Annotated in this window: 110 protein-coding genes, 1 tRNA gene and 1 pseudogene (2 of these 112 only partly in view); 68 read left to right on the top strand and 44 right to left on the bottom strand. The window is 36.7% G+C overall.

The window, feature by feature from the left end:
* Both F0365_RS03165 and F0365_RS03160 read left to right on the top strand, forming a co-directional pair.
* Positions 1-681, top strand: the 3' portion of a protein-coding gene (locus F0365_RS03165; protein ID WP_169932358.1) for an Mrp/NBP35 family ATP-binding protein. Its footprint begins 462 nt before the window's first position; 681 of the gene's 1,143 nt are visible here — the last part of the coding sequence; the start codon falls outside the window, past its left edge; it ends in the stop codon at positions 679-681.
* A gap of 2 nt (positions 682-683) precedes the next feature.
* On the top strand, positions 684-965 hold the full coding sequence (locus F0365_RS03160; protein WP_169932357.1) for a NifU family protein: 282 nt from the start codon (positions 684-686) through the stop codon (positions 963-965).
* A 59-nt stretch (positions 966-1,024) separates the two neighbouring features.
* Here F0365_RS03160 and F0365_RS03155 read toward each other — a convergent pair whose 3' ends face one another.
* From F0365_RS03155 to F0365_RS03130, 6 genes are all read right to left on the bottom strand, one after another.
* Positions 1,025-1,810, bottom strand: coding sequence for a DUF3050 domain-containing protein (locus tag F0365_RS03155; RefSeq protein WP_317169835.1), 786 nt, complete (start codon positions 1,808-1,810; stop codon positions 1,025-1,027).
* 176 nt (positions 1,811-1,986) lie between these two features.
* Positions 1,987-2,475, bottom strand: coding sequence for a hypothetical protein (locus F0365_RS03150; RefSeq protein WP_169932355.1), 489 nt, complete (start codon positions 2,473-2,475; stop codon positions 1,987-1,989).
* 80 nt (positions 2,476-2,555) lie between these two features.
* Entirely contained in the window at positions 2,556-3,740 is a 1,185-nt protein-coding gene (locus tag F0365_RS03145) for an acyl-CoA dehydrogenase family protein (protein WP_169932354.1), read from the bottom strand.
* 192 nt (positions 3,741-3,932) lie between these two features.
* Entirely contained in the window at positions 3,933-4,694 is a 762-nt protein-coding gene (locus F0365_RS03140; protein WP_169932353.1) for a tRNA1(Val) (adenine(37)-N6)-methyltransferase, read from the bottom strand.
* Between the two features lie 22 nt (positions 4,695-4,716).
* Entirely contained in the window at positions 4,717-5,244 is a 528-nt protein-coding gene (rimM, locus tag F0365_RS03135; RefSeq protein WP_169932352.1) for a ribosome maturation factor RimM, read from the bottom strand.
* An 11-nt stretch (positions 5,245-5,255) separates the two neighbouring features.
* On the bottom strand, positions 5,256-5,759 hold the full coding sequence (locus F0365_RS03130) for a 30S ribosomal protein S16 (RefSeq protein WP_169932351.1): 504 nt from the start codon (positions 5,757-5,759) through the stop codon (positions 5,256-5,258).
* A 127-nt stretch (positions 5,760-5,886) separates the two neighbouring features.
* Here F0365_RS03130 and F0365_RS03125 point away from each other — a divergent pair, with 127 nt between their 5' ends.
* A complete protein-coding gene (locus tag F0365_RS03125; RefSeq protein ID WP_169932350.1) occupies positions 5,887-6,720 on the top strand; it encodes a DUF6252 family protein in 834 nt (277 codons plus the stop codon).
* 49 nt (positions 6,721-6,769) lie between these two features.
* Here the strand turns inward: F0365_RS03125 and F0365_RS03120 are convergent, their stop codons facing one another.
* Entirely contained in the window at positions 6,770-7,210 is a 441-nt protein-coding gene (locus F0365_RS03120; protein WP_169932349.1) for a TIGR02281 family clan AA aspartic protease, read from the bottom strand.
* 152 nt (positions 7,211-7,362) lie between these two features.
* Between F0365_RS03120 and F0365_RS03115 the strand changes: the two genes are divergently transcribed.
* From F0365_RS03115 to F0365_RS03085, 7 genes are all read left to right on the top strand, one after another.
* Positions 7,363-8,130: a TatD family hydrolase gene (locus F0365_RS03115; protein WP_169932348.1), complete on the top strand. Its 768-nt coding sequence runs from the start codon at positions 7,363-7,365 to the stop codon at positions 8,128-8,130.
* A 38-nt stretch (positions 8,131-8,168) separates the two neighbouring features.
* Positions 8,169-9,299 (top strand): 1-acyl-sn-glycerol-3-phosphate acyltransferase, encoded by a 1,131-nt coding sequence (locus tag F0365_RS03110; protein WP_169932347.1) that lies wholly within the window; start codon positions 8,169-8,171, stop codon positions 9,297-9,299.
* Entirely contained in the window at positions 9,289-10,365 is a 1,077-nt protein-coding gene (locus F0365_RS03105) for an asparaginase (RefSeq protein WP_169932346.1), read from the top strand. Before F0365_RS03110 ends, F0365_RS03105 begins: the two co-directional genes overlap by 11 nt.
* Before the next feature lie 66 nt (positions 10,366-10,431).
* A tRNA-Ser gene (locus tag F0365_RS03100) sits at positions 10,432-10,516 on the top strand.
* Between the two features lie 436 nt (positions 10,517-10,952).
* Positions 10,953-11,186, top strand: a complete 234-nt coding sequence (locus F0365_RS03095; protein ID WP_169932345.1) for a hypothetical protein — start codon at positions 10,953-10,955, stop codon at positions 11,184-11,186.
* A 509-nt stretch (positions 11,187-11,695) separates the two neighbouring features.
* Positions 11,696-12,565, top strand: coding sequence for a hypothetical protein (locus F0365_RS03090; RefSeq protein ID WP_169932344.1), 870 nt, complete (start codon positions 11,696-11,698; stop codon positions 12,563-12,565).
* Positions 12,566-12,567: 2 nt separating this feature from the next.
* On the top strand, positions 12,568-13,152 hold the full coding sequence (locus F0365_RS03085; protein WP_169932343.1) for a hypothetical protein: 585 nt from the start codon (positions 12,568-12,570) through the stop codon (positions 13,150-13,152).
* Between the two features lie 144 nt (positions 13,153-13,296).
* Here the strand turns inward: F0365_RS03085 and F0365_RS03080 are convergent, their stop codons facing one another.
* Positions 13,297-14,265, bottom strand: a complete 969-nt coding sequence (locus tag F0365_RS03080; protein WP_169932342.1) for an IS110 family transposase — start codon at positions 14,263-14,265, stop codon at positions 13,297-13,299.
* A 427-nt stretch (positions 14,266-14,692) separates the two neighbouring features.
* Here F0365_RS03080 and F0365_RS03075 point away from each other — a divergent pair, with 427 nt between their 5' ends.
* On the top strand, positions 14,693-15,070 hold the full coding sequence (locus F0365_RS03075) for a lipocalin family protein (protein ID WP_169932341.1): 378 nt from the start codon (positions 14,693-14,695) through the stop codon (positions 15,068-15,070).
* A gap of 254 nt (positions 15,071-15,324) precedes the next feature.
* Here F0365_RS03075 and xseB read toward each other — a convergent pair whose 3' ends face one another.
* Entirely contained in the window at positions 15,325-15,534 is a 210-nt protein-coding gene (gene xseB, locus F0365_RS03070; RefSeq protein WP_169932340.1) for an exodeoxyribonuclease VII small subunit, read from the bottom strand.
* Between the two features lie 420 nt (positions 15,535-15,954).
* Here xseB and F0365_RS16500 point away from each other — a divergent pair, with 420 nt between their 5' ends.
* Both F0365_RS16500 and F0365_RS03060 read left to right on the top strand, forming a co-directional pair.
* The gene (locus F0365_RS16500; protein WP_240961855.1) at positions 15,955-16,086 is read left to right on the top strand and encodes a transposase; all 132 of its coding nucleotides are present in this window, start codon (positions 15,955-15,957) and stop codon (positions 16,084-16,086) included.
* A gap of 228 nt (positions 16,087-16,314) precedes the next feature.
* Positions 16,315-17,160 (top strand): DDE-type integrase/transposase/recombinase, encoded by an 846-nt coding sequence (locus F0365_RS03060; RefSeq protein ID WP_169932339.1) that lies wholly within the window; start codon positions 16,315-16,317, stop codon positions 17,158-17,160.
* Positions 17,161-17,663: 503 nt separating this feature from the next.
* Here the strand turns inward: F0365_RS03060 and F0365_RS03055 are convergent.
* Together F0365_RS03055 and F0365_RS03050 are read right to left on the bottom strand one after the other, a co-directional pair.
* Positions 17,664-18,779 (bottom strand): NAD(P)/FAD-dependent oxidoreductase, encoded by a 1,116-nt coding sequence (locus tag F0365_RS03055; protein ID WP_169932337.1) that lies wholly within the window; start codon positions 18,777-18,779, stop codon positions 17,664-17,666.
* 262 nt (positions 18,780-19,041) lie between these two features.
* The gene (locus tag F0365_RS03050; RefSeq protein WP_169932335.1) at positions 19,042-19,455 is read right to left on the bottom strand and encodes a BLUF domain-containing protein; all 414 of its coding nucleotides are present in this window, start codon (positions 19,453-19,455) and stop codon (positions 19,042-19,044) included.
* Positions 19,456-19,654: 199 nt separating this feature from the next.
* Here F0365_RS03050 and F0365_RS03045 point away from each other — a divergent pair, with 199 nt between their 5' ends.
* The gene (locus tag F0365_RS03045; RefSeq protein WP_169932333.1) at positions 19,655-20,119 is read left to right on the top strand and encodes a CBS domain-containing protein; all 465 of its coding nucleotides are present in this window, start codon (positions 19,655-19,657) and stop codon (positions 20,117-20,119) included.
* Positions 20,120-20,127: 8 nt separating this feature from the next.
* On the opposite strand, the gene F0365_RS03040 is transcribed toward F0365_RS03045, so the two are convergent.
* Positions 20,128-22,254 carry a response regulator gene (locus F0365_RS03040; protein ID WP_206071297.1) on the bottom strand — a complete coding sequence of 709 codons (2,127 nt, stop codon included), beginning with the start codon at positions 22,252-22,254 and terminating at the stop codon, positions 20,128-20,130.
* 341 nt (positions 22,255-22,595) lie between these two features.
* Here F0365_RS03040 and F0365_RS03035 point away from each other — a divergent pair, with 341 nt between their 5' ends.
* The 4 genes from F0365_RS03035 (at position 22,596) to F0365_RS03020 (ending at position 25,849) form a co-directional block, all read left to right on the top strand.
* Complete coding sequence (locus tag F0365_RS03035; RefSeq protein WP_169932330.1) at positions 22,596-23,186, top strand: HupE/UreJ family protein; 591 nt, start codon at positions 22,596-22,598, stop codon at positions 23,184-23,186.
* Between the two features lie 175 nt (positions 23,187-23,361).
* Positions 23,362-23,790 carry a deoxycytidylate deaminase gene (locus tag F0365_RS03030; protein WP_169932328.1) on the top strand — a complete coding sequence of 143 codons (429 nt, stop codon included), beginning with the start codon at positions 23,362-23,364 and terminating at the stop codon, positions 23,788-23,790.
* Positions 23,790-25,370: a S41 family peptidase gene (locus tag F0365_RS03025; protein WP_169932326.1), complete on the top strand. Its 1,581-nt coding sequence runs from the start codon at positions 23,790-23,792 to the stop codon at positions 25,368-25,370. Before F0365_RS03030 ends, F0365_RS03025 begins: the two co-directional genes overlap by 1 nt.
* Before the next feature lie 80 nt (positions 25,371-25,450).
* Positions 25,451-25,849: a hypothetical protein gene (locus F0365_RS03020; protein WP_169932325.1), complete on the top strand. Its 399-nt coding sequence runs from the start codon at positions 25,451-25,453 to the stop codon at positions 25,847-25,849.
* Positions 25,850-25,896: 47 nt separating this feature from the next.
* Here the strand turns inward: F0365_RS03020 and F0365_RS03015 are convergent, their stop codons facing one another.
* The 3 genes from F0365_RS03015 to rpe all read right to left on the bottom strand — a co-directional run bounded on the left by F0365_RS03015 (position 25,897) and on the right by rpe (position 27,867).
* A complete protein-coding gene (locus tag F0365_RS03015; protein ID WP_169932324.1) occupies positions 25,897-26,097 on the bottom strand; it encodes a hypothetical protein in 201 nt (66 codons plus the stop codon).
* Between the two features lie 237 nt (positions 26,098-26,334).
* On the bottom strand, positions 26,335-26,937 hold the full coding sequence (locus F0365_RS03010) for a MarC family protein (RefSeq protein WP_169932323.1): 603 nt from the start codon (positions 26,935-26,937) through the stop codon (positions 26,335-26,337).
* 270 nt (positions 26,938-27,207) lie between these two features.
* Complete coding sequence (rpe, locus tag F0365_RS03005) at positions 27,208-27,867, bottom strand: ribulose-phosphate 3-epimerase (protein ID WP_169932322.1); 660 nt, start codon at positions 27,865-27,867, stop codon at positions 27,208-27,210.
* A gap of 1,338 nt (positions 27,868-29,205) precedes the next feature.
* On the opposite strand from rpe, the gene F0365_RS03000 reads away from it, so the two are divergent.
* Positions 29,206-29,610 (top strand): hypothetical protein, encoded by a 405-nt coding sequence (locus F0365_RS03000; protein WP_169932320.1) that lies wholly within the window; start codon positions 29,206-29,208, stop codon positions 29,608-29,610.
* Between the two features lie 5 nt (positions 29,611-29,615).
* Here F0365_RS03000 and F0365_RS02995 read toward each other — a convergent pair whose 3' ends face one another.
* A complete protein-coding gene (locus F0365_RS02995; RefSeq protein ID WP_240961960.1) occupies positions 29,616-30,485 on the bottom strand; it encodes an IS3 family transposase in 870 nt (289 codons plus the stop codon).
* 26 nt (positions 30,486-30,511) lie between these two features.
* Complete coding sequence (locus F0365_RS02990; RefSeq protein WP_169932317.1) at positions 30,512-30,823, bottom strand: transposase; 312 nt, start codon at positions 30,821-30,823, stop codon at positions 30,512-30,514.
* 45 nt (positions 30,824-30,868) lie between these two features.
* Between F0365_RS02990 and F0365_RS02985 the strand changes: the two genes are divergently transcribed.
* The 5 genes and pseudogenes from F0365_RS02985 to F0365_RS02965 all read left to right on the top strand — a co-directional run bounded on the left by F0365_RS02985 (position 30,869) and on the right by F0365_RS02965 (position 33,977).
* Positions 30,869-31,216: a hypothetical protein gene (locus F0365_RS02985; RefSeq protein WP_169932315.1), complete on the top strand. Its 348-nt coding sequence runs from the start codon at positions 30,869-30,871 to the stop codon at positions 31,214-31,216.
* A gap of 14 nt (positions 31,217-31,230) precedes the next feature.
* The gene (locus tag F0365_RS02980) at positions 31,231-31,833 is read left to right on the top strand and encodes a hypothetical protein (RefSeq protein ID WP_169932314.1); all 603 of its coding nucleotides are present in this window, start codon (positions 31,231-31,233) and stop codon (positions 31,831-31,833) included.
* Entirely contained in the window at positions 31,811-32,341 is a 531-nt protein-coding gene (locus F0365_RS02975; protein WP_169932312.1) for a hypothetical protein, read from the top strand. The genes F0365_RS02980 and F0365_RS02975 overlap by 23 nt, the downstream gene beginning before the upstream one ends.
* A 34-nt stretch (positions 32,342-32,375) precedes the next feature.
* Positions 32,376-33,475 (top strand): annotated as a pseudogene (locus F0365_RS02970) (IS3 family transposase).
* A gap of 106 nt (positions 33,476-33,581) precedes the next feature.
* On the top strand, positions 33,582-33,977 hold the full coding sequence (locus F0365_RS02965) for a hypothetical protein (RefSeq protein ID WP_169932311.1): 396 nt from the start codon (positions 33,582-33,584) through the stop codon (positions 33,975-33,977).
* Between the two features lie 320 nt (positions 33,978-34,297).
* Here F0365_RS02965 and F0365_RS02960 read toward each other — a convergent pair whose 3' ends face one another.
* Both F0365_RS02960 and rpsO read right to left on the bottom strand, forming a co-directional pair.
* Positions 34,298-36,532, bottom strand: coding sequence for a polyribonucleotide nucleotidyltransferase (locus tag F0365_RS02960; RefSeq protein WP_169932310.1), 2,235 nt, complete (start codon positions 36,530-36,532; stop codon positions 34,298-34,300).
* A 299-nt stretch (positions 36,533-36,831) separates the two neighbouring features.
* The gene (rpsO, locus tag F0365_RS02955) at positions 36,832-37,101 is read right to left on the bottom strand and encodes a 30S ribosomal protein S15 (protein ID WP_169932308.1); all 270 of its coding nucleotides are present in this window, start codon (positions 37,099-37,101) and stop codon (positions 36,832-36,834) included.
* 386 nt (positions 37,102-37,487) lie between these two features.
* On the opposite strand from rpsO, the gene F0365_RS02950 reads away from it, so the two are divergent.
* The 10 genes from F0365_RS02950 (at position 37,488) to F0365_RS02915 (ending at position 43,011) form a co-directional block, all read left to right on the top strand.
* Positions 37,488-38,192 carry a hypothetical protein gene (locus F0365_RS02950; protein ID WP_169932306.1) on the top strand — a complete coding sequence of 235 codons (705 nt, stop codon included), beginning with the start codon at positions 37,488-37,490 and terminating at the stop codon, positions 38,190-38,192.
* Between the two features lie 739 nt (positions 38,193-38,931).
* Positions 38,932-39,549 (top strand): TIGR04282 family arsenosugar biosynthesis glycosyltransferase, encoded by a 618-nt coding sequence (locus F0365_RS02945; protein WP_169932305.1) that lies wholly within the window; start codon positions 38,932-38,934, stop codon positions 39,547-39,549.
* Complete coding sequence (locus F0365_RS02940; RefSeq protein WP_169932303.1) at positions 39,549-40,367, top strand: purine-nucleoside phosphorylase; 819 nt, start codon at positions 39,549-39,551, stop codon at positions 40,365-40,367. The genes F0365_RS02945 and F0365_RS02940 overlap by 1 nt, the downstream gene beginning before the upstream one ends.
* A 323-nt stretch (positions 40,368-40,690) precedes the next feature.
* Positions 40,691-41,098 carry a DUF547 domain-containing protein gene (locus tag F0365_RS02935; protein WP_206071296.1) on the top strand — a complete coding sequence of 136 codons (408 nt, stop codon included), beginning with the start codon at positions 40,691-40,693 and terminating at the stop codon, positions 41,096-41,098.
* Positions 41,091-41,312 carry a hypothetical protein gene (locus F0365_RS16420; RefSeq protein ID WP_206071295.1) on the top strand — a complete coding sequence of 74 codons (222 nt, stop codon included), beginning with the start codon at positions 41,091-41,093 and terminating at the stop codon, positions 41,310-41,312. Before F0365_RS02935 ends, F0365_RS16420 begins: the two co-directional genes overlap by 8 nt.
* Before the next feature lie 35 nt (positions 41,313-41,347).
* Complete coding sequence (locus F0365_RS02930) at positions 41,348-42,052, top strand: TIGR04283 family arsenosugar biosynthesis glycosyltransferase (RefSeq protein ID WP_169932301.1); 705 nt, start codon at positions 41,348-41,350, stop codon at positions 42,050-42,052.
* A gap of 48 nt (positions 42,053-42,100) precedes the next feature.
* Positions 42,101-42,208 (top strand): DUF6364 family protein, encoded by a 108-nt coding sequence (locus F0365_RS16635; protein WP_262889036.1) that lies wholly within the window; start codon positions 42,101-42,103, stop codon positions 42,206-42,208.
* A 132-nt stretch (positions 42,209-42,340) separates the two neighbouring features.
* Positions 42,341-42,610 (top strand): DUF6364 family protein, encoded by a 270-nt coding sequence (locus F0365_RS02925; RefSeq protein WP_169932300.1) that lies wholly within the window; start codon positions 42,341-42,343, stop codon positions 42,608-42,610.
* Positions 42,607-42,825 (top strand): type II toxin-antitoxin system VapC family toxin, encoded by a 219-nt coding sequence (locus tag F0365_RS02920; protein ID WP_169932298.1) that lies wholly within the window; start codon positions 42,607-42,609, stop codon positions 42,823-42,825. Before F0365_RS02925 ends, F0365_RS02920 begins: the two co-directional genes overlap by 4 nt.
* Positions 42,826-42,846: 21 nt before the next feature.
* Positions 42,847-43,011: a hypothetical protein gene (locus tag F0365_RS02915; protein ID WP_169932297.1), complete on the top strand. Its 165-nt coding sequence runs from the start codon at positions 42,847-42,849 to the stop codon at positions 43,009-43,011.
* Between the two features lie 55 nt (positions 43,012-43,066).
* Here F0365_RS02915 and gldA read toward each other — a convergent pair whose 3' ends face one another.
* On the bottom strand, positions 43,067-43,978 hold the full coding sequence (gene gldA / locus F0365_RS02910) for a gliding motility-associated ABC transporter ATP-binding subunit GldA (RefSeq protein ID WP_169932295.1): 912 nt from the start codon (positions 43,976-43,978) through the stop codon (positions 43,067-43,069).
* A gap of 308 nt (positions 43,979-44,286) precedes the next feature.
* On the opposite strand from gldA, the gene F0365_RS02905 reads away from it, so the two are divergent.
* From F0365_RS02905 to rlmN, 15 genes are all read left to right on the top strand, one after another.
* On the top strand, positions 44,287-44,739 hold the full coding sequence (locus F0365_RS02905; protein ID WP_169932294.1) for a hypothetical protein: 453 nt from the start codon (positions 44,287-44,289) through the stop codon (positions 44,737-44,739).
* A 501-nt stretch (positions 44,740-45,240) separates the two neighbouring features.
* Complete coding sequence (locus tag F0365_RS02900) at positions 45,241-46,053, top strand: prephenate dehydratase (protein WP_169932292.1); 813 nt, start codon at positions 45,241-45,243, stop codon at positions 46,051-46,053.
* A complete protein-coding gene (locus F0365_RS02895; RefSeq protein WP_169932290.1) occupies positions 46,050-47,210 on the top strand; it encodes a pyridoxal phosphate-dependent aminotransferase in 1,161 nt (386 codons plus the stop codon). The genes F0365_RS02900 and F0365_RS02895 overlap by 4 nt, the downstream gene beginning before the upstream one ends.
* On the top strand, positions 47,207-48,067 hold the full coding sequence (locus F0365_RS02890; protein ID WP_169932288.1) for a prephenate dehydrogenase: 861 nt from the start codon (positions 47,207-47,209) through the stop codon (positions 48,065-48,067). The genes F0365_RS02895 and F0365_RS02890 overlap by 4 nt, the downstream gene beginning before the upstream one ends.
* Positions 48,057-49,139, top strand: a complete 1,083-nt coding sequence (locus F0365_RS02885; protein ID WP_169932286.1) for a bifunctional 3-deoxy-7-phosphoheptulonate synthase/chorismate mutase type II — start codon at positions 48,057-48,059, stop codon at positions 49,137-49,139. The genes F0365_RS02890 and F0365_RS02885 overlap by 11 nt, the downstream gene beginning before the upstream one ends.
* Positions 49,140-49,765: 626 nt before the next feature.
* The gene (gene rsgA, locus F0365_RS02880) at positions 49,766-50,773 is read left to right on the top strand and encodes a ribosome small subunit-dependent GTPase A (RefSeq protein WP_169934739.1); all 1,008 of its coding nucleotides are present in this window, start codon (positions 49,766-49,768) and stop codon (positions 50,771-50,773) included.
* The gene (gene dtd, locus F0365_RS02875; protein WP_169932285.1) at positions 50,770-51,264 is read left to right on the top strand and encodes a D-aminoacyl-tRNA deacylase; all 495 of its coding nucleotides are present in this window, start codon (positions 50,770-50,772) and stop codon (positions 51,262-51,264) included. The genes rsgA and dtd overlap by 4 nt, the downstream gene beginning before the upstream one ends.
* Positions 51,265-51,322: 58 nt before the next feature.
* Positions 51,323-53,233 carry a DUF3857 domain-containing protein gene (locus F0365_RS02870; protein WP_169932283.1) on the top strand — a complete coding sequence of 637 codons (1,911 nt, stop codon included), beginning with the start codon at positions 51,323-51,325 and terminating at the stop codon, positions 53,231-53,233.
* Positions 53,233-55,227, top strand: coding sequence for a DUF3857 domain-containing protein (locus tag F0365_RS02865; protein ID WP_169932281.1), 1,995 nt, complete (start codon positions 53,233-53,235; stop codon positions 55,225-55,227). Before F0365_RS02870 ends, F0365_RS02865 begins: the two co-directional genes overlap by 1 nt.
* Before the next feature lie 201 nt (positions 55,228-55,428).
* Positions 55,429-57,441 carry a DUF3857 domain-containing protein gene (locus F0365_RS02860; RefSeq protein WP_169932278.1) on the top strand — a complete coding sequence of 671 codons (2,013 nt, stop codon included), beginning with the start codon at positions 55,429-55,431 and terminating at the stop codon, positions 57,439-57,441.
* 1 nt (position 57,442) lies between these two features.
* Complete coding sequence (locus F0365_RS02855; RefSeq protein WP_169932276.1) at positions 57,443-57,772, top strand: nucleotide pyrophosphohydrolase; 330 nt, start codon at positions 57,443-57,445, stop codon at positions 57,770-57,772.
* Between the two features lie 3 nt (positions 57,773-57,775).
* Positions 57,776-59,068: a 3-phosphoshikimate 1-carboxyvinyltransferase gene (locus F0365_RS02850; protein WP_169932275.1), complete on the top strand. Its 1,293-nt coding sequence runs from the start codon at positions 57,776-57,778 to the stop codon at positions 59,066-59,068.
* Between the two features lie 67 nt (positions 59,069-59,135).
* Positions 59,136-60,188: a tRNA preQ1(34) S-adenosylmethionine ribosyltransferase-isomerase QueA gene (queA, locus tag F0365_RS02845; RefSeq protein ID WP_169932273.1), complete on the top strand. Its 1,053-nt coding sequence runs from the start codon at positions 59,136-59,138 to the stop codon at positions 60,186-60,188.
* 152 nt (positions 60,189-60,340) lie between these two features.
* On the top strand, positions 60,341-62,650 hold the full coding sequence (locus F0365_RS02840) for a T9SS type A sorting domain-containing protein (protein ID WP_169932272.1): 2,310 nt from the start codon (positions 60,341-60,343) through the stop codon (positions 62,648-62,650).
* Between the two features lie 72 nt (positions 62,651-62,722).
* Positions 62,723-63,763, top strand: a complete 1,041-nt coding sequence (rlmN, locus tag F0365_RS02835) for a 23S rRNA (adenine(2503)-C(2))-methyltransferase RlmN (RefSeq protein ID WP_169934738.1) — start codon at positions 62,723-62,725, stop codon at positions 63,761-63,763.
* Between the two features lie 69 nt (positions 63,764-63,832).
* Here the strand turns inward: rlmN and F0365_RS02830 are convergent, their stop codons facing one another.
* Positions 63,833-65,164 (bottom strand): aryl-sulfate sulfotransferase, encoded by a 1,332-nt coding sequence (locus tag F0365_RS02830; RefSeq protein WP_169932270.1) that lies wholly within the window; start codon positions 65,162-65,164, stop codon positions 63,833-63,835.
* 306 nt (positions 65,165-65,470) lie between these two features.
* On the opposite strand from F0365_RS02830, the gene F0365_RS02825 reads away from it, so the two are divergent.
* From F0365_RS02825 to F0365_RS02790, 8 genes are all read left to right on the top strand, one after another.
* The gene (locus F0365_RS02825) at positions 65,471-66,553 is read left to right on the top strand and encodes a T9SS type A sorting domain-containing protein (protein ID WP_169932269.1); all 1,083 of its coding nucleotides are present in this window, start codon (positions 65,471-65,473) and stop codon (positions 66,551-66,553) included.
* A gap of 161 nt (positions 66,554-66,714) precedes the next feature.
* Positions 66,715-67,692 (top strand): polyprenyl synthetase family protein, encoded by a 978-nt coding sequence (locus tag F0365_RS02820; RefSeq protein ID WP_169932267.1) that lies wholly within the window; start codon positions 66,715-66,717, stop codon positions 67,690-67,692.
* Positions 67,693-67,955: 263 nt separating this feature from the next.
* Entirely contained in the window at positions 67,956-69,260 is a 1,305-nt protein-coding gene (gene der, locus F0365_RS02815) for a ribosome biogenesis GTPase Der (protein WP_169934737.1), read from the top strand.
* A 189-nt stretch (positions 69,261-69,449) separates the two neighbouring features.
* Positions 69,450-72,218, top strand: coding sequence for an outer membrane beta-barrel protein (locus tag F0365_RS02810; protein ID WP_169932265.1), 2,769 nt, complete (start codon positions 69,450-69,452; stop codon positions 72,216-72,218).
* 222 nt (positions 72,219-72,440) lie between these two features.
* Positions 72,441-73,115 carry a glycosyltransferase family 2 protein gene (locus tag F0365_RS02805; RefSeq protein ID WP_240961853.1) on the top strand — a complete coding sequence of 225 codons (675 nt, stop codon included), beginning with the start codon at positions 72,441-72,443 and terminating at the stop codon, positions 73,113-73,115.
* On the top strand, positions 73,112-74,599 hold the full coding sequence (locus F0365_RS02800) for a cellulose synthase family protein (protein WP_169932263.1): 1,488 nt from the start codon (positions 73,112-73,114) through the stop codon (positions 74,597-74,599). The genes F0365_RS02805 and F0365_RS02800 overlap by 4 nt, the downstream gene beginning before the upstream one ends.
* The gene (locus tag F0365_RS02795; RefSeq protein WP_169932262.1) at positions 74,599-75,996 is read left to right on the top strand and encodes a glycosyltransferase 87 family protein; all 1,398 of its coding nucleotides are present in this window, start codon (positions 74,599-74,601) and stop codon (positions 75,994-75,996) included. The genes F0365_RS02800 and F0365_RS02795 overlap by 1 nt, the downstream gene beginning before the upstream one ends.
* A 124-nt stretch (positions 75,997-76,120) precedes the next feature.
* The gene (locus tag F0365_RS02790; RefSeq protein WP_169932260.1) at positions 76,121-76,687 is read left to right on the top strand and encodes a helix-turn-helix domain-containing protein; all 567 of its coding nucleotides are present in this window, start codon (positions 76,121-76,123) and stop codon (positions 76,685-76,687) included.
* 59 nt (positions 76,688-76,746) lie between these two features.
* Here F0365_RS02790 and F0365_RS02785 read toward each other — a convergent pair whose 3' ends face one another.
* The 7 genes from F0365_RS02785 to F0365_RS02755 form a co-directional block, all read right to left on the bottom strand.
* Entirely contained in the window at positions 76,747-78,282 is a 1,536-nt protein-coding gene (locus F0365_RS02785; RefSeq protein WP_169932258.1) for a bifunctional GNAT family N-acetyltransferase/carbon-nitrogen hydrolase family protein, read from the bottom strand.
* Positions 78,283-78,469: 187 nt separating this feature from the next.
* Positions 78,470-79,141: a hypothetical protein gene (locus F0365_RS02780; protein ID WP_169932256.1), complete on the bottom strand. Its 672-nt coding sequence runs from the start codon at positions 79,139-79,141 to the stop codon at positions 78,470-78,472.
* 4 nt (positions 79,142-79,145) lie between these two features.
* Complete coding sequence (locus tag F0365_RS02775; protein ID WP_169932254.1) at positions 79,146-80,114, bottom strand: deoxyhypusine synthase family protein; 969 nt, start codon at positions 80,112-80,114, stop codon at positions 79,146-79,148.
* A 14-nt stretch (positions 80,115-80,128) separates the two neighbouring features.
* Positions 80,129-81,064: an agmatinase gene (speB, locus tag F0365_RS02770; RefSeq protein WP_169932252.1), complete on the bottom strand. Its 936-nt coding sequence runs from the start codon at positions 81,062-81,064 to the stop codon at positions 80,129-80,131.
* Between the two features lie 192 nt (positions 81,065-81,256).
* Positions 81,257-82,645 (bottom strand): arginine decarboxylase, encoded by a 1,389-nt coding sequence (locus tag F0365_RS02765; RefSeq protein WP_169932250.1) that lies wholly within the window; start codon positions 82,643-82,645, stop codon positions 81,257-81,259.
* Positions 82,646-82,737: 92 nt separating this feature from the next.
* On the bottom strand, positions 82,738-83,724 hold the full coding sequence (locus tag F0365_RS02760) for a pseudouridine synthase (RefSeq protein ID WP_169932249.1): 987 nt from the start codon (positions 83,722-83,724) through the stop codon (positions 82,738-82,740).
* 293 nt (positions 83,725-84,017) lie between these two features.
* Positions 84,018-85,274, bottom strand: coding sequence for an ABC transporter permease (locus F0365_RS02755; protein WP_169932248.1), 1,257 nt, complete (start codon positions 85,272-85,274; stop codon positions 84,018-84,020).
* A gap of 214 nt (positions 85,275-85,488) precedes the next feature.
* Between F0365_RS02755 and F0365_RS02750 the strand changes: the two genes are divergently transcribed.
* Positions 85,489-86,544, top strand: a complete 1,056-nt coding sequence (locus F0365_RS02750; protein WP_169932247.1) for a diphosphomevalonate/mevalonate 3,5-bisphosphate decarboxylase family protein — start codon at positions 85,489-85,491, stop codon at positions 86,542-86,544.
* A 9-nt stretch (positions 86,545-86,553) separates the two neighbouring features.
* Entirely contained in the window at positions 86,554-87,492 is a 939-nt protein-coding gene (locus F0365_RS02745) for a mevalonate kinase (RefSeq protein ID WP_169932246.1), read from the top strand.
* Positions 87,493-87,630: 138 nt separating this feature from the next.
* Here F0365_RS02745 and F0365_RS02740 read toward each other — a convergent pair whose 3' ends face one another.
* The 5 genes from F0365_RS02740 to pepE form a co-directional block, all read right to left on the bottom strand.
* The gene (locus F0365_RS02740; RefSeq protein ID WP_240961852.1) at positions 87,631-88,320 is read right to left on the bottom strand and encodes a M15 family metallopeptidase; all 690 of its coding nucleotides are present in this window, start codon (positions 88,318-88,320) and stop codon (positions 87,631-87,633) included.
* The gene (locus tag F0365_RS02735; RefSeq protein WP_169932245.1) at positions 88,317-88,772 is read right to left on the bottom strand and encodes a GNAT family N-acetyltransferase; all 456 of its coding nucleotides are present in this window, start codon (positions 88,770-88,772) and stop codon (positions 88,317-88,319) included. The genes F0365_RS02740 and F0365_RS02735 overlap by 4 nt, the downstream gene beginning before the upstream one ends.
* Positions 88,773-88,778: 6 nt before the next feature.
* Positions 88,779-89,315 (bottom strand): GNAT family N-acetyltransferase, encoded by a 537-nt coding sequence (locus F0365_RS02730; protein ID WP_169932244.1) that lies wholly within the window; start codon positions 89,313-89,315, stop codon positions 88,779-88,781.
* Positions 89,312-89,593: a GNAT family N-acetyltransferase gene (locus F0365_RS02725; RefSeq protein ID WP_169932243.1), complete on the bottom strand. Its 282-nt coding sequence runs from the start codon at positions 89,591-89,593 to the stop codon at positions 89,312-89,314. Before F0365_RS02725 ends, F0365_RS02730 begins: the two co-directional genes overlap by 4 nt.
* Before the next feature lie 81 nt (positions 89,594-89,674).
* Entirely contained in the window at positions 89,675-90,397 is a 723-nt protein-coding gene (gene pepE / locus F0365_RS02720; protein WP_169932242.1) for a dipeptidase PepE, read from the bottom strand.
* A 125-nt stretch (positions 90,398-90,522) separates the two neighbouring features.
* On the opposite strand from pepE, the gene F0365_RS02715 reads away from it, so the two are divergent.
* From F0365_RS02715 to F0365_RS02685, 7 genes are all read left to right on the top strand, one after another.
* Positions 90,523-91,398: a carboxypeptidase-like regulatory domain-containing protein gene (locus F0365_RS02715; protein ID WP_169932241.1), complete on the top strand. Its 876-nt coding sequence runs from the start codon at positions 90,523-90,525 to the stop codon at positions 91,396-91,398.
* Entirely contained in the window at positions 91,395-91,943 is a 549-nt protein-coding gene (locus F0365_RS02710; protein WP_169932240.1) for a hypothetical protein, read from the top strand. The genes F0365_RS02715 and F0365_RS02710 overlap by 4 nt, the downstream gene beginning before the upstream one ends.
* A 93-nt stretch (positions 91,944-92,036) precedes the next feature.
* Positions 92,037-92,648, top strand: a complete 612-nt coding sequence (locus tag F0365_RS02705; RefSeq protein WP_169932239.1) for a DUF6702 family protein — start codon at positions 92,037-92,039, stop codon at positions 92,646-92,648.
* 62 nt (positions 92,649-92,710) lie between these two features.
* A complete protein-coding gene (locus F0365_RS02700) occupies positions 92,711-95,008 on the top strand; it encodes a M1 family metallopeptidase (protein ID WP_169932238.1) in 2,298 nt (765 codons plus the stop codon).
* A gap of 125 nt (positions 95,009-95,133) precedes the next feature.
* Positions 95,134-95,955, top strand: coding sequence for a hypothetical protein (locus F0365_RS02695; protein WP_169932237.1), 822 nt, complete (start codon positions 95,134-95,136; stop codon positions 95,953-95,955).
* 43 nt (positions 95,956-95,998) lie between these two features.
* Positions 95,999-96,274 (top strand): twin-arginine translocase TatA/TatE family subunit, encoded by a 276-nt coding sequence (locus F0365_RS02690; protein ID WP_169932236.1) that lies wholly within the window; start codon positions 95,999-96,001, stop codon positions 96,272-96,274.
* Entirely contained in the window at positions 96,275-96,847 is a 573-nt protein-coding gene (locus F0365_RS02685) for a phosphatase PAP2 family protein (protein WP_169932235.1), read from the top strand. It begins immediately after the preceding gene.
* On the opposite strand, the gene F0365_RS02680 is transcribed toward F0365_RS02685, so the two are convergent.
* From F0365_RS02680 to purH, 9 genes are read right to left on the bottom strand one after another with little or no spacing between them, the layout of a single operon-like run.
* Positions 96,830-97,483: an O-methyltransferase gene (locus F0365_RS02680; protein WP_169932234.1), complete on the bottom strand. Its 654-nt coding sequence runs from the start codon at positions 97,481-97,483 to the stop codon at positions 96,830-96,832. The two genes, F0365_RS02685 and F0365_RS02680, sit on opposite strands and share 18 nt — an antisense overlap.
* A gap of 43 nt (positions 97,484-97,526) precedes the next feature.
* Entirely contained in the window at positions 97,527-97,961 is a 435-nt protein-coding gene (locus tag F0365_RS02675; protein ID WP_169932233.1) for a RidA family protein, read from the bottom strand.
* Positions 97,962-98,792 carry a hypothetical protein gene (locus tag F0365_RS02670; RefSeq protein WP_240961850.1) on the bottom strand — a complete coding sequence of 277 codons (831 nt, stop codon included), beginning with the start codon at positions 98,790-98,792 and terminating at the stop codon, positions 97,962-97,964.
* A 20-nt stretch (positions 98,793-98,812) separates the two neighbouring features.
* On the bottom strand, positions 98,813-100,090 hold the full coding sequence (rodA, locus tag F0365_RS02665) for a rod shape-determining protein RodA (RefSeq protein WP_169932232.1): 1,278 nt from the start codon (positions 100,088-100,090) through the stop codon (positions 98,813-98,815).
* Between the two features lies 1 nt (position 100,091).
* Positions 100,092-102,038, bottom strand: a complete 1,947-nt coding sequence (gene mrdA, locus F0365_RS02660) for a penicillin-binding protein 2 (protein WP_169932231.1) — start codon at positions 102,036-102,038, stop codon at positions 100,092-100,094.
* Positions 102,035-102,544, bottom strand: a complete 510-nt coding sequence (locus tag F0365_RS02655; protein ID WP_240961849.1) for a hypothetical protein — start codon at positions 102,542-102,544, stop codon at positions 102,035-102,037. The genes mrdA and F0365_RS02655 overlap by 4 nt, the downstream gene beginning before the upstream one ends.
* A complete protein-coding gene (gene mreC / locus F0365_RS02650) occupies positions 102,537-103,364 on the bottom strand; it encodes a rod shape-determining protein MreC (RefSeq protein ID WP_169932230.1) in 828 nt (275 codons plus the stop codon). The genes F0365_RS02655 and mreC overlap by 8 nt, the downstream gene beginning before the upstream one ends.
* A gap of 33 nt (positions 103,365-103,397) precedes the next feature.
* A complete protein-coding gene (locus F0365_RS02645) occupies positions 103,398-104,432 on the bottom strand; it encodes a rod shape-determining protein (protein ID WP_169932229.1) in 1,035 nt (344 codons plus the stop codon).
* A 54-nt stretch (positions 104,433-104,486) separates the two neighbouring features.
* Complete coding sequence (gene purH, locus F0365_RS02640; RefSeq protein ID WP_169932228.1) at positions 104,487-106,034, bottom strand: bifunctional phosphoribosylaminoimidazolecarboxamide formyltransferase/IMP cyclohydrolase; 1,548 nt, start codon at positions 106,032-106,034, stop codon at positions 104,487-104,489.
* Positions 106,035-106,321: 287 nt separating this feature from the next.
* On the opposite strand from purH, the gene F0365_RS02630 reads away from it, so the two are divergent.
* Positions 106,322-109,267 carry a S8 family serine peptidase gene (locus tag F0365_RS02630; RefSeq protein WP_240961847.1) on the top strand — a complete coding sequence of 982 codons (2,946 nt, stop codon included), beginning with the start codon at positions 106,322-106,324 and terminating at the stop codon, positions 109,265-109,267.
* Positions 109,268-109,394: 127 nt separating this feature from the next.
* Here the strand turns inward: F0365_RS02630 and F0365_RS02625 are convergent, their stop codons facing one another.
* Positions 109,395-110,747: a UDP-N-acetylmuramate--L-alanine ligase gene (locus F0365_RS02625; protein WP_169932225.1), complete on the bottom strand. Its 1,353-nt coding sequence runs from the start codon at positions 110,745-110,747 to the stop codon at positions 109,395-109,397.
* Between the two features lie 38 nt (positions 110,748-110,785).
* Positions 110,786-111,541: a tetratricopeptide repeat protein gene (locus F0365_RS02620; protein WP_169932224.1), complete on the bottom strand. Its 756-nt coding sequence runs from the start codon at positions 111,539-111,541 to the stop codon at positions 110,786-110,788.
* A gap of 120 nt (positions 111,542-111,661) precedes the next feature.
* On the opposite strand from F0365_RS02620, the gene F0365_RS02615 reads away from it, so the two are divergent.
* Positions 111,662-115,343 carry the 5' portion of an MG2 domain-containing protein gene (locus F0365_RS02615; protein WP_169932223.1) on the top strand. Its footprint extends 2,930 nt past the window's final position, so the window shows 3,682 of its 6,612 coding nt (coding positions 1-3,682); its start codon is at positions 111,662-111,664; the stop codon falls past the right edge of the window.

Genomic DNA, 115,343 nt, shown 5'->3' with positions numbered 1-115,343 from the left:
GAAAAACCGCTGTCTGTAAATGTCGATGGTAAATCAAAGATGAAGCCAGTCGAAAGTTATGGAGTAAAAATACTTTCTATAGGTTTCTTTACACAACCAGATCAGGCAGTTGTATGGCGAGGTCCTATGGCATCAAAAGCATTGAATCAAATGATTTTTGATGCGGCTTGGGGAGAGCTTGACTTTTTAGTTGTTGACTTGCCACCAGGAACAGGAGATATTCACTTAAGTATTATGCAGTCCTTGCCTTTAACGGGTGCGGTAGTAGTTTCTACACCTCAAACGGTGGCACTGGCTGATGCGCGTAAAGGAGTAGCGATGTTCCAACAAGAAAGTATCAATGTTCCTGTTTTAGGAATCATTGAGAACATGGCTTATTTCTCACCGCCAGAATTACCAGAAAATAAGTACCATATTTTTGGTAAAGACGGGGCGAGAAATCTCGCTGAAGATTTAGACATTCCATTTTTAGGTGAATTGCCATTGATACAATCAATAAGGGAAGCTGGAGATGCAGGGCGACCAGCAGCGATGCAGGAGGGAACAGACATAGAAAAAGCATTTATTGAAATCACTAAAAAAGTAGTTTCAGAAACGGTGCGTAGAAACGATGCCTTGCCACCTACACAAGCAATTAAAATTACAACTATGGCAGGGTGTAGTGCTGTAAATAAAAAATAATTATGACTGGAGCAGAGCTGACAGCGGCGATAGAAGCAGGATTACAAGAGATCAGACCTTTTTTACAAAGAGATAAAGGAGATATAGAACTGGTTTCTATAGAGCAAGATAAGTTTGTAAAAGTTCGTTTACTAGGTACTTGTGTAGGTTGTCATGTCAATCAAATGACCCTTAAATCTGGTGTGGAACTCACCATCAAAAAACACGCGCCGCAAATTGAAACCGTCATAGATATTTCAGGGGAAACTTTAGAAGAAGATAACAGAGATCCTATAGAGCTGTAATAGTGGACTATATAAAGATACAAAAGCCGATTCATAAGAATCGGCTTTTGTATTTGGAGTTAAACCAATTCTAATGCTGACGAATTGATTTGTTTTAAGATACCGTCAAATAATGTAATTCTAGACTCTAGGGCCTCTTTAGAAACTTGAGCTGCTTCTTGCCATTTTACCTCATCATCTCCACAGAGCAAGGCCACCATTTTATGTGACATAGGTCCGTGCTCATCGCCGTCTAATTCAATATGTCTTTCAAAATAGTAGGTAATCGGTTCCAGATCAGTTTCTATTTTTGTTGTTGCTAATCCGCTAAGAATCTCTGTAAACATTTCAGGAATCAAGTCTTCTCTACCATAAGTAAAAGCGGCTGCAATCTCGTGATCTTTTCCTCTGTTAATGATGGTAAAGGTGGATGTCAAGAACTGTTTGATATGTGAAGCTAATGTGGAGCAGTCAATTTCTTCCAGGATTTGATTGGACTGAGATAATGCTGTAATATTATTTTGGGCTTTGTCCGTAGAAACTCCTGCGGCATTCATGGCATTGAGGTACATTTCATAATGGCTCAACCTGTTGCCATGTTGATCCCTATCTGTTTCTTCAGCGAGTACGATCTCATTGATGAGGTATCTCAGGTCTGGATTTCCTTTGGGCATCCATGGGGTAGAGGTGCAGGTAAGTGAATTTTGTAAGGCTTTTAAGAGCGACATAAAGTCCCAAACAGCATAGACATGAGAAGACATAAAAGTCCTTAGGTCTTGGTCCGTTTTTATTTGAGAGTAGAGTTCATGATGCAATAATCGTTTGCGTACGTCGCTGATATGGATGGATATGCTATTCTCGTTCATGGTCATTTATTATACCGCAAAAATAAAGACTGGCTTTGTAGTTTTCACTTTAAAAAACGGAATTAATAAATGATTAACTCTTTTTTTGAGTGATGTCTATTCCATTTTCAAAAGCGAGTTAAAAAGTATATCCAATTTGAAAAGAAATCCAAGGTAATACGGTAGTATCATTTCTGTCAGCATCTAAAATTTGCCATAAGACCACTTTCAAAATTAAGATGCCAGTGATCCCAGTAAGTGCGTTGAATATCGTAAGCCATGCCTGCAATTCTTACGGATTCTGTACTGCGATGGTCTGTTGCTGTTCCGAAATAATTGGTAAATTTTAAAGCTACAAAATTACCAGTATTCTTAACAATTGTTTTTCCTTTTTCAATTCTGCGATTAAAATTAGTGTAATATCTGACTTGTAAATCTATGAAAGGGATGAAAAAGAATCCTTCCTCACTATTACTAAACAGATTGTTGTTTTTATAATAACCTGGAAATAGGCCTAGATTTCCAACCACAGAAAAATCTTTGTAAACGTCTTTTTCTATTTCCAGTCCGGGTAGTAGGATATTGATCCTATAAATAGTTTCGTCTTGAAAATTAAGGATAGAGTCGTTTTGGGCAAAAGATGAAATGGAAGAAAGTAGGAGTAAGGTATAGCATAGGTTTTTCATAATTGGTGTTTAGAAATTAAAAAAAGGCTTAGAAATATAAAATTTCTAAGCCTTTAAATAGGATGCCTTTTTAATAAATGCTACTTAAAAGCGTTCTCACCAGTAATATCTAGTCCAGTAATCAATAAATGAATATCGTGAGTACCTTCATAAGTAATCACACTTTCAAGATTCATCATGTGGCGCATGATACTGTATTCTCCAGTAATTCCCATACCGCCTAAAATCTGTCTCGCTTCACGAGCGATATTAATGGCCATTTCTACATTGTTACGTTTTGCCATAGAGATCTGTGCCGATGTTGCACGACCTTCATTTTTTAATTGTCCCAAACGGAAAGCAAGTAACTGCGCCTTTGTAATTTCGGTAATCATCTCAGCTAGTTTCTTTTGTTGTAATTGAAAAGCAGCAATTGGTTTACCGAATTGGATGCGTTGCTTTGCATAACGCAATGCCGTATCATAACAATCCATGGCAGCTCCTATGGCTCCCCAAGCAATACCAAAACGAGCAGAATCCAAACAACCTAAGGGTGCTCCTAATCCAGATTTGTTAGGTAAAATATTGCTTTTAGGTACTTTGACATCTTGAAAAATCAACTCACCGGTAGCGCTGGCTCTCAGTGACCATTTGTTGTGAGTTTCTGGAGTTGTAAATCCTTCCATACCACGCTCCACAATAATCCCATGTATGCGTCCTTCTTCATTTTTTGCCCATACAACAGCTACATCACAAAACGGACTGTTAGATATCCACAATTTTGCGCCGTTAAGAATAACGTTTTCTCCATCTCCAGCATCTTTGAAATTAGTGATCATTCCAGACGGATTAGAACCATGATCAGGCTCTGTAAGACCGAAGGATCCCATAAACTCACCGCTAGCAAGTTTAGGTAAGAATTTCATGCGTTGCTCTTCACTACCGTATTTCCATATCGGGTACATGACTAGAGAAGATTGTACAGAAGCCGTAGATCTTACACCGCTATCTCCACGTTCTATTTCTTGCATGATCAATCCGTAAGAAATATGATCCAGTCCAGCACCACCGTATTCCTCAGGAATATACGGGCCAAAAGCTCCGATGGAAGCTAGGCCTGGGATAATGCTCTTAGGGAATTTTGCATCTTGCGCTGCTTGTTCTATAATAGGGGATACGTCACGTTTTACCCATGCACGGGCAGCATCGCGTATCATTTTATGTTCTTCAGTTAAAAGGTCGTCCAGGTTATAATAATCTGGTGCTTCAAATAAATCTGGTTTCATTCTTTAAATGTTAAATACAAAACTAAAAATACAAAATTTAAAGGTTTTGTTATTAGAGTAATTTGGTCGTAAAAATAATTGATTCTTAAGGAATCTGGCCTAATTATTTTTAATCTTTCAATCGATTGCGAGTTGTTTTTCTAAGTATCGTAATAATGCTATTCTACAAATCTTTACGAGATGACGTAAAATCTACATTTTCAAGTAAAAGTCTTTTGTAAGACCTATATAAACTTCTGTATAATCGTGTCTTGATTTTTCAATGACGAGCGTTTCTATTTTAGGAATAGCAGAGTTGTTTTTCACGCTTTTCTGCCTGCCGGCAGGCATGGCTCGAAAGCGAAATTCCATCAAGCACCTTTTTACTTTACTGTCTTCCGTGCCTTTAACGTATGTCGTGCGCACGGGTTCTAACTGAAAATGAGACGTTATTTCTAGAAAACGCTTTTCTCTATCTTTAGGAATAATGCAGGCAAAAGTCCCATCGCTTTCCAGCAATTGATAAACACCATAAACCAGTTCTTCAAAAGCCAAGGCGTCATCAAATCTAGCTTGCTGGCGTTTGTCCTCGATCTGTTCTGTATTCTTGACACTGACGGCATCATAAAATGGTGGGTTACTCACAATGAGATCGTAACGTTCTTCTACCTCTTCATAAAACTCTTGGAAGGCAGCATGAAAACAAAATAAGCGATTGCCCCATGGACTGTTTTCAAAGTTTTCTGTTGCTTGCTCGTAGGCATCTACATCTATTTCCACAGCTTCTATATGGGAGTTGGGAAACCTTTGTGCGAGCATCAAAGAAATAACTCCGGTACCACTTCCTACATCAAGGATGGTTCTGGGTTCTTGAGAAGTTCTTACCCAAGCGCCCAATAAAACAGCATCAGTGCCTATTTTTTGAGCACAGCGGTCTTGAGCTATGGTAAATTCTTTGAATTTGAATAGGCTCATGATAAAAAGTAATTTATACCGCTTAAGAAAGATACAGGTCTATCAACCCGTCTGGTGTGGTAACAGTAATGGTCTTGTTTTCTCGGTCTAATTGATCAATAAAATGATCATTGACCGGAATCAGAATTTCATCTCCGTTGTGATCTACTACAAAAAGTGCTTGAGTAGTCATATCGTTGATACCTGTAATGGTGCCTATATCGCCATGATTGGTATCTATCATCTTATAATTGATGACTTCATGGAAGTAAAATTTATTCCCTTCTAGTGCAGGAAGAAAAGAAAGAGGTAGATAAAGATCTCTCTTCATCATTGCGTCTGCCGCAGCTTCGTCATCTATATCTTCTATTTTTATTCTAAGAAGGAGTGATTTGTGCAGCTGACTAGATTCAATAAAAAATGGAACCAAGTTTTTACCGATCTCGATAAAAACTGATTCCATTTCTGTAAAAAGCTCTGGTTCGTCTGTGTCTAGTTTAACTAGTAACTCCCCTTTAAAGCTAAATTTATTAACTACAGTACCAACGTAAAAACATTTTTCTTTACGCATGGCCTTGTTTTTTACTCTTCTTCTTCTGTTGCATCATCACCTACAGCAGCTGGTTCTTCAACTACTTCTGGAGTATTTGCTGCGATACGAGCTTCATTTACTGCTTTTTCAGCTTCTAGAGCTTTTGCAGCCATTGCGTCAGCATCTGCTTGAAGACCTGATGCCTTACCAGAGATCGTACCTTCTTTTTCAGATAGCCATGCCGTGAATTTCTCCTCAGCTTGCTCTTCTGTAAATGCACCTTTAAGAACACCACCTTTAAGGTGTTTCTTCATCATCACACCTTTGTAGCTCAATAAGTTACGCGCTGTGTCTGTAGGTTGTGCACCATTTTCTAACCAAGTTACAGTACCATCTACATCTAGATTTACTGTTGCTGGGTTGGTGTTAGGGTTGTAAGTGCCTAATTTTTCAAGGTATTTACCATCTCTTTTTGAACGTGCATCAGCTGCAACGATCCAATAAAATGGTTTTCCTTTTTTACCGTGTCTTTGTAATCTAATTTTTACTGGCATAACTATTAAAGTTTATGGGTGCCCGACCCTGATTATTAATTTGAGTTTGCAAAAATATCATTTATTTAATAATATACATCATATCTTTATATTTTATTTACATTTGTTGCAACACATATTTTATTCTATGAAACTGATTAGTAAATACTTGTTGATAGCTCTTGCTGTCATCTCTTTTGGATCTTGTTCTGAAAATTTAGAAGAAGATAATACACCTGCGATCCAAGCGGTACGCAATGGAGAATTTTTTAAGTCCTCCCAAATGAGCGCTACGGTAAATGCAGATGGAACACTTAGGGTAGTTGGACAAAATCCTCTAGAAACATTGGAGTTTAACCTTGACGGTGATGGTGTAGGCACGTATAGATTAGATGCAGGTTCTCAAAGTGAGGCTATTTATACCTTTAACGGTTCTGAGAGTTTCTCTTCTAACCTAGGAAACGGAAACGGAGAAGTACGTCTTACTTCTGTAAACGCTCAAAGTGGGGTTACGGGAACTTTTAGTTTTGTGAGTTACTTAGCAAATAATGCAGACTCTCTCTATATGAGAAGAGGTATTATTTTTCAAGTGCCATTTGGTGGAGCATTAGGTACAGGCGGCGGTGGGTCTACTACAGACAGCTTTAATGCAAATGTGGATGGTGTTGCTCTCAACCCTCAAACGGTAGCTGGTGTGGATTCTTTTGGAACTATTTTAGTAAGTGGTGCTAATAGCTCAGCGGCAATAACATTAAGTTTTCCAGGTGCGATAACTCCTGGTTCCTACCCATTTGCTTCAAGTGGCGATTATACAGCTACTTATACGACTAGCGGTGGTGCTAGTGCCATCTCGGTAACGGGTACTTTAGAAATTTTAACAGCAGACCCTGCAGCAAATACGGTTTCTGGAACTTTTAACTTTGTGACCGGTCCACCCAATAATTTTGATATCACCAACGGAACCTTTAGTGTTTCCTATTGATGACAACCTCATTTAAAAAAAAGCCTTGATATCACTATCAAGGCTTTTTTTATGGCTTTAAATACATCTTTTTGCCTTTGTAATCTATAATTGCTTTTGCAGCGATCAAGAAGTCGGCTCCTAATAATCCTTGTATAGAACGCATTCCTTCTGTTTTAAGGGCGGTATTGATAAAGCTCATATCCATACTTAATAAGGTGACATCTTCATCTGACCAATCACTTAATTCTAAGGTATTGTGATGAGAAATACGTGGTCTTAGAGAACCACTAGCTGTACCTATTTGTCGGTCCATAAATTCTGTTTCTAGTTGAAATTCTTTATACATGGCTTGATTTACGCAAGTAGCACTGGCACCTGTGTCTATAATAAACCTTCCCAGATGACCATTTATGGATGCTTTGGTAACTAGATGACCACTTTTTGATGCCACTCTGAGTTGGTGCGCTATATAGCCTTGGGATAGAAGTAATTTTTTAAGCGATGCCATGAAATAGGTTTAAGAGGTAAATATAATGGAGCTTTCTTAGGTCAACAACTGTGGTATGCACTTCTTTTAAAAAAAAGAAAGCAAAACAACTGCAGCGCAAACTTCTTCTAAAAAAGGCAAAGCATGCCTATAGCAATCCTTATTTTTGCCTTATGATTTTGACAGATACACATACCCATTTATACAGTGAGGCTTTTGATGAGGACCAAGAGGCGATGATGCAACGAGCTCTTGATGCTGGAGTAGAACGTTTTTTTGTACCAGCCATAGATGCGAGTTATACAGATGCGATGCTGAGTCTTAAAAAAAAATATCCAACTCAAGTTCATTTAATGTGTGGTTTACACCCGACACATGTGAAGGAAAACTACAAAGAAGAGCTGGCTCATGTTTCAGAAATGCTAGAAAAGGAGCCTTATATAGCAGTGGGCGAAATAGGGATGGATCTGTATTGGGATAAGAGTTTTCAATCGCAACAACAAGAAGCTTTTCATACGCAAATCCAGTGGTCTATCGATAAGAAACTGCCTATTGCCATTCACTGTCGGGAGGCTTTTGACGAAGTCTTTGAAGTCCTAGACGATTATAAAGGAACGGCACTTCATGGCATTTTTCATTGTTTTACTGGTGATTTAGAACAAGCACAACGCGCTGTAGACTTAAAAATGAAATTAGGAATAGGTGGGGTGGTTACTTTTAAGAACGGTAAAATAGATCAGTTTCTCCATCAAATTCCGCTTTCTGAAATTGTAATAGAAACAGATGCCCCTTATCTCGCGCCAGCCCCTTACCGCGGCAAACGCAATGAAAGTGCCTATTTAATTCAAGTAGCAGAGAAGCTAGCTCTGATTTATAACAAAGAGTTTAAAGAAATTGCAGAAATCACAACTTTAAATTCGCGCCAAGTCTTCGGTATATAAAAAGGAGATCATTACATTTGTTTTTATAGCCCAAAGATTTGAATAGATACGACGACATACGGTTTTTTAATGACGCTGAAGTACAAATTGCGCTTCAGAGCGCAGTGCGTCACCCCATGATAAAATCACTTTTCCAGTACACGTTTAAAGACATGGACTACGAAGAGGCAAAAAAGATCATACTCTCTTGTAAATCTATCAATGATTTTCAGCGTGATGTGATTTGTAGAACGGTTGAGACCGTGCTAACAGAATCTAGTGCAGGACTTACTACTTCGGGTTTTGATCAGTTAGATCCTAAAAAGAGCTACCTCTATATTTCAAATCATAGAGACATTGTTCTGGATACTTCTTTGATCAACCTCACCCTTTTTAATAAAGGTCTGATACGAACAGCAAGCGCTATAGGAGATAACCTGGTACAGCGTCCTTTTGTAAACGCACTAAGCCGTCTTACTCGTAATTTTATAGTAAAAAGAGGAGTTAGCCCTAGGGAAATTTTAATGAGTAGCAAGAAACTCAGCGAGTATATCAACTCCTTAATTCACGAAGACAATAGAAGTGTATGGGTAGCGCAACGTCAAGGCCGTACTAAAGATGGTAACGATATCACCGAACAAGGCGTGCTTAAAATGATCGCTCTCGCGGCTGGCAAAGAAGGTTTAGAGAGTTATTTGAACAATTTGCGTATTGTCCCGGTGTCGATTTCTTACGAGTACGATCCGACTGATATTTTAAAAGTGCCAGAACTACTTGCTAAAGAAGCCGACGAAGAATACATCAAATCTGAAAATGAAGATTTTAATAGTATTTTAAAAGGAGCCTTAGGTCAGAAAAAGCACATCCATATCCACGCGGCAAAGCCCTTTCATATAGAAGCTCTTGAAGAGCAAAGTACCAATCAAGTGTTGCAACGCATTGTACAGCATCTGGATAGAGAAATACAGACCAATTACCAGCTTTGGCCTACTAATTATGTAGCTCATGATTTACTGACAAACAGTTCTAAATACAAAACGCATTATTCAGACCACGACATGCAGCAGTTTGAACGCAGGTTGCGTTTACGTGTTAATGTAGAAGACCGTAAGGCAGTAGAAAGCTTCTTAAACATGTATGCACGACCCGTGTTGAACAAAGAAAAACTGGCAGTCACTAATGAAGCCTAAAATACTATTGATTTATACCGGTGGAACTATCGGTATGATGAAAGACCCGGAGACCAAAGCTTTAAGAGCTTTTGACTTTTCAAAGTTGCTTGTTCATATTCCCGAAATAAAACAGCTGGATTGTGAGATAGATACCTTTTCTTTTGACGATCCTATAGATTCTTCAGACATGAACCTAGAAGAATGGCGCAAACTAGGTGATGTCATCAATAAGAATTATGATGATTACCACGGCTTTGTGGTGCTTCATGGTAGTGACACCATGTCTTATACGGGTAGCACGCTCAGTTTTATGTTTGAGAATCTTACCAAGCCCATTATACTTACCGGTTCCCAATTGCCTATAGGTGATTTACGTACCGATGCCAAGGAGAATTTGATCACTAGCTTGCAACTTGCGGTAGAGCAGGATCAGGACGGGCCGATCATTAAGGAGGTTTGTATTTATTTTGAATACCAATTGTATCGGGCTAATAGAACGGCAAAGATGAATGCTGAGCATTTTGAAGCCTTTAGTTCGCCTAATTACCCACCACTAGCGATTAGTGGGGTGAATTTAAATATTGATAAAAGTTTATTGTGGAAATGGCAGGTTGATGATCCCGCTTTCGCGAAAGCGAAACAAGAAAAAACACCTGTACCGGATTCCAACCGCATGCGATACCGACCTGATCTTGTGGATCGCGTGGTTGTTTTAAAACTATTTCCAGGAATTACCGAGGAAGTAGTGGGAGCGATATGCCAGATCAATGGTTTAGAAGGTATTGTTTTAGAAACCTATGGAAGTGGTAACGCTCCTACTCAAAAATGGTTTGTAAACCTTTTAAAAGAGGCTTTAGAAAAGGGCATCAGAATGGTGAATGTGACACAGTGTATAGGCGGCGCAGTGGCGATGGGGAAATATGAAACCAGTATACAGCTGCAGAAAATAGGACTGGTGTCTGGTAACGATATCACCACCGAGGCGGCACTGGCAAAAATGATGTACTTATTGCAACACACCGATAGTCCAGCAAGTTTTAGAAAATACTTTGAGACCTCCTTAAGAGGAGAAATAACCGAATAGACTTTCAGATAAAAAATTGGCTTAAATAGGTATATTATCTTATTATTGCAAACGCTAACAATAATTAGAGAGGTGGCCGAGTGGTCGAAGGCGCACGCCTGGAAAGCGTGTAAACGGCAACGTTTCGAGGGTTCGAATCCCTTCCTCTCTACAAAAGTGAATCTAAAACCGCCTTTTCGGCGGTTTTAACTCTTCAAAAAAAAAAAGAGCCACAAGCGCAGCTTGATGGCTCTTTTTTTTTGAAGAGATGCCATCCTGCTTTTCAGCAGGATGAAGATTCACATGTTTGTTCAAGATTCCCTTTTGGGATCAATGGAGTTAATCCCTTCCTCTCTACTTTTAACCTCATAACTAATAGGTTATGAGGTTTTTATTTTTTTAGGGGCATTATTGGGGGCATAAATATTTTCCATTGAACTAATAAACAAGCCGTACTAAAGCCACTTGATCACTAAGTTACTTGTCAAGTTAAGCAAATTTATAAAATCGCTTCTAAAGCATTTTTTTATGGATGGTCTTTGTCATAGCAATAAACAACTATAGGAAAAGAATCTATTAAATGACTAAGGATATAAATATAAGTTCATATGCTAACTGCCGAAGCTGTTTATCAAATCGCAAAAGAACTTTCTAAAAAAGAGCTGTGCTTGTTGCAGGATAAAATCAATACCGATTTAGAAGAAAAAAAAGCTCCTAGGAAGAAAGCTAAAAAGTATTCAAATGAGATCTCAGAGGACCAAATAATGGATAGGGTATTGCAGCGATTTTTTAATAGTGACACTAGTAAAGAGAGAAAAGGCTGGTGTATGCTGTTTGATTAATTTGTTGACCTCATACAGCCCTCATTTCTTTCTACTCCCACAGCACCTCCCAGTTTCATCTACAATCACATCTATTTCCTCTTTAGTATAGAAACACAACAACTTAATTTAAAAATAATAGCCCAATTGCGGAAACCCGTACACTTATAACCATAGTTTGATGTTTATTTACACGTAGATAGGGATTAAAGCAAGTAAGAATCATAAAATAGGTGTTCGAGGCAAGCAAAATTGACAAACTAAATAGGGGTATTTATACCTATGTAAAACAAAGCCTTAGCACTTAACTTTACCTAGATGCTAATTTGAGTAAATCCTTATAGAAGAAAAGGCTGCTTTTTTAGATTTTGATAAAATAGATGAGCAGGTTTCCCATCAATAAGATGCTGATGAATCATAATTTAAAAAGAATGCACCTGGATAAAAAACATACAAACATAAGTTTATCCAGAGATCCTTAGTGGATAAATAGTCATATAAGCATGATATAACAAGTTGGCAAACATTTAATGAAAGAGAGAATACCATACTTATTGGAAATTTATCAAGCTTTTAAATCAGATAATATTATGTCTCGTTTAAAGCATTTTGATATTCTCACAAATTCCCTCTTTACCCTAACTCAAAGTCTTTTTGACTACAAAGTTCAAATCGAACACCATCATGCTGAAATTGAAAACAAATATTTTCGATATGGCATGGCAAATCATAGTATAAAAAACCTACTTACAGGAAACCGTTTTTTTATAATAAACAAACAAATTGAAATTACCGACTTATTTTCTGCATTTGCTTTGACTAGAATGCAAATTGAGTCTTTTGCCATCATGTACTATTTATTTTTTGACGAAGTAGGAACTATTGAAAAGGACTTCAGATATGACATCTACAAATTGCATGGACTTCAAAAACAAAACAAATTTCCAGTCGAATTCAAGAAAAACTTAGAGAAAAAGAAAAAAATCGAAAACGATATCAAAACTATAATAGATAAAGTAAAACTTTATTCAAAATTTCAAAATTCAAGCCTGAAAGAACAAAAAAACTATCTGAATCCGAGTCGCGCGAAATTAGAGTCTACTAAAGATATATTAACAAAAAGCGGAATTGATGCCAACCGAATTAATGATATGTGGAACTTGTATTCAAATCACGCGCATGGAGAGCATATAAGTGATAGGCAATATAATTACATCTACAAAAACAAGAAATCAACACTGGAGGAAACCATGACTGTTATATCGATTAATACAATTTTGACTTCGACTCTTTGCAAATTAATCTCTGAGGAATTTGAAGGAGTTAAAAAAAAATATGATGACCTTCACTTGGGAGATAAAGTACAGATTGAAGTATGGACTAATTTAAAGAATAAATAAATATGGCAAAGTTCACAATAAATGTAATGGGAATAGAACAGGAAAAAGGAATCATGAATGTAATTATGCAGTCCGTTAGTCGTGAAGGCAAATATGAATTACCCGTGAGAAATAATGTTCAACCTGAAGATTTAATGGCGAATAAATTAGTTAATTATAAGGTCTTGACAAGAAACCTAGTAAGAAATTATCCTAAAGCAACTGATGTTTATGAATATAATGCTGGGGAAAATTTTACACAAGCAGAAGTCAAAGGTGCACAGAAATTTCTTGAAGAAGAAAAGAAAAGAATAACTAAGAAAAAACCGTTTTTAACTACCTACCAATACATATACCTTCCAATTTTTATAATTTTTGGATGCTTTGGTATTTATAAATCATTTTTTGACAAAGATTTAAAATCTAATTATGAAGATTTAAAAATTAGACACGATTCTTTAGAAGTAAAGTATAAACATGTCGTGACTAAATTTGACTCTCTTGAAATAGATTATAATAAAGCTTTAATTGCATTTGATTCTCTAGCGAAAGAAACAAAAATTTTAGAAACCAAGAAAACAAACGACACGTTGAATGTTAAAAACTGAAAGACAAAACAAGAAAAACGATTTGCCAACAAAGAACTGAGGTAAAAAACAACCTTTTTCTTCATTAATTTTGAGACACTATTATCCTAGACTCAGAGATTCAATTGATTGATTCTTTGAGTTTTTTATTGTAAATTTTTCTAATTATCTAGGCAAGACAGAAACGTAAGTTTCGTCATAAGGTCTTCCAGATTTTGCGATAGCGAAACACTGTTTAATTAGCTTATTTGCAACAGCAATTAGCGCTAGTTTTTTGCTTTTACCTTTGTTCACTATTCGCTCATAAAGTTCTCGACACGCTTTGTTGTACTTACAGGCATTAAAAGAACATAAAAACAATAGATTACGAAGCTTTCTATTACCAACCTTACTTATCCGTGCCCTGCCTCTAACACTGCTGCCAGAGACTCTTGTCGTTGGTGTAATGCCTACATAGCTGCATAACTGCGAGGCTGTTTCAAACTTAGAAAAACCATCTGTAACGATGATTAAAAATAAAGCAGTCTTCTGGCCTATTCCTGGTACAGAAGTTAGCAAGGTGAGCTGTTCTTGCTGCTCCTCTTTTACTAGGGAGAGAATCTTTGCTTCAATTTTTTTAATCTCGGTATCATAATACTTCTTAGTTCTTCTCAAAGATTGATATGTGAACTTTGACGGTATCCCTAAAACCTCTTCTCCGTGCATTTTATTCTTTGTAGCAGTGCGGTGTTTTATATAATTATCTAGGGTTCTAAATAATTGCAAACATTCACTCTGAACATCTGTTAAGGCATTATACAAAGGAACCTCGTTAATTATTCCATACTCACAGATCATCTTTGCATCGCTTTTATCTGTCTTAACTTTTGCTAATTTCATTTGTATAAAACGCTTTACAGACAAAGGATTAACAACAGAGACTACCACTTCATTTTTGTAAAGAAACTGAGCAAGTCGATAATGATAATAGCCCGTAGCTTCCATAACTACTAAGGATTCCTTAGGTAAGTCTTTAAGAAATTTCTTAAAGCCAGTCGCATCGTTTTTATACTGATTGTGCCCCGAACTACTGCCGTGCACATCAAAAACATCTTTACTGATGTCAACTCCATAAGTTTCTTTATATTTATTCATAAGAATTGATTTATGAAAGAACCAGCTACTGGTATTACATCGACTTGAAAACGAGATCTAAAGTCTCACAGAACTGATCGTAATTAAAGTAGTAAAAGAGAGAGGATTATCAATGTTGTCGAAGTCTGAAGCTTCACCGTATATAGTAACCTTAATTCTCTCCTTTGTTCTTTCTGATTAATAACTAAAACTAGGTGTTTTAATATAAATCAAACTTAAGACGTATAAAAATAATAGGGTAATGAGTGCTTAACCCAATGTAAATTGCACTTTTGCAATGTCGCCAAATTTTTAAATTTGGCTTATTGAGAAAAAAAGATAATAAGAAAAATTTAAAAATTCGGCTTTTGTATAACTGAATTGTAGCTGCGTTTTACCGCCCTACTATATTTATACAAAACCGTGGTAAATAATTTAAACAAACACTATGAACAAAACAAACATTTATTTTTTAATACTAATCAGTCTAATAATACCATCTTGCTCATCAGATGATGATAACAATGAAAGTAATACCGATGGATCTATAATAGGATTATGGGAAATTGAAAGTGCAACATTTAACGGACAAACAGAAGTTGATACAGAAACGGTTTTTTTTATGAATGACAATACGGTTAGATTTGATTATGTTGGGAATGATTTTGGAAATGCCACTTGGACCAAAAGCGGAACTCAACTCGTTATGGATTTTGGAGACCCAGAACCTTTTGTAGTTGAAATTCTAGAACTTACGGATAACAGATTGCAATGGCGTGAAGAGGATAACGGAGGTATTCTAATAGAAACGTTTACTAAACAATAGAAAATAAAAATTTTGGTAATGGTTAAGCAAAATATTTTCATTTATTGAAAATGTTCGATTAACAATTTATTAATGATATGAAAATCGAAACGCGAATTAAACTAAACATAACACCGCATAAAAATAATAGAGCAACTATCACTTAACTCAATGGTAAAGGCACTATTGCAAGGTCGCCAAATTTTTGTTTAACCGAATGGTAGTTGCTTTTTTACCACCCTAATTTTCATATACCTAACGTTGAAAAACAGCAGTCATAGTCCTAATTTCTCAATTATCTCCTGTACCTTTTTTTCTGTATTTCTCAGTTTCTCCTGGCAGAGTTTAGATAGCCCAGCGGCTCGAGTCACGACTGATTCTAATTTATCAATACTAACCTCATCATTCTTTAATTTTTCTAGGATGTCATCCAATTCTTCTGCTGCCCGTTCGTAGGTCATTTCTGAAAGCGTACGGTTTTCCATTATGATTGAGTTTTTATGTATTCGGTTAATATGAGTTTATCTTTAAACTCTAGAGTTATTATTGTCCCTTTACGTAGCGTCTCGCCTTGATATAATTCATTGTTGACCCTAGGTATTACAAAAACTTTTAGTAATATTCCTTTAGGACTGTTGGAAGAGGCAAGCAATATGGTATTGTCAATACGCAAGCGCTCCTTGCTTATGTAAAGATTGGTATGTAGCAATATTCTCTCTATCCTATTCTCATTTATTATGTTCTTATCTGTAATTAACACGGTACTTTCATTATTGATATTTGTTGAATAAATAGAAATGTCATTATTACAATCGCTAATGATTTGATGTGTTTTAGATACTATTTAGTTTAGCCCCCAATAAGTTCGGAGCGATATTTTAAATTTCAATTAATACCTTTGAGATATGAAATACAAGAAATGGAGTTTAGAAGAAAAGTTAAAAATTCTATCCACATCTGAAGAATTAGGAATCGTTGAAGCCTGTCGTAAATACGAGGTTAGTACGGGAACTTTTTATAGTTGGAAGAAGAAATGATACCCAAGGTGAAGCAGGCTTAAAAGTGACCTATAACACGCGTAGTAAAGAGTTAAAGCAATCAGAAGAGGAAAATAGAATACTTCGTAAGCTTTTAAGCAACAAAGAGATTGAGCTAGAAGTCCAGCGAGAACTTTTAAAAAAAAAGTTTGGGACGTCCGATCCAAGAAAGATTTAGTAGATACTTTTTTTAACACATATAAAATCAGTAAAACTAGCATAATCAATATGGTAGGAATGGTTCACAGCAGTTATTATCGCAGACCAAGCTTTGGGAGAAAAGGAAATAAGCCAAGTGAGTTTACGTATCATTATAAGAATGGATTAGTTACTCAGGATTCTGTTATGGAGTCTGTAAAGACCATACTAAGTCATCCTTTTATAGATTGTGGCTACAGATTACTGACCTCTTATTTGACTCGAGATGGTTATGTAATTAACCATAAAAAGCTGTACAGAATAATGAAAGAAGCGAACCTATTGAAGTTAGAAAACCGTATTGACAGGAGCGGTTCTGGGCGCAAGTTTGTTAAATTCAGAAAAGTAAAAACCACAAAACCCTTTGATTGTTTAGAAATGGACATAAAGATGGTTTGGATTCCTAGTGCTGGTAAAAATGCTTATTTACTATCTGTAATAGATGTTCATACGCGAAGAATATTAATAGACCTTTTTGCTTTTTCAATTAAACAAGCTCAAGTGATAACATTGTTGTCTGACTTATTTATGAACTATCAATACCCTAATAATGTAGTGATTAGAAGTGATAATGGAAGTCAATTTATTGCCAAGAACGTAAGAGAATATCTAGGAATTATAGGCGTGGCCCAAGAATTTACACATATAGCAACACCAGAAGAAAATGCTCACATAGAGGCTTATCACGGAATTTTAAAGAAAGAAGTTTTTCAGAGATTTGAATATAGAACCTTTGGAGAAATAGAAAAAATCCTTAAAGAATATGTTCTATTTTACGACAGCGAAAGGCTTCACGGACTATTAGGAAGAATAACACCAATGGAAAAATGGAACGCTGACAAACACTTAATTTTAATGAATAAATTAACCGCATAATTTAACTAACGAAATTTAAAAGAATACTCTTGTTTTATAGGGGTCAAAACACCCTGTTTCATTTTAAGATTTCAATTAAATTATTAAATCGTTATTCAGAGGTAATTTATTAATTTCTAGTGGAAGTAATATTGAATATGCTAATGTTGTATTTCCTGTTTTAAACGCTCGTTTTTAACTGGTATCAGTATGGGTAATGGGTCAAAATAGTTGATGGAAATAAAATGATTAACAAAGCATTGTAAGACAATGATTTGAAATACTAATTGACGAGTAAAAGGATGGACATAGAGTTCATCCTTTTCTTTTTGTACCTATTAAAAGGCATTAAAAGTCGTTATTCCCCACGTCGCGCGCGATTGCATCGCGTTCGTATGAACGGAGCATTTGCAATGAGACAGCACTACGAAAACAATTTAAGAAGGGAACGTCAGCAATAGCCTTCTTTTTTTGTTTTAAAACGAGGCCATATTTTTAGTAAAGAAATTATGGAGCTCTTTTTATCAATCCAAAAGATCGGCTAACTCTTTACCTATTAAACTGCCTATAGCAATACCCATACCTCCTAATCGCACGCCGCAAAACACATCCTTACTAAGCTGTTTTACAATAGGCTTTTTAGTAGCTCCTATTCCCATAATACCCGACCAGCGATGGTCTATTTCAAAAGGAGTGTGCGGTAAAATACTGGTTTTTAAAAGTTCTTCTAGCTTGTTTTGGATCAGTGCCGTTTGATCGAATTCAGTAGTTTCTTCTCCTTTAAAATCAAGATTCCTACCGCCGCCTAATAAAATTCGGTGGTCTATATTTCTAAAATAATAGTAGCCTTTATCCAGGTGGAAAGTTCCTTTGATGTATAAGTCTTTTATAGGTTTAGTAATAAGCACTTGTGCTCTAGCCGGTTTAACGGTTTCATTTAAAAGTCGCGAGGCAAAGCCATTAGTCGCTATAAAGACTTTTGAACTTAAAAATTCAAAATGATCGGTTTTGATGTGCACCTGAGCTCCATTTTGTGAGATATCTTCTACTTTGATATTGTTTAAAATCTTGATGTTCTTTTTTAATACCAGTTGTAATAAGGCAGTCATCATTTTACCCGTGTCAATTTGACCTTCAAAAGGATTAAAGCTGTAATGCTCTTTGATCTTGTTAAAGTGAAAGCTGTTCTCTTTTAATGAAAATACAGGAGCGTTAAAAATAGGATGTAACAACTTGTTGACTTCATCTCTTTGATGATCGCAAGTGGCATAGAGTTCTTCATCAGACTCTAAAAAGAGCTCATAGCCGCCTAATTCTTGATAATCTATGGCCTTATCGCCCAAAGTGGTGCGCAGTAATTGTAATCCAGATATGCGTTGTCTTACCAGTTGCAATACCTCTTCTGGGCGGTGATGTTGTAAATCATCTATAAGTTCGCTTAAACTTCCAAAACACGCAAAGCCTGCATTTTTAGTACTGGCGCCTTGAGGTAAAACACCTTTTTCCAAGATTAATATATGGGCTTTTGGGAAGCGTTCTCGTAGTTGCAAGGCACAATTAAGACCAACGATACCGCTGCCTACGACAGTAAAATCTACGTCGGTAAGCCAAGACTTTATTTCCCAATAGGACAAATTCATAGCCTGTGTTGTTGAGTTGCAAGCAAAGCGTCGCTCATTAAGGAGCGAATTTATGAAATATGTAATAAAGTACAGCAGTTACCCAGATCATCTGCCTTTTAAAAATAGGTGTTGGAAAAGGATAGGGACTTAAAACCAGAAGTCAACATCTAAACCAGCCCATAGAGACCCAATGCTGCACAGCTCAAAATATTTAGATAAGGAACATTTAAGAACTTATGTTTGTATTTGTTTGCCATTTTGATGCTAAGGCAATTGCTATCTAAAACTCACCCAACATATCAAAAGGTTGGAGAAGTCTTTTTAATTTATTATTGGTGCTATTAGATTTGTCTACGTTGAGGTAAGCGATAAGCGTTTTTAAGTCTTCAGAATTTTTTACAATATCAAAGGTTGATCTATAATTCTCAAAGACTGGATGAGTAGTACGTTTGTTATATACTTCGTACATCTCTCCATGTCTCGGGTCTACTTTGATCCTTTCAAACAATTGCAGCAGGTGCTTTTCATTTCCTTCTAGAACTTGAAAAAAATTATCTAAGGAATGCAAAAGAATACCGCTTACTCCGTTCTTATTATTAGCCTTGGAGGTGTAGCTGAACAACTCCTCTATATCTTGCTCTTTAAGCTCCGGTGCTGCTTTACTAATGTAACAAATGGTATATAAAGATTTCATAAAAATAGGTTGATGGTAAAGATATATTATTTGTACGAAATTAGAGAGACGTCTTAAACACATATTTTAAAGTATTGATATACAGCTTATTAATTATGAAAGTAACAAATTCTGTGGAAGATATTTAGTAGAAATAAGCCTACTGTGAAACATAGCGAGAATTTTACTATCTTAATAGCGTTTTTAAAATCAATAAGTTATGGGAATCAAGAACTTTATGGGAAGAAGAGAAGTCGCAACTGGTCATGTTCCACAATTATTTCAAGTAAAGGATTACATGACTCGCAAGTTGATCACGTTTTCTCCAGACCAAGGAATTACAGAAGTCATGGAAACCTTGCTCAAGCAAAGAATTACTGGTGGACCTGTAGTGGATGCAAATAATAACTTAGTCGGTATTATAAGCGATACAGATTTGATGCATGTCATAGGAGAAAGTCGTTACCACAACATGCCATTAGGCAATAGGAAGGTGAGCGACTACATGTCTCCACAGCCTGCCACAATAGATCAAGAAGCAGATATATTTGATGCTGCTGCTAGATTCCTTAAAAGCGGTCATAGAAGGTTTCCTGTTACTAAAGACGGGAAGTTAATAGGTCAGATCTCAAGAATGGACGTCATTATTGCGGCTACTGGACTTAAAGGAGATCAGTGGCGTTAACCAGATGATCAAGCAGAGTACTTTGATTTCTGATTCTGTATATTTTTGATGATCACCCGTTTAAAAATGCTAACATCATAAGGTTTTATGATGATATCATCCATACCTGCATCTAGAATATTCTGTCGCATTTCTGCAATTTCTACCGCTGTAAGTGCTATTATGGGTACATGATGATCTCTTTTGATGAGCTTCGTAGCTTCTAGTCCATTCATAACAGGCATGTTCACATCCATAAGAATAAGATCGTATACGCTTGTTTTTACCGCATCCACCGCTTCCTGGCCATTCTCTGCAATAGTGCAAAAGGCACCATCCTTTTCGAGAATCTTTTTAGTTACCATTTGATTGATCTGGTTATCTTCTACGATAAGGATATTTTTTCCTTTTAGCACAGCAGTGTTTAGGGGTACTGGTTGAAAATTAGTCGCATCGAGCGGATTTTCTTTTTGGACAATTTGATAATCCAGGTCAAAACTAAAGATCGAACCTTGACCTATTTCTGTTTCTAAATGAATATCAGATCCAGATATGTTTAACAATCGTTTTACGATAGGCAAGCCCAGTCCTGTACCTTGATAGTTGTAGCTGTGAGAGGCCCCTTGTTTGAACTCTTCAAAGATGTATTCTTTTTTATTTTGAGCGATGCCTTCACCATTATCCTTAATGGCAAATGTAAGGCTGATTTGATCATCTTCAATTTTCTTAGTTATTAAGCTAATATCTATGATGCCGTTCTCTGTAAACTTATTGGCATTACCTATTAAGTTCATCAGTATCTGAGATAGCCTGGTAGCATTGCCGTGGAGTAGAAAAGGGGTGTCGTTTGCCAAATGCACATGGATGACATTTTTGTTTTGTCTACGCATGTATTCAAATGTGTTGACTATGCGCTCTATTAAGTCCCGCAGATTAAAATCAACCTGCTCGTTGTCTATTTGATTAGAATCAATTTTATTGATTTGTAAGACATCATTGATCAAAGCAAGTAAATAATCGGCCGAAAACTGGAGTGATTTTAAGTCTTCTTGGATGGCCGCCTCTTTGTTGTTTTCTAATAAAATGGTACTCAGTCCGATAACCCCATACAAAGGCGTGCGTAATTCATGGCTTACCGTACTAAAGAAATCACTTTTTGCACGAGCCAGCTTTTCTGTTTTGGTCTTTTCATCTAGATACAGCTTGTTTTTTTCTTTCAGTGCTCTATTGAGTTGTTTGCGTTTTTTAGAAAGATTGAAAGTGAAGAAAAGCCCTAAAATAGCAATTAAAGAAAGCGCGATAAGTCCATAGTTAAAAAATGTTTTCTCTTGCATTTTCTCTTCTTGCAACTGACTTTCTGCTTCCGATTTTGCGAGGTCTTTTTTATATTGATCTATTTGAAAAGTAGCGGCTATTCTATTATTTTCAACAGCATTTTTTTCTTTTAAATTAGCCTCATGAACCTTCTCGAATTTCAATCTGTATTGAAAGGCTTCATTGTGTTTTTCTTGAATGGCAAGACTGCGAGAATAGTAATCGTAGGCAATTTCTAACTCTCCTTTGAGCCCGCTTTTTTCACCTAAAGAGATAACATTTAATAGTAAACTATCTGCCTTTATACAGCTCCCGGTATGGTAATAATATTCTGCCATCATATTATCTATGCTAGCCCTATAGATATTATTCATATGATTTTTAAACATGTCCCCATTCAGAAGGTCTAGAATAGGCTTGAGCTCACTCCATTGCTCTTTTTCTTTAAGAGCATCAGCATAATTGTGATAGATGTATTGAAGGCCTATAGTGTCATTTGTAGCCTTATAAGTTTCAATAGCTTTAAGGGTATACGCTGTACTGATCTCCGTTTTACTAGAGTCTAAAGAATAAATACTAGCAAGGTCTCCATAGGTATTTGCTAGAATAGTTGGATCTTTTAAATTTAAGGCAAATTGATGCGCTTTTTTAAAATTTTCAATAGCTGCTATAGTATCTCCTTGATTTAAATAATCATAGCCCAAATAGCCGTAAGCTTTGCTGGTGTATAGCAGATCTTCTTCTTCCAGAGCGATTTTTAACGTCTTTATGTTGAGCTCAAAAGATTCTTTATAGGCTCCTTGAGTAAATAGGTCATAAGACTTATCCAACAAAGAGTCCATAAGAAGCGCTGTCGGACTTCTCTGTTGAGATTTTGGTGTTGTAAACTTTTGTGCGTTCAGGGTGAAACTCACTAAAACAAGGCAAAGGGTGTAAATATTTTTGATAGGGATCTATATAAATAATAGGTGCAAAAATAAAATCTTTTTTAGTCTAAGACTCCTTATAGTACTCTAAAGTGGACTTTAAGCTATAATAATTACAGTTCGTCGATATAATATTGCTTTATGATCGTATTTTAAGGTCTTGTTTTGAGCTCTTTAAACAAACTCCTACACAATAGGCTTTTATCCTTTGGGTCTAAAGCTTATTTTTGATCATGCCCTAAATGCATTCTTTACAAATGGACGATTTTATCTTATACATGACAGAAGGTTTCTACCACGTTATGAACTTTAATGTTGGCGCATATGATCATGTGCTTTTTTTTATTCTTATAGCTGTTCCTTTTCTTTTTAACAGTTGGAAAAAACTAATAGGTTTAAGTCTCGCTTTTACGGTAGGGCATATTTTATCTCTATTGTTAGTGATCTACGGCAAGGTTACTTTTAATAGTTCGTATATAGAATTTTTGATCGTAGTGACCATAGTAGTAGCTGCCTTATACAATATTTTTACAGCTGGAAATCGCCATAGGGATAACCACAATTGGATCACCATGATCATCGCTTTGTTTTTTGGAATTGTTCATGGTTTTGGATTTGCAAATGGTTTTAAAATGCTCGCTGCAGGAGCAGAAAGTAAGTTGCTGATGCTTTTAGAATTTGCATTGGGAATTGAGTTGGGTCAATTACTAGTTATTCTGGTGGTGATCATATTTAACTTTATCTTTACGGGACTCTTTCGCTTTAATAAAAAGGAATGGGTACAAATCATATCTTCCATAGTTTTAGGAATGGTGACACCTTTATTGATTGTCAGGTGGATTTTTTAGGTCTCGCTTTCGCGAAAGCGAAACAATAACATGACTACAAGGCATTCACATCTAAGGAGATGCTAAGAGTAATGTCTTAGGAAAGTAGAATTACTAAGAGCAACTCGCTCACATTAATTTAACAGAAGAAAAGCAACTACTGCAAGAGGTAGGCTTCTTTGATCCAAATATAGAATTGAAAAAGGAAAAACAACACAGATACGATGTCGCTTATTTAAGAATGGCAATGGAGTGGGGCAAACTCTCCCATTGCAAGAGACGTCGAGTAGGAGCGCTTATCGTAAGAGATCGCATGATTATAAGCGATGGGTACAATGGAACACCTAGCGGCTTTGAAAACTTCTGTGAAGATGAAGAAGGCTATACAAAATGGTATGTTCTCCATGCAGAGGCCAATGCTATTTTAAAGGTAGCAGCCTCTACACAAAGCTGTCGAGATGCGACTTTATACATCACCATGTCGCCCTGTAAAGATTGTAGTAAATTGATACATCAAAGTGGTATAAATCGTGTAGTTTACATGAAAGCTTATAAAGATAATAGCGGTCTGCAATTTCTAGAGAAAGCAGGAGTTATTATCGAACAAATAGAACAAGTTAATTAATGAAAAAAAGTTATCTATACTACCCATTATTTTTAGGGATCTTCTTTGCTATAGGGATATGGTTAGGCAGCGTTCTTAATCAAAATAGTATAGGTAATGACTACATTGCCTCTTCTAGTAGTGTAAAAAAACGCAAGCTCAACAGATTAATTGACCTTATAGACCAACGCTACGTAGACAAAATCAATACCGATAGTATCGTAGATGTGACCGTAAATGAGATCATGCAAAACCTTGACCCGCATTCGGTTTATATTCCTAGTGACCAGACAGAAGATGTGGAGAACAGCATGCGAGGTGATTTTGTGGGTATAGGAATTCGTTTTTTTGTGAATCAAGATTCTATTTCTGTGTTGCGAGCCATTGAAAATGGACCTAGCGATAAGGCGGGTATTAAAGGTGGTGATAAAATCCTCTATGCTGATGGAAAGCCGCTTTTTGGATTAAATGCCGTTTCTACCAATGCACTCAAAGGAGAAAAAGGATCTAAAGTTATGTTGGGTGTTTTAAGACCTGGTGATCAAGACATCATCAATATTCCGGTAACAAGGGGTAATGTGGCTATAAAAAGCGTAGATGCCAGTTATATGTTGAGCAGCACACTAGGCTATATAAAAATCAATCGCTTTGCAGAAACCACAGAGGCAGAATTTAAAAAAGCGATTAAAAATTTAAAAAGAGCTGGTGCGACACAAATCGCACTGGACTTAAGAGATAATCCAGGGGGTGTTTTAAGTGCCGCGGTAGAAATAGCAGACGAGTTTCTAGAAGAGGACAAACTTATTCTCTTTCAAAAAGATAGAAATAACGAACGCAAGGACAGCTATGCTACCGATAGCGGTTCCTATGAAAATAGCAAGGTGTTTATATTGATCAATGAAAATAGTGCCAGTGCTAGTGAGGTAGTTGCTGGAGCCTTACAAGATAACGATAGGGGTACCATTATAGGTCGTAGGAGTTTTGGTAAAGGATTGGTACAACAAGAGATCAAGTTAGGAGACGGAAGTGCCGTACGACTTACTATTGCGAGGTATTATACGCCTACCGGTAGAAGTATCCAAAGGCCTTACGACAACGGTAATGAGGATTATTTTAAAGAATATATAGATCGTTATAACAATGGGGAGTTAGAAAATGCGGCCAATATTGAAGTGAACGATTCTCTAAAAAAAGTCACGCCTGGTGGTAAAGTTGTTTATGGAGGTGGAGGTATTATTCCAGACGTTTTTGTGGCCAGCCCAGACGGTTATGTATTGCAAACCTTAGACTACTTTGGTAGAACAGGTTTTGCAGACCAGTTTGTAAACAAATACCTTCAAGAAGACGGGCGTGCCATGAGAGCCATGTCTCAAGATGATTTTATAACCGATTATAAAATCTCAGAACAATTGATGGAAAAATTTATACAGTATGCTCAACTCTACAATACCAGTATGAAATTACCTGGTTATAGGAATGAAATTGCACTGATTATAAAGTCTGCTATGGCAGAACAGTTATTTACCACACAACTCAAAGTGGAGTTGTTAAATAAAGAGGACATTATGATTAAGAAATTGCTCGAATTGAGCAGGAATTGATGAATTCCAAAACAAATTTCATAAACCACTAGGTGTCTCTAATGTAATAGGTGTCATCACTTTGTTTGCAACAATATGAAATGAGAAACACATGGTATTTACTGATATCACTTTTGATGTTAAATCCCTGTGCATTAAATGAAGGGTCATTTAGAACTGAACTGCCTAATGACGCATCTGATATTAAAGAATTCAGTTATTCCGAAATGGATTATACATACTACTTAAAAGTCAATATTTCGAGAGCCCAATTTGAAGTATACATTTCTCATTTTAAAATGAGTCTACATGGAGATACTTCAACCTATTCAGACGATACTATTTGGTTAGATACTAAGTCAACATTCACGGATGAAGTAAACTCTTGGTGGGATTCAGAGCTAAAAAAAGACTCCATGTATGTATCCCAGAAAGGAAGGGAATGGATAATTGCTCGATTTTCAAATGGATCTATGTATTTGAATGTGCACAGCCATTAAAAAAAGAACAGTTGCTAACAACTTGCCATACACCAAAGGTTAGCCTATTAATTATCTTCGTATTTCTGAGCAATTTTATTAGAGATAATCATTATTCCCATTAATGCCGCCACACATAACGCAGCAATAATGCTTATGGCAGCTATCTGACTGTCTCCTTGAAGAATATGATTAAAGTCCAGTTTAAATACATTGAAAACAATGCTAGCAACTGCTAAAATCCCAATCAAGTAAAATACGTATTTCATAATAGTAAGCTTCATTTAAAAATAATTGGTAATAAATACCGGTGCAAGTTATAGAATTTATACCTCTTATCAAGTTAAAGAAATCTTGTTTTTAAAAACTTAAAAATAGAAGAGAAATTTTTAATGTCACTTATTTTTTAAAGAACAATAAGAACGTCTTTTTTCTTTTACTGATGAGTGTCTAGTATTTTGATTAACTCAACACAAACCTGACGCAGTCAGTCCCCTTTCTCCTTTTTAAAATAATTCTTTAATGTTGGAAGTAAACAATTTTACCGCAATCGCGAGCAAGATGACTCCAAATATTTTCCGAATCACATTAATTCCTTGTTTCCCAAACAATTTCTCTAAGCGTCCAGAGTTTTTTAATACGATGTAAACAAAACCTATGTTTACAATAATTGCGATAATGATATTAATAGCTGAGTATTCAGATCTTAAAGAAAGTACGGATGTAAGCGTTCCTGCTCCTGCAATTAATGGAAAAGCAATGGGTATGATAGCAGCTGTTTCTGGAGCATCATCTTTGTAAAGTTGAATTCCTAAAATCATTTCTAAAGCAATAAAGAAAATAATAAACGCACCAGCGACAGCAAAAGAATTGACGTCGATCCCTATAAGACCTAACATACTTTCTCCTACAAACATAAAAACGATCATTAAAATACCAGCAACTATAGAAGCTTTTTCACTTTGAACATGACCTACTTTACGTCTTAAATCAACAATAATAGGAATACTACCTATGATGTCGATGACCGCAAAAAGAATCATTCCTGCTGTAAAAGCTTCTTTAAAATTAAAGGCAGAAAAAAAGTTTATAAGAGCATTATTTTCCATGTAGTCTGTTTTTTTTAGCCTGCAAAAGTACTGCTAATAAACAGTTTAGGGACTAGTAACATAGATTAATTAATCATTAAATCTGTGGGACCTATTTTACATATCAAACGGTTAAAATTCCATAAAATAGTTTGAAAAAGAAACTTTGGGTGGAGAAGAAAATCTCGTGTTCTTATCGAGTTATGCAATTGCTGCAACGTTGAAAAGAACTCATATAAAACACATGAATAGCTTGATCATTTCTCAGAAAAGCTAAATTTTAACCATTAACTAACTATTTGCCAGCGCTCTCAAGCTTTTAATAGTCGCTTCTTGATCTGCAGATTTAAACACATAGCTGCCAGCTACCAAAACATCTGCCCCAGCACCTACAAGTTGTTTGGCATTTTTATCGGTTACGCCACCGTCTATTTCTATAAGCGTATCACCACCTTTGGCTTGAATCATGTCTTTAAGCCTGCCTACTTTATCATAGGTATTCTCTATAAAACTTTGCCCGCCAAAACCAGGATTCACACTCATTAAACACACCATGTCCAGATCCTGAATCACATCTTTTAATAACTCCACTGAAGTATGCGGATTCAAAGCCACACCAGCTTTCATGCCGTGGGATTTAATTAATTGCAGCGTTCTGTGCAAGTGAGTACAAGCTTCATAATGAACGGTAAGAATGTTACAACCTAGTTGTGCAAAAGTTTCTACATAACGGTCTGGATCTACGATCATCAAATGACAATCGATTGTTTTAGTCGCATGCTTTACAATATCGCGCAACACAGGCATCCCAAAAGAGATGTTAGGAACAAAAACACCATCCATAATATCGATATGGAACCAGTCTGCTTCAGAACGGTTGATCATTTCTACATCACGTTGTAGGTTAGCAAAGTCTGCTGCGAGTACTGATGGAGCGATAAGTTTAGACATGGTTTTGTTTTTATAGGTGTTGCAAAGTTAGGTTTTTGATTTCGTTTTTTGTTTTTTTTTCGTGAAGTTTATACTTAAGTAGCTCAGGGCGGAAGGGAAATGCTAATTAATTGCTTTGCAAAAACGAAGGCTACTTCTTTAAGTATTCAATTTGCAAATTAAAAGCACCCTTCCTCAGTCCTTGATCATTTGTTAAGACAAGTTTTTGGGATGGGAAAGGTGGGCAAAGCGAGCGGTAACGAGTTTTGGTGGGAAAGGTTGAAGCGGTGCTGGAAATGAGACCAAAACTAGAGGACTCCACAAAGATACTTACTGTTCAACCACTCCGAGATTTCTGCGAAATCCCACCTCGCCTATTCTTAGGCGAGGAGCTTCTATATCTAGAATTTAAAAGGCTTCTTTCCTTATATCTTTTATTTCTATTACAAAAAAGCGCGTCAGATGCAGGTTTCTTAGGCGAGGAGCTTCTATATCTTGAATTTTGATCATACTCTGCATACTAAAAAGCACCCTTCCGCAGTCCCTGATCATTTATTAAGACAAGTTTTTGGGATGGGAAAGGTAGGCAAAGCGAGCGGTAACGAGTTTTGGTGGGAAAGTTTGAAACGGTGCTGGAAATGAGAACAAAACTAGAGGACTCCACAAAAACACTTACTGTTCAACCACTCCGATATTTCTGCGAAATCCCACCTCGCCTATTCTTAGGCGAGGAGCTTCTATATCTTGAATTTTAAAAGGCTTTTTTCCTTATATCTTTTATTTGTATTGCAAAAAAGCGCGTCAGATGCAGGCTTCTTAGGCGAGGGGCTTCTATATCTTGAATTTTAAAAGGCTTCTTTCCTTATATCTTTTATTTCTATTGCAAAAAAGCGCGTCGGATGCAGGCTTCTTAAGCGAGGAGCTTCTATATCTTGAATTTTGATCATACTCTTCATACTAAAAAGCACCCTTCCGCAGTCCCTGATCATTTATTAAGACAAATTTCTGGGATGGGAAAGGTGGGCAAAAAGAGTGCAACGAATTTTGATCGGAAAGGTTGATGTGCTATCCCATCTTTTCGTTAAAACAAACATTCTTTACGAGATACTCTTGCATTAATGATTTTATATATAGGTAAAAAATTTGCGTAACCTTGAGAATATCGAGAATGTTCCATTCTTAAACAAAATATTCTCAACGAGTTAAATAATTGTTAAAACTCTATTAATTTAATCTTGAGAATTTGCCTACAAATGGTTTTAGTTTTTAATTATAAAGGGTTTGCAAATCAAACTATAATTTTACTAACGAGATAAGCCGTAAATCGTAAAGAGTAAGCGTAAATTTAATTTTATTACAATGAAAATAATTTTTAAATCATTACCGATTTGTTTACTTCTTCTATGTTTTTTATCAACTACAATTCAAAGTTGTACTGCAAATGAAGAACCAACTGAGCAAGTTGCTGATCAAACTTTAGAGGATGTAAATCTTTTTAAAAGTATGAATGCCATTCAAAATGAATTGTCAAATAATAAAGAATTAGTTAATAAAATAAGAAATAGTTTTGTTTTAAAATCTTCAGGGTCTAGTCAACAATTTATTGATCAACAAAGTCTTGACTATTTGTTAGGTGTTGCTGGTATATCTGAATTAGAAATTTCTTTACAAGAAGTTAACACTATAATTGGAGAAAGATTAGCAGCTCAGAATGTTGGTGTTTTGACCCCTATAAAACAAGAGTATTCTTTTAAATTTCGTTAGTTAAATTATGCGGTTAATTTATTCATTAAAATTAAGTGTTTGTCAGTGTTCCATTTTTCCATTGGTGTTATTCTTCCTAATAGTCCGTGAAGTCTTTCGTTGTTGTAAAATAGAACATATTCTTTAAGGATTTTCTCTATTTCTCCAAAGGTTCTATATTCAAATCTCTGAAAAACTTCTTTCTTTAAAATTCCGTGATAAGCCTCTATGTGAGCATTTTCTTCTGGTGTTGCTATATGTGTAAACTCTTGACTTACTCCTATAAGTCCTAGATATTCTCTTACATTCTTGGCAATAAATTGACTTCCATTATCACTTCTAATCACTACATTATTAGGGTATTGATAGTTCATAAATAAGTCAGACAGCAATGTTATCACTTGAGCTTGTTTAATTGAAAAAGCAAAAAGGTCTATTAATATTCTTCGCGTATGAACATCTATTACAGATAGTAAATAAGCATTTTTACCCGCACTAGGAATCCAAACCATCTTTATGTCCATTTCTAAACAATCAAAGGGTTTTGTAGTCTTTACTTTTCTGAATTTAACAAACTTGCGCCCAGAACCGCTCCTGTCAATGCGGTCTTCTAACTTCAATAGGTTCGCTTCTTTCATTATTCTGTACAGCTTTTTATGGTTAATTACATAACCATCTCGTGTCAAATAAGCAGTCATTAATCTGTAGCCACAATCTATAAAAGGATGACTTAGTATGGTCTTTACAGACTCCATAACAGAATCCTGAGTAACTAATCCATTCTTATTATGATACGTAAATTCACTTGGCTTATTTCCTTTTCTCCCAAAGCTTGGTCTGCGATAATAACTGCTGTGAACCATTCCTACCATATTGATTATGCTAGTTTTACTGATTTTATATGTGTTAAAAAAAGTATCTACTAAATCTTTCTTGGATCGGACGTCCCAAACTTTTTTTTTAAAAGTTCTCGCTGGACTTCCAGCTCAATCTCTTTGTTGCTTAAAAGCTTACGAAGTATTCTATTTTCCTCTTCTGATTGCTTTAACTCTTTACTACGCGTGTCATAGGTCACTTTTAAGCCTGCTTCGCCTTGGGTATCATATTTCTTCTTCCAACTATAAAAAGTTCCCGTACTAACCTTGTATTTACGACAGGTTTCAACGATTCCTATTTCTTCAGATGTGGATAGAATTTTTAACTTTTCTTCTAAACTCCATTTCTTGTATTTCATATCTCAAAGGTATTAATTGAAATTTAAAATATCGCTCCGAACTTATTGGGGGCTAAACTAGTTGGTTATGATGTTTATATTCAGAATAATATTGTTGTAAGTAGCAGTGCTAAAACTTATCTAGGAGATATTATGTCGAATGAAACTTTTATAAATGGTTTGGAGCTACAGCAGCAGTATTTACAATTGCCTTTAAATGAGCAGGAAATGTTAAGTAATCTTAATAATAATATGAAGAATTTCCAAAACAGTATTAATGATGACTCATTTTTCAATGATGGTTTTTGGAATGGATCTTCGGTAGGAAATTTAGTTGGGATTGTAGCATGCGGTCCTCTATGTGGCGTAGCAGGATGGATTATTGGAGTTGTCATTGGCTCTTTAACAAAATAAATTACTTTTATCAAATGAACTATTCAATTAAATTATTATCACTATTTTTCTTTTCTGTATGTGTGAATGCTCAAGAAATGAATAACTCAAGTTTGTTTAATGTCTCACTCAGATCTGGAATCTCTACTTACGAAGTTGAAAATCAATTCAAATCTGTAGCTGTAAATTATAGTGCTCATTTATTGAAAGAATTTAAAATAAGTGATCAAGGAGCATTAAATTTAGGATTAGGCGTTAACAATTTTCATTTTGATTTTGTGGATTCAAATGGTTTATTCATCAATGCACAAAATACCTTTCTTGAATTACCCATTGGCTACAAACGTTATACTTATAATGAGAATAGAACAAATGCATTTGTTACGGAATTAGGAATACTTAACAGGTTGAAATTAAATGAAGATTTTACAACTTTTCCAGAAACTGATTTTAAAGAAGATTTAGGATATCATCTTGCCTACATGGTAGGATTAGGTTATCAAACTACTATTAATGATAAGATTGGTTTTGCCGTTGGATTTATTTATTCGTCAGACTTATTGGATAGCCGATATGATAATTCTAATCGAATAGAAAACCAAGTAAGCATTTATTTTGATTTCAAATTCTTTAATTAAGTTTTTAAATTTCTATACGGTAAGCATTTTACTGTCGTTTTCATTAGTTAACTGTATCGGTGAAAATATTGATGATCGTTTAATTTCGGCAAAAAAAGTGTACTTAATTTATTTAGTTACGGACTCTAAATTTGGTATGATTTCTTCTGATTATAATGTTAATAATAGCGATTATACTCATGTAGGGTTTTTAATGAAAGTAAAAGACGTTTTGATGGTATATCACGTTTTGCCTAGCAAGCAAAATAGTGATTTTAAAGTTGAATCTTTAAGTCAATTTTTGAATCCGACCGTTCATAAAGTTAAGGATTATTCAATTTATGAAGTTAAGGGTATAGACCATGATCAAACCTTGTTTTTATTAGACAGAATGCAAAAGGAAAAGATTTTATTCGATAAAAAAATTGAATTACATAATGATAAGTTCTATTGTTCTGAATTAGTTTGTTACATTTTAAATAAAGTAGACGGTTCTTTTGTAAACTTCCCCTTAAACCGAACTGTTTAAAAGTAGAATAATTATCTTAATTTTAAACAGTATTATGAGAAAGAGTAAATTTTCACCACAGCAGATTGCAAAGATTTTAAAGGAGTTCGATAACGGGAAGAGCGTAGACCAAATCAGTCGCGAGCATAGCGTCAGTGTTGCCGCTTTTTACAAGTGGCGTTCCAAGTATGCCGGAATGAACCCCAAGGAACTAAAAAGGCTCAAGGAGCTGGAAGAAGAGAACCGAAGGCTCAAGCAGATGTATGCCACTCTAGCGCTCGACCATCAAATGGCGAAGGAGATCATTGAAAAAAAGCTCTAAAGCCCTGGCGTAAGAGAACTATTGGCAATGAACTTATTCATTACGGTATCAGTAGGGCGTGCCGTGTTCTAAATATGAGTAAGAGTGTTTATTAGTATAGACCATTGCCAAAGGATGATACAGAGATAGAAATGGCGCTGCAGAAAAAGGCTATAGAACATTCTGAAGAAGGTTTTTGGAAGGCCTATGACAGATTGCGCAACGAGGGAAAGCCTTGGAACCATAAACGTATGCACAGGGTTTACGTTGCATTGGGACTTCCCTTGAAACGAAAAGTCAAGAAGCGATTGCCCGCAAGGGTGAAAGAGCCATTAGGGGTTCCCGATGAACTTAACCATACTTGGAGTATGGACTTTGTAACGGATGTTCTAGAGAACAAAAGACGCTTTAGGGCCTTTAATGTTATTGATGATTATAATAGAGAAGCGCTGCATATTGAGATTGATTTTTCTCTTACCAGTAACCGTATCGTATGGGTGCTCAACCACCTTGTCAACAAAAAAGGAAAACCTAAAAAGATCCGGATGGACAACGGGCCTGAGTTTATTGCCCATATTGCCAATGACTGGAGTGAGATGCACGAGATAGAATTTAAATACATCCAGCCTGGAAAACCTACGCAAAATGCTTTTGTTGAGCGGTTCAATGGATCTTATAGAAGAGGGGTTCTCAATAAATACATCTTTGAAGATATAGATCAGGTAAGAGAACAGACACAAATATGGATGGACGATTATAATAACTATAGACCGCACGATTCACTGGGTAGTATATCACCTGTAAGATATGCTCAAGAGCAGCGTGTCGCTGCCGCTAGGCTCACTTTAAAATAGATTGGCTTTAAAGTAATAGTATGAAGAGAAAGCCAACCTATTTTAAAACGGAAAAAAACGATACATTTGGATTAACAAACAGTTCTAAATAGGGGAAGCTTACACAATGTTAGCTTTAAGTGATATAAAATTTGAGGAACTAGATGAAGATACAGCCAAAACTTTGATATTACCGATTATAGTTAAAACTGTTGCACAATTAGAATCTGAGGGTATTTCAAAAGAAGAGATTATCGAGGAGTTTGGTAGCTTAGAAAATCCAGAATTAATTTATATGAGTGTAGCTATGGTTGCTGCAGATAATGTCGATATTCAATCAGATACAGTAGATTGTATACTTCGAGCTACTGGGATACAAGCTATTCATGAAGCATTCTGGGGTAATTTTACAAACCGAAGAGTGCTTCTGAGAGCTGTTGGCAGACTAGCCACGCGAGCAGCTGTTTGGATAGGTGCTGCTCTCATAGTTGCAGATTTTGTTTTATGTATGAACGATAATTAATTTATTATGGAGCTATTATTTAATATATTATTTTCATTTTTCTTTGGTGTTTTAGGTCTCGTTTTTTTGTTTAATACATTTAAAGGAAGAGCGGTAGTAAAGAGAAAAATCTTAATCAGAAATTTTGGAATAAGTTTATTGTTAATCTTAGTTTCGATTTGGCGATTTACAAATTCGGTAATTGATTAATATTTATATTATTTTAAATAGACCCTGATTAGCTTTGTATAAAAAAACAAAAAAATGCCTCTTGAAATTTCAAGAGGCATTTTAAATTTATAACATTATCAAGCATTGTGATTCTCGATATGCTGTTTCAATTACTCAGATTTAGAGTCATTACTGTCGTTACTTGGACGTCTTGGACGATCATCACGACGTGGAGCGCGACGGTCATTATCACGTCTTGGACGGTCTTCACGTGGACGTGCTGGACGCTCTACATAACCTTCTGGCTTAGGCATACATTCTTTGCGAGATACTTTTTGCTTTTTAGTACGTGGATCTATACCCATGTATTTTACATCAAGAACATCTCCTACACTTAATACAGTAGAAGGATCTTCAATACGCTTGTAATCAAACTCACTTACATGAAGTAAGGTTTCTTTACCAGGCTTCAATTCTACAACAGCACCAAAGTCTAACATCTTCACCACTTTCACCTCATATACAGAGCCTACTTCTGGTTCAAAAATGATATTTCTGATACGTTCTAAAGCTGCTTCAATTTTAGCGCGATCTGTACCTGCAATTTCAATGATACCCATATCGCCATCTTCTTTGATGTTGATAACAGTCTCTGTTTCTTTTTGCATTTCCTGAATCACTTTTCCGCCAGGTCCTATAACAGCTCCAATGAATTTTCCTTCAATTTCCATAGATTCCATCTTAGGAGCGTGAGACTTCACATCTGTATTAGGGACAGCGATAGTGTCTGTCAGTTTTCCTAGTATGTGCATACGACCATCTCTAGCCTGCATTAAAGCATTAGTAAGGATTTTATAAGAAAGACCTTTTACTTTAATATCCATTTGACAAGCAGTGATACCATCTGCTGTACCCGTTACTTTAAAGTCCATATCTCCTAAGTGATCTTCATCACCAAGAATATCAGAAAGAACGGCATATTTATCACCATCTGTGATCAATCCCATGGCGATACCAGAAACTGGCTTTTTCATAGGTAGACCTGCATCCATCATTGCCATAGTACCAGCACAAACCGTTGCCATAGAAGAAGAACCGTTGGATTCTAATACTTCAGACACAATTCTTACGGTGTAAGGAAGGTCTTCTGGAAGCATTCTTTTAAGTGCACGTTGAGCCAAATTCCCATGACCTATCTCACGACGAGAAGTACCACGCAATGGGCGCGCTTCTCCTGTACAGAACGGTGGGAAGTTATAGTGCAAGTAGAAACGCTCTTCTCCTTCTTGAGAGGCCATGTCTATTACGTTTGCATCTCTAGAAGTTCCTAGAGTTACTGTTGCAAGTGCTTGAGTTTCTCCACGAGAGAAAATAGCACTACCGTGAGTAGATGGAAGGTAATCTACCTCACACCATATATCACGTATGTCTGTAGTCTTACGACCATCTAGACGTATTCCTTCATTAAGTAGTACATCTCGTACTGCCTTTTTATGAGTCTTGTTGAAATACTTACCGATCATTTTTCCATGACTGGCAATCGTTTCTTCATCAAAAGTGGCAAATAAAGCTTCTTTGATCTCTCCAAAAGCTGCACTGCGTTCTTTCTTACCGCTTCCTTTTTTTGCTACCTCATATACTTTATCATAAGTAAATTCAGCAATTTTAGCTTCGATGTCAGCATCTTCATCCTCACGATCGTATTCACGTACTTCTTTCTTTCCTACTTCTTCAGCAAGAGCAATTTGAGCAGCACACTGATCTTTAATAGCTTCGTGAGCAGCTTTTATAGCCGCGATCATATCTTCTTCAGATACTTCGCTCATCTCACCTTCAACCATCATTACAGAGTCGGCACTAGCACCTATCATCATCTCCAGATCTGCTTCAGCAAGCTGCGCATAACTTGGGTTAACGATAAATTCTCCTTCTACACGTGCAACGCGTACTTCAGAGATCGCACATTCAAAAGGAATGTCAGATAATTGAAGACAGGCACTTGCAGCAAGACCAGCCATAGCGTCTGGCATTACTTCTGGATCATGAGACATCAATTGAATCATTACCTGTACTTCTGCATGGTAATCTTTAGGGAATAAGGGACGCAATACACGGTCTACAAGACGCATAGTAAGTACTTCCCCATCATTAGGACGTGCTTCACGTTTGAAGAATCCGCCTGGGTATTTACCAGCCGCGGCAAATTTCTCACGGTAATCTACCGTAAGTGGAAGAAAATCAAGTCCAGTTGATTTGTAGCCGGACACTACAGTTCCTAGAAGCATTGCTTTTCCACATGTGATCACAACAGATCCATGTGCTTGTTTTGCAAGCGCTCCAGTTTCGATAGTGATATCAGGCCCATTGGCCATTTTGATCACTTGTTTAAAAACTTGTGGTTTCATAAATATAGTTAAACGTTCATCTCAAGTTGTGTGTGGTAGAGAAGGTGTTTAGAACTTGAACTTGAACCTGAAATCGAACTTTGAAAATTCAATTTTTATTTGAGCCCTGAGGCTTTCGATGGGCGATTCAATGAATAAGAACTGTTACTTTATGAGAAACCAGCTTTTGTTATGTCGCGATGATTTGTTTTAATTCTGCTTTCGCGAAAGCGGAATAGAGATAAGCTCTCCTAACTATCATATATGGTGTAAGTCGTTACACCAAAAATAAAAAAAGGGGACACGAAGTCCCCAATTCATTACTTTCTAATACCTAATTCTTTAATCAACTCACGATAAGCAACGACGTCTTTCTTCATCTTGTAATCAAGAAGGGAACGACGCTTTCCTACCAACTTCACAAGGCTACGTTCTGTGTTGTAGTCGTGACGGTTGTTTTTTAAGTGTCCTGTTAAATAGTTGATACGGTAAGTAAACAACGCGATTTGTGAATCAGTGTTACCTGTATCCTTTACGTCTTTACCGTATTTTGCGAAGATTTCCGCTTTTTTTTCTGGTGCTAAATACATGCCAAAATTATTTTATAATGAATATTATGTATGTCAGACTCTCTGACGATGCCTTGAGATTCATTCTCTTAGCGCCTGCAAAGATACGATTTAATTATATTATCAAGTATAATGTTTTTATTAGCTTATTAGTAATATTTTCTCATCAAGATTAAATACCATTTTCAATAATTTGTTTAATTAGAATGATTAATTGTCTTTATATAACTTAAACATTTGTTTTACATGTAGTTAAAAATATTTTAAAGAACTTTTAAATCTGTCTTAAGTCTTTTGTTGTGATGTTTTTTTTTTTTTCATTTGTAGGGATTTGCAAATCAATCTTTAGTATGCAAAAGTCGAAAAGCAATATGAGTAGGCATAAATTATCATTAAAATTATTAACTATGAAAATTATTAATCAGAAGTCAGGTATCCAGTTCATTGCATTTTTCTTTGCTATGACAATGATGTTTTATTCTTGTCAGCAGTATGAAGCATTGAATATTGAAGAGACTAATACTATTATGAAAAATACTAATACTATTGAAAGTAATTTCACAAATTTACAAGTGAATCTTCAGGGAGTTTCGGATTTAAATGAAAGACAGAGTATATATGATGCGTGGATCAGTACCTATAATTATTCTCAAACTGGAGCTGAAAATTTTCAGAATAATAAATTTTCAAATTTTCAAAATGTTATTAGCGAACTAGAGAATGATGGAAGATTTTCATCTCAGCTGATTAATGCTTACGCTAACATTGAAACTAATTTAAATTCATCCCAAGATTTTCAATATGCAGTGAATGCATTTGAAAATGAATCTTCTAGTTTGGAATTATCTGTGTTTGAACAAGAAAAAGTTAATTTATTCCTTCATACGTCAACATTTATTCTTAATACAAATATTAATCAAAACGCCATTGAAGGTGATTGTAATTGGTGGGAATGGACGCAGTGTGGTGTTGCGACTGCAACGCTTGCGGCTGAAGTTGCAGGTTTAACTGCGCTTATTGCAACAGGTGTAGGCGCTGTTATGGCTGTCGTTGGTTATCTTTATACAGCAGTTGTATGGTTACAGACTTGCGATCCATGTTTATCAAGATAAGCAATATGAAAAATAAAAGATTAAAACACATAAAATTATTGATCATATTTTTAGGTTTTTCTTGGGCGTTCTTTTTTTACGTTTACTTTATAGTGAAAAAAAATACCTTTAACGATATGTTTAATGATGTCCCATATGGTTTAATAGGAATATCATTTTTTCTATTAGCGTTATTATATGAATGGTTTAGTATTATTAAGAAAAATAATAGTGTCTAAGGAAAACTAACTACAATTTTATGAATAGACCAAGCCATTTTATTTTAAATAAAATGGCTTTTTTGTAATTATTTCCTCAAAAATCAATGATATTCTGGAATAAAAAATTAATATCATAATGACGATTATTTGCAAAAGTTTAAACAATCACAATTCATTTTTATTAACTCTATATTCAAAATAGGATTTTTTCAATTTTACTTTACATTTCGTACATAACCGATCTTTGTATCAGTTCTCTTATCAAATTATTGGCGTATGCTGGAAGTAATTTTGTATCGTATGGTATTTATACCATAAGAACTTCTCAATTCAACATCAATATCAAGTTAAGATTCACTTTTTCTTTCAACTAGTGACGTGGCAAGATAAAGTCAGGAAATCCTTTTTCTAATAAACAATTATATTTTTGAAATCTTTCTAGTATCTTACTTTTAAACAATAAATGAGCGTTAAATAATGCGTGTTGTCATAAAATCGTGAACTCTTTAACTTAATTTTGCATTCATAAATCTTTCTTTTTGAATACAAAAAACTCAAATTGCCTCATCATATTTACTCGCAATCCTGAATTGGGAAAGGGCAAACGACGTCTCGCCGCAACCGTAGGTGATCCAGCTGCTTTTGAGATTTATAAATTTCTTTTAGCACATACTCGAGAGATCACTAAAGACCTAAATGGCACTAAGCAAGTTTGGTACAGTGAAGAAGTGCAAAAGAATGATGATTGGGACACTGCTATTTATGATAAATACGCTCAGGAAGGGGAAGATTTAGGCCTGCGTATGAAAATTGCTTTTCTAGAAGCATTTAAAACACATGATCATGTCATTATTATAGGATCTGATATGTACGATATGAATCAAGCCGATCTTGAAAATGCTTTCGAGCAACTTAAATCGCACGATGCGGTTATAGGACCGGCAGAAGATGGCGGTTACTATTTACTAGGATTTACTAAAAAACTAGTAGCAGGTGTTTTTGAAAACAAAGAATGGGGTACAGAAAGGGTGCTAGAGAAAACACTCAACGATCTTAAAAACGTAAATTGTGCCGTGCTGGAAGAACGCAATGATGTAGATTATTATGAAGATATCAAGGATATTCCAGTATTTCAACAATTTTTAAAACATATATAATGCTCAGTAAAAAACAACTTTCTCAATCTATAAAATATTTACAATCACAAGGTTTTGACGCGCCAGAGGTAGGTATCGTTCTCGGTACAGGATTAGGTCAATTAGTCGATAGTATAGAAAACCAAAAAGTCGCTCATTACAATCAGATTCCTTTATTTCCACTTGCCACGGTAGAGTTTCATACAGGTAAGTTGATTTATGGAGATTTAGGAGGTAAAAAAGTAGTGGTGATGCAAGGTCGTTTTCATTTATATGAAGGTTATGACTTTATAGATATTACGTATCCGGTAAGAGTGATGCACGGTTTGGGAATCAAAAATTTATTGGTTTCTAATGCTGCAGGTGCGATCAATCCTGATATGAAAAAAGGTGATATGATGCTTATTGATGATCATATCAATTTGCAAGGTGGCAGCCCATTAGCATTTAAAGGTGTGAGCGAGTTTGGGGAGCGGTTTACAGACATGAGCGCCCCTTATGATAAAGAAATGAATGAGAAGCTCAAAAGTGTGGCCTCCAGTAAGGGCATAACTCTTAGAGAAGGAGTTTATGCCAGTGTTGTAGGTCCACAGTTAGAAACTAGGGCAGAGTATCGCATGCTCAAAATTTTAGGAGCTGATGCCGTGGGAATGAGTACGGTGCCAGAAATTATTGTGGCAAATCATTTGAATCTACCTGTAAGTGCTGTCTCTGTACTGACAGATGAGTGTGATCCAGAAAATTTAGCACCGGTTAATATCAGTGAGATTATTGAAATAGCAGGAAAAGCAGAGCCCAAAATGGTAGCTTTATTCAAAGGTCTGATCGAGCTGCTTTGATGGTACTCTTATAGATACCTGTTACAACCTAGTTAATTGTGACAGGTATATGGAGGCTTCTTAGTAATTTAAAGAAAACGCCAATTTTGAAGATTTTTTTATTTCTGTTTTTGTAATAAAAACAGAAGCTGATCTCTCTACTATTGGGGTCAAAACCTTCATACTACCTCATGAGATACACCGCTATATTAGCACTCGTGTTATTAACAGGATCTTATGTAGGTGGTGGAGACCTTTTTTAAAACCTTACCAGAAAATCAAGTCATACCTTCTGATAAAGGGCAACTGGACCACAATAAATGGGACGTATTGCTTAAAAGTATTTGGTTGCTGACGGTTTTATAGATTATCAAGGTTTTAAAAAACAGGAAGAGGAGTTGAAAGAATATTTGGATTACCTCAATGAAAACCCACCTCAGAAGACTTGGAGCATCAACGAGCAATTTGCTTATTATATCAATCTTTACCATTCAGATGCCATATATATTATTTTAATCAACGACCTGCCTGACAGCATCAAGGATATCGATGGGCCTTTGGGATCAGTATGGTTAAAGAAATTTATTAAAGTAGACGACAAAGAATACGCTCTTGCAGCTATAGAAAAAAATGTGCTTCAAAAAATGGGTAATGCAAGGATACATTTTGCTATTAACTGCGCTAGTTATTCCTGTCCTAAGTGTACAAAACACCGCATTTACCGCAGCAAATGTGAATGCGCTTATGAATAAAAGCGCAAAAGAGTTGATCAATTCAGATAAAAATGATTTCAGTGATCCAAACAATCCTAAATTGAGTTCTATCTTCAAATTTTATACGGAAGACTTGACTAGAAACGGAATGACGCTTGCTGAATATATCAATCAATATGCAGATACTAAAATTGCAGAAAAGGAAGAATACTCCTTTATCACCTACGATTGGTCTTTAAACAAGCAAAAATAAAACTCTGTGCTTATCTCTTACGTATATTTGATCGTATGACAAGCATCATCATTCCGGTTCTCAATGAAGAATTATGTATTTTAAAAGTACTCCACCACCTTCAAGAGCATGCACAAGAGGCAAATTCTTTGGAGCTAATTGTAGTGGATGGGGGAAGTACTGATGCGACTGTTCAATTAGTTACCGACTATGCCCCGAAACTTAATTTTAGTTCCATTAAAATGATCACTTCAGAAAAGGGCCGAGGCAAGCAACTGCATCATGGCGCAACACTCGCATCTGGAGAACTGCTATACTTTCTGCATGCAGATTCCTACCCGCCTAGAAATTACGACGCACATATAGTAAAGGCAGTAAAAGACGGAAACCCTGCAGGTTGCTTTAGAATGAAGTTTGACAGCTGGCACCCATGGTTAATAATCATAGGCTGGTTCACTAGGTTTTCATGGAAAGCGTGTCGTGGTGGGGATCAATCCCAATACATTACAAGAAAACTTTACGATAAAATAGGAGGTTACCATACCGAGCTACCTATTTACGAGGATTATGATTTGATCACAAGGCTTTACGAAAGCGATCAATACCATGTCATTCCAAAATGGTTAACAACCAGCGCTAGACGTTATCATGATAAAGGCGTTTTGAAATTACAGTGGTTTTATATGACGATCTATTGGAGAAAATATAAAGGAGCAACCATAGATGAATTATATGAGTATTACTTGAGTAAATGTGACTGATATACAGCGATCTATAATTAAGTACGTATATTTTAAAAATTCACACGTATTGCAAAGACTAGGTTAACTCTTACTGTAGAGAAAGATAATATCGAGCAGGCAAAAGAATATACTAAGGCTACTGGTGTTAGTTTATCAGAAATAATTCAAGATTAGCTATCGAAAATTGTTAGCGCAAACAAATAGGATACAGTAAATGAACCTATTTAGAGGTCTTAGAATTGAAAAATATCTGAATCCAACTGTTTTTTGATATTAATACGTATGTTTAAATTAAACACATGTGTGATGAATAGAAAGTTAACTTTAACTGTAGAAGAGGAAATCATAATAAAAGCAAAAGCTTATGCTAAGGAGACTGGACGTAGTTTGTCAGATTTAGTACAGAATTATCTTGATAAAATTACTAAGGATTATTCAGTCCATACAGACTTAGACAAAATAGCAGAAGAACCAAGTAGATATAGAAAAATGGCTGGAATTATTACGTCTAATCTCGATCCAGTCAAAGATCGCGACGAGCTTAGAGATATAAGCTTAGAAAAGTATAACAGATGATTTATTTTGTAGATACTAATGTTATTATAGATCTTTTATTGAATAGGCAACCTTTTTCTGAGAACGCCAATAGAGTTTTTGAAAGTGTGGATAAAAATAAATGGACTCTTTACACATCAGATAATGCGATAACGACCGCTTACTTTTATTTAAAAAGAGAAATAGGTGTAAAATTTGCAAAAGCCACTATTGCAAATTTTCTCGTGGATATGTAAATAGTTAGTGTTACTAAACAAATGCTGGCAACTGCAGCAGTAAGCAAATTCAATGTTTATGAAGATGCAGTCCAATTTCAATGTGCTATAACAATTAAAGGAATAGACGGCATCATATCAAGAAATAAAAGAGATTTCAAACACTCCACCATCCCATTTTTTGCTCCAGAAGAAGTACTTTATTAGATCAGAATTCAGAATTTTAATGATTGCCCACTGCTACTGAAAACTACTCATTATATTACTCTCCGGTCAGTTCTTGAAACATCGTTTCTAAATTTTTATTCCTTTTATTAAGTGATAATATCTTCAATTCATTATCATGTGCAAAATCAAACACCGCACTGCGCATGTCTTCTTTAGTTTCAAATCGCAAGCTGTAGATAAAACCAGGTATATTGATAAGATCAGTTACTTCTCGCACGCGATCGATTTGTTGCAGCAGTTCAGGCTCTACTTTATAATCAAATTCGACCTCGATCACCTGTACCGCATCGCTTTTTAAATTCTTCAAATAATCGTCAGCAACTATGTTACCTTTATTGATAATGATCACTCGATCGCACATCGCTTCTACTTCTTGCATGATATGCGTGGAAAGAAGAATAGTCGTGTTTTTACCTACTTCTTTAATGAGTTGGCGTATTTCTATAAGTTGATTAGGATCTAATCCAGTCGTAGGCTCGTCTAGAATGAGTACTTTAGGTCGGTGCAGCAGCGCATTTGCCAGTCCTACACGTTGCTTATACCCTTTAGAAAGTTCGTTGATTTTCTTCCCTACGTGAGAAGTCAGCCCGGTTTCTTCGATGACTTCGTCTATTCGCTTTTTAGAATCGGTTAATTTATAAACCTCTGCACTAAAAGAAAGGTATTCTTTTACATACATGTCTGGGTACAAGGGATTATTTTCTGGAAGGTATCCTATTGATTTTTGAACCTCGCGTTGCTCTTCCACTACATCATGACCGTTCACACTAGCTGTTCCTTCATTGGCATTTAGATAGGTAGTGAGAATGCGCATCATGGTGGATTTCCCAGCACCGTTAGGCCCTAAAAAACCAACTATCTCGCCACTTTTAATGGAAAAACTAACTTCATCGAGCGCTTTTTGCTGCCCGTAATATTTGGATACTTTGCTTACTTCTATAGACATAGGGTAAAGATATAAAACAATAAGATATTTGGTTGATTTTATATTTATTTATAATGTTACGGCTATAATCTACTGGTAAATAATTGATTTTGTTTGGGTTACTTTTTTTTCTTAAAAAGGGTTTGTAAATCTATTTCTGTTCAACTAAAAAAAATATAATTATTACTAACACAATTAAAAAATGTTTATTCCATTCAGTAATTATTTGTTTCACTTTTTTAATCCTTTCATCTTGTTCAGAAAAAGATCCAGTTGATTCAAATAAAGGAAATGGTAAAAAGTTAGCAGCGATTGAATATTTCAAAGCGATGAACCAAACAAAATCTGTAATTCAAGGATACGAGGGTTTTGAATATACTACCATCGAACTTGAAGAAAGTACAATAATACCCATAGTTTACGATGATGTAAAGGCTGTCGCTTTTGCGATGGATGAAAATGATGAAATTCTAGGTACAATAAATATGAAAATATCTGATTTAGGGGATGGTAATTCAGATTTAGTTTTATTTGTTAATGACACCGAAATGGAAGGTTTTTCTTATATGGAGGGAGAATTAGTAAATTCATTTGTCGCCTCTGGCTTTAGTACTATGTCAGATTGTGAAGAAATGGAAGGTGAGTCATGCGCAGGTTGTCATTACAGAGAAGCAATGGATAATATGACCGGCGATACACAAGCAATATGTGCTATGACCCGGTCAATATGTCCGTTTGTTGCGTATGTACGAGCAACTATACATTGTAAGTTTAACCATTAAAATAATTAAATTGTGAATACAGTACAAATATTATTTTGGTCAATTAGTCTACTGATGCTTGTAGCTATTATTTCTGTATCTGTAAAGGTTTACAAAAAACAGCTAAGTACACAATCCTTAAGTTTGGATTTTAGCAATTGTATTTTTACCATTACTAGGGAGCTTATTATATTTTGCCTTAGCAGTAAGATTAGACAAGAAACTAGCGTAGATATTGTACATGATAAATTAGGCATAACAATCTACAGATTGTTATGCCTTTATTTTTTTATAAAAAATCCCTACTACAACGATAGAGTTCTAATTTCCATATAAAAGTCATTGGAAAATCACATAATTAAATAAATCTATTTTACATTAGCTGCTTATTATGACAACAACTAATTATTTCTGGACAGGATTCTACTTCTATTTTATAGAAGCGAGGACGGTATGGTAATATTTGAAAAATATAAATAACTATAAAGTCCTGATCTGATCAGGACTTTTTTTTACTCAAAAATGAAAGTAGCTATTCAAGGAATTCAAGGTTCTTACCATCATCAAGTGGTAAGTCATTTATACGGAGACGTTTCTTTGCAGGAGTGTAGTTCCTTCGATCAGCTAGCTATGGCTGTGGCAAATGGGGATGCTGACAAAGGGGTTATGGCTATAGGGAATTCTATCGCTGGAAGTATTCTACCTAATTACAGTTTGATCAAGGAACAAAAATTAACTATAACTGGAGAGTTTCACCTGAATATTAAACACCAATTGATGGCGTTGCACGGTCAGAAAATTAAAAACATTGATGAGGTACAGTCACATCCTATGGCATTATTGCAGTGCAAACCTTTTTTTAGAAAACACCAACATATCAAGCTGGTAGAAACAGACGATACTGCTGCTGCTGCGTATAGAATAGCAAATGACAAAAAACGCGGTGTTGCTGCTGTCGCCTCTGCTCAAGCGGCACAATTGTATGGGCTAAAAATTATAAGTAAGGACATACAACAAGTAAAGAATAATGCTACCAGATTTGTAGTTGTAGAAAAAACAAATCGCCAAATAGAAAATGCCAATAAAGCAACGATCAATTTTACAGCTGGGCATCAACCTGGAAGCTTGGGTAAGATACTGACGGCATTGGGCAACTTAAACATCAACCTTTCTAAAATACAATCGGTACCTGTAATAGAAAAGCCTTTTTTATGCTCTTTTGTTGTAGATCTTGAGTTTCAAGACCTGGCGCAATTTGAGGCAGCACAATTAGAAATAGGGATTCTTGTGGAATCCTTAGAGATTTTAGGTATTTATAAATCACATAAGCTATGATACAAGCGGCCAAGAGACTGGATAGCGTTCAAGAATATTACTTTGCAACAAAGTTGCGCGAGGTGAGAAGTTTGATCCTATTGGGCAAACCTATTATCAACGCTGGAATAGGCAACCCAGATTTATTGCCTCCAGAGCATGTAGTGCCAGCACTTACAGCTGCCTTGCAGGACACTAGCGCTCACGGGTATCAAAGTTATTTAGGATTACCAGAATTGAGAACTGCTATGGCTGGCTTTTATAAAAAGCAATATCAGGTGGTTTTAGATTCAGATTCAGAAATCATACCCTTAATGGGAAGTAAGGAAGGTATTCTTCATGCTTCCATGGCTTTTTTAAACCCTGGAGACGAAGTGTTGATTCCAGATCCTGGTTATCCTACTTACGCCAGTGCGACAAAATTGTGTGAAGCAACAGCGGTATCTTATGATCTTACAGCAGACCATAATTGGATGCCAGATTTTGATGCCTTAGAAAAATTAGATCTAAGCAAGGTAAAAATTATGTGGACTAATTACCCTCATATGCCCTCAGGAGCACCTGGTTCCCTAGAATTTTTTGAACGTCTTATTGCTTTTGCAAAGAAGAATGAGATTCTTATAATAAATGATAATCCGTATAGTTGTTTGTATCCCGATAAAATAAGCATCCATCAAGTGGCTGGATCTATGGAAGTAGCGCTAGAATTAAATTCTATAAGCAAAACTTATAACATGGCTGGCTGGCGTGTAGGAATGCTTTCAGGAAAAGCTGAGGTATTGAAAGAAGTCTTGAAAGTAAAAACCAATATGGATAGCGGTATGTTTTACGGTGTACAGAAAGGGGCTATTGCTGCTCTAGAAACAGATAATAGCTGGCTAGAAAATCAAAATAAGATGTACAAAAAACGTCTGGTGTTGACTGTGGAACTAGCCATGTCTTTAAATCTGCAACCACAAGAGCAATCTGGCGGCTTATTCGTTTGGTGTAAGTTGCCAGAAGGAGAAAAAGACGACAAGGCATTTGTAGATCACTTGCTTTATGAGAATGGTATTTTCATTGCTCCGGGAAGTATTTTCGGAAGTAATGGAATAGGCTATGTTCGTTTTTCACTTTGCGTAAAAGAAGAACAAATAAAAGAAATGATAGAAAGGGTTTCCAAAAAGATAGAAGCATGAAAAACATCTTTCTAATAGGAACTGGATTGATAGGTGGCTCGATGCTTAAGGATTTGCGTAGGCATTACCCAGAGGCTGTTTTGTACGGCATTGATAAAGTGGAACTACACCTCCAAAAAGCAAAAGAAAATAAGATTATCGATCAGGTCGCAACACTGGAAGATCTAAAAATTGCAGACCTGGTCATCGTCTCTATTCCGGTAGATGCGACTTTAAAAGTTTTGCCTCAGGTGCTGGATGTAATTCCTGAACACGCCTTGGTTATTGATGTAGGTTCTACTAAAGAAGCCATTTGTGACGGAGTAGCAACTCATAAAAATAGAAGACAATTTCTAGCAGCACATCCTATTGCGGGAACCGAATTTTCTGGACCTGACGCGGCAATATCTAATTTATTTGTCAAGAAAACCATAATTGTATGTGAGGTAGAGAAAACGTCTTTTAAATTGCAAGAAATTGCAAAGCTGGTCTTTGATCAACTGGGAATGCGAGTGCGGTACATGACTCCAGGGGCTCACGACCGGCATATTGCTTACGTATCTCATTTATCACATATATCTAGTTTTATGCTGGGAAAGACCGTGATACAAGAAGAAAAAAATGAACGAGATATTTTTGATCTCGCCGGTAGCGGTTTTGAAAGTACCGTAAGGCTGGCAAAGAGTTCGCCGGCTATGTGGACGCCTATATTTGCACAGAATAAAGAGCATGTTTTGGCCAGTCTGGATGGATATATTGAGAATTTGTCTCGCTTTCGCGAAAGCGTCAAAAACAACGATCACAAGGCCATATTTAATGATATGGAACAAACAAATAGAATTAAAACGATACTGAAAGGAATAGAAAATGGAAAATAAGAAGGAATTCAGAAACTGGTTAGACGCGCACCAACTGGAGCACCCCATAGTTATAGCTGGACCATGCAGCGCAGAAACAGAAGACCAAGTGCTTAAAATTGCACATGAATTAAAAGATACGGACGTGACTTACTTGCGTGCAGGAATATGGAAACCTAGAACACGCCCAGGAAACTTTGAAGGAGTAGGAGCGATAGGCCTTAAATGGTTGCAAAAAGCCAAAGCAGAAACAGGTCTTTTAACAGCGACTGAAGTAGCTAACCGAGCTCACGTAGAGTTAGCATTAGAACACGACATCGATCTTTTATGGATAGGTGCTCGATCTACCGTTAGTCCATTTATCGTTCAAGAAATTGCCGATGCGTTAAAAGGAACGGATAAGGTGGTGCTGGTAAAAAACCCGGTAAATCCTGATTTGGCTTTGTGGATAGGCGCTGTAGAACGTCTACACACAGCTAACATTAAAAGGTTAGGGGTGATTCATAGAGGTTTTTCTACTTACAGCAAGTCTAAATACCGCAACAATCCAGAATGGCAAATTGCTGTTGATTTCCAGACCCAATATCCAGATATTCCATTGATTTGTGATCCCTCACATATTACCGGAAAAAGAGATATGATTCTTGAAGTGTCTCAAACCGCTCTGGATTTAAACTTTGACGGATTGATGATTGAAACACATTATGATCCAGATAACGCTTGGAGCGATGCCGCTCAACAAGTGACTCCAACGGCCTTGATGCAAATTTTTAAAGATTTGCGTATCAGAAAAGAGCAAGATGACGAAGCTGGATACCAGTCCAAATTAGGCGTTCTAAGAGCTCAAATCGATATTATTGACAATTCCATCATTGAATCATTAGGTAAGAGAATGAAAACTGCAGACGCGATTGGAGTTTTGAAAAAAGAACGTAACGTAGCTGTTTTACAATCTAAAAGATGGAATGAGATTCTAGGCAAGATGATACTTGCTGGTGAAGAGCATGGATTAAGTGAAGAGTTTATTCTCCGAGTTTTTAAAGCCGTGCATCAAGAATCTATTATACACCAAGAAAAGGTGATTAATAATTAACATGGGTCATAAAGGCTGGAATTAATTCCAGCCTTTATGATGGGTTTATAGCACCTATGTTGAGAACAGCTGCTTCAATCAAACATGCGAACTCCAAATTCTTATTTTCTCTCAAGGGAAAACGTTAATCTTGGGAATGGTATCATTTATTCTCTATAGCTAGAATTTATTGGGTTTCCCCTTCTTGCATCAGACGAGCTTAAGCGAGAGGAATGCATAATGCCGTTAGGTAAAGGGTGTTTGCAGTGTCACAATTCGGTTCAAAAAAAACTAGTAAATCTGATATGCCAACTATTTGTGTTGGCATTGTCTAGGTTTATTCTCAGTGTTTTATGGAAAACAGGTATGGACTTTTCAATTTAATCATGTAGCCAGATACCCCTATCTAATTTTCCCACCTTGTAACTGACAAAAGCAGGGATAGGGATGCCTTATTTTATTTCTGCACGAATTAAATAAGGGGTTTGCAATGCTGAAATTTTATTTTTAAAAACTAGTAAAATCTGATATGCCAACTATTTGTGTTGGCATTGTCTAAAATTGATCGCAATGCTATTGTTACTTCTCGCTATAAACTACTTATAAAAGCCTTAATTTTGTTTGATGAAGAACACACAACTCAATTAATGACTGGAACCGTATATAGATCTACAGGAAGTTGGTATGAAGTAAAAGGTACTGACGGTGCATTTTACTCCTGTAGGATAAAGGGTAAATTTCGTTTACAAGGAATTAAGAGCACCAATCCTGTTGCTGTAGGGGATGAGGTAGATTTTGAAATTGAGAAAAAAGGAGATGAAGAGATAGGAATCATTAATGTGATTCATGAACGCGATAATTACATCGTCAGAAAGTCGGTGAATTTATCAAAGCAAACACATATTATTGCTGCAAATGTAGATCAGGTTTTTTTATTGGTGACCTTAAACAATCCGCCTACGTTTACTTCTTTTATAGATCGAGTTCTAGTCACTGCCGAAGCTTATCATATACCTGTGGTACTCGCCTTTAACAAGGTAGATACTTATAACGATGATCAAGGCGGTATCATGATTGACCCAGAAACTGGAGAAGAATTACTTACCATGACAGAGCTGGATGAGGTAAGGTACTTGATGAGTCTTTATAAATCTATAGGCTATGAATGTATTGCTATAAGTGCAGAAACAGGTAAGAACATCGATCTAATTAAAGAGAAAATGAAAGGCAAGACCAGCATGTTTGCCGGTCATAGTGGCGCTGGAAAAAGCACCCTAGCCAATGCGGTGCAGCCTGGATTACAATTAAAAACTAAACAAATCTCAGAACAACATAAACAGGGACAACATACGACTACGTTTGCAGAGATGTTTGATTTGGACTTTGGCGCACGTTTGATCGATACACCTGGTGTCAAAGGCTTTGGGGTAGTGGATATGGAAAAAGAAGAAATAGGTGATTATTTTCCTGAAATTCACGAGTTGAAGCAGCAATGTAAATTTCACAATTGCATGCATGTAGAAGAGCCTAAATGCGCGGTAAAAGAGGCAGTAGAAAATGGAGAAATGGTTCTGAGCCGTTATGAAAGTTATGTGCAAATAATCAAAGGAGATGAAGATAATTACCGACAGGATAAACATCAAATACAGCCGTGAGAATAGTCATTCAACGAGTTAGTGAAGCAAATGTAACTATTGATGGAACTGTTCATGGAGCCATTAAAAAAGGCTTGCTTATTTTATTAGGTATTACCCATCAAGACACGCAAGAAGACACCGACTGGCTTGTGAATAAAATCTTAAGTATGAGAATCTTCTCAGACATAGACGGTAAAATGAATTTAAGTATTCAGGATATCGATGGGGAAATTTTAGTCGTCTCACAATTCACTTTATATGCCAATACTAAAAAAGGCAACAGGCCTAGCTATATTGAGGCTGCAAGACCAGAGGTAGCGGTACCTTTATACGATGCTTTTATAAGAACCCTTTCCAGGAGTTTTGAGACGAAGAAGTCGGTGCTGAGCGACGGTAAAGTACGAAAGCGGAACAAAGAAATAGCTACTGGAATATTTGGAGCTGATATGAAAGTACAATTGATTAATGACGGCCCTGTAACTATCCTAGTGGACAGTCATCGAAAATAACCTTAGAATTTCTTGATTATGGAACTAAAGTGAATTAAATTCCTTTTTTTTACAATCTATGAAATTTACTTTTCCAACAACTTTACTGTTCTTTTTCTTTTTTATTAGCCTTGTAAACGCGCAAGATGCCGATCAACTTTCTTCCTATACCATACCACAAAACTTGCTAGAAAATGCAAATGCGGTGATCAGGCAAAATGATGTGACGATTATTATTGACGATTACGACAAAGTTGAAATTGTCACTGATCGAATAGTAACTGTTCTCAATAAAAAAGGATTGTCAGATCAAAAAGCCGGAGAATCCTATAACGATGATACGGAGATCAAAAAGATAGAAGCTACTGTGTATGATGCTTCAGGAGAGAAAATAGAGCGATTTAAAAGCAAGGAGTTTAAAGATGTTAGTGCCGTGTCAAATGGTACTTTATACAGCGATAGTCGAGTAATGTACTTGGATTACACACCGCGTAGTTATCCTTTTACCGTTCACTTTACCTCTACAGTGGTTTATAAATCAACCGCTTTCTTACCTAGTTGGGTTCCTTTAGAATATTTTTATGCCAGTACGCAGTCGTCCCGCTTTATGGTGGAAAACAACTCTGATGTAGAGGTGAAATTTAAAGAATCCCATTTGGGTGATTATTCTATTCAAAAGAATGGTCCTTTAAACTATACAGCTTCCAACATACCTGCCATAGTACCACAAGCTTACAGCCCTGATTTTTCTACTTATGGACCTATAGTAAAAATAGCCTTGAAAGAATTTAGCATGAAAGGTGTAGCTGGTAAGAATAACAATTGGAAGGACTTTGGCAAGTGGATGAATGATGCTTTGTTATCTGACGTAGGGGCGTTACCTCAAGAAGTTATAGAAGAAATCAACTCCTTAACAAAGGATGCAACCACTCAGAGGGAAAAAGCGATGATTGTGTATCATTTTATGCAGGAGCGTTCTCGATATATCAGTGTTCAAGTAGGTATAGGTGGATGGAAACCTATAGATGCAGAGAAAGTTCATAACCTAGCTTATGGCGATTGTAAAGGACTCTCTAATTATACGAAGGCACTTCTTAATGAGGTGGGTATTGAGTCCCATCACGCCATTATATATGGGGATAGAAATATACGCAGCGTGGATAAGGATTTTTCTTCCACCCAAGGTAATCATATGATACTCTATGTTCCTAAATTAGATGAGGAAGAAGATATATGGTTAGAGTGCACCAGTAAGACAAATCCATTTGGTTATATAGCTGGATGGACGGATGATAGGGATGCTCTAGTAGTAAATGAAGAAGGTGGAAGAATTCTTCACACCACGGTTTATGAAACAGAAGATAATTTACAACAATCTACAGCTCAAATTGAACTTTATAAAGAGGGCAGTGCAACTGCGAGCATTGAGATGAAAACATCTGGATATCAGTATTCGTTTCGAGAAAGTCTTGATAAACAATCTGAAAAAGATTTAAAAAAGATGTACACTTATTTTTGGAGTCATTTAAACGCTGTTAATATTGCTGAAACAGAAATAGTTAATGACAAGGAACGAATAGAAGTAAGAGAAAAGGTAAATCTTTCTGTAGAAAAATACGGTTCTAAAACAGGAGATCTTCTATTGATACAGCCGGTATTTTTTAATAGAAACTCGACCGAGCCAGCCAGATATAGAGACCGGTATAATGATTTTGAGATTGACAGAGGCTATGTAGATATAGATGATTATGAAATTACTTTAGACACGGGTCTAAAAGTAGATGCCCTTCCAGAAACGGTGAAGATGGATAATAAATTTGGTGTCTATGAGCTTAGCGTTACAGAAGCAGTCGATAACAGGCTTATGGTAAGACGCTATTTAAAAATCAATAAAGGCTATTTTAATAAAGAAGATTACAATTTGTATAGAGGTTTTAGAGCTGAAATCATAAAAGCAGACAATTCCAAGGCTGTTTTAAAAATTATTTAATGAAAAGAATAGTAGTACTACTTCTGATTGCGGTCAACTGTATGTATGCACAAGATCTTACTTACGGTAAAGTCACTGTTGAAGATTTTAAAGTGGAATCAGAAGATAAAACTGATGAACATGATGCCGTGTATATACTCAATAAAGTCACGGTGAATTTTGTCGATTACAAACAGTATATCTCTATCCATCAACGCATCAGAATTGAAACAGAAGAAGGTTTAGATTACGCTACAAAGCAAGTAAATTTATACACCTCAAAAAATGGAAATGAGACCTTAGTTGGTCTTAAAGGTGCTACCTATAGTCTGACAGACAATAAGGTGGTACGGTCAGAACTAGGAGAAGACATCTTGTTCAAAGAGGATTTAAATGACAACTATGTATCTCAATCTTTTACTATGCCAGAGGTAAGGATAGGCTCCATAATTGAATATTCTTATGTGATTAAATCTCCTTTTCCTTACATTGATGATATCAATTTACAGTACAGTATACCTACAATCAATCTAGATGTCGCTATTCAATTCCCAAGCTATTACACTTATAATGTCGTTTTTAATCCAAGGTCGAGCTATAAAATAAACTTTGATCCAGAGGACTTTAAAGAAGGTGTTTCTTTCTCCATGATTAACCCTGAGGATAGCGACGATTTTGAGGAAAGTCAAAAAATACAACAATTGAGGATTTCCAATCAAACCATAGGTTTTATGGAAAAAAACATACCAGCATTATTGCCAGAGCCTTTTTCAGGGGATCTTGATAAGTACAGAGCAAAGATGATCATCAATATTGCAGCCTTTAATAACCTACGTACAGGTACCATTAAGAAATACGGCACAAGTTGGGAAGCTGTGGCTAAGAGCATTTACGATAGTGAAAAATTTGGTAATGAAATAGAACGGTCTACTAGATTTTTTAGAAGAGACCTAGAAGAAGCTATGTTAGTAGTATCTGATCCAAAGAAAAAGGTAGATGCCGCTTTAAATTTTTTAAAGTCTAAAGTAAAGTGGAATGGCGATTATGGTTTATTCACAAAAGAGGGGCTTAAAGACGCCTATAAAATAGGTTCTGGAAATGTTTCAGAAGTCAATCTATTGCTGGTTTCTATGTTGAGAGAGTTGGGAATCGAAGCTGATCCAGTACTGGTAAGCTCTACAAATAATGATATTCCTATATTTCCTACAAGAGAAGGATTTAATTACGTCATCGTTCAAGCCAATTATGGCGGTGAAAAGGTATTGCTAGATGCGACCGAAAAATTTGCAGGCATTAACTTGATACCATTAAGAGCTGCCAACTGGAAAGGCAGGTTGATTAAGGAAGATGGAAGTTCGGAGTGGATCAATCTCACTAATTACACCAAGTCTACGGAAACTGTTTTGTTGACTTTAAAACTAGATGAAAACTCTCAAGCTATAGGAAAAGCTAGTAAGAGATTGACTAGTTATATGGCTCTAGATTATCGTATTAAGAACATCAACTCTACAAGTGATGATTTAGAGAAGTACATTCAAAATGATAAGGTAGGATTGCAAATTGATGAAGTAAGTGTGACTGGGTTAGCATCTGTAGAGGATTACGTTACCCTTAATTATAAGGTTGCTTATAAAAATGCATTTGATAAAGTAGGAGATAAGATTTATATCACGCCCTTGTTATTTGAGTCTAATGAAGAAAATGCTTTTAAATTGGATTCCAGAAAGCTGCCTTTAGATTTATCCTACTTAATTCATGCTAAAACTATTGTGAATATAGAAATCCCAGAGGGTTACGAGGTAGAGTCCTTGCCTGAAAGTATAAAAGCGGTTTACAATAACGACATTGGTTATTATCAATATGTAACTGGCTATACAAACGGATTGATATCTACGGTAGCTACCTTTAACATGGAGGTTTCTGTTGTTCAACCAGAGGATTATAAAGCTTTTAAAAAGTTTTTTGAGGCTATTGTGTCAAAAGATGCAGAAAAGATAGTCCTTAGAAAAATCTAATAGGAGCTTCTATAAACCTCCATGAGTTCTTTGTTTGAAGAACATTAGTAAGGTTGTTAAAGCGCGTAGCTGAAGTGGTGTACATCACTTACAGTGCATCCTTATGGAGAGTATGAGAATAGCACGATCTTAGATTATTAAAAAAAATTAATTACCAAAGTAGAGCAATTAAAATAAATCATTAAAGTTAAAAAGCAAAAAATGAAAACAGTTGTAAGAATTTTAATAGTCACATGCTTATCATTTCAACTCGGTGCCCAAGATTTAGAGTATGGGGAGGTAGATGAGGTAGACTTTACTTTAGAAGCAAAAGATGTTGAAGAGCAACCAGATGCAGTAGTAATTTTAAAGAAAGTGGAAGTTGACTTTAATCTAAGCACAAAAAGCGGTATTACAAAAAGGAGAACGATTCACGAAAGGATAAAAATAAATTCGGAGGCCGGCTTAGAGTATGCTACTAAAAGTATCACTTTATATATGTCAGATGGTAGTATTGCTGAAAAATTTAAAGACTTAGAGGCTGCAACTTATAATCTAGTTGATGGAAAAGTAAAGAGAAATAAGCTTAAAAAGTCAGGTGTTTTTGAAGAAGATGTTAGCGATCAATACAGAGTAAAGTCTTTTACTATGCCTAATGTAAAAATCGGTTCAGTAATAGAATATACCTATGTTATAGAGTCACCGTATCCTGTAATTGATGACATTGTTCTTCAATACGGTGTGCCTATTCTTAACATAGACGTTAAAATGGTATGGTTAGAGTTTTATCAATATCAAATGCACTTTAATCCTAGAGCAACCTATCTTCCTAAATTTGAGTATAGTGATGGAACCAAAGAGGTTACCGACTATTCAGTACGGCGTTCAGGTATCAATAATAACACCCATAGTTTTAATACTGGTAGTTACGAATTAAAAACACGTATAGTAGAGTTTAAAGACACTGATATCCCAGCACTAAGCTATGAGCCTATGGCAGGAAATCTTGCTAATTACAGATCTGAAATTATTGTTGAGCTAACCGCAAGTAAAGAAGTAGGTTATGGTTATAAACAATACTCCAGTACTTGGGATGCCATTTCTAGTACTATTTTAGATAGTGATAATTTTGGAGGTCAAATTAATGAGAGACGCTTTTTCAGAGATGATTTAGGATTAGTAATTAAAGATTTGAATACTGACAAAGAAAAAATTGAAGCTATTTTACAATTCGTGAAAGGAAAAGTAAAATGGGATGGGTACTACGGTAAATACGCTAATAATGGAGTAAAAGATGCCTACAAAAAGGGATCAGGAAATGTCGCAGATGTTAATTTACTTTTAATAGCTATGTTTAAAGAAGCAGGGCTAGAGGCATTTCCGGTTCTGGTCAGTACAAAAGATAATGGAATCCCATTTTATCCTACTAAAGATGGATTCAACTATGTCATTGCGAGTGTAAAAAATGGAGATAAGACTTACCTCATAGATGCAACCGATAAACATACCGCTTTACATGTTTTGCCTTTAAGGGTTATGAACTGGAAAGGTAGATTAATACGAGAAAATGGGCAGTCGGAATGGGTAGATTTATTTCCAAATGAAAATTCTACTGAAATTAGTTTAATTAACGGAGAATTTAATCAGGATGGCGAAATTGATATCAAGGTTAAAAAAAGACTGACAGAATACCTCGCATTAAATGCTCGTAATAAATATGCAGGTGCCAATACATCTGCTATGCAAACTGGTTTAAAAAGCGGTGCCTCTAACATGGAGATTTCAAATATAGAAACAGAAAATATGGATGCTGAAGATGTTCCACTTTCTATTTCTTACGATGGTGTTGTAACTAATGCTAGTGAGGAAATAGGAGGAAAACTTTATATCACACCATTGTTACATGAGGCTAATGAAGAGAATCCCTTCAAATTAGAAAAGCGTAAATACCCCTTAGATATGGACTATCCATTAGCTACAAAGACGATTGTAAATTTGAAAATTCCAGAAGGTTATATGATAGAATCTTTACCAGAAAGCGTTAAACTTGTTTACGCCAGTGGTTTGGGGTCTTATACGTATCAACTAAGTGATGCTAACGGTATGATCAGCATAGTTGTAGATTTCAAATTAGATTCTTATTTGATAGAACCAGAAAACTATCAAACCTTTAGGGAATTCTTTAGTTCCATAGTGAGTAAAGACGCAGAAAAAATAGTCCTTAGAAAAATCTAATATGAGCATCAAGAAATCACAAGAGCAAGTAGATCAATGGATCAAGGAGCATGGAGTTCGTTATTTTAATGAGCTGACCAATATGGCGCAGCTTACAGAAGAGGTAGGGGAAGTAGCGCGTATTATAGCACGCCGTTATGGGGAGCAAAGTGAAAAAGAGAGCGATAAAAATAAAGATCTAGGAGAAGAGCTGGCAGATGTTATGTTTGTCGTGCTTTGTCTAGCCAACCAGACCGGAACAGATCTGGAAGCCGCTTTTAATAAAAAGCTCCAAATAAAAACGGAGCGCGATCACGACAGGCATCACAATAACTCCAAATTAAAATCTTAACTGATGGATCTAAGATTGTCTAAAGTCTCCTCGCCTAAAAGCAACATAGCGCTTACTATTTCTGGTTCTAAAAGTGAAAGCAATCGCTGGTTGATATTACAAACGCTTTATAAAAATTTAAACATTCAAAACCTATCAGATAGTGATGATAGCGACCATTTGAGTGAAGTACTTCAAAGTCAGGAAGATGTGCTAGACATAGGTCATGCGGGCACGGCGATGCGTTTTGGTACTGCTTTTTTTGCCATTCAAGAAGGAAGAGAGATCACACTTACGGGAAGCGATCGCATGAAACAGCGCCCCATAGGCATACTGGTAGAAGCACTTAATAAGTTAGGAGCCGATATTTCTTACCTAGAAAAGGAAGGTTTTCCGCCCTTAAAAATTAAAGGCAAAAAAATAAAAGGAGGCAAACTTTCTATCGATGGAAGTGTTTCCAGTCAGTTTTTAACCGCTTTATTACTGGTGGCACCTAGTTTTGAAAAAGGGCTAGAGCTTCACATCTACGATCAACTCACCTCTAGACCTTATCTAGAAATGACCGTAGATATTTTAAAACAATTAGGGGTGAACCTCCGCTTTGAACCGATCACCACATTACTTAAGAAAGCTGCAGATAACGAAGAATTACAGATTATAAATGAAGTGGTTCAAGTACAACCACTGTTACAAACTGCTTTACAAGAGGCTAGGGTAGAGAGCGACTGGAGTAGCGCCGGCTACTGGTACAGTTGGGTAGCTATGCAAGAGCCGGGCTATAGGATGCACCTTTCTTTTTACAAGAACGACTCCTTACAAGGAGATAGTGAGCTGGTAGCTATTTACAAACCATTAGGTGTTGCCACTACTTTTGATAAGAAAGGAATCCAGCTAGTTAAAGTGGATCAAGAGTTGCCAGATACTGTCATGCTGGACCTGACTAACGAGCCGGACCAAGCGCAAACTATATTTGCAACTTGCATAGGATTAGGGGTTAACGCTGATTTAACGGGATTGCATACGCTTAAAATTAAAGAGACCGATCGTATAGAGGCTATGAAGATGGTGGGATCCCGCTTTCGCGAAAGCGTCATTAAAACAACAGACCACTCCATACAATTGCATTTTACAGCAGCAACAGCATTCCATCAAGAGGTGATGGTAGATACCTACCAAGATCATAGAATGGCAATGGCTTTTGCGCCACTTTCTATGAAAACAGATGTGATCATTAAGGATGCTTTGGTGGTTACTAAGAGTTATAAAAGCTTCTATAAAGATCTTAAAAAGGTAAATGTAAGTATTACAGAAATTTAACTCGCTTTTTACTTGACAAGGCCTATGCTCAAATTGTATATTTGCAGCTTATCATAAAAATGAATTAATGAAGTTATCACAATTTGGATACGAGCTTCCAGAAGATCGCATCGCACAGCATCCAGCAGAAAACAGAGACGAGTCTAAGTTGATGGTTTTGCACAGGAAAACGGGTAAAATTGAACATAAAATGTTCAAGGACGTTATCGATTACTTTAATGAAGATGACATTTTTGTGATGAACGATACCAAGGTTTTCCCAGCCAGATTATACGGTAATAAAGAAAAAACAGGAGCAAGAATAGAAGTTTTTCTTCTTAGAGAATTAAACCCAGAGACAAAATTGTGGGATGTTCTTGTAGATCCTGCGAGAAAAATAAGAATAGGAAATAAATTATACTTTGGCGAGGATGAAAATCTAGTAGCTGAGGTGATCGATAATACGACCTCAAGAGGACGTACCTTACGTTTCCTTTATGACGGTAGTTATGAAGAATTCAGACGAGCACTTAAAGAACTAGGAGAAACCCCATTGCCTAAAGAATTGAACAGAGATGTAGAGCCAGAAGATGAGGAGCGTTACCAGACTATTTTTGCAGAAAAAGAAGGAGCTGTAGCAGCGCCAGTTGCTGGACTTCACTTTTCAAAACATTTATTAAAAAGACTTGAAATTAAAGGGATCAAAAGAACTGCCGTAACCATGCATATAGGTCTAGGAACCTTTGCTCCGGTTGAGGTAGAAGACCTTTCTAAGCATAAAATGGACAGTGAGCAAGCCTTTATCACACAAGAAACTTGTGATATAGTGAATCACGCTATAGATACCAGAAAGAACGTTTGTGCGGTAGGAACAACTACTATGCGTACGTTAGAAAGTGCCGTAAGTAGCGATGGACATTTAAATACTTTTGGCGAGTGGACCAACAAGTTTATTTTTCCACCATATGTGTTTACGATTGCAAATAGCATGATCACTAACTTTCACCACCCTAAGTCTACTTTAATGATGCAAGCAGCAGCTTTTGCAGGATATGATTTTCTTAACGAGGCGTATCAAGTCGCTTTAAAGGAAGGCTACAAATTCAGCACCTACGGTGACGCGATGTTGATTATAGATTAGTTAACTGATGTAAACTTTTATTAAAGGTTTTACAGCATATTCTATTGATTTATGATGGGAACCACTACATTTTTATTTAAAACCCTATTGAATATATATTCTTTAGGGTTTTTTTATGATAGTTTCTTATCTTGTCGTTCTAAATTCAAAACATGAAAAAAATTACTTTTTTGCTAGTGTTGTTTGTTGCGCAAGCTTTACTAGCTCAGAACGATTTTTCAGGACCTCAGCCATTGTCTTGGAAGTTAACCACAGCATATGATGCTTCTATTGAGAAATTCAAGAATGTTCCTTTTGAGGAATTGGCCAAAGAAGATGCTAAAAACGACTTGGATAAAAGTATTCCATGGCGATTTGGTTATGACTTTTCTGTAAATATCGATCCCGACACGCACGGTCAAAAAATCACTTTAGATAATGGAGACCAATTGTGGAGAGTTAGAATACAGTCCCCTGGGGCAAAAACAATCAATATCTTTTTTGATTGGTTTGATTTAAGACCAGGAGCATGGATGCGAGTTGCCTCTCACGATCAGAGCGACCTTTCCAAATTATTTACCTATGAACAGAATAATGTCAATAAGGCTTTAGGAATATGGCCAGTAGCATCTGATGATGTATGGGTAGAGTTCTATGAGCCAAAAAATAGTATTGGTCAAAGTAGACTAGAAATAGGGAATGTGGTACACGGTTACCGAACCGCTATAGATTTTAATGAAGCAAAGGCTTTAAACGATTCAGGAGACTGTAATCAAGATGTAGATTGTGATATCACTCCACCTGGTGCAGACCCTTTTAGTATCAATCAAGTGAAAGAAGATGTAAAGAAAAGTGTTGCTATGTTAGTAAGTGGTAATACAGGTTTTTGTACAGGATCTTTAATCAACAACACGGCAAACGATGGAGCGCCTTTATTTATTACTGCAAATCACTGCGGAAACTCTGTAGCAGGATGGGCATTTCGTTTCAACTGGAGAAGCCCTACGCCTTCTTGTGCAACAACAACAGCTAGTCCTAATGGAACCTTTAATCAAACAGCATCTGGTGCCACATTATTAATGAATAACAGTGGTAGTGATATGCAGTTAGTGAGAATTACAGATACAGGTTTTTTCAACGCTAATCCAGATGTAGTTTGGAATGGATGGAATAAGTCTGGTACTACCATTCCTTCGATGCAATTTGGTATCCACCATCCATCAGGAGATATACAGAAAACATGTAGAGACGATCAATCAGCCGCTAAACAAACAACTTCATTTAACGGAGATCCTACTACAGAAGTTTGGAGGATTTCTGATTGGGATTTAGGAGTTACAGAGCCAGGTTCGTCAGGTTCACCTCTATTCAATCAAGATGGACAGTTGATAGGAGTTCTTTCAGGTGGTGCAGCTGCTTGTAACGGTACAAATGACAACAATGCCTTTGATATTTATGGTAGATTTGATACCGGATTTTCAGAAGGAACTACTGCAGCAACTAGACTAAGCGACTGGTTGGACCCAAATAATACAGGTCAGGTTACGTTAGGTCAATATCCTCCTTTGCAAGTTTTTGCTATAGATGCAAGTGTTGCTCTAAATAACGTTCCTTCAGAAGTTTGTTCTGGAGCTATAAATCCAGTGGTTCAAATCACCAATAGGGGATCATCAACTCTTACTAGTGTAGATGTGGTATATACTTATGATAGAGGAGCTACTAATACCACTATTAATTATACAGGTAGTATTGCTCAAGGTGCTATTGATACCGTTAGTCTACCTGCCTATACGGTAACAGCTGCTACTACGTTGAGTGTAAGGCTTGTTAATCCAAATGGTGTTGCTGATCAGAACGGTATTAATAACCTAATTAGTGCTGATTTTGATTTAAACGTCTCCCCTTCATTTGCAGCCAATAATACGGTGTCATTTAACATCACAACAGATAATTTTGCAAATGAAACCTCTTGGCAAGTAACAGATAGTTCTGGAGCTATAATTGCATCTGGTGCTGCAGGATCGCTGGCTAATGCAACTACCTATAACCTGCCTTTTAATATCGTGACTGGAGAGTGTTATGAATTTACGATTTCTGACTCTTATGCCGATGGTATTTGTTGTGGTTTTGGACAAGGTAGTTATACGTTAACTACAGATACAGGTATACAAATTTTCACAGGAGGAAATTTTGGAGCTGCTGAAGTGACGCCTTTTAAAATAGATAGTACAGCAGGATTAGAAGACGTATTGCAAAATTCAATAAGTGTCTTCCCTAACCCGTCATCAGGAATTTTCAATGTAGAATCTACTCTTGATGCTGTTAAGTATGATATTTATGACCTAAGCGGTAAATTAATCACATCTGGCAATTTAACAAATGGCAGATCTGAAATTAGTTTAGATGCTGTTGCAAATGGCCTTTACCTTATGAATTTATCCATAAATGAGGTTCAAATCACAAAGAAGTTGATTAAGAGCTAAGAAACTTCAGAATTCATACCAAACGCGTTGTAAGATCATGTAATTTTGCAATGCGTTTTTTTATACCCTATGTTGAAAGAAAAAAAGAAAGATATCAGAGCTTTAACTAAAGAACAGTTAAGAGACTTTTTTGTAGATAATGGCGATCAGGCTTTTAGAGGTAACCAGATATACGAATGGTTATGGAAAAAAGGTGCGCATTCCTTTGATGCGATGACTAATCTTTCTAAAGAAACCAGAGCCTTCCTAGAAGCGCATTTTACCATCAATCATATCAAGGTGGATGACATGCAAAGAAGTACAGATGGTACTATAAAAAATGCGGTTAAACTACACGATGGATTGACCGTAGAGTCGGTATTGATCCCAACAGATACTCGAACCACCGCCTGTGTTTCCTCCCAAGTAGGTTGTAGTTTAAATTGTGCCTTTTGTGCTACCGCCAGATTAAAGCGCATGCGTAACTTGCAACCTGATGAGATTTATGATCAGGTAATTGCGATAGATCAGCAAAGTAGGTTGTATCACAACATTCCCTTATCAAATATTGTATTTATGGGAATGGGAGAGCCCTTGATGAATTATAATAACGTCTTGAAGTCCATAGAAAAAATAACTAGTGAAGACGGACTTGGGATGTCTCCTAAGCGCATCACCCTTTCTACTAGTGGTGTCCCTAAAATGATGATGAAACTGGCTGACGATGGTCCTAAATTTAATCTGGCACTATCCTTACACAGTGCTATCGATGAAAAAAGAACCAAAATCATGCCTTTTAACGAGCAGTTTCCACTTGCTGATATCAAGGAAGCATTGAAGTACTGGTATGAGAAGACAGGAACAAGGGTTACTTATGAATACGTAGTTTGGAAAGGCATCAACGATACAGAAGAAGATGTGCACGAGCTCATCAAATTCTGTAAGGTGATTCCATGTAAAGTAAATATCATTGAGTACAATTCCATAGATGATGATAGGTTTGAACAAGCCAGTAGTAAAGCTATTGACATGTATAAAACACTATTAGAACGCAGCCGAATCGTGGTTAATGTAAGGCGTAGTAGAGGTAAAGATATAGACGCTGCTTGCGGCCAATTAGCAAATAAACAGTAGGTTATTAAAATATAAAAGCTGGAACTATTCTTGTCTAAAGAACGGTTCCAGCTTTTTTATACGCGTATTTTAAAGTCCCAAGGCGGTTACTCCTGGGTAATTTCTCTCGTAACTTCTAGACTTAAATCCCGAAGAATCTATTTCTAATACGCCATCAACCGCTATCCTGGCATCAAACTCCCAAAGCACTTCGTTCTCATAATTTACCTCTCGTATAATAGCTCCAGAGGTGCTGGTTATTAACGTATTGCCTGAGGATAGTCGCTGTGCTCCAGAGGTTCTAGCCGAGTAGATCTCGTCGCTAGAGTAACTCCATGTAGGAGAAGCAGGACTATTGCCTGTAGACGGTATCGCATCATAAACTCCATCTGCTGTGACATTGATAGAGATTTCTTTAACCGTAGAGAAATTAGGATCGTCTTGATTGTCAAAAACTAAAAAAGTACCTCTAGATAAACTGTTATTACCTACAAAGGTAGCATCGTGCTGGTCATGTAGCTGTCGGTCCAGGCTCGTTCCAGAATTGTAAGATTCAGGATTCCCCCATCTGTAAAGGATTTCCCCACCTTTATTGTACCTACCACCAGTATTAGAAGCAGCCTCTGCTGTAGTTATACCGTGATCTATGATGATAAATTCGTTAAGTACTCTACTGTTTAAAATTATTTGATCTAATGATGGGATGTAATCCAAACCATTGACATGAGTGAAATTTTCACCTTCTGTAGATTGATTGATGTCAAATAGGCTTCCATTACTTGCATCTCCAAAATTCAGTTGGGAAGCATCAAAATCTTGTACCAAATGATTCCATAAGGACCATTCCCAAACAATATTTGCTTGATCAGTGCCCACAGGTTCAATTTCTATTACTTTATCGATGACCAGTCGGTCTGCTACTAGAGAACTGGGGTCTCTACCATTTGCAATACATGTCGCTCGATCTTTAACGACCCATACAGAAGCTAAAATATGCCCGTTAGGCAGGAGAGCGATATCGTGATGTAAGGCTTCTGTACTGCTGTCTAAGGTCCATTTCCATATTTGATTATTGTCTTTATCAATAATTTCAATGGCTCCAGTTTTTCCTCCTATAGTGATGCCGTTATCGACACCAGTAACTATAGAACGCACCACAGAACCATCTTCCCTTAAATACCCCATTAAGGTAGACTCAGCACTGGACCAACGGTGTAAAACAGTCCCTAATCGATTCATTAAAAAGGATGAATTACCTCTAAAGGGAGAAATTAAAACATCATCATCTGTCAGTTGATCCTGATTATAAACGGTAATATTACTCTGTGGGATATCTTCTGGAACAGCAATAGTGTCGTCATTATCTTTACAAGAATAGAGTATTACGCAACTAAGAAGTATGAAAATTACTTTGGAGTACATGCTGGAAATTTTAAAAGGCAACAGTTTGATCGTCTTGAAACGGGGTGTTTATTTATAAATAGAACTGCAATATTAAAGATTAGTTCGCATAACTTTATTTCTAAATTTATAATATGAAGTCTAAACCACCTGTATTTGGAATGATTTATACATATATTTATAAGGTATTTAGACAAATAACCCTGTTCTTGATCTATTTTATTACTGTCTTAGCTATTGAAATTCAAATAGTTATTCTGCTCTTTTTAACATAACTTTTATCAAAGCCTACTTTATTTTATTATTTTTACAGTAAAATCCAAAACAATGAAAAAAACACTACTCTTAATTGGAGCGTTTGCTGTTAGTCTGACCTCTTCTGGTCAGGTGTTACAACAAGAAACATTTGACAATCTTACCTTGGGTAATGTCGGAACAGCCTTTGACGGTTCAACAGCAGGTCAAGCTAGTTTTCTTACCTTTGCAAGTAATGGCGCCGCAACTTCTACTACCACTACAACTACCAATGCAGGTAATAGCAATTTTGTTATAGCTTCTGCCGCAGGTGCTGCAAATCAAACTGTTGACATAACTGGACCTAACGGTAATGAAGGTGGTAGGTTTTTATGGCAAGCAGGTTTAGATACAAGTTGGACAGCAAGAACTGCTGGTAATGATGTAATTGATATTGAATATACCTTTAATACGGGACCTGTAACTACAAGTAGAACTAGAGTAGGTATGACTCTATATGATACTGCATTTAACCCTATAGTAGGTTATTTTTATTCCACAGACACTGGGATACTAACAGGTCAGGCTAGGTTAAATAACGGTGGTAGTATTGGTAACTTTAATATCAATTTTGCTACAGGAGGATTATCTTTAATGGCAAACACAACCTATTCATTAGGTATGTCTTACAATGTTGTAACTGGTGAAGTGTTATGGAAGTTAGATCCTACTGCTGGTAATATTAGTGTTAATTCTGCAGTTTATTTATCAGGTTTAGTTCCTACTGAATTAAATTTCGTGGTAACCGCAGCTCCATTTAGTGCAACTGCAACTCCACCAACAACTCCTAATGCACTTGCTGCAACTAGATCATTTTTTGATTTTAAAGCAGAGGCAGTAGTTACTAGCGATTTATTAACTACTAGTGAAGAGTTATTAAATGATGTTAGTGTAAGAGTATATCCTAACCCAACGACAGACATCCTTAATATTACTAGTGATACTCAACAATTCACGGCTGTAGACATCGTTGATCTTAATGGAAGGTTGATCAAATCACTTGAGGTAGATGCTAACAACGTAACTACTAATGTTCAGGAGTTGAAACCGGGGCTTTATATTTTGAACATTTCCAATAAGGAAGGAACTGTTTCTAGAAAGTTTATAAAAGAATAAGTTAGTATTTATACTAAGCTTACAATTGTAAAAAGGTAGCCTTTAAAAGAGGCTACCTTTTTTATGTCATCATCGCATTCTTTAAAGAATTGCTATCTTAAATCTAAATGTTAAGTTACAGCACAAGGATTGCATTTTGACTATCATTATATTTGCAGCTTATGAAAATTGTGGAGCAAATTAAGGAGCCTATAGCTCATGAAATGGAACTTTTTGAAAAGAAGTTTCACCTATCCATGGCCTCTCGTATCGCATTGCTCAATCGTATTACTCATTTTATAGTAAACCGTAAAGGAAAACAAATGCGTCCCATGTTTGTTTTTTTAGTGGCAAAAATGGTAGGTAAAGGACAGGTAAATGAGCGTACCTATCGCGGTGCCTCTGTTATTGAATTAATTCATACTGCTACCTTAGTTCACGATGATGTGGTCGATGATAGCTTAAAACGCAGGGGATTCTTCTCGGTAAATGCTTTATGGAAAAATAAAATTGCCGTTTTGGTCGGTGATTATTTGCTCTCTAAAGGGCTGCTGCTCAGCATTGATAACAAAGACTTCGACTTGTTACAAATAATAAGTGTTGCAGTACGCGAGATGAGTGAAGGAGAATTGCTGCAGATAGAAAAGGCGAGAAGACTGGACATTACAGAAGACGTCTATTTTGATATCATAGGTAAAAAAACCGCAACTTTAATTGCGGCTTGCTGCAGTTTGGGCGCTTGCTCTATCGCTCCAGAAAGTGAAGATGTAGAGAAGATGCGCAAATTTGGAGAGCTAATAGGTGTAGCATTCCAGATCAAGGACGACCTTTTTGATTATGGTAACCAGCGTATAGGAAAACCTACTGGTATCGATATCAAGGAACAAAAAATGACCTTACCTCTTATTCACTGCCTCCAAACAGCTACTCCCAAAAATAAAAAATGGTTGATCAACTCTGTTAAAAGGCACAATCGCGATAAAGCTAGAGTGCGCGAGGTCATCGACTATGTGAAGGATAACGGTGGGCTGGATTATGCCATTACCGCTATGTATCACTATAAACAAGAAGCACTGGAGATATTAAATACTTATCCGCATTCTGTATATAAAGAATCGCTTTTGAAAATGGTGGATTACGTGATAGATCGCAAAAAGTAAGGAGTTCTTCTCTATAATTAATAGGTACATTCCCTCTTAGATATACCTATTTCGTTTTAATTAAAACAGGTTTTAAAACCAAAAAAAGCACTTCATAAAGGGTTGTGAAGTTTGTATTTATTCCGTTTTCGCCTTGAGCTACTTTAAGATGAACTTCTATTTTCAAAATAGAAAATAGAAAGCGGAACATTTATCAAACATCTTATTAAAGCAACTGCTCTGATACTCAATAAAAAACTACCTTTGCAAACGCAAAAAATGCCATCATGAGTATAGTAGCAATTGTAGGGAGACCTAATGTAGGTAAGTCCACTCTTTTTAATCGTATGATTCAAAGAAGAGAGGCGATTACTGATTCCGTAAGTGGTGTCACAAGAGATAGACACTATGGAAGAAGTGACTGGAACGGTAAGGAATTTTCTCTTATCGACACCGGTGGTTACGTGATCGGAAGTGAGGATGTTTTTGAAACAGAAATCGATCATCAAGTAGAGCTCGCCATAGACGAAGCAGATGCTATTCTTTTTATGGTAAATGCTGAAGATGGAATCACTCCTATGGATGAAGATGTTGCTGAGCTTTTACGTAAAGTGACAAAGCCTGTTTTTCTAGTGGTGAATAAAGTAGATAATAACCAGCGGGAACAAGATGCTTACGAGTTTTATAATCTAGGTCTAGGGGAGTATTACTCTATTTCTAGTATGAATGGAAGTGGAACTGGAGATTTACTTGATGATCTCGTAAAAATACTGCCAGAAACCGAAGAGGAAGTAAGAGATGACCTACCGCGATTTGCAGTAGTCGGAAGACCTAACGCTGGGAAGAGTTCTTTTATCAATGCATTGATAGGAGAAGAGAGGTACATCGTTACTGATATTGCAGGAACGACTCGCGATTCTATAGATACCAAGTACAATCGTTTTGGCTTTGATTTTAATCTGGTGGACACAGCTGGAATTAGAAGAAAAAAGAAAGTACGTGAGGATTTAGAGTTTTACAGTGTGATGCGTAGCGTAAGAGCCATTGAACATTGTGATGTTTGTATCGTTATGCTGGATGCAACAAGAGGCTTTGATGGACAGGTACAAAATATATTTTGGCTGGCACAGCGCAACCGAAAAGGTATCGTTGTACTGGTTAATAAATGGGACCTTGTCGATAAGGAGACCAATACGGCTAAGGAGTTTGAAGCGAAGATCAGAGAGGAAATGGAGCCGTTTACAGATGTGCCTATTGTCTTTATTTCGGTACTGAATAAGCAACGTATACACAAAGCTATAGAAACGGCTGTTACTGTTTATAATAACCGTACTAAAAAAATAAAAACCAGTCAGCTTAATGAGATATTGCTTCCATTAATAGAGAAGTATCCGCCGCCATCATTGAAAGGTAAATTTGTAAAAATTAAGTTTGTAACACAGTTGCCTACACCGCAGCCACAGTTTGCTTTTTTCTGTAACCTACCTCAATATGTAAGAGATAGCTATAAAAGATATTTAGAAAATCAGCTTAGAAAGCATTTTGATTTTCACGGTGTACCTATCAGTGTTTATATGAGAAAGAAATAATACGTTTTGAGATGGACATAAAAAAAGCACCCTATAATAGGGTGCTTTTTTTGGTCATTTTTTTAAATCAGCAGGCCGTCAGACAGGTTTTTTCTTAACAAACTGTTAAGAGGCCTTTTACAGCAAAATTTTCCTAATATCATTGCGTTAACTTCTTAACCAAAGTGAACTAACTAAAGCTTGATTTTTATGAGATTATTTCTTGCTATCATTTTTATAGTGACGTCTTGCGTTACAGTAACAGCACAACAATTCAATATTATAGGGGTTGTTAAAGATTCTATTACTAATGAAAAGCTACAAAGCGCTACTGTATATCTAGAAAGTGTTAAAGACTCGACACTAATAGCCTATTCCATTACAGATGCTGAGGGTGTTTTTACGTTAACAGCTAATACCGCTTATGAAAAAGTAAACTTCATCACTTCATTTCAAGGTTATAAAAATTACACTGCTTTTATCAATCTTACGGACGGTCGCGATCTAGATTTAGGAGAAATTATTTTAAGTAGTGATATAGAAGCACTAAATGGTATTCTGATTACTGCTCGAAAAGCGCCTATTACTGTTAAAAAAGACACATTAGAATTTAATGCAAAGTCTTTCAATACAAGGGCTGACGCTACTTTGGAAGACGTCATGAAAGAACTGCCAGGAGTAGAAGTAGATAAAGATGGAAAGATTACCGTAAATGGTAAAGAGGTGTCAAGGATTTTAGTAAATGGGAAAGAATTTTTTGGTGATGATCCTCAAATAGCACTGAAAAACTTACCGAAAGAGATCATTGACAAAATCCAAGTAACAGAGTCAAAAACCGATACTCAAAAAGCCACTGGAGAAGCTGGTGATGCCAATGCTAGCGAAATCAACATCACTATAGATGAAGATAAAAATAAAGGTTGGTTCTCTAGACTTACCGCCGGTGGAGGGACTGATGAACGGTATTCCATGAGCGGAATTGCCAACTACTTCAACAATGATTTTAAATTGAGCGTCTTAGGGAGTAGCAATAATATCAATAGTCCAGGATTCTCTTTTGACGAGATTTATGATGCGATGGGCAGCAGCGCTTATTCTATTTCGAGAAGTAGCAATGGGAGTTTTGGTATCAATGGGCAGAATTTTGGTGGTAGCGGTGGTATTACCTCTAGCGATAGTGCCGGCCTAAATGTGTCAAACGATTGGGGTGAAACAGTAAGCGCCCAAATGAATTACTTTTATGGCGGTAACGACACAAGGTCTGCCGCTGACAGTCGTCGGGAAACCTTCTTACCAGACCGTACTTTTATTACAGAAAGTTCTAACCGTGGTGATCGTTTGGGAGACAGTCATCGAATAAGCGGTCGTATAGAAGTGAAGCCAGACACACTTACTTCGTTTAATATCAGGCCTAATGTCAATCTTTCTAATAACTTCAGTAACAACACAAGCAGCTCTATCTCAAGCGATGAAAGTGGCGCTGCTATAAACGAGGTGAGTACTTCCAGCACTTCAGATTCTGATAACCAGTCTTTGGGAGCAAATTTTTCTTTCTCTAGGAAAACTCTAGAAAAGGGAACCTATTTTGGCTTTTATGGGAATGCCAATACAAATCAAAGTGATGCTCAAAGTGATTTTAATAGTACACGTACTACTTTTGATGAATTTTCTAATCCAGAAACTCCGGTAATTCAAGATCAACTTATCAATAACAACTCAAAAAGCTCTAGTTTTTCTTTTACGCCATACTTTAATAAGAAACTTACCGATGCGCTAGGGCTTGCTTTAAATTACAACGTAGAGACGGGTAATCAAGAAAATAAAAGAAGCATTTTTGATAGAGATGGTTCTGGAGATTTGTTTTTTAATAACACCTTAAGTAACGATTATGAGGTGAAGAATACGCAGCAAAGACCTAGTTTAGGATTGCGTTATAACAAAGGAGATCTCCGATTGGACGTATATGCTGGAGTTATACATCAAACTTTAGAGAGTGAAGACATTTTGCTCAATACTAGTTTTGATAAAGAGTTTACAGACCCATATGTTAGAGCAAATGTGAATTATAAATTCGGTAAATACGGTAGAGCTTATGTGAATTATAGCAATAGTATCAATGTGCCCAGTGTAAGACAGTTGCAGCCAGTAGAAGATAGAACCAACCCGCAAAATATAGTGATAGGTAATCCAGATCTGGATGCCAGCCAGCAACATAATATCTACTTTAATTTAAGTCGATATGATTGGGAAAAAGGATCTGGTTTCTATTCTGGTGGAGGTTTTACCTATACAGATAATAGCGTCGCTGCAATCTCTACCACAGACGCTGATCTTATTAGAACCACTACCTACACAAATATCAATGGAGAATATAATGGTTATTTATACACCAGGTTTGCAAAAACATGGAAAAAGGATGCCAGAGAAATAGGTGTTGATCTAAGTCTGAATGGAAATTTATCCTTAAACAAAGGCTTTACTAACGGTACTGCTTTTCAGTCAGAAAACTATAGTTTCACCCCGGGAATATCTTTTGAATATTCTTTACAAGACTATATAGATGTAGAGTTGGAATATGAGATAAGTGCTAACAGAACACAATACGATATCACCTCCATCACAGAGCAAGATTTTGTAAATCAAAGAGTCGCTCTTGACATTACGACGCTGTGGCCAGAACATGTGATTCTTGGGATAAGAGGAGAGTACAACAAGTTTGGTAATATTACTGGCGATTTTGATGATGACTCCTTTGTTCTCATTGGGAGTCTAGGCTATAAATTTGCTAAGGATAAGGCGACAGTTAAGCTCAAAGCTTACGATATACTCAATCAAATTATTGATACAAGACGTAGCATTACAGATGATTTTGTTGCAGATACCAGTAGCCTAGTTTTACAGCAGTACTTCATGCTTAGTTTTACGTATAAGCTTTCAAAATTTGGAGGTAAGGATCCCAATAAAGAAAAGGGTTTTTAATTAGATACCGTTATGTAGGTGTTCCCTTTCCTGATTTTATTAAAAAAAGAGAACATATACAGCTGATTACTAGAGGCAATAGTTAAGGAATTATTTGAAATTTAAAACAGAAAAGTTAAAAAAGTAAATCTGCATTTATTTGTGTGCTAACCCATTCATAATGGTTAAATTGCGGCATTTTTCAAACACTTTGTCCTGAGCACAACACCTATTATAAGAGTTTTGATTCCTGCCTATAATGAAGCAGGTTCCATACCACTGGTCATTAACGATATTCCGTCTATAGTGACAGAGGTAATTGTATGTAGCAACAATTCTAACGACGACACGGTAATAAATGCGCGTAATGCTGGGGCAACAGTAGTAGAAGAGCCTGCTCCTGGATACGGAAATGCTTGTCTTAAGGGAATGGAATATGTGGCTGCTTTATCTAATCCTACCGACATCATCGTTTTTTTAGATGGAGATTATAGTGATTATCCAGAGCAACTTACTGAATTAGTAGCGCCGATTTTAGAAAACAACTTAGATTTTGTAGTTGGATCAAGAGTTAAGAAATGGAGAGAAAAGGGCGCTATGACAATTCCTCAGATTTTTGGGAATTGGCTAGCCACAGCCCTTATGAGTCTTTTATTTAAATCAAAATTCACCGATTTAGGTCCCTTTAGAGCCATTAAATATGATAAACTTATTGAGTTGGAAATGGAAGATCGCACATATGGGTGGACGGTAGAGATGCAGTTGAAGGTATTAAAAAAGGGATTTAGTTATAAAGAGGTACCGATGAGGTACCGCAATAGAATAGGTGTTTCAAAGGTTTCAGGTACGGTTAAAGGTGCTATATTTGCAGGTGTTAAGATATTAGTATGGATTTTCAAATACGGTTTTAAGAAATGATATTAGTTTGGATTTGCATCGTCGTTTATTCTATTTCGCTTATTTTGATTTTGTTCTACGCTTTTGCGCAGCTCAATCTTTTGATCAATTACATCAAGTCTCAAAAATTAGTAGATAATGCTCCTCAATTGGATTTAACTAATCCAGAAGAAGTTCCTTATGTCACCATACAGTTGCCTGTTTTTAATGAGGCATATGTAATGGACCGTCTATTAGATAATATTTCTCTTATAGATTACCCTAGAGAAAAGTTAGAAATTCAGGTTCTTGACGACTCCACAGATGAAACCGTTGAGACTACAGCAGCCCATGTCAAAAGACTTGCCGCAACTGGTCTGGACATGGTTCATATTACAAGAACTGATCGCAGCGGTTATAAGGCTGGAGCACTTAAAGAAGGTCTTGAAATCGCAAAAGGGGAGTTGATTGCTATTTTTGATGCAGATTTCCTTCCAGATGCAGATTGGTTGTACAAGACCATTCCCTATTTTAAAGATTCAGAAATAGGAGTAGTGCAAACCAGATGGGCACACCTTAATAGAGATTATTCTATCTTGACACAAGTACAGGCATTTGCCTTAGACGCTCACTTTACACTAGAACAAGTCGGGCGTAACTCTAAGGGCCACTTCATCAACTTTAATGGAACAGCAGGAATCTGGCGCAAAGAGACTATTTATGATGCTGGAAACTGGGAGGGAGATACCTTAACAGAAGATCTGGACCTGAGTTATAGAGCACAATTAAAAAAATGGAAGTTCAAGTACCTAGAACATGTAACTACTCCGGCAGAGCTTCCTATAATCATCAGTGCGGCGCGCTCTCAGCAATTCCGCTGGAACAAAGGTGGAGCAGAGAATTTCAGAAAAATGTTTAGAAGAGTGATCTCTTCAGACATGTCGGTCAAATCAAAGTTTCACGGTATTCTTCATTTATTGAACAGTACGATGTTTCTCAATGTATTGATTGTAGGTTTGTTAAGTGTTCCTATGCTGTACATCAAAAATGAATACGGTCACTTGCGCGAGTATTTTATAGTGATGAGTTTCTTTGTGATCAGTACTATTATCTTTTTTGTTTGTTACTGGTACATGTATAAGAAAACCTATGGTGGAGGCTTTAAAAACTTTATATCTTATATAGGTATGTTTTTTACCTTCTTTTCTATCGCTATGGGCTTTTCCTTCCATAATTCTATTGCTGTTTTAGAAGGTCATGCAGGAAAACGCAGCGAGTTTGTAAGAACACCTAAGTTCAACCTAAAAGCAGTGGGCGGCAATTGGAAAACAAACAAATACATACTTAAAAAAATCAGTCCTCATGTTATTATTGAAGGCATACTCATGCTTTATTTTGCATTTGGTATGTACTCTGCCTTTGTGGTAGGGGATCAAGGTGGCGATTTTGGACTATTTCCTTTCCATTTAATGCTTTTTATTGGTTTCGGATTCGTCTTTATACGCAGTATTACAGATAAACAGTAATGAAACATAAGCTGGGTAATATTTTTGGTATTATCAGCATTATTAGTGTGGTTCTTTACGCTGTTTTTTTCTCGCTTTCGCGAAAGCAATTCACAGAAACATTCTTAGTTTACAGCTTGCTTTTTCTATGCCTATATGCATTTTACAAAGTGAGCAATAAGGCATTTCAAGTAAATTATCGATTCTTATCCAACAAGTGGAGCGGCCGTTTTTTTAACTCAGATGTGCTGCTGTTGATTCTAGCAGTTGGAGTTATCTGTAGAGTCTCCCTTATTACTTATACACCTAATCTTTCTCAAGATTTCTTCAGATTTATATGGGATGGGAATCAATTATTAAACGGTTACAATCCCTATTTATATTTGCCTGATGAAGTGATGCGTTCAGGGGGGTCTTCTATTCCTAATGCAGCCTTATTACATGCAAATATGGGGGAACTGTCTAGTGGTCATTATACCAATTACCCTCCGTTGAATCAGTTGTTTTTTGCTGTAGCCGCTTTCCTAGGAGGTAAAAGTATTTTTGCCACGATGCTATGGATACGTGTCTTTATTATCATAGCAGATGTGGGCGTTTTTTTCTATGGATTAAAACTATTAAAACTTTTAGGTAAATCACCTTACCTCATACTCTTGTATTTTCTGAATCCGTTTGTGGTGATTGAGTTGACAGGAAACTTACATTTTGACGGCATGGTGGCTTTCTTCCTGCTTTTATCTGTGTATCATTTGTTGAAATCACAACAAATTAAAAGTGCTTTATTTCTCGCTTATGGGGTGCTTTTAAAACTGTTGCCGCTTATCGTATTGCCATTGCTATTTAGAAAGCTACGTTGGAAGAGGGCTAGTTTGCTTTATATAGCGGTGGGTGGGATAGTTCTTATGGGTTTCCTTCCTTTCTACAGCAGTGACTTATTAGGAAAGTATTCAGGTTCTGTAGCTTTGTGGTTTGGGAATTTTGAATTCAATGCCAGTGTTTTTTATGTGATACGAGCGATAGGTTATGAGCTTACGGGCTATAATGTGATCGAGACGGCTGGTGTCGTACTGCCTATGATTACTTTCTTATCGGTGCTGTTTATAGCATTTAAGCGAAAAAACGAAATTCCAGAAGTGCTATTGAGCAGTATGGTATTTTCATTTTTTATTTATTTACTTTTATCCACGACGGTGCATCCTTGGTACCTGACCATTCCTTTGCTATTTTCTATTTTTACCAGGTACCGATTTATGCTCGTGTGGAGTTTTGTAGCTTTTCTAAGCTATTATACCTATTCAAATACCGATTTTACAGAGAATTTAGGACTGGTGGGATTAGAATATGCCTCAGTTGCTGCTGTGTTTTTATGGGAAGTTCTATTTTCTAATAAAAATACACCTTCAAAAAGAGAAGTTTAAAAATCATTAAATCAGTGTATGGACAGGTTTGTCATAAAAATGACGTGAACACTTCTGCGATAAAATGACGTACCAAGTTCTATGTCGTATTAGCTTTGTTCCTAACAAATCAAAAACCAAAACTATGAATCCTATTGGAACAAAAATTAAAGAGATGCGTTTTAAAACAGGAATGTCTCAAGAGGAGTTAGCAGAGAAATCTCAGGTAAGTCTTCGCACCATACAACGCATAGAAAATAACGAGAATGAACCTCGTGGTAAAACCATGCAATTGATTTGCGATTCATTAGGAGTTCCTATTGAAGAGCTGTTGGACTTCGGTAAAAAGGAAGACTTACAGTTCCTGATGTTTTTTCATTTGTCTGTTCTATCTGGTATTGTAATACCACTAGGCAATATCATTTTGCCGTTAGTGTTATGGCTTACCAAAAAAGATAAAATTCAAGGATTACAAAAAATAGGGGCACGGCTTTTGAATTTTCAGATCGTTTTTCAGGCCATGACTTTTATTTTAATAATGCTTGCAACTCTTGGGAAAATTCTTCATTGGGAAAATCTTCATTTTTCAAATTTATTTTTAATGGTTTTTTTCCTTGTCTCGTTAAACGGTTTATTTGCTATTATTTTTGCGATCTCTAGTCGCAGAGGCAAACAAATTACTTACCCAAGCAGCATTCCTATGATTAAATAAAAAAAGGGGTTCTAATGTTATTTAGAAACCCTTTTGAAATAGTTATAACTCTTGTTCTTTTACTTCTTAGTCACTTCATAAAGATCCGTACGACGATCCTTAAGGTTTTTTACTGCCCCGTGATTGTGTAGTTGATTTAACAATGTAAGATCAACGTCGGCTACTAGAATCATCTCTGTGTTTGCAGTAGCTTCTGCTTTGATACCGTTGGATGGAAATGCAAAATCACACGGAGTAAATACAGCGCTCTGCGCATAAGAAATATCCATGTTTTCCACAGCGGGCAAATTTCCTACGCTTCCTGCAATCGCTACATAGCATTCATTTTCTACCGCACGCGCTTGGCAGCACAATTTTACTCTAGCAAAAGCATTCTGAGTATCGGTTAAGAAAGGAACAAAGAGCATTTGCATCCCATCTTTTGCCATAATACGACTCAATTCTGGAAACTCGCTGTCATAACAAATTAAGATTCCTATTTTACCGCAGTCCGTATCAAAAGTCTGTATGTTTTTACCACCTTGAAGCCCCCATACTTTTTGCTCATCTGGAGTTACGTGTATTTTTTCATAACGTTCTATAGTTCCATCTCTACGGCAAAGGTTCCCTATATTGTAGAGTTGGCCGTCAATAATTTCTGGCATGGATCCAGTAATAATGTTGATATTATACTTGATAGAAAGTTCAGAAAAACGCTCTCTAATCATTACGGTGTACTTAGCAAGTTCTCTTATGGACTGGCTTACACTTAAATCGTTGTAAGCCGCCATAAGAGGCGCGTTAAAATATTCTGGAAATAAGGCAAAGTCTGCTCTGTAAGCGGCAAGGCTATCTACAAAATATTCTACTTGCTGCATGAGCTCTTCAAAACCAGAGTAAGGTCGCATTTGCCATTGAACAATACCTAATCGTACCGTGCTTTTAAGTGCTGCTGTTTCGGTAATAGGTTTTGTATAATAAATATTATCCCATTCTAGAAGTACGGCAAATTCCATAGAGGCTTTATCGCCGTCTAAATAATTTTTAAGAACACGTGATACATGGAAGTCATTAGATAATTGGAAGTTCAACACCGAATCTGTGATCTCCTTATTGCGTACTTTTTCAATGTATTGTTTAGGAGTCAAGTCCTTTGCATGATTGTGATAATTAGGAATGCGACCTCCAAAAGCAATACCTCTCAGATTCAAATTCTCACACAATTCTTTGCGGTAATCATATAATCTACGACCTAATCGCATTCCTCTATATGGAGGTTTTATAAACACTTCGATGCCATAGAGCACATCACCAGAATCATCATGTGTGGTGAATTCGTAATTTCCAGTAACCTGTTCGTAGGTATACTGACCACTAAAGTCTACATACTTTACAATAATAGACAGTGCGCAAGCAACGATTTCTTCATTCACTTTAAGAACCACTTGGCCTTCAGGAAATTTATCGATAAGCGTTTTGATTTGCTCTTCTCTCCAGTAAGAATCTGGCAAGTTGGAGTAAGAATCTATCATCGCATGTTTCAACTCTTCATAATCCTTGAGTTGTAAAAACTCCAGATTCAAATTGTCAATCTTACTCATATTGGTATCGCTCATAATATTATAGGATCTAAATATACTAGGGTAGAGATGCGATTTGATTCCTTTAAAAAAATCAACGCAGCATTGTTTTGTTAAATAACTTAAAGATTTTATCTCTTTTTCGCGCCACAGCTACCGACATGCAAAAAAGCAGAACTATCAAAACTTACAAAACTAGGATGACTCTAGAGTCTTTGAAGTCCTAACCGCAATTAGCATTATAGAATTCAACGATTTCTTTAAGATCAGATTTTTTCAAATCTCTTCCTTCTAGTTGGGTAACCAGGCTGGGGCAATCTTCAAAATATTCAGCTGCTCTTTTCTTAAAACCTTTAAAAAGACTGACGTGATTGATAAGTTCTGCCTCTTTTCCATCACGGCACACCCATAATTGATTGTGTTGTGACCAGTTTCCTGTATAAATAGGTACGGCAATAGTACCAGCAGCACCTGGCATCCATGCTCCATTGTTTTGAGTCACTGTCCTCCCATAAAGACTCACCCCACCTACAACTACTTCTTGCATAAAGCCTAAATAATCTTTCCTTTTTCTTTTACTAATAAGGACGGGCACGTAAGTTTCAAACGCTGTATTTTCTATTCGCTCACCATTCACACGTTCGTTAAAAGTCACTGTAAATAAGATGTTATCAACCTCTTGAATTTTGTATTTCTGCTTTTTAGACTTTCTTTCTGTACGGAACTTTACTTTTTCCGTACCGCCAAAATTGAAAGCAGCCCCTACCTGAGGTATTTTTGCTTCACCAGTAAGAACACTGCCGTTTTTAAGGGTCACCACTGCTGGTGTCCAAGAATACTGGCTATACACCAAGCTCGAAAATAAAAAACCGATAATAAATAGAGTACTTCTCATAAAATTACATGTCTAGTAAGTAGGCAAAAATTAACGGTGCTACAATAGTAGCGTCGCTTTCTACAATGAACTTAGGGGTGTCTTGGTCGAGTTTTCCCCAGGTGATTTTTTCATTGGGAACTGCTCCAGAATAACTTCCATAACTGGTGGTTGAATCTGAGATCTGACAAAAGTAACTCCAAAATGGTGTGTCGGTGCGCTCCATATCTTGATACAACATAGGCACTACACAAATAGGGAAATCCCCTGCAATTCCTCCACCTATCTGGAAGAAACCTATCCCTTTTTGAGAGTTGTCTGTATACCAGTCTGCTAGGAAAGTCATGTATTCAATACCGCTTTTTACGGTACTGGCTTTTAGTTCTCCCTTGAGCACGTAGCTGGCAAAAATATTACCCATAGTACTGTCTTCCCACCCTGGAACAACAATAGGCAGATTGGCTTTGGCAGCTGCATACATCCATGAGTTCTCTATAGGGATTTCATAGTACTGTTCTAGAACACCGCTAAGTAATAGTTTATACATGTATTCGTGTGGGAAATAACGTTCCCCATTTGCTTCTGCATCTTTCCATATCTTAACGATATGCTCTTGTAACCTTCTAAAAGCTTCTTGTTCTGGTATGCAGGTGTCTGTAACTCGATTGAGTCCTTTTTCTAGTAAATCCCACTCATCTTGCGGAGTTAAATCGCGATAGTTAGGAACTCTTTTATAGTGACTGTGCGCTACAAGATTCATCAAGTCTTCTTCAAGGTTGGCTCCAGTACAAGAAATGATATGTACTTTATCTTGACGTATCATCTCGCCAAAAATCTTACCAATTTCGGCTGTACTCATTGCTCCAGCGAGAGAAACGAGCATTTTTGAACCTTGGTTGAGTTGTGCTTCATAACCTTTGGCAGCATCTACGAGCGCAGCACTGTTAAAGTGTAAAAAGTATTTTTCTATAAAATCTGTTATCGGTTTTCCCATGTGATTTTTGAAGATTAATCTTCTATATTTTTCATTTTTTTCAATCCTGATTTTGCAAAAGTATTGTTAGAATCATAACCATCTTCTCCTGCTAGAGCGATGTCTTTAAATTTATAACTCAACATTTTATAATACAATTTTGCTGCAAGAAAGTCAGACGATTTCTCAGCTGGATTAGGGCATAATTCTACAATATCAAATCCTACGACGTTCTTCTCTGCAAAGACCATTTTCAAGAAATCAAGCATTTCGTACCAAAACATTCCACCAGGTTCTGGTGTTCCAGTAGATGGACATATGGACGGGTCAAATGCGTCTAGATCGATGGTGATAAAAACGTTCTCGGTAAGTGCCTCTGTAGCTTTTTCTGACCAGTAGTCGTCTTGAATCATCTCGTGACCGTAGAAAACTTTCTCATCATCATTAACGCCTACTTCTATACTGTCCATAGATCTAATTCCTACTTGAACCAAATTAGCCGTTTGACTTGCTTCATACAAAGCGCAAGCGTGATTACAAGTACTGCCTTCGTATTCTTTTCTCAAGTCTGCATGAGCATCAATTTGAAGGATGCTCAGATGCTCATACATTTCATTAAATGCACGGATACTTCCTATGGAAATGGAGTGCTCTCCACCGAAAAGGGTAACAAATTTATTTTTTTTGATGTACTTTTTGGTGGTGGCATGAACAGCAGCTACCATAGCTTCTGGAGAGCTATTTTCTGTAACAGCCTCTGCTAGAAAAACGCCGTGATGATAGACTTCTGTATCTGTTTCAATATCATATAATTCCATATTGGCGCTGGCTTCTAGAAAAGCTTTAGGACCTTTATCGGCTCCTTTTTGCCAGGTACTGGTACCATCGTAAGGGACTGGAATTAAAACAATAGATGCATTATCTAATCCAGCATATTCATCTGGGATTCCTGCATAGTTTGAATTGCTCATGTGGTGAAGTTAAAAGTTGGTTTTAAAGTTACGTTTAATTTAGTGTTTTCAATTTTAGCAATTATTAATAGAGGAAGTTGATTTGGTATCGACAAGTGCTACGCACGATCTCGATCCTAGCTCTTGTGTTTTCAAATTCATGTCCGACTTCGATTTCAAGTTCGTTTTCAACTGGAACTAGAACTTCAGTTTCTAGTATCCTAAAATATCCAGCATTTGTTCTGAGGTTTGTTGTTCTTTAAAAACACGGGTTTGAATTTTTCCATCTCCGTCCCGGTCGATCAAAATATGCTTTGGTGCTGGGATCAGGCAGTGCTGTATACCTCCAAAACCACCTATACTTTCTTGATAAGCTCCTGTATTGAAAAATCCTATATATAAAGGTTTATCTTTATGGTACTTAGGCAAGTAAATGGCGTTTACGTTTTGTTCACTGTTGTAGTAATCGTCACTATCACAAGTTAATCCGCCTAATAAAACCCGCTCGTATTCCTCACTCCAGCGGTTGAGCGCTAGCATGATAAAACGCTTATTAATCGCCCATGAATCTGGTAAAGTGGTGATAAAAGAACTGTTGATCATGTTCCATTTCTCCCGATCATTTTGTTGTTTTTGGTACAAGACTTTGTAAATAGCACCGCCGCTTTCTCCAACGGTGAAAGAGCCAAATTCTGTAAAAATATGAGGTACATCAATACCAGCTTCATCGCAAACCTGTTTGATTTGAGCTACGATTTCATCGATGATATACTCGTAGTCAAAATCAAAAACTAAAGAGTTTTTGATAGGGAAACCGCCACCTATGTTTAAACTGTCCAGAGAAGGACATATCTTTTTAAGGCTGATGTACACCTTAAGGCATTTGTGTAATTCATTCCAGTAATACGCATTATCCCTTATACCTGTATTGATAAAGAAGTGCAACATTTTGAGTTGTACTTGATCGTTAGATTCAATTTGAGTTTTATAGAAATTAAGAATATTCTTATAACCTATTCCCAGCCTGCTGGTATAGAATTCAAATTTAGGTTCTTCTTCACTCGCGATACGTATCCCACAATGGAACTTTTTCTTTGTGGCATCTGTCAACAAAGTTAATTCTTCATAGTTATCTATGATAGGAATACAATTCTGTCCAGAGTCAATTAACTCTGCTATGTTTTGAATGTACTGGTCTCGTTTAAAACCATTACAAATGACAAAAGTGTCCTTTTGGATTTTACCTTCTGCTCTTAGCTTGTTAACGATATTGATATCAAAAGCACTAGAAGTTTCAATGTGAATATCATTGGATAAGGCTTCATCCAGCACATGCTTAAAATGCGAGCTTTTAGTGCAATAGCAGTAATGGTATTTTGCTTTGTAGTCCGCTTTCGCGAAAGCGGAATCAAACCAGCCCTTTGCTCGATTTATATTATCGGAAATTTTAGGTAAATAAGTGAATTTTAAGGGCGCACCATATTGTTCTACGAGAGCCATAAGGTCTATACCGTGGAACTGTAGCTGCCCATCTTGCAGCTCAAATTCTTCCGTTGGGAAGTAATAAGTCTGATCGATGAGATCTATGTATTTTGTATTCAAATTATGGGGTTAATTTATATGGTAAGGCATCGTCGCCTTACTCACAAAATTGCTCAAATGTAAATCAGTATCTGTTAACGGGGCGTTAATTTTTATGGAATCATTTTCAGATTAATCACCTCTTGATCAGTCAGTCTGCGGTAATGACCTCGGGGCAAATCTTTTTTAGTTAGTCCGCCTAATACCACTCTATCAAGAACTTTAATTTCATATCCTACAGATTCAAATACACGTTGCACGATGTTATCCTTACCACTGTGGATTTCAATTCCTACCTCATTATTTTTACCGTTCTCAACGTAGCTGATCTCTTTAATCTCTACTTCTTCACGATCCAGTAAAATACCATTACGCAATTTCATTAAATCGTCGTGTTTAAAGCTGCGATCTAATGCAACTTGGTAGATTTTCCGTAATTTTTGTTTCGGGTTATTCAGTTTGTTGGCTAGTTCAAGATCACTAGTAAACAACATGATCCCTAGGGATGCCCTTCCTAAGCGCCCCACAAAATGCAGGCTATTAGGACTGGCATTTTCCATAAGATCTAGGACAGTTCTTGTAGAACCTTCTCCTTTGCGCGGAGAATTAAATCCTTTGGGCTTATTAAGAATAAAATATTCTTTTTTAGTAGGCTGTATAGGTCTGTCGTCAAAACGCACTTCATCTCCAGGCATTACTTGATATCCCATTTCTATAACAGGTTTGCCGTTGACACTTACGCTACCCGCTTGGATATAGATGTCTGCATCGCGACGGCTACAAAGACCAGAGTTTGCGATATACTTGTTAAGCCTTGTACCTGCTTTGTCTGTTTTTCTTTTGGTAAAGCTTTCAGACTTTTTACGGTCTATATATTCTTTTTTGGTAACAGGCTTACCAGAACGAGAAGTTCCAACTACCTGATTTTTACCACCACGAGTAGTAGGACGGTCATCAGAATCTTTGTCGCGAGAAGGAGATTTCCCTTTGTTGTCAAATGATTTTTCATCGCGTCTGTTATTGTTTTTTGAAGCACCAGCGCTTTTGCCATCACGGCGACCGCTACCTTTACCTTTTGATCCTTCGTTACCTCTACCCATCGTGTGAAATTTTTTGCAAATATAGCCTTTTAGTTATTTGAAAATCAAGTTGTTTTTTAAATTAAAATGTACTTGCTTATTCTGTGAAACTTGACTCTAAAAGCTATCTTTTATTAGAAATAGGAGTCAAAATTCAACTTAAATCTTAGCGAGTTCGTCTATTGTTTACTTTCATCAACTTGCTGGATTTAAATGTAAGTCCTTCCTAATGGAAACCAATGACAGTAACTATTGGAGTGTATACCCGTTAAAGATAAAAAGAATATTTTAGGCATTGTGAAGTTATCTAAATCCTACATTCCAGTCCTTATGGCTTCTACAGGATCGAGTCTTGCGGCTATAATAGCAGGAATGATCCCTGCAACAAGTCCTATTATCGCACTCACGCTTGTTCCTAGTAGGATGTTTGAAGAGGATAAAATAAAGGTAAAATCTTCTACGAAGGTATTTGCAATTAAAGTGGCTATCCAGACAAAGAGCAGTCCAAATAATCCTCCAAATAAAGCAAGTATGATAGATTCAAATAAAAATTGAGAAAGGATAAATCGTCTTTTTGCACCTAAAGATTTTTGAATCCCTATTAAATTAGTACGTTCCTTAACACTTACAAACATGATGTTTGCTATCCCAAAACCACCTACCAGCATCGAGAAACCAGAAATGATAATTCCTATAAGGGTTAATACAGAAGTCACTTGATCAATCAAATCAGCCAGTCCCCTGATTGGGTTTATAAAAAAGTTTGATATTTCATCTTGTCTTAAACCTCGGTAAACTCTTAATTTTTGCTCTAAGACGGCGTTAAACTCTTCTACGTCAATTCCTTTTTTAGGTTTTAATATAATTGCGGGCAACCTGAACTTGTTGTTGTCTCCATAAATTTTCCTAACAAAGCTAACGGGCACGTAAGCACTGCCGTCTTTAGACGGTCCTATATTAAATCCTTGACCTACTTTTTCTAAGACTCCTATAACGGTAAATTTATTTCCGTATAGCCGTACCCTTTTTCCTATAGGGTCTGTGTTTCCAAAAAGGCTTGTTGCCACCTCGCTACCCAATACAGTTACTGGGCTGCCGTTGTTAGATTCGGCGCCATTAAAAAAACGACCTTCCGCTAATTTTAAATTATCAATGTCGTAATAACTGTCTGTACCTGGTACGACACTCACTCCGGTCGCAGTTTTATTCTCAAATTTTATATTTTCTGGACCAGAAAAAACAGTGTAGGTCATGACATCTATGTCTTCCATACTGCGTTGTAGCATCTGGAATTCGTCATAAGTGACTTTAGGAAAACTCTCGTATTGATAAGGTTCTAATTCTGTTGGGCCAAAAGACTTACTCGTTACATAAATAGTAGAAATATCTAAAGAACTGAGTCCATCGGTCACCTCGTTTTCTAAAGAATCAATTGCCGCAAGAACACCAATGATGGAAAAAATACCTATGGTAACACCTAGAAGTGACAGAAAGGTACGAAGCAAATTGGTGCGTAACGCATTAATGGCAAAAAAGAAACTTTCCTTTAAAACTCTAAGATAAATGAGCATGGACTGATTTTAGATGTTCGGCTGGTTAAAAATACGCTTAATCATTGGACACTACAGAAGCTTATTTGTTACAAATAAGATTGTTTTTATTCTACTTGAATAGGGAATCAAGTCTAGAAATGGCTTTTTTTCTTCAGAAAAAAGAAAGCGGAACTTCAAACATCTTCTAAAAACATTTCCTAACTTATCTTTGCAACTTAAATAAGGTGGACCATTGGAAGAGCATTTTAAACTTAAAGATCAGGTAGAATTAAAGGAAACGCTAGCTGCAAAATGGCAAGCGCCTTCTAATATTGCTTTGGTAAAATATTGGGGAAAGCACGGTATGCAACTACCGGCAAATCCATCTATAAGTTTTACGCTCCACGCTTGTCGTACCATTACTAGTGTAAAAGCAACCAAGGGGAAACCGGGTTTTAGCATCAGTTATGACGGGATTGCAAAACCTGAATTTGCGCCTAAGATCAAAGCTTATTTGGAGCGTATTGTTGACTATTGTCCATGGACAGCTAATTATTATTTTGATATCGATACGCACAATACATTCCCGCATAGCTCTGGAATAGCGAGTAGTGCGAGTAGTATGGCTGCTTTAAGCGCTTGTATGATGGACTTTGAAAGTGAACTTACTGCTACCCCGCTGGATTATCATAAAATGTCATTTTTAGCTCGTCTAGGCTCTGGAAGTGCTTGTCGCAGTCTTCAAGGAGCAGCTGTTTTATGGGGGGAGCATAAAGACACTTCAGGTAGTTCTAATTTTTACGGAGTGGATAAAAGTGAGTTGTTGCATCCGGTTTTTCAAGATTTTCAGGACACTATATTATTGGTTGATAAAGGGGAAAAAGTAGTCAGCTCTACGGTAGGTCATGATTTGATGAATGGTCACGCTTTCGCAGAAGCGAGATTTGAACAAGCCCAAGAGAATTTGACTATTTTAAAGAAAGCATTACAAGAAGGTGATTTAGACATGTTTATCAAGATCACTGAAAGTGAGGCACTGACCTTACATGCCATGATGATGACCTCGCATCCTTATTTTATATTGATGAAACCGCAAACGCTGTCGATCATTGAAGAAATTTGGGCTTTTAGAAAACAGACACAAATACCCGTATGTTTTACACTGGACGCAGGAGCAAATGTGCATATGCTATATCCTAGCGAGCACAAAACCGCGGTCGATGAACTGATTAACAACAAATTGACGCGCTATTGTCAAAACTCTCACTATATTTGTGATCAAATCGGTACAGGTGCAAAAAAGTGCTAACTTAGTCATATGAAAGGACCCTTATTTTATTCTAAGATTCTACTCTTTGGTGAGTACGGTATTATCAAAGATTCTAAAGGTCTTTCTATTCCTTATAATTTTTATAATGGAGCCCTTAAAATCAGCGATGAATTAACTGATGCTTCCGCACAGTCTAATAAGAATTTAGACCGTCTGGCGACTCATATAGAGTCACTTCAAGAGTCGGACAAAGATTTTCCTCAGTTTGATATTTTAAGTCTCAGAGCCGATGTGAATGCAGGAATGTATTTTGATTCTAGTATCCCACAAGGGTATGGAGTAGGCAGTAGTGGTGCTTTAGTTGCTGCTATTTATGACAAATATGCTATTGATAAAATTACGGTTCTAGAAAATCTAACTAGAGAAAAATTACTGATCTTAAAAGATGTTTTTGGAAAAATAGAGAGTTTCTTTCATGGAAAAAGCTCTGGCTTAGATCCATTAAACTCTTATTTAAGTTTGCCTATTTTAATTAATTCGCAACAAGATATAGAACCAGCAGGAATTCCATCGCAGTTAGCGACAGGAAAAGGAGCTGTTTTTCTATTGGATTCTGGTATAGTAGGAGAGACCGCGCCAATGGTGAATATTTTCATGGAGAATATGAAGCAAGAAGGTTTCAGATCTATGTTGAAGGATAAGTTTGTGAAATATACAGATATGTGTGTGGAAGATTTCTTGAGCGGTGATGTAAAAGCACTGTTTGGTAACGTGAAGAAACTTTCTCATGTAGTATTAGATAACTTTAAACCTATGATACCTGCTCAGTTCCATGATTTATGGAAGAAAGGACTTGATAGTGGTGATTATTACTTAAAACTTTGTGGTTCTGGTGGTGGTGGTTATATTTTAGGTTTTACAGAAGACCTAGAAAAAGCAAAAAAAACCCTTGAAGATTATAAACTAGAAGTGGTGTATTCATTTTAGAAAAACAAAATTTATAAAAATACGCCCAACTGAAAAGTTGGGCGTATTTTGTTAGGGGGTTTTCTTTGTTCTTTAGAATCAAATTTATCTAGAACACTTCTATTAATAGTTGACTTCAATAATTACTTCTCCTTTTAATCACTCCTTTAATTTTGGGTGTATGCCTTTGATATGCTCTTCCAGATAGCGATTGATGCGTTCTTCACTTATCTTATCCATTCCCATGATATTTTCTGATCTAAGGAAAGTAACTAAATCTATGGTATTTAAATAGTCGTTATACCGCTTTCGCGAAAGCGGAATATAGCTATAATGCCACGGCTCATATTTAAAACCAGTGCGGTTGTGATTCATGGTGTAAACGAGTTCAAAATCATATTCAGGACTGTGCTGTTCCATCCAGTCTTTGAGCTTGCAAAAAGGGCCAGTACCATGAAATTTAGACGGTACTAAAACGTCTCCAGAGTAGGTGGCATTCGTATCAATAATATCGATATCCGTTCCCCAATGATGTCTCGAGGTTCCTGGTACCGTGCTGTATTCTACAATTTTATCAAAAATGGCATCCGGCTCAAGGCCTTGTGACTCGTATTTTTTATACTTGCGATTCCAGATTTGTGTCTGTCTGCTAAAACTCCGGTAACCAGAAACTACCCTCAGTTGAATACCTTCTTTTGCCGCTGCTGTTTTCATAAGATCAAAAGCAACTTGTGTTTCCTTTTCTAATAGATTTTTAGGGTTGGCACTTTGCCCAGTGAGTTCTTTTTGATCTATTTGTGGGGTAATCGTTAATGTAAAAAGCATCATTATTCCAATGAATCGCATCATAATATTTTTATCATTTTAAAGTGATCTCCTACGTTAGGAATGACAAATAAGTCGCTCACAACTTCATAACCCATTTTTTCATAAAATGGCACTGCTGCAATACGTGCATTGAACCATATCACTTTAATGTCTTTCTCTTTGAGTAATTGTTCTGCTCTTTTAAGCAATTTCTTTCCTACTCCCTTTCCTTGCATCGTTTCTAGAACTGCCATGCCTCTTAGCTGATAGCAATGGTGCAGTTTAAATTCCCTAAGTTTTTCAAGGCGCACATCTTTATTCATTAAACAAGTGGTGACACCTATTATTTTATCCTTCTCAAAAGCGCCTAGATGAAATGTAGTTCCTAATTCATCTCCAGAGAAATGGCAGTCCTCCATAGGCCTTCCCTTTCTAAGAACCGGACGCCTTACAGAAAAGGTTTCTCTAGCGGTTACTGCTTGTATGTCAATCATTTTTAATTAATTGGAGTTATTGAGATAGGTTTCTCTAGTGATTTTATATTGTCTGGCAGGTTCTCTGCGGTCCCATAAAAAACGATGTTCCAGATGCATTCCTAGTTTTTTTGCGACCACTTGCGAGCCGTAATTCAGTTCATGAACATGAGCTACTAATTGATTCAAGCCATGATCCTGAAAACCGTGTCTTAAAACTTCGAGCCCAGACTCTGTAGCATAGCCTTTTCCCCAGTATTTCTTCAGGAAGCGGTAACCTATATCCACAAAATCTTCTTCTTTATGATTTTTTAATCCCGACCAGCCTAAAAATACACCATCTGCTTTTCTAATAACGGCTTTTCTTCCCATATGATACAACGCACACTGTCCTTGCGAATTTGTAACATAATCGACTGCAAATTTTCTTGCAGCCTCTAGGTGTTCAAAAGCATGGTCTCCAGTGTATCGCATCACTTCTTCGTCGCTATTGAGGTCAAAAAGAAAAGGAGCGTCTTTTTCTTGAAAAGGTCTGAGATACAGCCGTTCTGTTTCTAATATCATACTCTAACCTTATGCCAACTGTCATTTTTGTCAAAAAGAACTTCAGCAAACGGACATAGCGGATGGATCTTACGTCCTTTTTCTTTAGCAAAATGGTAGCTTTCTGTTACGAGTTGAGTTCCTAAGCCTCTTCCTTCTTGAGAAGAATGCACTTCTGTGTGATCTATCGTCATGACGTTATCTTTTAAAGTATAGGTCAACTCTGCTATAGTTTTATTGCCTTCTTTAAGGTAGAAAAGACCCCTAGAGTCATTTTCTTTATGTTGAATAGATGCCATAATGTTTGGTTTTTTTTAAATGATGTGATGTCTATTAAGCCTAAAGATAATCGGTTCATTTTAAATTAGTCTAAAAATTATTTAGTGAATTTTATAAAGTGGAGCAAAATCGTATCCAGGGCTCACTTCTATGGCGTCGTTGCCTTTTGTGAAAATTCTAGCGGACGCTGTACCACATAAAATTTCTTCTTTGCCTTGTACTCTGATATAACTTCCTTCACGCAATCCTACTACAGCCAAATCATTATAACAGTGAAATTCTTTGATACGTTGCTCTCTAGTTTCTCCCATATGGGTGGAGTTAGGGTCTGGGTCAAGGTAATGTGCATTGATATTATAACCTATGGCTCCTGTGGTTTTGAAACTTGACGGCATGACAATAGGCATGTCATTGGTGTTCCTCATGTTAAGACCGCAAATATTACTTCCAGCACTAGTTCCTATATAAGAGGTTCCTGCATATATTTTTTTACGCAGCAAGGACATGAGATCTAAGTCGTGAAGCATTTTCACCAATACAAATGTGTTGCCGCCTCCAGTGAAAATAGCTTCGGCACTTTCTAAGGCCTCCTGCGGATTTTCAAATTCGTGTATTCCTTTTACTGTGATAGGGGTCTTTTGAAAAGCAGTTCTAACTCTTTCTGTATATTCCTGATGAGAAATACCGCCTGGACGCGCGTAAGGAATGAATAGAAGTTGTTGTATATTATTTTTATCAAAGTCTTCTAATAGAGTGGGGAGTAAATAGGAAAGGTATGCGGTGCCATGAATAGTAGATGTGCTGGCAATGATCATGTTTTTCATGGTTTGGTTGTACTAGGTTAAACATCGTTAAACTCTAACAATGATAGGATTATTTGTACGTTATTTGTGTATATTAAATTTGTTTTGACATTATTTTAAGTCAATTAATACCCCCCCCCCCTATTATGAAAAAGATGTTACTGTTTTTATTGTTTGTCGGTGGATTGGCCAGTGCTCAAAAGGAGCGCGTACAAATACAAGGTGTTATCAACAGCATAACCAATAAACCACTGGAAGGTGTCACTGTTTTTAATTCAGGTTCTTTAGAAGGTACAGTTACTAATAAACAAGGTGGTTTTTTTATTCATGCTCGAGAGACTGATAAACTTTCTTTTAAAGCGGTACAATTAGAATCCTTTTCTTTAACAATTACTAAGAAAATAATGGACGATAAAAAGGTGCTTATTTCTCTTAATGAAGGGGTGAACCAGCTCGATGAAGTGATGTTAGTTGATGGTCTTATGCGTATTAAAGTTAAAAAAACACCCTATGTGGATCCTAAGATTGACGAAGTAAGCGATTTTAATTTGAAAACAAGAGCTGTAGACCGTATGGAAAATACGATGTCTGACCGCATCAAACAGCCAGAAGAATATGCTGTAAGGAATGAGGCTTTTAATCAAAGCCAGCCACGTTTTAACATGAGTAATATATTTGGAGCACTTGCTATGATGGCTTTAGGAGGTGTTTTTCAAGCAGTTGAAACGGGAATAGACCCGGGTCCTAAGCAACCCACGCAAGAAGAATTTAATGTTTATACATTAAAGAACAAGTACAGCACAGAATACTTGCTGGAATATTTAAAAATACCTGAAGAACACCTTTATGAGTTCATGTATTTTGCTCAAGACAACGGCCTTAATTCAACTATGTTTGAGCCAGAAAGAGAGCTTGATCTACTTCAATTCCTTTCAAATCAAGTAACTTTGTTCAAAGCAAAGAAAAATTACCCCAAAGAAACAGAAGGCCTCTCTCCTTCTACTAAAGAAAAAAAGCAATGAAAAATAATGCACTTAAAAATACCCTTTACAGTTTGTTCGCTCTATTTTTATGTAGCCTAATATCTTGTGATAGTGATGATGACCTGCCTTCAGGACCTTCAATAGTGGTCAACTCATTTTCTTATGGAACAGATGCTACCAACTCATTTGAGTCTACTGCGGGCTATTATAATGATGTGGTAGAAGCGCAACAAGGTGTATATAGAACCGTCGCTTTTGTAACTGATGAAAATCTAACTTTAGATGTTAATAGTGAATTTCAAGGAATGGGTGTGCTATTAGATATAGTTCTTTACGGAAATCAGGAGAGTGCATTTCAAACAGGTACTTATAGAATAGATGCTGATCAAGACTCAGGGAATGCCTATGTTGCTTATGATATAGATTATGACTCTAATGATTCACTGAATCGCGGAGTACCGTTAATAACAGGTTACGTAAGTGTTACTCCGTATCAAATGGGATATGCCATTGAAATAGACGGAGAAGACTTAAATGGAGATCGTTTTCACGGTATCTATTTAGGCAACCTTACTTTATTATAAAAACGAAGATAAATTCGTCAAAATTGATCTTTCACGATCTTGTGTTTTTCTGATAGGAACAGCATACTTTAGTATGGATCTTAAAAAATTAAAATGCTCAAAAAATTAAAGTGCTTGCCTCTAGTAGTTATGGCTGCTATCCTACTGGTATCTTTCTCTAATATGGAGGATACTAAGGTTTCTAGTAATATCGATAAAGATGTTGAGCCGTTACCCTTTTCCTTCGACGAAATCCGGACGACCGGAAAAAGCGAGAATAATAACCTACATAAATACTATATATCGGTCTCTAACGCCACGTATAGTAAAAGTGCCAAAAGCATGCAGATGGTGACCAGGTTTTTTATAGATGATATGGAGGACGTTCTCAATTCTAGAATTGAGAACCCTATCGTATTAGGCGATAAGTCTACCATTGAAGAGGTATACCCATTGTTAAAGAGTTATATAGCTAAAAAATTAGAAGTGCAAATCAATGGGGTGAATTCTATTCCTAGTTTTATAGGTGCAGAATATGAGTCAGATCAAATAGTACTCTATATAGAACTGCCTTCTCCAAAGATGCCAAAAGTAATAACGATGCGATTCAATGCATTTATAGAGCTGTTTGAAGAGCAGAAGAATTTGGTTCATATGAAGATCAATGGCGTGCGCCGTAGCCTGCTTATGGATAAAAACAAATTAACAGATACTGTAAAGTTTTAGTTAAAAGCTTTATAACTTATTCATTATTGTTAATTTAGCGATGATTAATTTAAACTAAACACATGAAAGCTATTAAACTATTGTTTATCAGTATGATGCTGGTTTCTTATGGTTCTTTTGCACAAGAAGAAGTTCAGAAAGAAGAGCCTAAGGCTGAAGAACATGCTAACATCAACAAATTCCGTCAGTTGTATCAGGAATTTTCTACACCTAACCAGTACCGCAGTGCCAGTGGTGCTCCTGGTCCTAAGTACTACCAGCAACGCGCTGATTATGAGATGGACATAAGATTGGATGACGAAAATCACCATATTTATGGTTATGAAACGATCACTTATACCAATAACTCTCCAGATGTATTGGATTATTTATGGGTACAGTTAGATCAAAATATGCGTGCTAAGGATTCTAAAACTCCTCTTATTGAAGGTGGTGGTGTACAGCCTTACATGCAACCAGCTGGTTTTGCAGGTGCTTATTTACAAGAGCCATTTGACGGCGGTTTCAATATCAAAAAAGTACTTGATAAAAACGGTAATTCTCTAAAATACATGATCAATCAAACGATGATGCGTGTGGAACTTCCAGAAAAACTGAAGTCTGGAAAGGATTTTGAATTTGATATCGAGTGGGATTACAATATTAATAACCACGTAGAAGGTCGTGGTCGTAGTGGTTACGAGCAGTTTCCTGATGGACACAGAGCTTATGTAATCGCGCAGTTTTATCCAAGAATGGCCGTTTATAATGACGTAGAAGGATGGCAAAACAGCCAATTCTACGGGCGTGATGAATTTGCATTGCCATTCGGTACTTTTGAAGTGAATATTACGGTGCCAGAAGATCACTGGTTAGACGGTACTGGTAAATTGACCAATCGTAAGGATGTATATTCTAAAACAGAAATAGCTCGTTATGAGCAAGCACAAAAATCTTTTGAGAATCCAGTAGTGATTAGAACTCAAAAAGAGGCTGAAAAGCTTGCCATGATGCCAGGGGCTAAAGCGATGAAGACTTGGAAATTAAAAGCAGATTATGTTCGTGATTTTGGATGGACATCATCCCGTCGTTACGTAGCAGATGCTATGGCAGTAAAAATAGGAGGAAAGGATATCATGGCAGTGTCTATATATCCGCCAGAAGGTAATCCTTTATGGGAACAATGGTCTACAAAGGCTGTCGCTCAAACATTAAAGTCTTATTCAAGAATGACTTTTGATTATCCATATCACAAAGCCATTTCGGTACACGCAAAGAATCAAGGGATGGAATATCCTATGATATGTTGGAACTATGGTCGTCCTGATACGGATGGAAATTATTCTGATCGTGTAAAATTTGGTATGATTTCGGTAATTATCCATGAAGTAGGTCACAACTACTTTCCGATGATTGTAAATTCTGATGAGCGCCAGTGGACATGGATGGATGAAGGTTTAAACACTTTTGTGCAGTATGTTGCAGAGCAAGATATGGGAGAAAATTACCCAGCTTCTATAGAAGGATTAGATGCCTATCCATCTAGACGTGGGCCAGCAGCTAATATTGTCCCTTATATGGCCGGAGATCAAAGATATATTGCTCCTATTATGAGTAAAGGTCTCAACACCTACCAGTTCGGTTCTAACGCTTATGGTAAGCCAGGTACGGCTCTTAATATCTTAAGAGAAACTGTAATGGGACGTGACTTATTTGATTATGCATTCCGTACGTATTCTCAAAGATGGATGTTTAAACACCCAACACCAGAAGATTTCTTCCGTACCATGGAAGACGCTAGTGCTGTAGATTTAGACTGGTTCTGGAGAGGATGGTTTTATACCACTCAGTTTAATGATATGGGGATCAAATCTGTAGAAAAGTATTTTGTTTCTAATGAGAAAAATCAAGCTATGAAAGACTTGATGAAAGCAAGAAATATAGATGATAGTAATATACCTGCTTTAGTTTATATGGTTAAAGAAGGAAGTGCTGACTATAATGATGATCTTAAAGGGAAAGAACCTGCTGAAGTAGTAGGAGAGTTAAAAACCTATATGATGGATAACTTTACAGCGACAGAAAGAGCCGCTATGAAATCTCCTAAATTCTTCTATGAAATAAAAGTAGAGAAGCCAGGTGGATTAGTAATGCCTATCATTATAGAGTATACTTATGCTGACGGTACAACTGAAACGGTTACGCACCCAGCAGAAATCTGGAGGTTAAACGATAAAGAAGTAGGATTAAGCAAAGCAAGTACTAAGGAAATTACTAAAATAGTAATTGACCCTAAACTAGAAACTGCAGATGTGGATACTTCTAACAACACATGGCCAACTGCTGCTGAGGTAAGCAAGTTTGACCAAATGAAGAAGTAGGAAATACATTTCTCAAATAATTTTAAAACCAGATTCACAATGAATCTGGTTTTTTTTGTTATCCATTTAGCTTGAATTGGTTATTTTCATATTTAAATAGTATCATTAATAAATATCTTTGCGGTATGAAGTACACCTCCTTTTTATGTTTTCTCTCTATTCTCTTTATTTCTTGTAATGATCCTTCCCTAGATCAACAAAACAATGAAGCTGATGGAATAGTAGAGCCTATGCCAAATCTGACCAGATTGAGCAGTATTCAAATAGCCCAAGATGTAATGACTAACATGACAGAAAATGTGAGTATCGTCTATAATGAAGAGGAATTGATCGGTCAAGTCTCCTTTACTGGGGCAACAAATGTGGTTTATGATTTTGAGTATACGGCTAACAATAGATTGGTAACAGCCACTAAAGCAGCTGGAAGTACTATCATATATAATTTCACCTATACCGACGATTCTGTGTTTCTAGATTACACAGATTCAAATGGAGAACAGGTGGAAAAACAACTTTACACCGACATTCAAAATAGGATTGCTAGAGTAGTCACTAGGATTACAAATGGAGCTGGTATTGTTTCGCAAACGGAAGATTTGCGTTATCAATATACCGCAAACTTCAATGTGGATCGCATCAATCGTGTAGATACAAATGGATTTACTATTATAGGGTACACGGAGTTTACCTATGAGTTTAATAACAACCCATTTAAGGACATGAATGATGTTTTACGTCTTATTATATTTCCTAAATTCGTTCCTTATACAAGATATTTACCTAACAGTAGGATAGATTACACGGCCGTATCTGGTAGTTTTGTGCCAGATCGTTCGTTCTCCTATAGCTATACACTGCAAGAGGATCAATTTCCCAGTTCTCGAGAAATAACTAAAACTGAATCTGGCACTAGCACTACTATATTTGAATTTTTTAATTATCTATAGGTCCAAACTCTAATTAAAAATTGTCCTATCGTATATTTGCACTATGAAAATGATACTTTTATTTATCAGTACTCCAGAGCTTATGATAGTAGGCTTAGTAGTGATATTAGTCTTTGGCTCAGATAAGTTGCCGGAAATTGCTCGTGGTATAGGTAAAGCGATGAAAACAGTGCGAAATGCAACTGATGACATTAAAAATGAAATTGCTAAAAGTGCAGACGAGCACGGATTCAATAAAGACGTCAAAGAAATTACTAAAAAAATAGAAGAAGTGAAAGACCAGATAGAAGACTCGGGGTCTATTAAACGCAAGTTCTAAATGTTAGAATCTCTTGTAGAAATTGATCAGGATATTTTAAGATGGGTCAATGGATTTTGGATAGGGAAATTTCAATTCTTTTGGCTTTTTGTTACCCGTATAGAAAACTGGTTGCTACTTTATCTATTTTTCTTTTACCTTCTCTTTAGAAAATTTCAAAAACCAGTGAATTACATCGCTTTATTAATGTTGCCGCTGCTTGTTTTTGTTACTTTATCGCTAACCAATCTTGTTAAAAATACTGTGGAACGGTTGCGGCCATATAACGACCCATTATTAAGGGACAGCATCCAAGTCTTACAAGAGCCAGAAAGTTTTAGCTTTTGGTCGGGTCATAGTGCCGTGAGTTTTGCGGTGACTACATTTATAATACTAGCATTAAGAACAAAAGCAATGACAAAGTGGGTCTTGCTTTTCTACCTCTGGCCAGTAATTTTTGCACTTTCCAGAGTGTTTATAGGAGTGCATTACCCAGGAGATATTGTTGTGGGAATGCTGGTAGGTTTTCTTTTGGGCTGGGGATGTTTTATGCTATTTTCTAAAATAGAAAAAAGACTACAACACTCGGCTTAAGGTAAGTCCGTCACGAACTGATAAAAGTACTGTTTGCAATCGGGCATCTTCTTTTAATAGCTTATTGTATTCCAGTAGTACAGGTGTTGATTTGTCCTTTTCATTCAGATCTTCCACCACTTTACCATGCCATAAGACATTGTCAGAAATGATCAAACTTCCAGCGTGCACTTTGTCCATAATAAGATGAAAGTAGTTCACGTAATTAGGTTTATCAGCATCTATAAAAATGAGATCAAAAGTTCCTTCCAGCTCTGGAACCAATTGTATCGCATCACCTACTTTTTGAGTTATGGAAATATTATTGTTTCCGCTTTCGCGAAAGCGCGCAAAATATCCAGCAGCAAAATCTTCCAGCTCTTCATTGATATCAATCGTGATCAGTTCGCTATTTGCCGGCATTCCTTCAGCAATGCAGAGTGCAGAGTAGCCCGTAAAAGTGCCTATTTCTAGAACGCGCTGAGGCGCTTTCAAATGGGAGATCATGCTCAACACCCTTCCTTGATAGGGTCCAGACAACATGATAGGTTGTAATACCTTTTGATGGGTTTCTCTGGCGAGGTCTTGAAGGATTTGTGGTTCGTCTTCAGAATGAGCGACGATGTAATCATCAAGGTTTTGAGGAAGGAAAAACATAGGCAATTATTAGAACTACAATAGTACGAACTCTGTGCTAATTTTATTTAACAGCAACTACTTCTATTTCGATTTGAGCATCTTTTGCAAGCCCAGATGCGGCAAAAGTGGTACGAGCAGGCTGATGAGTAAAATGCGTTACATAGACTTTGTTAAAAGCATTAAAATCTTTAATATCCTTTAAAATAACACTCACTTTTATTACTTGAGAAAGGTCGCTATCGTGTAATTCTAGTACCTCTCTTATGTTTTCTATAGCTTGTTTTGTTTCTGGAACAATACCACCATCAACTAGTTCTCGTGTGTTATGATCCATACCTATCTGACCAGATAGAAATAAAAAGCCGTTTGCTTCCACTGCATCGCTAAAAGGGGCTTCTGCCTTTTCTGGATAATGAGATTTGTGGAATTGAGGAGATTCTTTGCAGCTCGATAGGCAAAAGCTTACCAAAATCAACAGTAGTACGTTTTTTTTCACTTAATCTCTTTTAGGAATTTGTAAATGTATATGATCATCATGCCTTACTGCATGACAGCCATGGTATCTAATTTTACTTCGTTGGTAAGCCGGTAATTTATCTAATTTTAGGAGGGGAATGAGATGCGGTTCTATAAATATCTTTTCTACTGATAATAAAAGCATTTCTTCAATCAAGAGCTTTGTAAAGGCTTCGTCGATGATCAATTCCTTATGCACGTTCACACCTATATATGTAGCATAATCATACTGCCAGAAACCAGCATCCATACATTTTTGAGCTTGTGTTAATTGATGATCATTGGGTTCTACATAAACACCATAGCCTAAAAGAGATGGTGTCCTGTCCACCAGTTCTCCTTTTTTATTTTTGTACTTAAATGCAATATCTATTTTGCGGCCATCATCATGGCTTAGATGCGGTAGTAATGGAAAACCGTCGATAAAAGGAAAGCCTGCATCTAGATATACCAATTTATTTGAAGAGCTTCTTTTGTAAAAACTTTTAGATGCCTGATGTAGGTATTTATATAAATCCTTATGCACATAATTACGGCACAACAACACATAGCTTAAATTATGAGGACCGATATGATCGTTAAAAACAGGAAGTGCTCTTCTGTTATTTAAGGGAGCAAGAACGGGTGTTATAAAGAAGACGCAAAGCATATACACTAGAGAGAAACTGAGAATTCGCTTCCTTTTATTCCAGATGGACTTGCGATACTTAAAATAACTAAAAACTGCAATCCAAATCAGCCCGCCCACTTGAGTAATTAATGTCAAAAGAACCACGATGAAGATGTGAAGAAGTGCTTTAAAATATTTCAAAAAGAGGGATTTATAGATGATCAATGATCGTAACTCATTCTATGGGCATCCAGTTTGATAAAGATAAACAGTAAAATGGTGAATCCCATGAGTCCGCTACCCCCATAACTCATGAAAGGCAAAGGTATTCCTACGGTAGGCAAGAGTCCTATAACCATTCCTATGTTCACAAAAAAGTGAAGGAAAAATATTCCGGCGACTCCGTACCCATAAACTCTCGCAAATTGATTGCGTTGTCTCTCGGCCATGATGATGACTCGATAGATCAAGAGCATGAAAAGTATGATGGTAATACTGGTCCCTAAAAGTCCAGATACCTCGCCTATGGCGCTAAAAACAAAATCAGTATGCTGTTCTGGCACATAGCCACCTCTAGTTTGTGTGGCCTCTTCCAGAGGTTTTCCTGCCCAACCACCATTTCCTATAGCGATCATGCTTTGGTTGATGTTGTAGCCTATTCCCGCGTCGTCCTGCACTCTGCCCAACACAATATTGATGCGGTTTCTGTGCCTTTCTTCTAGAAGATTATTAAAGATATAGCTGGTAGAAAACGTATAAGCGACACAAATTACTGTAGCTATTACAAAAAGATGTACCCGAGGTCTCGTAAGTCGTTTTTTGTGTTTCCGCTTTCGCGAAAGCAAATAGATAACAGTAATAATAACCACAATAGCCAGTATGATCCACCAAAGATTAATGACTAAAGCACCTAGGAATAATACCACTGCGATAAGCCCTAAACTCAAATACCAAAGCGATAATCCTTCTCTTTGTAATGCAAAGAAAAAAGCGGTGTAAATCAAGGCGCTTCCAGGGTCTGGTTGGGGTATGATCAAAAGTGCAGGTAAGGCAATAATCCCTGCGACGATCATAAAATCCCTAACATTTTTTAAGGAGACATTAAGTTGACTTAAAAATTTTGCAACGGCAAGAGCGGTAGCAAATTTTGCAAATTCACTAGGTTGGAAGGTAAACGGTCCTATGGGATACCAAGATGTGGCGCCATTTACTTCTTTACCAAAAAGGTAGAGACCAGCAAGCGAGACCAGTGAAATGACATAAATAAGCCCAGCAAATCGTTCGTAAAACTTAACCTCTATAGATAGTATGACAATGATGAGTAAGGCACAAACTCCTATAAAAAGGAATTGTTTACCGTAGACTTCATTGATATCGGTGATAGAAGTATATTCTATAACTGGAGCAGCGCTATAAATACTAAGCAATCCAATAAAAACTAGTGCAGCATAGATAAGTATTGAGGCAATGTCATACTTGGGTTTATCTCCTATTCCCATATTAGTCTAGGATATTAGGCTGAAGGCTGTCCAAAAGTTGTCGCAGGTTTCTTTCCTTTTCTACGGTAATCAAGCCTTGATCTATGGCTTCATTAACCTCAAAAGGTTCTTTGCCCAATTTCTTTGCGTATTCATATTCAAGGCTATGAGTAAGCAAGTAATCTTCAAGATCGGTTCTTGTAATATCACCTTTAAGGTGTTTTTCAATTACTAAACTGGCCATTTTAGCCGCATACCTGGAACCCCAGTAGCCGTTTTCAATAAATACCGCTACCGCTATTTGTGGGTTGTCTTTAGGAGCAAATGCAATAAATACCGAATGGTCTGTGAGTTGCTTGCGCTCTCCATTTACTTTGGTAAAATTCTCTACAGTTCCCGTTTTACCACAAATCTCAATTCCTGGAATTTGAACGTATTTTGCTGTTCCAGAATGATACACTTCATTCATTCCTTCTACAACAGGTTCAAAATGTTTAGTATCTATAGTGGTGTAATTCCTCTTGGTGTATTTGGGATTTTCAATGGGTATGCCATTCATTTCTTTAATAATGTGTGGTCGGTAAAAATAACCTCTGTTAGCTATAGCAGCGGTCATATTAGCCAGTTGTATAGGTGTTACAGCAATTTCTCCTTGACCTATGGCATTAGAAATAGTCGCAGGAGCATACCATTTGTATTTATAACGGGAGGTGTAATAATCTCCATCAGGTATCCTTCCAGGCTGTCCTACTGGTAGATCATAGCCTAAGAAATCACCCAATCCAAAACTAGCTACATGATCGTGCCAGATATCCATTCCTTTTGCTGGGTCTTTTTCATTTTCAATGATTCTCCTGTACACTTGAGCAAAGTAAGCGTTGCAGCTCTCTGAAATTCCTCTATTCATCGCCAGCGGACTAGCGTGTGAGTGACAACCCAGAGGCTTTCTACCGCCGTAATTATACCCATGATTACAACTAAAGCGTTCTTGTGGTGTCACAACACCTTCTTGCAGTGCTACTAGTGCATTGATTACTTTAAAAGGAGATCCGGGCGCATACTGACCTTGTAGGACCCTATTGACATCTGGAAGTCTTACGGTATCTCTCAAAATAGCATTGATGTTTTTGGAGCGATCGCGTCCCATTAAAAGACTTGGATCATAATTAGGAGCAGTTACTAAAGTCAAGATTTCACCCGTTTGAGGTTGGATCGCAACGATGCCTCCACGTTTGTTCATCATTAACTTTTCTGCGTATTCTTGCAATTCTCTATCTAGAGTTACGGTAAGGTCCGTACCCGCGATAGGAGCCATGTCACTGGAGCCACCTTTATAGGATTCTATAGCGCGACCGTAATGATCCCTGGTGTATTTTTTATAGCCTTTTATACCCCTTAACTCTTCTTCATATTGAAGTTCAATACCGCTTTTTCCAGCGAGGTCGCCCTGAACGTAGTAATCGTCATTTTTAATACTGTTTTGATTTACTTCTCTGATATATCCCAAAACACTGGCGCTGTGATCCACCATGTACTTGCGTAAGGATCGTCTTTGAATATAAAACCCTGGAAATTTTCTAAGCTGTTCCTGAAGCGGTGCATACTCTACTTGAGTGAGTTGAGGAACGATGACACTGGCTTGCTTAGTAGACCATATGCTAGCCGTCTCAAGTTTTTTTTCTAGCCTTGATTCGTCAATTTTAAGCAATTTAGCGAGTTTACTTATGTCTACATCTCCAGTTTCTCTAGGGATGACCATAACATCATAAGCAACTTGATTAGCTACCATTAACTTGCCGTTACGGTCGTAAATAAAACCGCGCTCTGGATAATCGTAGATTGTTTTTACGGCATTGTTCTCTGCTTCCAGTTGCAATTCGTCAGATAGAACTACCTGTAAGTAAACCATCCTTCCTAGAAAGGTGATACCTACTAAAGTGACAATGGATAAAAGCAGTAATTTTTTCATGCTTTAATTCGAGGTTTTAAAAGGAGTAATAATAGACTGTTTAATACTAGTGACGCAAGTCCCACGCTCAACGTTAGTTTTAAGGTATAAAGTATTTGCGAAGTGTTAAAAATGACTAAGCTATAGAAAACAATATGATGAACACTAATACATAAAACCATTAATAATACAAGTCTGTCAATAGGTGTTCTAATAACTTTCAAGTTTTTCATTTTATAACTTTCTCCATAAACCAGGCGCAGCCAAAAAGGTCTCGTAAAGGCTAGGGTCAAGCAAGCAGCAGCATGTGCACCACCAGTATCTTGAAAAGTATCAAGAACAATGCCTAGAGCAAAAGCGAGTATCATAAAACTCCAACTTTTGTTCTCGACAGGAAATAATATAATGAAAAGAATATAAATCATCGGATTTATATAGCCCAAAAAATTAATCCGATCAAACAAGAATATTTGTAGCACAAGCAAGCCTACAAAACGGAGAATATTATTTAAAAGAGTTCTATTCATTGTTTCCTAAGGTATCTATGACTTGTAATGCGGCTCTATCTCTATTCTTAATGACGTTTACATAGTCCAAATCGGTCATGTCATTAAATAACTCTACATCAATTTTATATCGAGAACCGTTTTCAATTAGTCGCGCGTCTTTGATGCTCCCTATTAAAATATGAGCAGGAAACACAGTGGATTGTTTTCCAGTTATGATGGTGTCGCCTTTAGAGACTTTTGCAAGTCTAGGCACATCTTCTAGGCTCATCATGTATGGGTCATTACCGCTCCACTTTAAAGACCCTATGGTAGAAGTTCCCTTTATTTGAGCATTCAAAGAGACTTGTGAGTTTAAAATAGAAATGACTCTAGAGAAATGGGTACTGCTTTTGTCTATGACACCTACTATTCCGTTAGGAGATATCACCCCCATATCGGAGCTTATTCCTTGATCAGTTCCTATATCTATGGTAATGTAATTATCTGATTTGTAGAAATCGTTTTTGATAACTCTCGCCGGGAAAATACGGTAAGGAATGCTATCTGAAAATACGAATGTGGATTCTTTTCCCAGAAGCGTATCGGCTATGTCTAGAAGTTGCATTCTTAAAAGTGCATTTTCTTCACTCAACTTATTATTTTGATTCTTCAGATCGAAATAATCAAAAATTCCGTTTCTGGTGTTCAATAAGTTTCCAGTAACATATCCTGTGGAATGTATGGTCGTATTGCGATGGTAATCATGCGTCTGAATAGTAAAACTAAGAGCAACGACCATTAAAAACAGATACAACAACAAGTTTCTGTACTTGATCAGAAAATTGATTATTTGTTGCATGTGGTTAAGTCAATAAGTTTTTAGACTAAGATTTTAGTACTTGTTAGCCAGTACACTTTTATATTTATCTAGATTTTTAAGAGTAATTCCTGTACCGCGTACGACAGCTCTTAAAGGATCTTCAGCAATATAAACGGGCAAGTCTGTTTTTTGTGACAGACGTTTATCAAGTCCACGTAGCATAGAACCACCACCGGCAAGATAAATCCCTGTATTATATATATCTGCAGCTAGTTCAGGTGGTGTTTGAGATAAGGTTTCCATGACCGCATCTTCTACACGTAGAATAGATTTGTCCAGCGCTTTTGCTATTTCTCGGTATCCTATTTTAACTTCTTTAGGTTTTCCTGTTAAAAGATCACGACCCTGTACGCTCATTTCTTCTGGTGGTACCTCCAAGTCTTCTGTTGCAGATCCTATTTGAATCTTAATTTTCTCAGCTGTGCGTTCTCCTACATAAAGGTTGTGTTGTGTACGCATGTAGTAAACGATATCATTCGTAAATACATCACCTGCAATTTTAACCGATTTATCACAAACGATACCTCCTAACGCGATAACTGCAATCTCAGTTGTTCCACCACCTATATCAACAATCATATTCCCTTTAGGCTGCATGATATCCACACCTATTCCTATAGCAGCTGCCATAGGCTCGTGAATGAGATAAACTTCTTTACCGTTCACTCTTTCAGCACTGTCTTTTACAGCTCGCATCTCCACTTCGGTAATTCCAGAGGGAATACAAATAACCATACGTAGGGAAGGAGTAAACCATTTTTTCTTCAAAGCAGGAATCTCTTTGATAAACATAGAGATCATTTTTTCACTGGCATCAAAATCTGCAATCACACCGTCTTTCAATGGTCTGATCGTTTTGATATTTTCATGGGTTTTGCCTTGCATCATCGCTGCCTCTTTACCTACGGCAATAATTTTACCAGTTGTTCTATCCCGCGCAACGATAGATGGACTGTCTACAACGACTTTGCCGTTATGAACAATGAGCGTATTTGCCGTACCGAGGTCGATAGCAATATCTTCTGTAAGAAAGTCGAAAAATCCCATAAATGAGCAGTGGAAAAACGTTAATAATTAGGGTGGTGTAAAGTTACTACAATTCTAGTGTTTAAAATGCCTTGTACCTGTGAAAACCATCGCAATATTATTTTTATTACAGTAATCGATAGAAAGTTCATCTTTAATAGATCCACCAGGTTGGATAACAGCTGTAATTCCCGCATGATCAGCGATTTCTACACAATCTGGGAAAGGGAAAAATGCATCGCTTGCCATAACGGCTCCTTTTAAGTCAAACTTAAAGGATTGCGCTTTATGAATGGCTTGGTTTAAAGCATCTACACGAGATGTCTGACCAGTTCCACTGGCACAGAGTTGTTTGTTTTTTGCAATAACAATTGTGTTTGATTTAGTGTGCTTACACAACTTAGAAGCAAATAATAAATCTTCGATTTGTGCTGCAGTTGGAGCTAATTTTGTCGCGGTGTTTAAGTCTTCTTTCTGATCTGTTTTTAGATTAGGGTCTTGAACTAAGTATCCATTTAAAGAAGCACGCACTTCCAGTTTGTTGGTGTCTCGCTTTCGCGAAAGCGCTCCTTCAACAAGCTCTAACATAATTCTATTTTTTTTCCCTTTTAGAATTTCTAATGCATCGCTGGCAAAAGATGGAGCAATCACCACTTCACAGAATAATTTATGAATCTCTTGAGCCGTTGCAGCATCAATTTCTACATTGGAAATCAAAACACCTCCAAAAGCAGAAACTGGATCGCCAGCAAGTGCATCAACATAAGCTTGATGAATCGTCTCTCTTTGTGCCACACCACAAGCATTATTGTGTTTGAAGACACCAAATGTTGGAGCGTCATTTACAAACTCACTCATCAAATTAACAGCTGCATCTACATCGAGCAAGTTGTTGTACGATAGTGCTTTGCCATGATGCTTAATAAACATTTCGTCAAAGTCACCATAGAACCATCCTCGTTGATGTGGATTTTCTCCGTAACGCAGAGGCATTACCTTTTGCTCGCTTATTTTAAGGGCTTTTTCTTCAGAATTACCAGCAAAGTAGTTGTAAATCGCACTGTCATAATGAGAAGAAATATTAAAACAAGTAGCAGCAAATCTCTTGCGCTGATCTAGAGTAGTCGTTCCTTTACCAGATTCTAGTACTTCTAATAAATTAGAATAATCAGCTACAGTTCCTACACAAAGAGTATCCTTATAGTTTTTTGCACCAGCGCGTATTAATGAAATTCCGCCTATGTCTATTTTTTCTATGATATCCTGCTCTGTAGCGCCACTAGTAACCGTCTTTTCAAAAGGATACAGATCTACAATGACCATATCTATTTGAGGAATGTTAAACTCTTCTAATTGTGCTTCATCACCTTTATGATCACGTCTGTTTAAAATACCCCCAAAAACTTTTGGGTGCAATGTTTTTACACGACCTCCTAAAATCGATGGATAGGAAGTGACCTCTTCAACAGGAACGACGTCTATACCTAGGTCTGTTATAAACTTTTCAGTTCCTCCTGTAGAATAGATGGTAATGCCTAGATCGTTCATTTTATGAACGATAGGAGCGAGACCTTCTTTACTGAATACAGAAATTAAGGCACTTTTTGCGGTGATGTTACTCATGATGTGTGTTGTTTTGTGTGGGAAAGTGCAAAAGTAATTAATTGAATCGGTTTAAGTTTTTTAGAAATTGTAATTAATTAAGTCTTTTATGAACTAATAATAATTGGGTAATCATTTATACTACTGTTTAAATATGTTGCAGCTACTTGTCACAAAGTAGGTAGCACGCACAAAGAATAACAATAATTTATCAAATTATCTCAATGGCATCAATAATAAATTTTAGTTTTACAGAGAATTAAAGAGAATGATTCCATATTTTAGCAAACCTTTTTAAACATTTAGAGATGAAGATAAAAATTACTTTAGTTGCAATGCTTTTCAGCATGCTATTTATGACCGCTCAAACTGCAGAGCAGAGAGCCCAAATTGTAAAAGCAAACAATCAAGAAGAATTACAAAACTTGATAGTGGATTTGAAAGCTAAGAACTTAAAAGATCAAGAAAAAGTTTTAGAGTATTCAAGAGCTAAAAACATTCCGATATTTAGAGAAAATCAAGATGGATCTTTCGATCAATTGATGAGGATTACAGATGCAGGTGTTCCTGTTTATTACAGTATTGATAACGTGGATGCAGCGATCAGTACGAGAGCAAATAGGTTACATAATGGTAATTCTTTGGGTCTCAATATTGAAGGTCAAGGAATGACTGCATATGTTTGGGATGGCGGGCCGACAAGGATTACACACCAAGAATTTGGGGCAATCGCTGGGCAAAGAGCTAGTAGAGGAGATGCTCCTTCTACTTTAAATAATAACAGTTTTCATGCTACCCATGTAAGCGGTACCATTGCAGGTTCTGGAGTTAATGCCTCAGCAAAAGGTATGGCGCCACAAGCACAAGTAGTTACCAGTGATTGGACCTCTGACACTTCTGAAATGGCAGCCTTTGCAGCTAACGGGGCGCTTATTTCTAATCATTCTTACGGAATTCCTATTGCTAGTTTTTCTAGCGCACCAGAATTTATTGGAAAATATACAGGCGCTGCAAGAGAGGTAGATCAAATCGCATATAATGCGCCTTATTACTTACCAGTTTATTCTGCTGGAAATGATGGGAATAATTCGAACCCTAGTCCAATAGGTGCATTTGCTGACGTTGATAAATTGACAGGAGATAAAGTAGCAAAGAACATCATGACAGTTGCAAATGCTCAAGATGCTTTAATTAATCTTGATGGTTCATTAAACTCTGTGGTGATCAGCTCTGGAAGTAGTCAAGGACCAAGTGATGATTTTAGAATCAAGCCAGATATCGCAGGGAATGGTACAGGTTTAACGAGTAGTTTTGACTCTTCAGATAGTGCTTATGGTACTATAAGTGGTACTTCTATGGCCTCCCCTAATGTAGCCGGATCCATGCTGTTGTTACAACAATATTACAATAATAAAAATGGTGTTTTCATGAGAGCAGCAACCTTGAAAGGACTGACACTTCACACTGCAGATGATGCAGGAGCTATTGGTCCAGATACTAAATTTGGATGGGGACTTATGAATACAATGGCAGCTGCAAATGCCATTTCTGAAAATAGAATAGAGTCAAGAATAGTAGAAGAAGAGTTAATGAGTGGACAGTCGTATTCTATCACAGTAGAATCTGATAATGTAACTGCTTTGATAGCATCTATTTCATGGACAGATCTGCCAGGAGGTATAAATACAAATGGATTAAACGATGCAGCACCAGCTTTAGTGAACGATCTAGATATTAGAATCACTCAAAACGGTACTTCTTTTGAGCCTTGGAAATTAACAAGCGTTTCAACAAACGGCACTGGAGATAACAGCGTAGATAATTTTGAAAGAGTTGATGTTGCAAATGCTTCAGGAACATATACGATTACAGTTACTCATAAAGGTACTTTAGTAAGTGGTTCACAGGCATTCAGTTTAGTAGTAACTGGAGAGAGTAATGATTTTGCCATCACTTCTTCTCAAAGTACTATTGAAACTTGTAATGATCAAACGGTTTCTTTTCCTTTAGAGTTTTTAGCTTCATCCAATTTTAGTGACACAGCTGTTCTTACAGTATCTGGAGTGCCTAACGGAGTTAACACTAACTTTACCACAGGATCATTTACTGCGCCTGGTAACGATACGCTCTCTATGACAAATTTGAATGCCGCTGCAGACGGGACTTATCCTATTGTTGTGACCGCTGTGACTTCTTCAGAAACTAAAACTCTTGGTCTTACTCTAAGGATAATGAGTGATAATATAAATACTCTAAATTTAAGTTTTCCATTGGATCAGGCTACTCGCGTGAGCACCTCGGCTTTATTAGATTGGGATGATGAATTTAATGCTCAAAACTACGAGATACAAATAACTACAAATCCTTCTTTTTCTAGGACTTTAGTTACTCAAATTGTCAGTAATTCTTCTTATGCTTTAAGCCCTGTCATTTTTAGTCCTTCATTTACTTATTATTGGAGAGTTAAGGCATTAAATGATTGTGGACAAGGAGCTTTTACAACTCGATCTTTTACTACCTTTTCATGTAATGAGATTAATGCTGCCGTTCCTACACCTATAAGTATACCGGACAATAACAATACGGGAATACAAAGTACGCTAACGGTTAATGAAGCGAATAATATTGCAATAGGTAAGTTAACGGTACAAGTGTTAAGTACTCACGAGTATTCGGGTGACCTCAACATCACATTGACTTCTCCTGCAGGAACCGTCGTAGCTTTAACCAGCCCAAATGGTTGTGCTACTCCTAACCTAGATGTAGTTTTTGATAATGATGCAAGACCTTTTACCTGCAATACCACAGCAGGAGTGCCAGGTTACACAGGTCTTGTTGCACCAGTAGGAGACTTGTCTTTATTTGATGGACAAACTATAAACGGTACTTGGATACTTACTGTGAGTGATCGTGGTCCTGCAGATTTAGGAACTTTGAACAATTGGAAAATCACCTTTTGTGAAGAGCCTGTAACTTTAAGTAATCAAGATATAGAGGATTTAGAATTTACTGTTTATCCAAATCCATCAAATGGTTTGTTTACTGTTGCTGCTGGATCAAATAACGTGAATACTGGTGATGCTGTTATTTACCTTCTTGATCTTAATGGTCGTGTTGTATTTACTAAAGAAGTGCAAGATGCTTCAAGATTAAATGAAACTATAGATGTTCAAAACTTGACTAATGGATTGTACTTATTACAAGTACAACAAGGGACTTCTAAAACAGTTAAAAAGGTGCTTATCAATAAGTAAGTTCTTCTTCACATAAAAGCAAAAATGCGATCCATTAGGATCGCATTTTTTTTGCTTTATACTTTAACTCCACATTTAATTCAAATTCGTTCTTATAAGAAATGTGAACTAATGACTATCGATGGTTTTAGATCAATCCTTTCAATTCTTCAAAATCTAAACCTCCATAATTACCGCTGCTCATCAATAGCAAAGCACTCTTGTCTAAGGACTGTTTAAACAGCCATTCTTTAAATGTGGCAGGATCTGTCATAACTATTAAGTCATCTCTATCAAAAGCTTCTAATATCTGCTCTCTGGACACAGGGGCAAGCTTTTTAATCTCTACTGCATGCGGACTGTAAAAAACTACGGCGACACTTGCTGGGTCCAGTGCGCTTTTATACTGTATTAAAAATTCTGGATCCAGGCTGGAGTAGGTATGCAATTCTAAGCAAGCGATAATTTTACGTCCTTTGTATTGTGCTGCAACTGCTGCTGTTGTAGCAGCAACTTTACTAGGGGAATGTGCAAAATCTTTATAGATCACCGCATCTGAATTTTCGGCGATTTTTTCAAGGCGTTTGGAGGCTCCTTTAAAGGTCGCAATAGCTTCATAAAAATCATCTTCATCAATGCCCATGTGTTGACACATCCATTTAGCACCAGCGAGATTGCTCAAGTTGTGTTTACCAAAAATTTCAATAGGCATATCTCCTTCAGGAGTGTCCAGATAAGTAATACCATTGATGATTTGATGTGCTGGAACTGTATAAGAATGTTTTCTAGTAGGTTTTGTAGCCGCTTCAGATATTGCTACAACTGCCGCATCATCTTCATTGTAAACGAGAATACTACCGTCTTTCATCAATTCAACAAACTGCTCAAACTGACTCAAGTAATTTTCCCAAGTAGGAAAAACATTGATATGATCCCAAGCGATGCCTGAAATCAATGCGATATTAGGTTGGTACAAATGAAATTTAGGTCTTCTATCGATAGGACTAGAAAGATATTCATCACCTTCTAAAACTATAAATTCATTTTCTTCAGTAAGATGCACCATGGTATCAAAACCGTCCAGTTGTGCACCTACCATATAATCCACTTCTTTTTCATGGTAATGCATGACATGAAGAATCATAGAAGTAATGGTTGTTTTACCATGAGAGCCGCCTATAACAACACGTGTTTTGTTTTTAGACTGTTCATAGAGGTATTCGGGATAAGAATAAATTCTAAGCCCTAATTCTTGAGCTTTTAATAATTCCGGATTGTCCTCTTTTGCATGCATTCCTAAAATTACAGCATCGAGATCTGTAGTGATCTTCTCTGTAAACCAGCCAAATTCTTGTGGAAACAAACCGTACTTGTCCAGTCTGGACTTACTTGGTTCAAAGATAGTATCGTCGCTACCTGTTACATGATCACCTTTGTGATGTAAAGCAAGAGCAAGATTGTGCATGGCGCTGCCGCCTATCGCGATAAAGTGTACGCGCATATAATGAGTTTTTGGTAAGTTATAAAACTTAATTGATGTTACTCGCTTATTTGTAGCCGTGTTTCTAAGCTAGCGATATCGAGAGCAAGCTGATAGTCTTGGTGTTTTTGTCGGGCGCGTTTGAGAACTTTTAGGGCTTTGTCATAATTCTTTAATTTATTCTCATACACCGCTGCTAGTTTTCTATAGGTAACTAAAGAGCCACCAGTTTCTACCGCTTTACCATAAGAAACCACCGCCTTGTCATAATCTTCTTCATATTCATCTATAAATCCATGTGCCAGATGTCCATCTACAGGAGATAAATTTAAAAGCTCGTTAGCATAGGAGCGGCTTTTCTTAATAGAGCCACCTACTAGGCCAGGTAGTTCACAGTATAATTGAGATAACGCATGTCTTGATTCTATATGATTGGGATCCAGTCTGGCTGCTTTTTTAAGATACATTTTGATATCGTCCAGCATGCCTAGTGCCTTTAACTTGGAGCAACTTTTAGCATAAAGTCCCATGGCACCGCCGTATTTAAAGTTGTAGTGGGCATCTTTTGGTTTGTTTTCTAACAATATCTTGTAGTAGCTCATTGCCGTTTTAAAGTCTTTTTTATGACCGGCTATGTCTCCTAAACGTTCTATAACGTTTAAGTCAGCACTGTTCTGCTTATACAATTTAGTAAATGATACCAGGGCTTTGTCGTATTTCTCGCCTCTGTATAATTGTTCCGCTTTCGCGAAAGCGGACTGACCATAAACAACTGTGCCCGTTAAAAACAATAGTGTGATTAAAATCTTCTTCATCTAACAAAAATATCAAAAACTAAACCAAAATTGCATTCCCTCATTGAAAAGGTGCTTTTACTCATTCTATTTTTTCTAAAGCTAGGAATCAACGTACCTTTATTACAAACTAGAAGAATCATGAAAAAGTATCTTTTCATAATATTACTACTGCTATCAGGCAGTCATCTGGCGCTAGCACAAGATTTTTATACAGACAAGTGGCAACAAGCCGAAAAATTCGAACTCGAAAATAAAATAGACGATGCCAAAAAAGTGGTGGAAGAAATTTACAAACGTGCCAAAAGAAAAAAAGACGGCGACCAGCTGGTAAAGACTTTTATGTTTCGTGCCAAGTTTGATCTCATTAAAGAAGAAAAAGCACAGCAAAAAGTCCTCAACGAATTAGAAGCCCTGATCGATAAAGCAAAACTCCCCCAAAAAAACATCTATCATTCCATCTATGCAAAGTTGCTCAACGACTACCTAAGCCAGAACCGCTGGCAAATACAAAACCGAACTGCTGGCGGAGTCATGGATCATAGCGATTTTCTAACTTGGGATGCAAAAATTTTCCTTGCAGAAATTTCAAAACACTACCAGCTTTCCTTAAAGGATAGCCATAAGCTCGGTAAGATTCCAGTATCAGACTTTTCTGCTATACTCTACGCGCGACCTTTAGGAAGGGAATGGAGACCTACCTTATTGGACCTACTCGCTAGGGAAGCTTTGGACTTTTACAAAACGGGATACAACAGACTGACTACTCCTAGAGAATCTTATGTCATCACAGTGAAAAATGCGTTCCTACCAACTCAAGAACTTCAAAAATTAAAAAGACCGGCCGGAGATACTATTTATTCTAAATATGATGTCGTACAACTTTATGCTTCTTTAGAAGAATTACACTTCTCACAAAAAGAAGAGGCTCCTTATGTGAGTATTATTTTAGAACGTTTAGAATATGAGCGCAGTGTTTTGGGTTATTCAGAGGCACTTCCAGGTTATGTGGCATTTCATGAGCGGCTATTAGAACAATATAAAGGAAAGGCTTTGAGTACGCTGGTAAGTCATCAATTGGCACAATATTACTATGCACGTAGCAATAGCCTAGATATAAACACAAGACAAGCAGCTAGAGATACAGCTATTGAAATGGCAAAAGAGGCCCTAGAGAAATACCCAGATTCTTATGGCGCTTTAAAATGTGCCGCCTTACTTTCAGATATCTACCGACCTTCTTTAGATGTGCAGCATCAAGATTTAATTATTCCCAATGAGCCACATCGAGGTGTAGTTTCTTATCAAAATGTAGATAATGCTGCGATGAGTTTTATAAAAGTTTCTTATAATCATAACAGCAAAAATGGCTTCAGAGATTCATTGTATCGAGCCGAACTCAAAAATTCTCAAAAAGAAAATCGCATCGCATTATATAAAGAATTCAAATTGAGGTCTTCAAAAGACACCTACTCGCACACGTATGAATACGACGCAAAAGGTCTCGCAGCAGGAACTTATTTAGTGATCCTAGAAACCAATCAAGAAGATAAAAAAAGTATTTCTGGAAGTTATATGACTGTTTCCCAAATGACTCTTTTTAAAAGAGCTGTAGGCAACCAAGTAGAAATTCAAATACTGGATAGAAAATCGGGAAAACCCATAGAGAATGTCGAGATAGCGACATCTATTGAGGATGGAATATACAGGAATAGAGGAAAAACAAATAGGGAAGGAAAACTTTCTTTTGTAGCCTACAAAGAGCAAAGGAGGTTTGATATCAAGGCTACTTTTAAAGATGACGTTCTGACCACAAGTTTGTATCACTATGAAGGAGGAACACAAGATTTTACGGAAGATCTGGAAGTAAAAACATTTCTGTATTTAGACCGAGCGATTTATAGACCAGGACAGACGGTCTATTACAAAGGAATTGCTGTTTCAAAAAAAGGAGAAGTATCTAAAGTGGTGGCAGGAGAAGAATTTGAAATTCTCGTGGAAGATGCCAATTATGAAGAAGTCTTTAAAACCAACGTTACTACAAACGAATACGGTAGCTTTCATGGAGAATTCACTTTGCCTAAAGAAGTGCTGACTGGAGAATTTACCATCGAGATCGATAGTGAGCAAGATTCTGATTTTTGGGACGCCGTGGACGATTTTGAATACGGCGAGTTTGGTTTTATGGTCGAAGAGTACAAAAGACCACGTTTTAAAGCCGACTTTAAAGAAGTAGAAGCTACCTATCAATTAAATGATTCAGTTACAGTTACTGCTCATGCGAAAGCATTACTAGGTTCTAACATCACAGATGCAGACATACATTATAAAGTAACAAGAAGCGCCAGTTTGCCTTGGTGGAAATATTCTGGATATTATTCTGGTGAGCAAATTATAGCCGATAGTAAAGAGCTGGAAGGCGATTTTAAAACTGATCATCAAGGAGAATTTGAGATCAAGTTCAAAGCCGTAGCAGATTCTACCCTAGCAGGAAAAGATGTGCATCCTATTTATTCGTATCAAATTGAAGTAGAAATCACCGATGTGAACGGAGAAACACGAACGGCCTCTACTTCTGTAAGAGTGGGCAAGCAAGCACTGGAATTAAGTGTGATCAGTCCATCTACTCTAGATGTGGAGAATAATGAAGTGAAAGTAGTTGCCAAAAACCTCAATGGAAAAGCTATAAATGCGGTCATAGAGCTACAAATCAGACAACTCCAACAACCAGATCATGTGGTCATCAGTTCTGGACTACCACAAGCCGAATTTCAAGAACTCAACGATGTGAATTACAGACAGCGTTATCCTTATTCAGATTTACGACTTAGCGAGCAAGCTGGAGAATGGAAAGACGCGCCTGTACTATTCAAAAAACGCATGACCACAGATTCGTTAACAACTATTGAAATTCCGATTACCAAAAACTGGGATAATGGCAACTACGTGATCTATGCAAAAGCCATAGAAGTAGGAAAAGGAAAAAGCCTGAATCAAGAAGAGGATGTTGTAGAAGAGATGGTAAAAAAAGAGGTTTGGGCAAATAAAAATCGATCCATAAATCCTGTGATGGTTTCTCATCATCTTAAGATAGAAGACGATTTTGCTATAGTAGATTTCTTTACGGCTATGGATGGCGTTTATATGCAACTTCTGACTTATGATAAACGAAAAATCATAAAAGAAAAAGTCATCTTTTTACCCAAAGGAAAAACAACTAAAAAATTCAACCTTAAAGAAGCTAAGGGTCAACAAATAGGATTTAGATATGCCGTTCAAATTGAAAATGAGTATGTAAGCAATCAATTCAGCGCAGCAATAGAAAAAGCAGCAGTCAGTAATTATCAAATTACCACCAATACCTTTAGGGATAAACTCTATCCAGGAATGGAAGAAGAATGGTCGTTTACCATAAAAGATCAAGATAACACCGCCATGAATGCTGAAGTACTGGCTAGTATGTACGATAAAAGCCTGGATGAGTTCACTACAGCTTCTTGGAATGGTTTTAGTTTTTATAATTATAATAGTGATTTTGAGCCAGACTTTTTTAATGAGTTGACTGGACTTAAAACTGGTTATAATTACAATGGTATTTCTGGTAATTATGTGTCTATGCCATCTTTGGATTTTGATCGTTTTAATTATTACGGATTGGACTTTATTCCTAATTCCTATCGATATAAAAGATACAAGCAAAAACTATCCAGAAAAATGGAGACTCCTAAACCAATCCAAGGGAAATTGGTAGGTAAAATATATGACAATAACGGAGAGCAAATTGTAGGAGCAACTATTTCTATAAATGGTAAAGAAATAGGAG

It is taken from the genome of Nonlabens sp. Ci31, assembly GCF_012974865.1.
Taxonomy (GTDB): Bacteria; Bacteroidota; Bacteroidia; order Flavobacteriales; family Flavobacteriaceae; genus Nonlabens.
This window is presented reverse-complemented; position numbering and strand designations above follow the sequence as displayed.

Bases quoted from the DNA above. Each gene is read 5' to 3' on its own strand.
- F0365_RS03160 (WP_169932357.1), top strand. From the start codon at position 684: ATGACTGGAGCAGAGCTGACAGCGGCGATAGAAGCAGGATTACAAGAG.
- F0365_RS03155 (WP_317169835.1), bottom strand. From the start codon at position 1,810: ATGAACGAGAATAGCATATCCATCCATATCAGCGACGTACGCAAACGA.
- F0365_RS03150 (WP_169932355.1), bottom strand. From the start codon at position 2,475: ATGAAAAACCTATGCTATACCTTACTCCTACTTTCTTCCATTTCATCT.
- F0365_RS03145 (WP_169932354.1), bottom strand. From the start codon at position 3,740: ATGAAACCAGATTTATTTGAAGCACCAGATTATTATAACCTGGACGAC.
- F0365_RS03140 (WP_169932353.1), bottom strand. From the start codon at position 4,694: ATGAGCCTATTCAAATTCAAAGAATTTACCATAGCTCAAGACCGCTGT.
- rimM (WP_169932352.1), bottom strand. From the start codon at position 5,244: ATGCGTAAAGAAAAATGTTTTTACGTTGGTACTGTAGTTAATAAATTT.
- F0365_RS03130 (WP_169932351.1), bottom strand. From the start codon at position 5,759: ATGCCAGTAAAAATTAGATTACAAAGACACGGTAAAAAAGGAAAACCA.
- F0365_RS03125 (WP_169932350.1), top strand. From the start codon at position 5,887: ATGAAACTGATTAGTAAATACTTGTTGATAGCTCTTGCTGTCATCTCT.
- F0365_RS03120 (WP_169932349.1), bottom strand. From the start codon at position 7,210: ATGGCATCGCTTAAAAAATTACTTCTATCCCAAGGCTATATAGCGCAC.
- F0365_RS03115 (WP_169932348.1), top strand. From the start codon at position 7,363: ATGATTTTGACAGATACACATACCCATTTATACAGTGAGGCTTTTGAT.
- F0365_RS03105 (WP_169932346.1), top strand. From the start codon at position 9,289: ATGAAGCCTAAAATACTATTGATTTATACCGGTGGAACTATCGGTATG.
- F0365_RS03095 (WP_169932345.1), top strand. From the start codon at position 10,953: ATGCTAACTGCCGAAGCTGTTTATCAAATCGCAAAAGAACTTTCTAAA.
- F0365_RS03090 (WP_169932344.1), top strand. From the start codon at position 11,696: ATGAAAGAGAGAATACCATACTTATTGGAAATTTATCAAGCTTTTAAA.
- F0365_RS03085 (WP_169932343.1), top strand. From the start codon at position 12,568: ATGGCAAAGTTCACAATAAATGTAATGGGAATAGAACAGGAAAAAGGA.
- F0365_RS03080 (WP_169932342.1), bottom strand. From the start codon at position 14,265: ATGAATAAATATAAAGAAACTTATGGAGTTGACATCAGTAAAGATGTT.
- F0365_RS03075 (WP_169932341.1), top strand. From the start codon at position 14,693: ATGAACAAAACAAACATTTATTTTTTAATACTAATCAGTCTAATAATA.
- xseB (WP_169932340.1), bottom strand. From the start codon at position 15,534: ATGGAAAACCGTACGCTTTCAGAAATGACCTACGAACGGGCAGCAGAA.
- F0365_RS16500 (WP_240961855.1), top strand. From the start codon at position 15,955: ATGAAATACAAGAAATGGAGTTTAGAAGAAAAGTTAAAAATTCTATCC.
- F0365_RS03060 (WP_169932339.1), top strand. From the start codon at position 16,315: ATGGTAGGAATGGTTCACAGCAGTTATTATCGCAGACCAAGCTTTGGG.
- F0365_RS03055 (WP_169932337.1), bottom strand. From the start codon at position 18,779: ATGAATTTGTCCTATTGGGAAATAAAGTCTTGGCTTACCGACGTAGAT.
- F0365_RS03050 (WP_169932335.1), bottom strand. From the start codon at position 19,455: ATGAAATCTTTATATACCATTTGTTACATTAGTAAAGCAGCACCGGAG.
- F0365_RS03045 (WP_169932333.1), top strand. From the start codon at position 19,655: ATGGGAATCAAGAACTTTATGGGAAGAAGAGAAGTCGCAACTGGTCAT.
- F0365_RS03040 (WP_206071297.1), bottom strand. From the start codon at position 22,254: ATGGACTCTTTGTTGGATAAGTCTTATGACCTATTTACTCAAGGAGCC.
- F0365_RS03035 (WP_169932330.1), top strand. From the start codon at position 22,596: ATGGACGATTTTATCTTATACATGACAGAAGGTTTCTACCACGTTATG.
- F0365_RS03025 (WP_169932326.1), top strand. From the start codon at position 23,790: ATGAAAAAAAGTTATCTATACTACCCATTATTTTTAGGGATCTTCTTT.
- F0365_RS03020 (WP_169932325.1), top strand. From the start codon at position 25,451: ATGAGAAACACATGGTATTTACTGATATCACTTTTGATGTTAAATCCC.
- F0365_RS03015 (WP_169932324.1), bottom strand. From the start codon at position 26,097: ATGAAATACGTATTTTACTTGATTGGGATTTTAGCAGTTGCTAGCATT.
- F0365_RS03010 (WP_169932323.1), bottom strand. From the start codon at position 26,937: ATGGAAAATAATGCTCTTATAAACTTTTTTTCTGCCTTTAATTTTAAA.
- rpe (WP_169932322.1), bottom strand. From the start codon at position 27,867: ATGTCTAAACTTATCGCTCCATCAGTACTCGCAGCAGACTTTGCTAAC.
- F0365_RS03000 (WP_169932320.1), top strand. From the start codon at position 29,206: ATGAAAATAATTTTTAAATCATTACCGATTTGTTTACTTCTTCTATGT.
- F0365_RS02990 (WP_169932317.1), bottom strand. From the start codon at position 30,823: ATGAAATACAAGAAATGGAGTTTAGAAGAAAAGTTAAAAATTCTATCC.
- F0365_RS02980 (WP_169932314.1), top strand. From the start codon at position 31,231: ATGAACTATTCAATTAAATTATTATCACTATTTTTCTTTTCTGTATGT.
- F0365_RS02965 (WP_169932311.1), top strand. From the start codon at position 33,582: ATGTTAGCTTTAAGTGATATAAAATTTGAGGAACTAGATGAAGATACA.
- F0365_RS02960 (WP_169932310.1), bottom strand. From the start codon at position 36,532: ATGAAACCACAAGTTTTTAAACAAGTGATCAAAATGGCCAATGGGCCT.
- rpsO (WP_169932308.1), bottom strand. From the start codon at position 37,101: ATGTATTTAGCACCAGAAAAAAAAGCGGAAATCTTCGCAAAATACGGT.
- F0365_RS02950 (WP_169932306.1), top strand. From the start codon at position 37,488: ATGAAAATTATTAATCAGAAGTCAGGTATCCAGTTCATTGCATTTTTC.
- F0365_RS02940 (WP_169932303.1), top strand. From the start codon at position 39,549: ATGCTCAGTAAAAAACAACTTTCTCAATCTATAAAATATTTACAATCA.
- F0365_RS16420 (WP_206071295.1), top strand. From the start codon at position 41,091: ATGAATAAAAGCGCAAAAGAGTTGATCAATTCAGATAAAAATGATTTC.
- F0365_RS02930 (WP_169932301.1), top strand. From the start codon at position 41,348: ATGACAAGCATCATCATTCCGGTTCTCAATGAAGAATTATGTATTTTA.
- F0365_RS02925 (WP_169932300.1), top strand. From the start codon at position 42,341: ATGAATAGAAAGTTAACTTTAACTGTAGAAGAGGAAATCATAATAAAA.
- F0365_RS02920 (WP_169932298.1), top strand. From the start codon at position 42,607: ATGATTTATTTTGTAGATACTAATGTTATTATAGATCTTTTATTGAAT.
- F0365_RS02915 (WP_169932297.1), top strand. From the start codon at position 42,847: ATGCTGGCAACTGCAGCAGTAAGCAAATTCAATGTTTATGAAGATGCA.
- gldA (WP_169932295.1), bottom strand. From the start codon at position 43,978: ATGTCTATAGAAGTAAGCAAAGTATCCAAATATTACGGGCAGCAAAAA.
- F0365_RS02905 (WP_169932294.1), top strand. From the start codon at position 44,287: ATGAACCAAACAAAATCTGTAATTCAAGGATACGAGGGTTTTGAATAT.
- F0365_RS02900 (WP_169932292.1), top strand. From the start codon at position 45,241: ATGAAAGTAGCTATTCAAGGAATTCAAGGTTCTTACCATCATCAAGTG.
- F0365_RS02895 (WP_169932290.1), top strand. From the start codon at position 46,050: ATGATACAAGCGGCCAAGAGACTGGATAGCGTTCAAGAATATTACTTT.
- F0365_RS02890 (WP_169932288.1), top strand. From the start codon at position 47,207: ATGAAAAACATCTTTCTAATAGGAACTGGATTGATAGGTGGCTCGATG.
- F0365_RS02885 (WP_169932286.1), top strand. From the start codon at position 48,057: ATGGAAAATAAGAAGGAATTCAGAAACTGGTTAGACGCGCACCAACTG.
- rsgA (WP_169934739.1), top strand. From the start codon at position 49,766: ATGACTGGAACCGTATATAGATCTACAGGAAGTTGGTATGAAGTAAAA.
- F0365_RS02870 (WP_169932283.1), top strand. From the start codon at position 51,323: ATGAAATTTACTTTTCCAACAACTTTACTGTTCTTTTTCTTTTTTATT.
- F0365_RS02865 (WP_169932281.1), top strand. From the start codon at position 53,233: ATGAAAAGAATAGTAGTACTACTTCTGATTGCGGTCAACTGTATGTAT.
- F0365_RS02860 (WP_169932278.1), top strand. From the start codon at position 55,429: ATGAAAACAGTTGTAAGAATTTTAATAGTCACATGCTTATCATTTCAA.
- F0365_RS02855 (WP_169932276.1), top strand. From the start codon at position 57,443: ATGAGCATCAAGAAATCACAAGAGCAAGTAGATCAATGGATCAAGGAG.
- F0365_RS02850 (WP_169932275.1), top strand. From the start codon at position 57,776: ATGGATCTAAGATTGTCTAAAGTCTCCTCGCCTAAAAGCAACATAGCG.
- queA (WP_169932273.1), top strand. From the start codon at position 59,136: ATGAAGTTATCACAATTTGGATACGAGCTTCCAGAAGATCGCATCGCA.
- F0365_RS02840 (WP_169932272.1), top strand. From the start codon at position 60,341: ATGAAAAAAATTACTTTTTTGCTAGTGTTGTTTGTTGCGCAAGCTTTA.
- F0365_RS02830 (WP_169932270.1), bottom strand. From the start codon at position 65,164: ATGTACTCCAAAGTAATTTTCATACTTCTTAGTTGCGTAATACTCTAT.
- F0365_RS02825 (WP_169932269.1), top strand. From the start codon at position 65,471: ATGAAAAAAACACTACTCTTAATTGGAGCGTTTGCTGTTAGTCTGACC.
- F0365_RS02820 (WP_169932267.1), top strand. From the start codon at position 66,715: ATGAAAATTGTGGAGCAAATTAAGGAGCCTATAGCTCATGAAATGGAA.
- F0365_RS02810 (WP_169932265.1), top strand. From the start codon at position 69,450: ATGAGATTATTTCTTGCTATCATTTTTATAGTGACGTCTTGCGTTACA.
- F0365_RS02800 (WP_169932263.1), top strand. From the start codon at position 73,112: ATGATATTAGTTTGGATTTGCATCGTCGTTTATTCTATTTCGCTTATT.
- F0365_RS02795 (WP_169932262.1), top strand. From the start codon at position 74,599: ATGAAACATAAGCTGGGTAATATTTTTGGTATTATCAGCATTATTAGT.
- F0365_RS02790 (WP_169932260.1), top strand. From the start codon at position 76,121: ATGAATCCTATTGGAACAAAAATTAAAGAGATGCGTTTTAAAACAGGA.
- F0365_RS02785 (WP_169932258.1), bottom strand. From the start codon at position 78,282: ATGAGCGATACCAATATGAGTAAGATTGACAATTTGAATCTGGAGTTT.
- F0365_RS02780 (WP_169932256.1), bottom strand. From the start codon at position 79,141: ATGAGAAGTACTCTATTTATTATCGGTTTTTTATTTTCGAGCTTGGTG.
- F0365_RS02775 (WP_169932254.1), bottom strand. From the start codon at position 80,114: ATGGGAAAACCGATAACAGATTTTATAGAAAAATACTTTTTACACTTT.
- speB (WP_169932252.1), bottom strand. From the start codon at position 81,064: ATGAGCAATTCAAACTATGCAGGAATCCCAGATGAATATGCTGGATTA.
- F0365_RS02760 (WP_169932249.1), bottom strand. From the start codon at position 83,724: ATGGGTAGAGGTAACGAAGGATCAAAAGGTAAAGGTAGCGGTCGCCGT.
- F0365_RS02755 (WP_169932248.1), bottom strand. From the start codon at position 85,274: ATGCTCATTTATCTTAGAGTTTTAAAGGAAAGTTTCTTTTTTGCCATT.
- F0365_RS02745 (WP_169932246.1), top strand. From the start codon at position 86,554: ATGAAAGGACCCTTATTTTATTCTAAGATTCTACTCTTTGGTGAGTAC.
- F0365_RS02740 (WP_240961852.1), bottom strand. From the start codon at position 88,320: ATGATGCGATTCATTGGAATAATGATGCTTTTTACATTAACGATTACC.
- F0365_RS02735 (WP_169932245.1), bottom strand. From the start codon at position 88,772: ATGATTGACATACAAGCAGTAACCGCTAGAGAAACCTTTTCTGTAAGG.
- F0365_RS02730 (WP_169932244.1), bottom strand. From the start codon at position 89,315: ATGATATTAGAAACAGAACGGCTGTATCTCAGACCTTTTCAAGAAAAA.
- F0365_RS02725 (WP_169932243.1), bottom strand. From the start codon at position 89,593: ATGGCATCTATTCAACATAAAGAAAATGACTCTAGGGGTCTTTTCTAC.
- pepE (WP_169932242.1), bottom strand. From the start codon at position 90,397: ATGAAAAACATGATCATTGCCAGCACATCTACTATTCATGGCACCGCA.
- F0365_RS02715 (WP_169932241.1), top strand. From the start codon at position 90,523: ATGAAAAAGATGTTACTGTTTTTATTGTTTGTCGGTGGATTGGCCAGT.
- F0365_RS02710 (WP_169932240.1), top strand. From the start codon at position 91,395: ATGAAAAATAATGCACTTAAAAATACCCTTTACAGTTTGTTCGCTCTA.
- F0365_RS02705 (WP_169932239.1), top strand. From the start codon at position 92,037: ATGCTCAAAAAATTAAAGTGCTTGCCTCTAGTAGTTATGGCTGCTATC.
- F0365_RS02700 (WP_169932238.1), top strand. From the start codon at position 92,711: ATGAAAGCTATTAAACTATTGTTTATCAGTATGATGCTGGTTTCTTAT.
- F0365_RS02695 (WP_169932237.1), top strand. From the start codon at position 95,134: ATGAAGTACACCTCCTTTTTATGTTTTCTCTCTATTCTCTTTATTTCT.
- F0365_RS02690 (WP_169932236.1), top strand. From the start codon at position 95,999: ATGAAAATGATACTTTTATTTATCAGTACTCCAGAGCTTATGATAGTA.
- F0365_RS02685 (WP_169932235.1), top strand. From the start codon at position 96,275: ATGTTAGAATCTCTTGTAGAAATTGATCAGGATATTTTAAGATGGGTC.
- F0365_RS02680 (WP_169932234.1), bottom strand. From the start codon at position 97,483: ATGTTTTTCCTTCCTCAAAACCTTGATGATTACATCGTCGCTCATTCT.
- rodA (WP_169932232.1), bottom strand. From the start codon at position 100,090: ATGGGAATAGGAGATAAACCCAAGTATGACATTGCCTCAATACTTATC.
- mrdA (WP_169932231.1), bottom strand. From the start codon at position 102,038: ATGAAAAAATTACTGCTTTTATCCATTGTCACTTTAGTAGGTATCACC.
- F0365_RS02655 (WP_240961849.1), bottom strand. From the start codon at position 102,544: ATGAATAGAACTCTTTTAAATAATATTCTCCGTTTTGTAGGCTTGCTT.
- mreC (WP_169932230.1), bottom strand. From the start codon at position 103,364: ATGCAACAAATAATCAATTTTCTGATCAAGTACAGAAACTTGTTGTTG.
- F0365_RS02645 (WP_169932229.1), bottom strand. From the start codon at position 104,432: ATGGGATTTTTCGACTTTCTTACAGAAGATATTGCTATCGACCTCGGT.
- purH (WP_169932228.1), bottom strand. From the start codon at position 106,034: ATGAGTAACATCACCGCAAAAAGTGCCTTAATTTCTGTATTCAGTAAA.
- F0365_RS02630 (WP_240961847.1), top strand. From the start codon at position 106,322: ATGAAGATAAAAATTACTTTAGTTGCAATGCTTTTCAGCATGCTATTT.
- F0365_RS02625 (WP_169932225.1), bottom strand. From the start codon at position 110,747: ATGCGCGTACACTTTATCGCGATAGGCGGCAGCGCCATGCACAATCTT.
- F0365_RS02620 (WP_169932224.1), bottom strand. From the start codon at position 111,541: ATGAAGAAGATTTTAATCACACTATTGTTTTTAACGGGCACAGTTGTT.